At 72.9% G+C, this 115343-nt stretch carries 79 protein-coding genes, 4 pseudogenes and 1 riboswitch (1 of these 84 only partly in view); of the genes and pseudogenes, 30 read left to right on the top strand and 53 right to left on the bottom strand.

Features of this window, described 5'->3' with window-relative positions; genetic code table 11:
* Positions 1–68 precede the first annotated feature (68 nt).
* Positions 69–884 (bottom strand): class I SAM-dependent methyltransferase, encoded by an 816-nt coding sequence (locus tag AB0M79_RS23745; protein ID WP_364217434.1) that lies wholly within the window; start codon positions 882–884, stop codon positions 69–71.
* A gap of 52 nt (positions 885–936) precedes the next feature.
* Positions 937–1884 (bottom strand): EamA family transporter, encoded by a 948-nt coding sequence (locus AB0M79_RS23740; RefSeq protein WP_364217432.1) that lies wholly within the window; start codon positions 1882–1884, stop codon positions 937–939.
* A gap of 368 nt (positions 1885–2252) precedes the next feature.
* Between AB0M79_RS23740 and AB0M79_RS23735 the strand changes: the two genes are divergently transcribed.
* The 3 genes from AB0M79_RS23735 to AB0M79_RS23725 all read left to right on the top strand — a co-directional run bounded on the left by AB0M79_RS23735 (position 2253) and on the right by AB0M79_RS23725 (position 4396).
* On the top strand, positions 2253–2807 hold the full coding sequence (locus AB0M79_RS23735) for a CGNR zinc finger domain-containing protein (RefSeq protein WP_364217430.1): 555 nt from the start codon (positions 2253–2255) through the stop codon (positions 2805–2807).
* 164 nt (positions 2808–2971) lie between these two features.
* Entirely contained in the window at positions 2972–3850 is an 879-nt protein-coding gene (locus AB0M79_RS23730) for a phosphotransferase (protein ID WP_364217427.1), read from the top strand.
* A gap of 171 nt (positions 3851–4021) precedes the next feature.
* The gene (locus AB0M79_RS23725; protein ID WP_364217425.1) at positions 4022–4396 is read left to right on the top strand and encodes a YciI family protein; all 375 of its coding nucleotides are present in this window, start codon (positions 4022–4024) and stop codon (positions 4394–4396) included.
* 207 nt (positions 4397–4603) lie between these two features.
* Here AB0M79_RS23725 and lexA read toward each other — a convergent pair whose 3' ends face one another.
* Complete coding sequence (gene lexA, locus AB0M79_RS23720) at positions 4604–5254, bottom strand: transcriptional repressor LexA (protein WP_364217423.1); 651 nt, start codon at positions 5252–5254, stop codon at positions 4604–4606.
* Positions 5255–5937: 683 nt separating this feature from the next.
* On the opposite strand from lexA, the gene AB0M79_RS23715 reads away from it, so the two are divergent.
* The 3 genes from AB0M79_RS23715 to AB0M79_RS23705 all read left to right on the top strand — a co-directional run bounded on the left by AB0M79_RS23715 (position 5938) and on the right by AB0M79_RS23705 (position 8492).
* Positions 5938–6474, top strand: a complete 537-nt coding sequence (locus AB0M79_RS23715; protein ID WP_364217421.1) for a pyridoxamine 5'-phosphate oxidase family protein — start codon at positions 5938–5940, stop codon at positions 6472–6474.
* A 583-nt stretch (positions 6475–7057) separates the two neighbouring features.
* Positions 7058–7675: a hypothetical protein gene (locus AB0M79_RS23710; RefSeq protein WP_364217419.1), complete on the top strand. Its 618-nt coding sequence runs from the start codon at positions 7058–7060 to the stop codon at positions 7673–7675.
* Positions 7662–8492 (top strand): phosphotransferase, encoded by an 831-nt coding sequence (locus tag AB0M79_RS23705; RefSeq protein WP_364217417.1) that lies wholly within the window; start codon positions 7662–7664, stop codon positions 8490–8492. Before AB0M79_RS23710 ends, AB0M79_RS23705 begins: the two co-directional genes overlap by 14 nt.
* A gap of 53 nt (positions 8493–8545) precedes the next feature.
* On the opposite strand, the gene AB0M79_RS23700 is transcribed toward AB0M79_RS23705, so the two are convergent.
* The 5 genes from AB0M79_RS23700 to AB0M79_RS23680 all read right to left on the bottom strand — a co-directional run bounded on the left by AB0M79_RS23700 (position 8546) and on the right by AB0M79_RS23680 (position 14062).
* Positions 8546–9454 carry an alpha/beta hydrolase gene (locus tag AB0M79_RS23700; RefSeq protein ID WP_364217415.1) on the bottom strand — a complete coding sequence of 303 codons (909 nt, stop codon included), beginning with the start codon at positions 9452–9454 and terminating at the stop codon, positions 8546–8548.
* Between the two features lie 283 nt (positions 9455–9737).
* Positions 9738–10475 (bottom strand): VOC family protein, encoded by a 738-nt coding sequence (locus AB0M79_RS23695; RefSeq protein ID WP_364217413.1) that lies wholly within the window; start codon positions 10473–10475, stop codon positions 9738–9740.
* A 58-nt stretch (positions 10476–10533) separates the two neighbouring features.
* A complete protein-coding gene (gene rox, locus AB0M79_RS23690; RefSeq protein WP_364217411.1) occupies positions 10534–11982 on the bottom strand; it encodes a rifampin monooxygenase in 1449 nt (482 codons plus the stop codon).
* Between the two features lie 304 nt (positions 11983–12286).
* On the bottom strand, positions 12287–13501 hold the full coding sequence (locus tag AB0M79_RS23685; protein ID WP_364217409.1) for an MFS transporter: 1215 nt from the start codon (positions 13499–13501) through the stop codon (positions 12287–12289).
* A 78-nt stretch (positions 13502–13579) separates the two neighbouring features.
* Entirely contained in the window at positions 13580–14062 is a 483-nt protein-coding gene (locus AB0M79_RS23680) for a hypothetical protein (RefSeq protein WP_364217407.1), read from the bottom strand.
* A gap of 95 nt (positions 14063–14157) precedes the next feature.
* Between AB0M79_RS23680 and argG the strand changes: the two genes are divergently transcribed.
* Positions 14158–15606 (top strand): argininosuccinate synthase, encoded by a 1449-nt coding sequence (gene argG / locus AB0M79_RS23675; RefSeq protein ID WP_364217405.1) that lies wholly within the window; start codon positions 14158–14160, stop codon positions 15604–15606.
* A gap of 48 nt (positions 15607–15654) precedes the next feature.
* Here the strand turns inward: argG and AB0M79_RS23670 are convergent, their stop codons facing one another.
* Positions 15655–15783, bottom strand: coding sequence for a hypothetical protein (locus AB0M79_RS23670; protein ID WP_364217403.1), 129 nt, complete (start codon positions 15781–15783; stop codon positions 15655–15657).
* A 59-nt stretch (positions 15784–15842) separates the two neighbouring features.
* Here AB0M79_RS23670 and AB0M79_RS23665 point away from each other — a divergent pair, with 59 nt between their 5' ends.
* Together AB0M79_RS23665 and AB0M79_RS23660 are read left to right on the top strand one after the other, a co-directional pair.
* Complete coding sequence (locus AB0M79_RS23665; RefSeq protein WP_364217401.1) at positions 15843–16085, top strand: SRPBCC domain-containing protein; 243 nt, start codon at positions 15843–15845, stop codon at positions 16083–16085.
* Entirely contained in the window at positions 16082–16813 is a 732-nt protein-coding gene (locus tag AB0M79_RS23660) for an APH(3') family aminoglycoside O-phosphotransferase (protein WP_364217399.1), read from the top strand. Before AB0M79_RS23665 ends, AB0M79_RS23660 begins: the two co-directional genes overlap by 4 nt.
* On the opposite strand, the gene AB0M79_RS23655 is transcribed toward AB0M79_RS23660, so the two are convergent.
* The 3 genes from AB0M79_RS23655 to AB0M79_RS23645 all read right to left on the bottom strand — a co-directional run bounded on the left by AB0M79_RS23655 (position 16789) and on the right by AB0M79_RS23645 (position 19253).
* Entirely contained in the window at positions 16789–17121 is a 333-nt protein-coding gene (locus AB0M79_RS23655; RefSeq protein WP_364217397.1) for a hypothetical protein, read from the bottom strand. The two genes, AB0M79_RS23660 and AB0M79_RS23655, sit on opposite strands and share 25 nt — an antisense overlap.
* Positions 17109–18080, bottom strand: a complete 972-nt coding sequence (locus AB0M79_RS23650) for a PQQ-binding-like beta-propeller repeat protein (protein WP_364217395.1) — start codon at positions 18078–18080, stop codon at positions 17109–17111. The genes AB0M79_RS23655 and AB0M79_RS23650 overlap by 13 nt, the downstream gene beginning before the upstream one ends.
* Positions 18081–18413: 333 nt before the next feature.
* Positions 18414–19253, bottom strand: coding sequence for a sugar phosphate nucleotidyltransferase (locus AB0M79_RS23645; RefSeq protein ID WP_364217393.1), 840 nt, complete (start codon positions 19251–19253; stop codon positions 18414–18416).
* A gap of 53 nt (positions 19254–19306) precedes the next feature.
* Here AB0M79_RS23645 and AB0M79_RS23640 point away from each other — a divergent pair, with 53 nt between their 5' ends.
* Positions 19307–19735 carry an NUDIX hydrolase gene (locus AB0M79_RS23640; protein ID WP_364217508.1) on the top strand — a complete coding sequence of 143 codons (429 nt, stop codon included), beginning with the start codon at positions 19307–19309 and terminating at the stop codon, positions 19733–19735.
* Here AB0M79_RS23640 and AB0M79_RS23635 read toward each other — a convergent pair.
* The gene (locus AB0M79_RS23635; RefSeq protein ID WP_364217391.1) at positions 19700–21439 is read right to left on the bottom strand and encodes a hypothetical protein; all 1740 of its coding nucleotides are present in this window, start codon (positions 21437–21439) and stop codon (positions 19700–19702) included. The two genes, AB0M79_RS23640 and AB0M79_RS23635, sit on opposite strands and share 36 nt — an antisense overlap.
* 184 nt (positions 21440–21623) lie before the next feature.
* Between AB0M79_RS23635 and AB0M79_RS23630 the strand changes: the two genes are divergently transcribed.
* Positions 21624–23006: a hypothetical protein gene (locus AB0M79_RS23630; RefSeq protein ID WP_364217389.1), complete on the top strand. Its 1383-nt coding sequence runs from the start codon at positions 21624–21626 to the stop codon at positions 23004–23006.
* A complete protein-coding gene (locus AB0M79_RS23625; RefSeq protein WP_364217387.1) occupies positions 23003–23488 on the top strand; it encodes an NUDIX hydrolase in 486 nt (161 codons plus the stop codon). The genes AB0M79_RS23630 and AB0M79_RS23625 overlap by 4 nt, the downstream gene beginning before the upstream one ends.
* A gap of 230 nt (positions 23489–23718) precedes the next feature.
* Here the strand turns inward: AB0M79_RS23625 and AB0M79_RS23620 are convergent, their stop codons facing one another.
* Positions 23719–24450: a methyltransferase domain-containing protein gene (locus tag AB0M79_RS23620; RefSeq protein WP_364217385.1), complete on the bottom strand. Its 732-nt coding sequence runs from the start codon at positions 24448–24450 to the stop codon at positions 23719–23721.
* Between the two features lie 51 nt (positions 24451–24501).
* Positions 24502–25080, bottom strand: coding sequence for a TetR family transcriptional regulator (locus AB0M79_RS23615; protein ID WP_364217383.1), 579 nt, complete (start codon positions 25078–25080; stop codon positions 24502–24504).
* Between the two features lie 99 nt (positions 25081–25179).
* Here AB0M79_RS23615 and AB0M79_RS23610 point away from each other — a divergent pair, with 99 nt between their 5' ends.
* The 3 genes from AB0M79_RS23610 to AB0M79_RS23600 all read left to right on the top strand — a co-directional run bounded on the left by AB0M79_RS23610 (position 25180) and on the right by AB0M79_RS23600 (position 27329).
* Positions 25180–25752: a dihydrofolate reductase family protein gene (locus AB0M79_RS23610; protein WP_364217381.1), complete on the top strand. Its 573-nt coding sequence runs from the start codon at positions 25180–25182 to the stop codon at positions 25750–25752.
* A gap of 25 nt (positions 25753–25777) precedes the next feature.
* Positions 25778–26353, top strand: a complete 576-nt coding sequence (locus AB0M79_RS23605; RefSeq protein WP_364217379.1) for a maleylpyruvate isomerase N-terminal domain-containing protein — start codon at positions 25778–25780, stop codon at positions 26351–26353.
* Between the two features lie 193 nt (positions 26354–26546).
* Positions 26547–27329, top strand: a complete 783-nt coding sequence (locus tag AB0M79_RS23600; RefSeq protein WP_364217506.1) for a pentapeptide repeat-containing protein — start codon at positions 26547–26549, stop codon at positions 27327–27329.
* On the opposite strand, the gene AB0M79_RS23595 is transcribed toward AB0M79_RS23600, so the two are convergent.
* The 5 genes and pseudogenes from AB0M79_RS23595 to AB0M79_RS23575 form a co-directional block, all read right to left on the bottom strand.
* Positions 27298–28131, bottom strand: a complete 834-nt coding sequence (locus AB0M79_RS23595; RefSeq protein WP_364217377.1) for an ABC transporter permease — start codon at positions 28129–28131, stop codon at positions 27298–27300. The two genes, AB0M79_RS23600 and AB0M79_RS23595, sit on opposite strands and share 32 nt — an antisense overlap.
* Positions 28128–29108 carry an ATP-binding cassette domain-containing protein gene (locus AB0M79_RS23590; protein ID WP_364217504.1) on the bottom strand — a complete coding sequence of 327 codons (981 nt, stop codon included), beginning with the start codon at positions 29106–29108 and terminating at the stop codon, positions 28128–28130. The genes AB0M79_RS23595 and AB0M79_RS23590 overlap by 4 nt, the downstream gene beginning before the upstream one ends.
* 84 nt (positions 29109–29192) lie before the next feature.
* Positions 29193–30305, bottom strand: a complete 1113-nt coding sequence (locus tag AB0M79_RS23585; RefSeq protein WP_364217512.1) for a hypothetical protein — start codon at positions 30303–30305, stop codon at positions 29193–29195.
* A 780-nt stretch (positions 30306–31085) separates the two neighbouring features.
* Positions 31086–31766 (bottom strand): annotated as a pseudogene (locus AB0M79_RS23580) (Hsp70 family protein); the annotation flags it as partial.
* A 404-nt stretch (positions 31767–32170) separates the two neighbouring features.
* The gene (locus AB0M79_RS23575; RefSeq protein ID WP_364217375.1) at positions 32171–32953 is read right to left on the bottom strand and encodes an endonuclease/exonuclease/phosphatase family protein; all 783 of its coding nucleotides are present in this window, start codon (positions 32951–32953) and stop codon (positions 32171–32173) included.
* 580 nt (positions 32954–33533) lie between these two features.
* Between AB0M79_RS23575 and AB0M79_RS23570 the strand changes: the two genes are divergently transcribed.
* From AB0M79_RS23570 to AB0M79_RS23555, 4 genes are all read left to right on the top strand, one after another.
* Positions 33534–34301 (top strand): TSUP family transporter, encoded by a 768-nt coding sequence (locus AB0M79_RS23570; RefSeq protein ID WP_364217373.1) that lies wholly within the window; start codon positions 33534–33536, stop codon positions 34299–34301.
* Positions 34302–34503: 202 nt separating this feature from the next.
* The gene (locus AB0M79_RS23565) at positions 34504–36150 is read left to right on the top strand and encodes an IucA/IucC family protein (protein ID WP_364217371.1); all 1647 of its coding nucleotides are present in this window, start codon (positions 34504–34506) and stop codon (positions 36148–36150) included.
* A complete protein-coding gene (locus tag AB0M79_RS23560) occupies positions 36147–37862 on the top strand; it encodes an IucA/IucC family protein (protein WP_364217369.1) in 1716 nt (571 codons plus the stop codon). Before AB0M79_RS23565 ends, AB0M79_RS23560 begins: the two co-directional genes overlap by 4 nt.
* The gene (locus AB0M79_RS23555) at positions 37852–39087 is read left to right on the top strand and encodes an alanine racemase (RefSeq protein ID WP_364217367.1); all 1236 of its coding nucleotides are present in this window, start codon (positions 37852–37854) and stop codon (positions 39085–39087) included. Before AB0M79_RS23560 ends, AB0M79_RS23555 begins: the two co-directional genes overlap by 11 nt.
* 33 nt (positions 39088–39120) lie before the next feature.
* Here the strand turns inward: AB0M79_RS23555 and def are convergent, their stop codons facing one another.
* Positions 39121–39618 carry a peptide deformylase gene (def, locus tag AB0M79_RS23550; protein WP_357541042.1) on the bottom strand — a complete coding sequence of 166 codons (498 nt, stop codon included), beginning with the start codon at positions 39616–39618 and terminating at the stop codon, positions 39121–39123.
* A 292-nt stretch (positions 39619–39910) separates the two neighbouring features.
* On the bottom strand, positions 39911–41167 hold the full coding sequence (locus tag AB0M79_RS23545; protein WP_364217365.1) for a chorismate-binding protein: 1257 nt from the start codon (positions 41165–41167) through the stop codon (positions 39911–39913).
* Between the two features lie 104 nt (positions 41168–41271).
* On the opposite strand from AB0M79_RS23545, the gene AB0M79_RS23540 reads away from it, so the two are divergent.
* Positions 41272–41472 carry a DUF5999 family protein gene (locus AB0M79_RS23540; RefSeq protein WP_212828720.1) on the top strand — a complete coding sequence of 67 codons (201 nt, stop codon included), beginning with the start codon at positions 41272–41274 and terminating at the stop codon, positions 41470–41472.
* 65 nt (positions 41473–41537) lie between these two features.
* Here AB0M79_RS23540 and gcvP read toward each other — a convergent pair whose 3' ends face one another.
* From gcvP to AB0M79_RS23520, 4 genes and pseudogenes are all read right to left on the bottom strand, one after another.
* Entirely contained in the window at positions 41538–44399 is a 2862-nt protein-coding gene (gcvP, locus tag AB0M79_RS23535) for an aminomethyl-transferring glycine dehydrogenase (RefSeq protein WP_364217363.1), read from the bottom strand.
* 79 nt (positions 44400–44478) lie between these two features.
* Positions 44479–44575, bottom strand: a riboswitch (glycine riboswitch).
* Positions 44576–44630: 55 nt separating this feature from the next.
* Entirely contained in the window at positions 44631–46964 is a 2334-nt protein-coding gene (gene lon, locus AB0M79_RS23530; protein ID WP_364217361.1) for an endopeptidase La, read from the bottom strand.
* 138 nt (positions 46965–47102) lie between these two features.
* Positions 47103–48038, bottom strand: coding sequence for a hypothetical protein (locus tag AB0M79_RS23525; RefSeq protein WP_357541047.1), 936 nt, complete (start codon positions 48036–48038; stop codon positions 47103–47105).
* 197 nt (positions 48039–48235) lie between these two features.
* A pseudogene (locus AB0M79_RS23520) lies at positions 48236–48652 on the bottom strand (response regulator transcription factor); the annotation flags it as partial.
* Positions 48653–48654: 2 nt separating this feature from the next.
* Here AB0M79_RS23520 and AB0M79_RS23515 point away from each other — a divergent pair.
* A pseudogene (locus tag AB0M79_RS23515) lies at positions 48655–49092 on the top strand (zinc-binding dehydrogenase); the annotation flags it as partial.
* 109 nt (positions 49093–49201) lie between these two features.
* On the opposite strand, the gene AB0M79_RS23510 reads toward AB0M79_RS23515, so the two are convergent.
* Together AB0M79_RS23510 and AB0M79_RS23505 are read right to left on the bottom strand one after the other, a co-directional pair.
* Entirely contained in the window at positions 49202–50248 is a 1047-nt protein-coding gene (locus AB0M79_RS23510; RefSeq protein ID WP_364217358.1) for a DUF4332 domain-containing protein, read from the bottom strand.
* A 269-nt stretch (positions 50249–50517) separates the two neighbouring features.
* Positions 50518–50814, bottom strand: a complete 297-nt coding sequence (locus tag AB0M79_RS23505) for a hypothetical protein (RefSeq protein WP_357541051.1) — start codon at positions 50812–50814, stop codon at positions 50518–50520.
* 207 nt (positions 50815–51021) lie between these two features.
* On the opposite strand from AB0M79_RS23505, the gene AB0M79_RS23500 reads away from it, so the two are divergent.
* Positions 51022–51369: an STAS domain-containing protein gene (locus AB0M79_RS23500; RefSeq protein WP_357541052.1), complete on the top strand. Its 348-nt coding sequence runs from the start codon at positions 51022–51024 to the stop codon at positions 51367–51369.
* Positions 51370–51380: 11 nt separating this feature from the next.
* Here the strand turns inward: AB0M79_RS23500 and AB0M79_RS23495 are convergent, their stop codons facing one another.
* The 4 genes from AB0M79_RS23495 to AB0M79_RS23480 form a co-directional block, all read right to left on the bottom strand.
* Positions 51381–51893, bottom strand: coding sequence for a MarR family transcriptional regulator (locus tag AB0M79_RS23495; RefSeq protein WP_364217356.1), 513 nt, complete (start codon positions 51891–51893; stop codon positions 51381–51383).
* Positions 51894–51960: 67 nt separating this feature from the next.
* Positions 51961–52731: an ATP-binding protein gene (locus AB0M79_RS23490; protein ID WP_364217354.1), complete on the bottom strand. Its 771-nt coding sequence runs from the start codon at positions 52729–52731 to the stop codon at positions 51961–51963.
* Positions 52728–53099 carry an STAS domain-containing protein gene (locus AB0M79_RS23485; protein ID WP_364217352.1) on the bottom strand — a complete coding sequence of 124 codons (372 nt, stop codon included), beginning with the start codon at positions 53097–53099 and terminating at the stop codon, positions 52728–52730. The genes AB0M79_RS23490 and AB0M79_RS23485 overlap by 4 nt, the downstream gene beginning before the upstream one ends.
* Before the next feature lie 150 nt (positions 53100–53249).
* Positions 53250–53624, bottom strand: coding sequence for a VOC family protein (locus AB0M79_RS23480; RefSeq protein WP_357541056.1), 375 nt, complete (start codon positions 53622–53624; stop codon positions 53250–53252).
* A 200-nt stretch (positions 53625–53824) separates the two neighbouring features.
* Here AB0M79_RS23480 and AB0M79_RS23475 point away from each other — a divergent pair.
* The 3 genes and pseudogenes from AB0M79_RS23475 to AB0M79_RS23465 all read left to right on the top strand — a co-directional run.
* Positions 53825–54043, top strand: a pseudogene (locus tag AB0M79_RS23475) (helix-turn-helix domain-containing protein); the annotation flags it as partial.
* A gap of 158 nt (positions 54044–54201) precedes the next feature.
* Positions 54202–54750 (top strand): hypothetical protein, encoded by a 549-nt coding sequence (locus AB0M79_RS23470; RefSeq protein ID WP_364217502.1) that lies wholly within the window; start codon positions 54202–54204, stop codon positions 54748–54750.
* Positions 54751–54886: 136 nt separating this feature from the next.
* The gene (locus AB0M79_RS23465) at positions 54887–56662 is read left to right on the top strand and encodes a GAF domain-containing protein (RefSeq protein ID WP_364217349.1); all 1776 of its coding nucleotides are present in this window, start codon (positions 54887–54889) and stop codon (positions 56660–56662) included.
* Positions 56663–57275: 613 nt separating this feature from the next.
* Here AB0M79_RS23465 and AB0M79_RS23460 read toward each other — a convergent pair.
* Genes AB0M79_RS23460 through AB0M79_RS23445 form a run of 4 tightly spaced genes read right to left on the bottom strand, consistent with a single transcriptional unit; the run spans position 57276 to position 62375 of the window.
* On the bottom strand, positions 57276–57914 hold the full coding sequence (locus AB0M79_RS23460) for a response regulator transcription factor (RefSeq protein WP_364217347.1): 639 nt from the start codon (positions 57912–57914) through the stop codon (positions 57276–57278).
* Positions 57911–61471: a DUF87 domain-containing protein gene (locus tag AB0M79_RS23455; RefSeq protein ID WP_364217345.1), complete on the bottom strand. Its 3561-nt coding sequence runs from the start codon at positions 61469–61471 to the stop codon at positions 57911–57913. Before AB0M79_RS23455 ends, AB0M79_RS23460 begins: the two co-directional genes overlap by 4 nt.
* Positions 61468–62142 carry a hypothetical protein gene (locus AB0M79_RS23450; RefSeq protein ID WP_364217344.1) on the bottom strand — a complete coding sequence of 225 codons (675 nt, stop codon included), beginning with the start codon at positions 62140–62142 and terminating at the stop codon, positions 61468–61470. The genes AB0M79_RS23455 and AB0M79_RS23450 overlap by 4 nt, the downstream gene beginning before the upstream one ends.
* Complete coding sequence (locus AB0M79_RS23445; RefSeq protein WP_364217342.1) at positions 62139–62375, bottom strand: DUF559 domain-containing protein; 237 nt, start codon at positions 62373–62375, stop codon at positions 62139–62141. The genes AB0M79_RS23450 and AB0M79_RS23445 overlap by 4 nt, the downstream gene beginning before the upstream one ends.
* Positions 62376–62633: 258 nt before the next feature.
* Between AB0M79_RS23445 and AB0M79_RS23440 the strand changes: the two genes are divergently transcribed.
* Positions 62634–63401 carry a hypothetical protein gene (locus AB0M79_RS23440; RefSeq protein WP_364217340.1) on the top strand — a complete coding sequence of 256 codons (768 nt, stop codon included), beginning with the start codon at positions 62634–62636 and terminating at the stop codon, positions 63399–63401.
* Between the two features lie 152 nt (positions 63402–63553).
* Here the strand turns inward: AB0M79_RS23440 and AB0M79_RS23435 are convergent, their stop codons facing one another.
* The 6 genes from AB0M79_RS23435 to AB0M79_RS23410 all read right to left on the bottom strand — a co-directional run bounded on the left by AB0M79_RS23435 (position 63554) and on the right by AB0M79_RS23410 (position 88644).
* Positions 63554–71191, bottom strand: a complete 7638-nt coding sequence (locus AB0M79_RS23435) for an amino acid adenylation domain-containing protein (protein WP_364217338.1) — start codon at positions 71189–71191, stop codon at positions 63554–63556.
* A 5-nt stretch (positions 71192–71196) separates the two neighbouring features.
* Entirely contained in the window at positions 71197–72264 is a 1068-nt protein-coding gene (locus AB0M79_RS23430; RefSeq protein ID WP_364217336.1) for a hypothetical protein, read from the bottom strand.
* The gene (locus tag AB0M79_RS23425; protein WP_364217334.1) at positions 72261–73847 is read right to left on the bottom strand and encodes an MBL fold metallo-hydrolase; all 1587 of its coding nucleotides are present in this window, start codon (positions 73845–73847) and stop codon (positions 72261–72263) included. Before AB0M79_RS23425 ends, AB0M79_RS23430 begins: the two co-directional genes overlap by 4 nt.
* A 23-nt stretch (positions 73848–73870) precedes the next feature.
* Complete coding sequence (locus tag AB0M79_RS23420; RefSeq protein WP_364217332.1) at positions 73871–80506, bottom strand: amino acid adenylation domain-containing protein; 6636 nt, start codon at positions 80504–80506, stop codon at positions 73871–73873.
* Positions 80503–86070 (bottom strand): SDR family NAD(P)-dependent oxidoreductase, encoded by a 5568-nt coding sequence (locus tag AB0M79_RS23415; protein WP_364217330.1) that lies wholly within the window; start codon positions 86068–86070, stop codon positions 80503–80505. Before AB0M79_RS23415 ends, AB0M79_RS23420 begins: the two co-directional genes overlap by 4 nt.
* A gap of 282 nt (positions 86071–86352) precedes the next feature.
* Positions 86353–88644: an MFS transporter gene (locus tag AB0M79_RS23410; protein WP_364217328.1), complete on the bottom strand. Its 2292-nt coding sequence runs from the start codon at positions 88642–88644 to the stop codon at positions 86353–86355.
* 279 nt (positions 88645–88923) lie between these two features.
* On the opposite strand from AB0M79_RS23410, the gene AB0M79_RS23405 reads away from it, so the two are divergent.
* Together AB0M79_RS23405 and AB0M79_RS23400 are read left to right on the top strand one after the other, a co-directional pair.
* Entirely contained in the window at positions 88924–89127 is a 204-nt protein-coding gene (locus tag AB0M79_RS23405; RefSeq protein ID WP_212818333.1) for an MbtH family NRPS accessory protein, read from the top strand.
* Positions 89128–89148: 21 nt separating this feature from the next.
* Positions 89149–90126, top strand: a complete 978-nt coding sequence (locus tag AB0M79_RS23400) for an LLM class flavin-dependent oxidoreductase (RefSeq protein ID WP_364217326.1) — start codon at positions 89149–89151, stop codon at positions 90124–90126.
* Between the two features lie 44 nt (positions 90127–90170).
* Here the strand turns inward: AB0M79_RS23400 and AB0M79_RS23395 are convergent, their stop codons facing one another.
* From AB0M79_RS23395 to AB0M79_RS23365, 7 genes are all read right to left on the bottom strand, one after another.
* Positions 90171–91793: an ABC-F family ATP-binding cassette domain-containing protein gene (locus AB0M79_RS23395; RefSeq protein WP_364217324.1), complete on the bottom strand. Its 1623-nt coding sequence runs from the start codon at positions 91791–91793 to the stop codon at positions 90171–90173.
* Between the two features lie 206 nt (positions 91794–91999).
* A complete protein-coding gene (locus AB0M79_RS23390) occupies positions 92000–92641 on the bottom strand; it encodes an SRPBCC family protein (RefSeq protein WP_364217322.1) in 642 nt (213 codons plus the stop codon).
* Positions 92638–93027 carry a metalloregulator ArsR/SmtB family transcription factor gene (locus AB0M79_RS23385; RefSeq protein WP_364217320.1) on the bottom strand — a complete coding sequence of 130 codons (390 nt, stop codon included), beginning with the start codon at positions 93025–93027 and terminating at the stop codon, positions 92638–92640. Before AB0M79_RS23385 ends, AB0M79_RS23390 begins: the two co-directional genes overlap by 4 nt.
* A 323-nt stretch (positions 93028–93350) precedes the next feature.
* Entirely contained in the window at positions 93351–94097 is a 747-nt protein-coding gene (locus AB0M79_RS23380) for a thioesterase domain-containing protein (RefSeq protein ID WP_364217318.1), read from the bottom strand.
* Complete coding sequence (locus AB0M79_RS23375) at positions 94094–100588, bottom strand: amino acid adenylation domain-containing protein (RefSeq protein WP_364217316.1); 6495 nt, start codon at positions 100586–100588, stop codon at positions 94094–94096. The genes AB0M79_RS23380 and AB0M79_RS23375 overlap by 4 nt, the downstream gene beginning before the upstream one ends.
* A complete protein-coding gene (locus tag AB0M79_RS23370; protein WP_364217314.1) occupies positions 100588–103962 on the bottom strand; it encodes an amino acid adenylation domain-containing protein in 3375 nt (1124 codons plus the stop codon). The genes AB0M79_RS23375 and AB0M79_RS23370 overlap by 1 nt, the downstream gene beginning before the upstream one ends.
* Positions 103959–109112: an amino acid adenylation domain-containing protein gene (locus tag AB0M79_RS23365; protein WP_364217312.1), complete on the bottom strand. Its 5154-nt coding sequence runs from the start codon at positions 109110–109112 to the stop codon at positions 103959–103961. The genes AB0M79_RS23370 and AB0M79_RS23365 overlap by 4 nt, the downstream gene beginning before the upstream one ends.
* Positions 109113–109403: 291 nt before the next feature.
* Here AB0M79_RS23365 and AB0M79_RS23360 point away from each other — a divergent pair, with 291 nt between their 5' ends.
* Positions 109404–110231: an alpha/beta hydrolase gene (locus tag AB0M79_RS23360; RefSeq protein WP_364217310.1), complete on the top strand. Its 828-nt coding sequence runs from the start codon at positions 109404–109406 to the stop codon at positions 110229–110231.
* A 120-nt stretch (positions 110232–110351) separates the two neighbouring features.
* Here the strand turns inward: AB0M79_RS23360 and AB0M79_RS23355 are convergent, their stop codons facing one another.
* From AB0M79_RS23355 to AB0M79_RS23340, 4 genes are all read right to left on the bottom strand, one after another.
* A complete protein-coding gene (locus tag AB0M79_RS23355; protein ID WP_364217308.1) occupies positions 110352–111080 on the bottom strand; it encodes an SDR family oxidoreductase in 729 nt (242 codons plus the stop codon).
* A complete protein-coding gene (locus tag AB0M79_RS23350) occupies positions 111077–112018 on the bottom strand; it encodes an ornithine carbamoyltransferase (RefSeq protein ID WP_364217306.1) in 942 nt (313 codons plus the stop codon). Before AB0M79_RS23350 ends, AB0M79_RS23355 begins: the two co-directional genes overlap by 4 nt.
* Before the next feature lie 9 nt (positions 112019–112027).
* Positions 112028–112555, bottom strand: coding sequence for a hypothetical protein (locus AB0M79_RS23345; protein ID WP_364217304.1), 528 nt, complete (start codon positions 112553–112555; stop codon positions 112028–112030).
* 332 nt (positions 112556–112887) lie between these two features.
* A complete protein-coding gene (locus tag AB0M79_RS23340) occupies positions 112888–114708 on the bottom strand; it encodes a BTAD domain-containing putative transcriptional regulator (RefSeq protein ID WP_364217302.1) in 1821 nt (606 codons plus the stop codon).
* Between the two features lie 416 nt (positions 114709–115124).
* Between AB0M79_RS23340 and AB0M79_RS23335 the strand changes: the two genes are divergently transcribed.
* A protein-coding gene (locus tag AB0M79_RS23335; protein ID WP_364217300.1) for a pyridoxal-phosphate dependent enzyme crosses the window boundary here: on the top strand, positions 115125–115343 show its start. 798 nt of this gene lie beyond the right edge of the window; the window shows 219 of its 1017 coding nt (coding positions 1–219); it begins with the start codon at positions 115125–115127; its stop codon lies beyond the right edge, outside the window.

Here is a 115343-nt window from a genome sequence, read left to right as displayed (position 1 = left end):
CGATCAGGGTTCTCGCTGTCGTGTCCAGTTCGGCGGCCAGCCGTACGTGGTCTTCGGACGTCACCGCATCATCCTGGCGACGTGCTCGACGGGGAGTGCGCGACGGTCAGGAGGTGGCTGCTGGCGCCGAGCAGGCTCGGCTCGTCCTCCACCGCGCGCATCATCTCCAGCAGCAGGTCGGTCTGGTCCGGGCTGGCCAGGATCTCCGGCAGTCGCGGCCCGGTCAGCCACAGCGGTCCCTCGACGGCGACTCGGCGCCGTACAACCAGCCCCGCCTCCGCGGCCTCACCGGCCATCTCGTCAGGGTGGTGGAAGTAGGCAGTGGTGAACCAGGTTCGGCCGGTGTCGGTGTTGCGGTGCACCCCGTCAGCGATCGCGCTCTCGACCAGTGGCCGGTACCGGGCGTCGCTGAAGTGGTCCTTCACGAAGCCGTCGAACAGGGACGCGAACCGGCTGATGGTCGCGCTCACGACCACACCGCCGGGGCGGACCACACGGGCCGCCTCGCGCCACGCGGCGACCCGGTCGGCGCGCTTCGACAGGTGGTAGAGCGGCCCGAGGAGCAGGACCGCGTTGACGCTGTGGTCGGCGGCGGGCAGTGCCCGGGCGTCCCCGAGAGTGGCGGTCACCCCCGGCAGGGACGCGGCCTGCGCCACGTGCTCCGGCAGCGGGTCGACGACATGTACCTGGTGGCCGGCCCGCGCCAGCGGTCCGGCGTACACCCCGGTGGCGCCGCCGACGTCCAGCAGGCTCGCGGGTGGGCCGGGCAGCACCCTGGTCAGGACGTCCCACGTACGCAGGAATTCCAACCTGCCCTGGCCAGCGGCCAGACGCTCCCGTTCGCCGCCCCGCAGGTAGTACTCCGATATCTCTGGGCTCAACATTCGACAGATGCTGGACCGGCGACCGCCGGTACACAACCGAATACCGATGGTGTCATGATCGAGCCGGACTTCCGCTTTCCGGCTCGACCGTGCTCGCGGCGCTCGTCACCCGGGCGCGGCGTCGGGTCCCCATCAGCGCGCCGATGCTGGCGGCCACGACCAGGGCGATCCCCGCCGCCTGTACGGGACGCAGCACCTGCCCGAGCAGGAGGAACCCGGCCAGGGCGCCGCCGGCCGGAGCCATGCTGACGAGGATTCCGAAGACGTGGCTCGGCAGGTGCCGCAGCGCGTAGAGGTCACACAGGTACGGCACGGCCGAGGAGAGGAGCGCCACCAGCATCCCGGTCAGCAGCACGTCCTGCTGCAGCAGTTGGCGACCGCCGATCACGGCGCCGAACGGCAGCGCGAGGACGAAGCCGACGGCCAGCGCGAAACACAACCCGTCCGCGTTGCCGTACCGCTGGCCGATCCGCTTGCTGCCGACGATGTACAGCGCCCGGCACGTCGCGGCGACGAGCGCGAACCCGATCCCCCATCCGTCGAGGTGGCCGACGTTCCAGGTCAGTAGGACGACACCCGCGGCGGCGACCAGACCCCAGATCCGGTCCCGGAACCGGGCCGCGCCGATCAGCACGACAACCAGCGGCCCGAGGAACTCCAGCGTCGTGGCGACACCCAGCGGGAGGCGGCTGATCGCCGCGAAGAACGAGGCGTTCATGAGCGCGAGCACCGCGCCGAACGTGACGACCAGTGGGAGGTCGCCGCGGGTGATGCGGCTGACCTTCGGCCGTACGGCGATCCAGGTGAACACGGCGGCGAAGCCGAGCCGCAGGGTGGCGGCGGGCACCGCGCCGATCCTGGCGGCGAGACCTGTCGCGAAGACCGCCCCCAGTTGAAGGCTCGCCATCTGCAGGAAGACCAGCATCGTCGACACCGTCGTACGGCGTTCGGCGACGTCCGTACGCGCGCCGTGGGTGCGTGGCTCGGGCTCGAGTTCCAATCCAGGCCTTTCGCTGGTGTCCGGGCCGCCGCGGTGTGCATCTTCGTCACGCCCCCGGCGGGCGTTGCCTCTGGTGGCCCGGGCCGACGCCCGGCTCCGCCGGCGGGTGTGGCTACGGCTTCGGCGTCCACGACTCAGAGCGCCCGGGTCGCACCGTCGCGAGTAGGCTCACCTCCGAATCGCAGGAGAAGGTGTAGACCTGGATCGACCCGCTGCGGGATTGGAGATAGATGGTGACGCCGGTGGCGGTTCGGTGACAGGACAGCACGCGGCCGTCCCGGTCGGGTGGCTGGTCGTGGGCGGAGATCACAGCTCCCCCTCTGTAATAGTCGTAGCGCCATAGAGCCTTACATGTGAGCATACGTAAGATGTCATTCGACTTCAACGGTTACCGCAGCGACGGGCTGGCGCTCGCCGCACTCCTTGTCAACGCGGTCCACGCGGGACAGCCCCCCGAGCAGCTCCACGCCCTGCTCGTAGAGCAGGGCGTGATCGTGGACGACTCCGTCCTCGACCGTGCCACCGACCTGGTCGACTGGATACATGGGCTGCGACGGGTGTTCGCCGCCGCCTCCGCCGAGGAAGCCGGTCAGACCGTCAACGAGTTGCTGGCGAAGGTCGCGTTCGCGCCCCACGTCGTCGATCACGGCAACGGTCTGCACATGCACTACGCACCACCGGAGGCGTCGACGGTGCACCGCGTCCAGACGAACACCGCCATGGCGCTCGCACTGCAGATCGCCGAATCGGGGGTGACCCGCTTCGGCGTGTGTCCGGCCGACTCGTGCGGACGCGTCTTCGTGGACGCCTCACGTAACGGAAAGCGCCGCTACTGCTCCGGGGCCTGCTCGAATCGCAGCAACGTGGCGGCGCACCGGGCCCGCCAGGCCGCCGAGGCCGGAACCGACCGCAGGAACATCTGAGCCCCAAGACTGTTCGAGCGCGCCGTACCGCCGTCAGGGCACGGGCCGGCGGAACCGTGGGGCCGCGTACACCTGGGTCGAGCCACCGCCACCGCCGTCGTCGTGCCGGAGGCTGTGACGGTGCCCCGGCCACGACCTGCTGCCGCGACCGAGGAGGCCACCCGGTGAGCAAGACCGTCGCGTACCCGTTCGACGACCGGGCCCGCACGCTGTGCCCCGGCCTGCGCGTCGACACCGTGCTGCACCGCGCCGACAAGGCGGTCCTGCTCGCCGGCACGCTCGACGGCCTCGACGTGGTCGCCAAGCTCCTCATCGACACCGACCCGTTCTGGCAGGCCAAGTTCACCGCCGAGATCGACACCTACCGGGCGTTCGAGGTCGCGCCACCGCCGGTGCCCGCGCCGAGGTTGCTCGCCGCCGACCCGGACGCCGGTGTGCTGGTGTCCACCCGCCTGCCCGGCGTGCCGGCGGCCCGCGACCGGTACCCGACGGCGCTGTCCCCGGACGACGTACGGGTGATGCTCCAGGCGGCCCGGGACCTGCGGGGGTGGTCGGCGCCGGACGACCTGTTCCCGGCGGTGTGGGACTACCCGCACCGCTTCGGCCGGTACCGCACCGAACACGGTCTGCTCGACGCCCGCGACGAGGCCGCCCTGAACGCGCTCGCCGCCGCGGCCGGGCCGATGCACCTGGCGCACGGCGATCTGCTGCCCGCCAACGTGCTCCGGGCCCCCGGCGGGGTGCTGACCGGGGTGCTGGACTGGGAGTTCACCGGCCGGTTCCTACCCGGTCTCGACGCGGCGTTGCTGTGGATCGTGCTCGGGCAACTGCCCGCCGCCCGCCGTGACGCCGAACAGATCGCCGGCGACGGCGTACCGCGGCAGGCCGGGTTCTGGGCCAATGCCGCCACCCTGTGCGTACGAGAGTTGCGTACCCACGGCGAACTACCCGACGGACCGTTGCGGGCCGCCCGGCTGCCCTACCTGCGGGCGACGTGGGAAACCGTCCGGGGACGGGTGCACGAGCTGGCCGGGCAACTGTGACGAGCCGGGGCGCGCGTGGTCCGGGGCAAGGGGGCGACATGACGCCCGTAGCCGCCGAGCGGCGGAAGTCCCGTGAAAGATCTCCTGGCATGGTGTCGGATCCGGGGCGAGTCGTTCGTAGAACAGGTGAGAGGCGGCCGGAGGAGGCCGCCGGGGCAAGGGAGTGACGGGATGACGCAGTACCTGATCTCGTTCGATGACGGCGCCATGGACCACATCTCCGAGGAGGACCTGCCCGATGTGGGCAAGGCGGCGCACGCGGTGGTCCAGGAGGCCGTCAACGCCGGCGTGTTCGTGTTCGGCGCCGGACTGGAAAGGCAGCGGGCGAGCGTCGTCGCCACGGACGGGCTGGTCACCGACGGCCCCTACCCGGAGACCAAGGAGGTCGTCGGCGGGCTTGTGATCGTCGACGTGACCTCGCGCGAAGAGGCGTTGGCGTGGGCCGCCAAGTTCGCCGCCGCCTGCCGCTGTGCGCAAGAGGTCCGGGCACTCATGCCCGACCCCGAAACAGACGCGATGCTCCGCCAGGCTGACAGACGCCGGTAGGCGTCATCGCTCGAGTTTCCGGCTGTGCCCAGAGTCTTGCGCACCCCGTCGTGGATACGTTGATCACCTACTACGACGACGCCACGGACACCAGTTCGTCCTGACGCGCATGCTGTGACACCCGATCCCCCGGTGCCTGAGTCGACATGACCGGTGTGGCGCGATCAGCTCTGCCCGCTCGTTGGTGGCAGGTTGGTCCGTACACGCTCAGCTACGACTGAGTACGCAGACCACCTTGCCGAGGATCACCGCCCGGTCACCGGGGATGATGGGGTAGCGCGGATTACGGGGTAGCAGGTCCACGGCGCCATCGCGGATGCGCAAGACCTTGACGGTGGCCTCGTCGTCGATCATCGCGGCGACGATGTCGCCACTGTCGGCCACCGCTTGCTGCCGCACCACGACGACGTCACCGTCCGCGATGCCAGCTTCGAGCATCGAATCTCCACGGACGTGTAGGGCGAACAGCCTTCCATGGCCGACCAGTTTCCTGGGCAGGGTCAGGACTTCCTCGACGTGCTCCTCGGCCAGAATGGGAGCGCCGGCAGCGATCGAGCCCAGTAGTGGAACCTGGACGCCCGAGCGCTCGCCCGGAGCGGTAGGGGCGTCCGAGTGTCGCGACGGGCGGGCGTCCACCGCGCGTGGCCCGCGTGCAGCCCGGCGCAGGAATCCGCGCTCTTCGAGCACCTTCAGGTGGTACGCCACCGACGACGGCGACCCGAGTCCGACCGCAGCGCCGATCTCCCGCACCGTCGGTGGATACCCATGGCGCTCGACCCACTGCCGTATCACGGCCAGGATCTGCTGTTGGCGAGGACTCAAGCCGGGCAGGTCCGGCGGCAGCTCCGAGGACGTCATCCTCGGACGATACCCCCGCGTTCGATCAAATGTGCTAACCGTCCGCGTTGTCAGTTCGGGCCTGCCGGGTAGGTCGCCTCCAGGTCCCGGTTCGCTCGGCAGTCCCGTGCGGTTTCGGGATGGCCGAGCGAGTGGCTCCAGCTTCAGCAGTCAGGCGCGTTCACTCACTGAGCTTCCGCGCCCGACGGCGCATTCAATTATTGGATTACCGGTAACTGCAATCTGATAATCGCCTCCAAGGGAAGTGGACATAAGCATCCAAAACCTCCGTACACCATAATGACCGTTATGGTGTACGGGATGGATCGGCTGCAATCCGGGTGGCAGGGACCGCTTGTCCTGACTCGGCGCAACTGATGCGGGGGCCGGGAGAGTTGACGCCTTGGATCAGTGGATCTGACACCGGCTCAGTGAAAGTGATGCCGTAGCGTCACCGGGGTGGGTCTGCTGTTGGTGCTGCGCCCTCGGCAGCCGCGTCCGAAGAGCCTGCGCCGTGCTACCCGGACGCAGCGGCGTGAACGCCACCGCGCTGACGCCGAAGAGTGGGCCGCGGCGAAGGAACGCGGTTTACTGCTCGAAGTGTCCGTGGAGGAGCTGTTGCCGTTGATGAAATGGCTTCACCGATCGGCGTCGATGGCGCGGACTGGGCACCACGGATACATCTGGGATAGATAAGGACCTCCATGCGCGAAACTTCAGAAGATCTCCAAGAGCTTCAGGCCCTCCTCGACGCCTCCCTCTCCCGCTCCACCTCGCACCTCCGCTCGATCATCAAGGCTGAAAGCACACTGACCGCGGAGCAGCTCACCCAGGTCCTCACCGGCATGTGCACCCTCGCCCTGTCCACCGTGACGGCGAAGGGCGAGCCACGGATCAGCGGTGTGGACGGGCACTTCCTGCACGGGAAGTGGCACTTCGGCACGGCGCGCAACGCCGCCAAGGCGCGCCATCTCGCGGCGCGGCCCGCCGTCAGCGCCGCGTATATGCGCGGTGAGGACCTAGGCGTGTTCACGCACGGCAAGGTGGAGATCCTCAACCCCCAGGACGGCGAGTCGGCCGCGGACTGGCCCGACCTGCTCGCGTACTTCAAGGACTTCTACGGCGACGGCGACGACTTCTTCGACTGGGAAAACGACGTGGTCTACTACCGGCTACATCCACACTGGATGACCGTCTACGCCCCCGACATCGCGAAGCTCACTGCGGCGTCCCAGTCCTGATCCGCAGCACGGGCCGCATCGGGACCGGCCACGTGATGAGAGATCTGGTGAAGCGGCCGGGAGCCGGTCCGAACGGGGGCGCGGCGGTCGCGGAAGGCACTCCGGACACCGTCGCGACGGCGGACACCCCGACCGCCGGTTTCTTCCGGCGGTACGCGGCCGGCCTGCCGCTCCTGGAGGTGTGCGGAAAGGCGCGCGCTACTGCCGCCGTTTGAGATGCCAGCCCTCACGCCTAGATCATCTTCTTGGCCTCTGGTGTCGCGATTCTTACCAACACCCCTTGCTGGCGCCATGCCCGGCAGCAGGCCACCTCCGATCCGGCCGGCGAGCCGAATGAGACCGCGACCGCCCGGTGCTGGCCGACCTGCTGCGCCGCGCCGGCGAGGACCCCACACCGCAAGCCCCGCCGGGCGAGACCGACCAGCGGGTGGCGGCCAGGACCCGGGCCGCCGCAACGTCGCACCGGCCCGCGTCGCTCCCGAGCCTGCACCCGAGGACGACGTCGACGAGCCCGAGGACGGGCAGGTCGACAACGTCATTCCCTTCGGGATCTTCGACGCCGCGAGGAGGCGCAACGGTGGCTATGACCGCCGCGTTCACCCCGCCGGCTGACGAGCCACTGACCAGCAAGGAAGGCTGGTTCCGCTGGGTCCAGCACGACCCGCGCCCGCCCAAGCTGCGCCTGGACTGGCCGCACCTGAGCCCGGTCGAGCAGGCCGCCTACGACGACGCCCGGCTGGACTACCACAGCGACCTGATCGTGGTGAACACCCCAACCATCCAGGAGGTCGTCAAGACCGTCCGCAGGCTGCTGATCATCACCGGCGGCGCAGGCACCGGCAAGACGACCGCCATCACCCAGCTCGGCCGCCGCGCCCACGAACTGTCCGTCGCGCTGCGCAACCCGATGACCGGCCCGCGGCCGGTCATCACCGCTGCCGTGGTGACCGGCCGTGCCTTCGTCGACCCGACCAGCGGCCGGGGTAACCCGTTCGCCTGGATCGACCCCGATTACCGACGCACACGCCTTAGAAGCGACCAGCCAGCTTTCGCTCCTATCAGGCACGGCGGAGCGAAAGCTGGATGGAGGCGCAATCCATTTCATAACCCCAGCTCAGCGGAGGTTCGCAGGGGACTGGACACCAAATACGGCTGCTGCGCCACAACCACTGAACTACGGTGCTCCGATGCAGGCATATGAGGCTCAGCGGGCAACACAGGCTGCCATATCATGCGCCTCATGGCTAGGCCTAACCGCCCACGACGCCGCCGTCCTGCACAACTCGAACACGCTCACCCTCCGTTTGCAGCCCTGCGACGTGCTCGCCCGGGTGACGCCGGCCGCGCATCAGTGCGCCAAGCTCGAAGTGGATGTCGCTCAGCGGTTGGCCGAGGTCGGGAGCCCGGTGGCCGCGCTGGAATCGCCCCAGGTCTTTGTCCGGGGCGACTACGTCGTCACCTTCTGGACCTACTACGAACCGGTGACTACCCGATCGCTCTCAAACGCCGAGTACGTCGGCGCGCTCGAACGTCTGCACGCCGGAATGCGCAAGGTCGACCTGCCCACCCCGCATTTCACGGACCGAGTTTCTGAGGCCCAGACGCTCGTGGCCGATCCTGCCCGAACACCGGATCTGGCCGACCCGGACCGGGTCTTCCTCGCCAGCACGTTGGACCGCCTGCGACGAGCGGTCGGCGAGAGCGGCCGTGCCGAGCAACTCCTGCACGGCGAACCCCATCCGGGCAACCTGCTCTCGACCCGGACCGGCGCGCTTTTCATCGACTTCGAGACGTGCTGCCAGGGGCCGATCGAGTTCGACCTGGCCCACGCGCCCGACGAGGTCGGAGACCACTACCCGAACATCGATCACCGACTGCTCCGAGATTGCCGGACCCTCGTGCTGGCGATGATCACAGCGTGGCGCTGGGATCGCGACGACCAGTTCCCCGACGGCCGCCAACTCGGCATCGAGTGGCTGAACCAACTCCGGGAGAAGGTAACGGCCCAGTCTGGATAGGTACGTAGGGGTGAGCCATGTCGGACTCTGACCCGGGGGTGGGCGGCTCGGAATCAGGTCGTGTGGCGGATGATCGAGCCTGCGATCCGCTCGGTGAGCCCCGGTGAGAAGAACGGGTGGTGGCCCATTCCAGGCACGATCTCTAGTCGCGCCGCCGGGATCTGCGCCGCGAGGGCCTCACCGTGGGCTTGGGGGAACAGCGGGTCATCGCTGCCGTGCAGGACCAGGGTCGCAGCGGTGATCCGGGACAAGGAGGCCCGCCGGTCGTCGGCCCAACGCCGACCGGCCAGGTCGTGATTCGAGGCGGCGGCGAGGTTGTCGGCCCGGGCGTGACAGTGTCCGACAAACCGCCGCCCGGCGGCCTCGTCGAAGGACAGGACATCGCCGTTGAGTACTCGCCAGGTCTGAACGTCGGCGTCCATGCGTTGCTGTGCCGTCGTGCGGGGCGCCTTCGCCGAGGCCATCAGGTGGTCGAGGAACCGTGCCGTCGGAGGCGGGAGCTCGTCGGCCGCAGCCGGTTGGCCTGCCATCGCCCGCGCCCATGCCGGGCCAGGATTGTTCCCCATGGGGGAGGAAGCCATGGCCGTCAGCGTGCGGACACGGACCGCCTGATGCACGGCGAGCCACTGCCCTATCGCCGCGCCCAGCGACGTCCCGACGATGTGCGCGGCCGTGACGCCGTAACCGTCCAGAACGGCGGCCGTGTCGGCTGCCATGTCGGCAAGCGCGTACGGATGCGTTGTGAAATCGACGGAGTCGGAACGGCCGGTGTCGCGGTGATCGAACCGGATCACCTGCCGGCCGCTGTTCACGAGAGCTTCCACCAGCTCATCGGGCCAGCCGATGGCCTGCGTAGAGGTGCCCATGACCAACAGAACGGTGGGGTCATCTGGGTACCCGAAACGCTCGGTCCACAACCGAACTTGCCCGGAACGAACGAATTTCTCCTCACCAGTAAGCATGCCATGCACCGTAATGGTCACCGGGTAGGCCGGAAGCCGCTACCCGTTGTAACCAAAAAGGATGCCCATGGGATAATGAAGAGGTGGGCGAGAGCGCGTTGAGCCTCTACGCACCTGGCCGGCTCAACGGCGTTGCCCAGCACAAACCCCACTACGGCCGGCCGGAAGTACTCGACGACACCGAATCCGGCTACGGCGACGGTAGGAGCCGGGTGATCTGGGTGAGTGCGGAGTCGAGCGTCTCGGCATCGACTCGTCGCGCGGGCTAGGGGGACGTTCCGCGTCAGCCCGGAGCGAGGACGCAGAACTCGTTGCCCTCGGGGTCGGCGAGGACGACCCACGAGACGTCGCCCTGGCCGACATCGGCGCGGGTCGCGCCGAGAGCCAGCAGCCGGGCCACCTCGGCCGCCTGATCGTCACCCTGATACGGCACCACGTCGAGATGGGCGCGGTGCCGCACGGTCGTCACGTCCGGCGCGCGGAGGAACTCAAGGTACGGCCCGACCCCCTTGGCCGAGCGCAGCCGCGCATGGTCGTCGGTCACCTCGTGCGGGGTCCAGTCCATCACCTCGCCCCAGAAGCGGGCCATGGCCCGCGGGTCCGCGCAGTCGACGACCACGGCGGCGATCGGCCCGGTGTCCCGGTAGATCTCCCGAGGCTCCAGCACGCGGAACACGTTGCCCTCCGGGTCGGCCAGCACCGTCCACGGGACGTCGCCCCGGCCCGCGTCGGCGGGTGTCGCACCGAGCTCCTTCAGGCGCGCGACCAACTCCGTCCGATGGATCGTGGAGGTGGTGGCGAGGTCGAGGCGCGCGCGACACCTCACCGTTTCGGGGTCCGGCACGGCTATGACGTCGACGCAGACCGGGGCGTCGGGGTCCGTCCAGACGAAGCCGGCGGGCGCGACGCTGGTCGCACCGGGAACCGAGCGGGAAACCCAGCCGAGGGCCTCCGCCCAGAACCGGCCGAGTGTCGAGTCGTCCCGGGCCTTGAAGTTCGCCTGAACAAGTCGCAGCGCCACGCCATCTACCCTATGCCCGGCGATCAGACCAGGATGGACCGCAGGAACCGCGTCAGACTCAGCCGACAGTCGTGTCCGGCTCGTCGCGGGCGGCGCCGAACCACCGGGGCATCTGGCCGAGAAGATCTTCCTGGTCTTCGCCGGCCCAGGCGACGTGGCCGTCCGGCCGCAGCAGCACGGCGGGTACGTCCAGTTCCGTGCTGCTGTCGACGACGTGGTCGACCCGGTCCGCCCACCCGGCGACCGAGAGCCCGCCGGTCTGGTCGAGAAGCAGTCCACGGCCGGCGTGGGTCAGCTCGTAGAGACGCCCCCGTTGCAGCCGCAGGTCGCGCATCCGCCGGCCGAGCAGTTCGTGGCCCTCGCCGAAGTCGTAGCGGATGCCGATCGCCATGATCTTCTCCGTCAGGTACCGGTTCACGTCGTCGAAGGCCAGCAGCTCCGAAAGCAGCCGGCGTACCGCCTGGGGCCCCGGCTCGGTGGACAGCAGTTCCATCTGCGCGCGGGTGTTGTCCAGTACGTCGGCGGCCACCGGGTGCCGCTCGGTGTGGTAGCTGTCCAGCAGCCCGTGCGGTGCCCAGCCGTCGATCTCGGCGGCCAGTTTCCAGCCGAGGTTGAAGGCGTCCTGGATGCCGAGGTTGAGCCCCTGTCCGCCGGTCGGCGGGTGGATGTGCGCCGCGTCGCCGGCCAGCAGGACTCGGCCGACCCGGTAGCGTTCGGCGAGCCGGGTGGCGTCGCCGAAGCGGGACAGCCAGCGTGGTGAGTGGACGCCGAAGTCGGTGCCGGCGTATGTCCGCAGCTGCCGGCTGAACTCTTCCAGGGTCGGCGGGATCGAGCGGTCCTCGGCCACCCCGGCCGCGGGTACGACCACGCGGTACACCCCGTCACCGATGGGGCCGAGACCGAACCGCTTCTCGGTCTTGCGGACCTCGGTCACCACGGCGGTCACCGTCTCGGGTGGCGCGGTCGCCTCCATCTCGCCGAGCAGCGTCTCGACCCGGCTGGGCTCGCCGGGAAAGCCGACGCCGAGCAGCTTGCGTACGGTGCTGCGACCGCCGTCGCAGCCGACGAGGTAGCGGGAGCGCAGCTGGGTGCCGTCGGACAGTTCGGCGGTGACCCCGCTGTCGTCCTGCCTCAGCCCGACCAGTTCGCAGCCGCGCCGGATCTCGGCGCCGACCTCGGTGGCGTGCTCGGCCAGCAGGCGGTCGGTGGTGGTCTGCGGGATGCCGAGAACGTAGGGGTGCGCGGTGTCCAGCCGCTCGGGGGCGGGCTTGGCGATGCCGGCGAAGAACCCACCGGCCGGGTACCGCTGGCCGAGTGCGAGGAACCGGTCCAGCATGCCGCGCTGGTCCAGCACCTCGATGCTGCGCGCGTGCAGACCGAGCGCGCGGACGTACGGGACCGGCTCGGTCTCCCGCTCCAGTACGAGCACCCGCACCCCGTGCAGCCGCAGCTCGCTGGCGAGCATCAAGCCGGTCGGGCCGCCACCGGCAACGATCACGTCGAACATGAACCGCCCAATCCCTGAGGTTTGCGTGTCGGCCAGATCCGTCCCGGTCCGGTGGCGCGCGCCCGCGCGCCCCGAATGCTCATACGTCGACAAGAGCACACGTACTGCATGAACCGCTGTTTTCCACAGGTTCTGGCCCCGGCCGACGATTCTGCGGTACGACCCGGGTCTTGCCGCAAGACCCCCAGTGCGCTATATGTTGGGAGTGGCGAGGAGTGCGTTCTCCTCGCCTTTTGCTGTCTCGCCTTCTGTTGCCTCGCCGCCTTTTCGGATGCCCGACACGACCCGGTCACTCACGGCCGCGTCACCGGGCCAGGGCGGTCTTCCGCTCGTCGGACCCGAGATTGCCGGCCCCGACTCCACCGGTTGCGGGCCGCCGTCGGCGCGACACGGCCGCCGCGGCGACGAGACAGATTACGGCGGCGATGATCAGGGGTGGCCGGCCGCCCAGGTGTACGGCGGCGGCGCCGAGTGGGATCGCCAGGGCGATCGGCGCGAACATGACGGTGTTGGCCGTGGCGGCGACGCGGCCGAGCACCGCGGGCGGGGTGTGGGTCTGTACGGCGGTGACGGCCGCGACCAGGGTCCAGGGCAGGCCGATCCCGGTGATCACCGAGGCGGCGACGGTGGCCGCCGGCCAGGGCAGGCAGCGGGCCAGGCAGCCGGCGGCGACCAGTACCGTGCCGGTGACACCGACGGCGACCGGTCGCCATCGGGTGAGCAGGCGGCCGGCGAACAGGCCACCGGCGATCGAGCCGAGCCCTTGCGCGCTGAGCAGGACACCGAGGAACGTCGCCGGTAGCCGCAGGTCGACGGTGACCACGGCGTACAGCGCCGCGGTGACGAAGCCGGACATGGCGATCGCGACGGCGGCCAGGGTGACGGTGCGGCTGATCGTGGGTTCGGTGCGCAGTACGGCCAGGCCGGCGCGCAGGCCGGACCGTCGAGGTGCCGGCGGGGCGGGTCGGGTGTGGCGCAGGAGCAGGGCGGTGTAGAGGGCGGCTCCGAGCAGGGGCATGGCGGCGCTGAGTACGGCGACCTGGTGCCCGCCCTGCCAGGCGTACAGGCCGGCGCCGGCCATCGGGGCGACGAGCTTGGCGCCTTCCTGGGCGCTGGAGCGCCAGCCGTTGACGGCGGCGAGCCCGTCGGGTGGGAGTGCCTGGGGCAGCAGGGCCGTTTCGCCGGCGTCGATGAGGACGTAGCTGACGCCGTAGGCGAGCGAGACGGCGAACAGCAGCCAGGTGTGTTCGGCGGCGCGTACGCCGAGGAGGCTGAGCAGGGCGGCGGCGAGTGCCAGGTTGGTCGTGACGAGGGTGGGTCGCTTGGGCAGCCGGTCGAGCAGTCCGCCGAGCCAGGGGCCGGCGAGTTGCGGGGCGTAGATGCAGAGCCCGGTGAGCGCGGCGAGGCTGGTGGAGCCGGTCAGGTCGAGGATCCAGACGCCGGCGACCAGGGACATCGTGGTGCTGCCGAAGCCGGACAGCGCCGAGATCGTCACGAACAGGATGGTGTTGCGCCGCATGGCACCCCCGGCGGATCGAGTCGTGGCGACCCACATTCTGGAAGTTGAGTCGATGCGGAGCAATGCGCGGCGCGACTGTCAATGGTCTGTTGACAGGGCGTCCCGCAGGGCGGCGGTCGCCTCCCGGACCGGTACGGGCAGAAGTCGCTGGTCCACCTCGGTCAGGTCGGTGAGGACGTGCACGCCCAGGGCGTGGACGGCTCCGGGCTGGGCCTGCAGGGCGGCGGCGACGGTGGCGCGTACGAGCGCGGCCCGGGTGAAGCGGGTGTCCCACCGCCGGTCGGTGTCGATCCATCTCTGCAGCCGCGCCACTGCGGTGCGGGCCGCCGCCATCCGGGGCGCGTACGCGCCGGTGGCCTCGTGCCGGCGGGCCTGGGCCGCCGCCACGAGTCGCTGGCGGCGCTGTTCGGCGGCCTGCCGGCTGGCCAGGCCGAGTGCGGCGGCGATCTGTGCCCAGGTGGCGCCGGTGTGGCGGGCGCGTTCGATGAGGGTGAGTTCGTGCTCGTCCAGCCGGGCGCGGGCGGCGCGGACCTCCGCCAGGTCCGCCAGTTCAGCCGTCATCCTGTCAACAGTACGTTGACAGGATTTGTCGCGGCCGTCACCCGGTTTCGGGATGCCTTGCATGGTCATGCGGTCGCGTGCATATACTTCTGCTCGTGTCCAAGGTTCTCACCTCCCTGCCTGTCGGCGAACGCGTCGGAATCGCCTTCTCCGGCGGCCTCGATACCTCCGTAGCGGTCGCGTGGATGCGCGAGAAGGGTGCCGTTCCCTGCACCTACACCGCCGACATCGGCCAGTACGACGAGCCCGACATCGCCTCGGTGCCCGGTCGCGCGACGGCGTACGGCGCCGAGGTCGCCCGCCTGGTCGACTGCCGGGCGGCGCTCGTCGAGGAGGGACTCGCCGCGCTGGCCTGCGGCGCGTTCCACATCCGGTCCGGCGGCCGCACCTACTTCAACACCACCCCGCTCGGGCGGGCCGTCACCGGCACCCTGCTGGTGCGGGCGATGCTCGACGACGACGTGCAGATCTGGGGCGACGGCTCCACCTTCAAGGGTAACGACATCGAGCGGTTCTACCGCTACGGGCTGCTCGCCAACCCGTCGCTGCGGATCTACAAGCCGTGGCTGGACGCCGACTTCGTCACCGAGCTCGGCGGCCGCAAGGAGATGTCGGAGTGGCTGCTCGCCCATGACCTGCCCTACCGGGACAGCACCGAGAAGGCATACTCCACCGACGCGAACATCTGGGGCGCCACCCACGAGGCCAAGGCCCTCGAACACCTCGACGCCGGCATCGAGATCGTCGAGCCGATCATGGGCGTACGGTTCTGGGACCCGGCCGTCGTGATCGACACCGAGGACGTCACGATCGGCTTCGAGCGCGGCCGGCCGGTGACGATCAACGGTAAGGAGTTCGCCTCCGCGGTCGACCTGGTGCTGGAGGCCAACGCGATCGGCGGCCGGCACGGCATCGGCATGTCCGACCAGATCGAGAACCGGGTCATCGAGGCCAAGAGCCGCGGCATCTACGAGGCGCCGGGCATGGCGCTGCTGCACGCGGCGTACGAGCGGCTGGTCAACGCGATCCACAACGAGGACACCCTGGCCAGCTACCACAACGACGGCCGGCGGCTGGGCCGGCTGATGTACGAGGGCCGCTGGCTGGACCCGCAGGCGCTGATGCTGCGCGAGTCGCTGGACCGCTGGGTCGGGTCGGCGATCACCGGCGAGGTGACCATCCGGCTGCGGCGCGGCGAGGACTACTCGATCCTGGAGACGTCCGGTCCGGCGTTCAGCTACCACCCCGACAAGCTGTCGATGGAGCGCACCCAGGATTCGGCGTTCGGCCCGGTCGACCGGATCGGCCAGCTCACCATGCGCAACCTCGACATCGCCGACTCGCGGGCCAAGCTGGAGCAGTACGCCCGGCTCGGGATGGTCGGCGGCAGCCCGCACCCGGCGCTGACGATCGCCGCCCAGCCGGCCCCGACCGGGCTGATCGGCGCGATGCCGGAGGGCGGGGCCGAGGCGATCGCGTCGCGCGGCGAGGGCCCCAACGGCGAACTTCTCGACAACGCCGCGATGGAGTTCGGCACCGACTGACGCAAGGACCTCTCCGGTGGCACCCGATCGCGGGCGCCACCGGAGAGGTCAGTCCCAGCCACGGGTGCTGGGCACCAGCCCGATCCGGGGCGCGGTCAGCCACGAGTCGCCGGCCGCGAACGCCGCTACCGGCTGCAACCCGGCCCGCTGCGCGAGGTCGAGGACTGGCCCGGCCACTACGAGCGGTTCTGGAAGGACCACCTCGGCGCGCTGCGCGACCTCCTGGACGAGACGCCGTGACCGCCGACATCCACACCGACGCGTTCCTGTCGCACCCGCCGGAGAAGGTGTGGCGGGCGCTGACCGACCCGGACCTGGTCGCCGCCTGGCTGATGCCGAACACGTTCGAGCCCCGGGGCGGGCACCGGTTCACGTTCCGCACCGACCCGGCCCAGCAACTGACCTGGCGCATCCTCGGCGGCGGCTGGCGCGGCCAGCTCGCCCGACGCTTGGCGGCGACCCTGGCGACGATGGCATGACGGCCGGGGAAGGCGATGCGGCCGCGTCCTGGGAACCGGTGACCGCCGGGCGGTCCGGTGCCCGCGTGTGGCGCGGCACCGACCGCTACCGCAAACACGGCGACCCCGCCGGGATCGCCGCCGAGGCGCACCGCCTCACCTGGCTCGCCGGCCGGCGCGTACCGTGCCCGCGGGTCGTCGGACACCGACCCGGCGAGCTGGTCACGACCGCCGTACCCGGCCGGCCCGCCGTCGCGCTCACCACCGCCGCCGCCCGCGACCGGGCCGTCGACTCGCTGGCCGACCTGCTGCGTACGCTGCACGACCTGCCGGTGCGCGACTGCCCGTTCGACATGTCGCTGGCGGTGACCGTTCCCGCCGCCGAGGCCGCGGTCACCGCCGGCACCGTCGACCTCGCCGACCTCGACGACGTACGGCGCGGCTGGTCCGCCGACCGGCTGCGCGCCGAGCTGCACCGGACCCGGCCGGCGTCCGAGGACCTCGTCGTCTGCCACAACGACCTGACCCTGACCAACGTGCTCGTCGCCGACGACGGCACCGTCACCGGTGTCGTCGACGTCGCCCGGCTCGGCGTCGCCGACCGCCACAGCGACCTGGCACTGGTCACCCGCGACCTCGCCGGGGAGTGGCATCCCTACCACGCCGCCCGCTTCCTCACCCGGTACGGGCCGTCGCGCACCGACCAGGCGAAGATCGACTTCTTTCAGCTTCTGGACGAGTTCTTCTGACCGTCGCCGCCGGCACACGCGGCGACGATCGTGTCGACGACCGCCACCGGCACCAGGACGGCGACGTCCCAGCTCTCGTCGTCGGCGCCGACCAGGACCGCGACGGACCCGTCCGCGTACGCCCAGTGCACCGGCACTCCCGCGCACGTGCCGACGCGCAGCGACCGGCGGGCCGCCCAGTCCGCGTCCCGGATCGCCCGCAGGCCGGCGAGCCCGGCGTACGGGGCACGGACGTTGAGTTCCCAGGTCGGCGACCGCAGCCTCACGTGGGCCAGGTCGGGGCCGCCGTCGACGGTCACGTCGACCACGACGTCTCCGGGCCGGGGAGCCGCCACAGGCGTACCAGGTCGCCGTCGTGGCCGGTGGTGAGCCAGCGGCCGCCGCCGCCGGCGGGCCGGATCGCGTACGTCGTCATCGGCTGTCCGTAGTCGACCGTCGCCACGTACCGCAGGTCTTCCGTCGACAGCAGCAGATGCTCCTCGGTGTCGGTCTCGTACTCGTCGGTGTTGACGCCGACGACGACGAGGTCGTCGCTGACCACGGCGGCGGCCTCGACCAGGATGTATTCCGGGTCGGTGGGGTAGCCGGGGATGCCGTCGGCGTCGCAGCCGGCCACCGTCGTGCCGGTCGCGGCGTCGTGGATGCCGATCTCGCCGTCGACGTGCGGCATCGCCAGGTAGCGGTCGCCGCCGGAGGTGAACCCGGTCAGGACCTCGCCGGCCAGCTCGCGGCAGTCGATCCGGTCGCCGTCGAGGCGGAGCAGCCAGCTGTAGGAGCCGTCCTGTCCCAGCACGACGTGCAGCCCCAGCCGGCCGCGGTCCGGGTGTGGCCAGAAGGTGGCGGCACCGATCTGCGACTCCAGTTCGATACGGTCGATCTCCCGCCCGGTCGCCGCGTCGAACGCGACCAGGTGGTCGCCGCCCGGCACGTACACCCACAGCACGCCGTCGGCGTCGAGGAAACAGTTCGGGGTGCACGGCGTCCCGACCGCCTCGACCGGCTGGTCGCGCCGCCACAGCAGGTTGCCGGCCAGGTCGACCACGGCCAGGTGGTCGAGGGTGACGACCGCGACGTGCCGGCCGCGTACGGTCGCCTCGAACGCCGCCCCACTGGTCGGCACCGGAATCCGGGCGGTGGGGCGCAGCAGGTCGTCGAGGACGGCCACCACCTGCTCGGCGGGCCGCGCGACGAGCCAGCCGACCCCGTCGACGTGGGAGATGGCATCGCCGGCGGGTACGGAGGTCTCGGCCAAAAGTCGTGGACGCACGGCGGCAGGGTACCGGCATACTGCGACAGTGGACGCCGCCCCCCGCACCGCACCAGCGGGCGCTGGCGCACGTCGCGGCGCTGTCGACCGGGCCGCCGCTCGACCCGGCACTGCGGGTGACCCTGAATATGGACGTGAGCTCCAACTACGTCGACACCCCCAGCCAGTCCCTCATCGGATTCGGGCTCACCCAGCTGCGCACGATTTTGCCTGCCGGTACCTGCGCGATCGGGAACTCCAGCTGGAGATCACCCACGCCGCTGCCAGGGTGGCGGTGGTGAGGGCACGACGGGTAGCGGCATGCGGCTTCGGCCTGGCCGGCCTGACACCGGGTCACCGCACCAGCGCCGCGACGGTTGACGGCCGGTCCACGGTGGGGTTGCCCAGGTCGGTCACGGCTGAGTGGGTGACGACCAGACGCACCGGCTCGCCGGTGGCGTACCGGCGGATCGCCAGCGACAGCTTGGGCTCAGTACGCGAGTCCATGGGAGCGTGGCGCAGCTGGTCGATGAACGCTCGGGTCAGCCGGGCGCGGCCTTCCAGCAGCCACAGGCTTGACGCCCCGTGCTCGCCCTCCAGTTCCCGCGCCCGCTCTGGGGAGGGTTTCTCGATCAGGTCGGTCAGGACGAGTTCGGCGCCGTCGCGGTGGGAGACGGCCACGCCGCGGTGGCCGGCCTCGGCCGGGTGGTAGCGCCGCACGAGCACCGCTGTCTGTCCGGCCGGGACGGCCGCCAGCGCGCGGCTGGGGTTGTCGTGGGGGTAGAGGTTGTCGGCGAAAGCCACGAACACGTCCCCGGCCGCGCGCAGGTGATCGGTGCCGTTGAGGACCGAGGTGACGTCGGCGTACCGCCCGCGCTGCGGAATGAACGTCAGGTCCAGCTGCTCGCTCAGGGGCAGGTCGGTGCGCGGCAGGCGCGCGGCGCGCTGGTAGGCGGCTAGGCCGCCCCGGCCGAGTGTTGTCTTGGCCCAGGCGATGAACGGCTCGTAGAACGGGTGATACACGACGGTGACCTGGGCCGGGGAGAGCGCGGTCAGCTCGTCGAGCAGGTGCAGGATGCTCGGCCGGCCGGCTACCGGCGTGAACTCCTTGGGCAGGTGCCGCGCCCACGTCGCCACCCTCGTCCCCAGGCCACCTGCGCAGACGACGACCTGGGTGATCGGCTGCCGGCTCATGGCCGCGCCGCCGTGTGGTGATCGTCCAGGATTGTTACGGTCTGCGGGTGCCGATGAATGTGCGCGTCACCGCGATCGTGATCGAGGATGACCAGATCCTGCTGCTGGACCAGGACACCGAGGGCGACCGGTCGTGGTCGTTGCCTGGCGGCAAGGTCGAACCCGGCGAGACGGTCGAAGAGGCCCTTGAACGTGAGGTGCGGGAGGAGACTGGTCTGGAGATCCGGGTCGGGGATCTGCTGTACGTGTGCGATGTCGTGCAGGCGCACGTCGTTCACCTCACCTTCGAGTGCCGCCGGGTGGGTGGCACGCTCGGGGCGGTCGTGCCCGGGGCGGACACCCGGCCGATCCGCGCGGTGGAGTTCGTCAAGCTCGCTGATCTGCCGTCGCTGGGGTTCAGCGAGCGGTTCGTGGAGTTGGCCAGGGCCGGCTGGCCCGACGCCGGGTCATATATGGGCCCGAAGGCCAACATCGGCCTGTAGCGAGGCCGCGACCCCGAGATCCAGGTCGGCGAGGCTGCGGTCCCGGCCGGCGAGGCTATCGATCCAGGTGTCCAGCACTGTGGCGATCTGCGCGACGGTCGGGCCGGTGAACGGCGCGCTCACGTCCCGCGCGAGCCGGATGCCGATGCCACGGGACGCACCGAGCAGGTGCCTGGATCGCAGCCGGTTGACCTCCTCGGCGGTGGCCGGGGTGTTCCACGCCGCGCCGTGGATCCACCGCTCGACAGGTTGACCGAAGTCCGCTGGTGGGCCGTCACCGCACCACACCTGCACGTTGCCGACCGGGTGGTGCACACCGTGCGGGCTGATCATGTGGGTGACCGGGGCGACGTCACCAAGCGCGTAGCCGTGATTGGACGGCTCGGTGTCGGCCGCCAGTACGCACAGTTCGCCGTGCGTGGGCAGCCGGGCGGAGTTGACCGCGGCGAACACGGCCGCCCCGAACCAGGTCACCCAGTAGACCGGGTGATGCGCGAAGCCGGGGCTGACCATCCAGCTCTCCCGCTCCGGCGACCAGTGGATGCGGCCGCCGCGTTCGTGCGGCATCGGCACCAGCAGCAGATGTGTACCGTGCTGGGAGTTCGGCATTCCGGCCGCGTGCAGCGCGTTGAGCAGGCCGCAGAACTCAGCGTTGCTGACCAGCAGGTTCCGCCAAGCGAGCCCGTGCAGATACACATACCTGACTTGCGGCGGCGGGCTCGCCGTGCGGCCGCGACCGTTACGCGACGGCGCGGGCCGCTCAGCCAGTTGGTAGTGCTCCGCCCCGGTCAGCCACGTCGCCGCCCGCTCCAGCACGCTGGCCGGCACACGGTCGGCCGCCGCCGACAGCGTCTCCTCCGTGCACGCGGTGACCTGGGCGGCCTCCGCAGCGGTGAGCTGCGCGGCCAGCCTGGTCTTGTGGTTGGTCGTGGCGAACAGGTCGTCACCAGCCGCAGGCGCAGGCTGCGTCGCGTACGGAAGGCGATTCTGCGGAATCAGCGCAGCCAGGGCCGTCCAGGCAGCAGGCCGGTCGAGCACTGCGGTCTCGTAGCGGACGTGGGCGTGGTCGCGGCCGTCGAGCGCGTCGGCCAGCAGCACCGCGTTGAGCACGATCAGCCGGGTCAGCGCGGTCAGTTCGCCCGGGCCGTCATCGGGTACCAGCGGCGCGAACCGCTCGCGCGGCCCGCCGCAGGTCATGGTGACCATCTGCCGGTAACGGTCGGCGTACCCCCACCGATGAAACAACTGGGACCGCGCGAAGGAACTGGCGACGCCGAGCGGACTGCGGGTGAGCACGACCACGGGCGCATCGGCGAACAGCCGCAGCAGCGACCGCGCGGTGAAGAACAGGTTGGTCTCCTTGACCAGATGCCGCACCGGCGCGTACTTGGCCAGCACGAACTCGACCAGGCCGTGCCAGCCGAGCGTGCCGAGCAGCGCCCGGGGCACCTGCTCGACGTCGACGCCGTCCGGGTTGACCGGCGACAGCGGGTGCAGTGCGCCGATCTGCTGCCGGAACGGCTCGTTGTGCTGCGGCATGACCGGCCGCAGCGTGTCCGACAGCCAGTTGGAGCCGACCCGCTCGCTGGTACCCAGCGCGAGCAGCGGTGGCAGCACGGTCACGCCGGCGTCGCGGGCCTGCGCCCGTACATCGGTGACTCGCTGGTCGATCTCGTCCAGCACGTGGATGAACGCTGTGTCCATACCCGACCTCACCTCCGAGGTCCAGGCTGGCCGGATACGCGTTCGTCGCGGAAGGTGTTCCGGCGTCGGCGGGGTTGGGCCGGGTTGTCAGGGCTTGCGCGGGGTTGCGCGACCCACGACCAGCGTTGATGTCGCTCTATGCTTGGGTCGCGTCACCGACGGGGAAGGGTGGTGAGACGGGCCGATGGCACGAGCGGTCTCCAACCACCACCTATATGCGCTCCTCGAGGAGGCGGGGTACGCGCAGGCGCGGGCCGCGTTCGCCCGGCAGGTCAACCTGCGCGGCCGCGCGCACGGGCTGACGCTTCGCTACGACGCCGCCTCGGTGTACTGGTGGCTGCGCGGCCGCCGCCCTGACCACCCGGTACCCCAGGTCATCGCCGATGTCCTGACCCGACGCCTCGGCCGGCCGATCGGCGTCGACGCACTGGGCTTCACCACCGGTGGCGCGCTGGCAAGCCTCGGCCTGAGGTTCCCCGCCGACCTGAAGGACGCCCGCGCCACCGTCGCGGACCTGTGGCGGCAGCAAGTCGCCCGCCACGGCGCACTCAGCGCGGTGCCGTTTGTCGCGGCCGCCACTGCTGATTCCGGATGGCGCTGGCACTTCGACCCCCGCGACCCGGACGCCTCCCACCGTGGCGCCCGCCGCGTCACCCTCGCCGACGTCGACGCGCTTCGCGCCTGCCAGCAGCAGTTCCTCGATCTCGACCGGCGCCACGGCGGCGGCCAGTTCCGCGCGTTCCTCGCCGAGTGGCTGCACCGCGAGGTCGAGCCGATGCTCCACGGCACGTACACCGACCGGGTAGGCCGGCAGTTGTTCGCCGCCGTCGCCGAGCTGACCGGCCAGGTCGCGTTCATGAGCTACGACATCGGTGATCACGGATGGGCGCAGCGGCACTTCATCCAGTCGCTGCGCCTGGCGAAGGCAGCCGATCACGTCGGGTTCGGCGCACACATCCTGGCCAACATGTCCACCCAGGCCGTTTACCTTCGACAGCCCGGCGAAGCCGTCCGGCTGGCCCGGGCCGCCGTCGACGGCGGCCGCGCCCACACGTCGGTCATGGCCAGGCTGCACACCGCCGAGGCGTGCGCCCACGCGATCGCCGGGGACGCCCGCAGTTGCACAGCCGCGCTGCGGCTGGCCGAAAACGCGACCGCGAAGGCAGGTGGAAACGACCAACCGGCGTGGGCCGGGTACTTCACCCCGGCGCACCTGGCCGGCACAGCGATCCGCTGCCTGCGTGACCTCGGCCGCACCAAGGAAGCCCTCGGGTACGCCGGGCAGGCCCTCGACCTGGGCGAGGGCAGCGTACGCACCCGCGCCCTGCACACCGCGCTGGTCGCCAGCGTCTACGCCACCGGCTCCTCCGCAGAGCCCGAGCACGCCGGCCGGCTCGGCCACGACGCCCTCGACCTGGCCGGCCGGGTCCGCTCCCGCCGCGTCACCGACCGCATCACCGACCTGGCCGGGCGCCTATCCGCGCATCACGGCAACCCGATGGTCGACGGGTTCCTGCGCCGCGCCCGCGACTACGTTTCGCCAGCCGTGGGTAAAGTCAAACAATGACGTGGGTTGAGCCGAGGCAGTGGTACGCGCAGCTCGCGGCCTTCCACGCCGCTGCCGCCCTGTTCGTCACCGACGAGCGAGGGCGGGTGCTGCTGGTCAAACCGAACTACCGCGACCACTGGGCCATCCCCGGCGGGTACGTCGACCAGCACGAGACCCCCAACATAGCCGCCGAGCGCGAACTGCGCGAAGAACTCGGACTCGCCTTGCCCGCCGGGGACCTTCTGGTCGTCGACTGGGCCGCCCCGGCCGGGCCCCGCACCCGCGCCCTGGTCAACTTCGTCTTCGACGGTGGCCGGCTCACGGACGACCACGACATCCGGCTCTGCCCTGACGAACTGGACACGTTCGGGTTCCACAACCCGGAGCAGTGCCGCAGCCTTCTGCCCCCACGCGTAGCGCCGCGCATCGAGGCCGCGTTCGCGGCCCGCGCCAAGGGCACGACGATCTACCTGACCGACGGCGCGCTCGGTCTCTCATAGATGGCACCGTGCACGAGCTCAAACGCCCCGCCCGCAACGCCGCCGCTTCGGCGCCCGACATACCGCCGTCGTACGGGTCGTGTTCGGCGCCGGCCGGCGGGCGACCGGGGTCGGGCGACTGCGGGGTGGCACCCGCAAGGGCGTCTACCGGCTGGCCCTGGATGATGGTACGGCGGTCGTCGTCTACGTGTGGAACGCGGCCGAGGACCGAACTGTCCGGGCGGTTGCGGTCAGCGTAGGACGAGCAGGTCGAAGGTGTCGACGACCGGGCCGGTGTCGGTGGCGGCGGCCCGCTGCAGCCGGGCCAGGCCGGTGGCGTACTCGTCGTCGGTGAGCAGTCGCAGCGGGGTGTGCGCGTCGCGGCGCAGGCCGGTGGCGGCGGCCGCGAGTGTGGCGGCGGTGACCTGCGGGACCTGTTCGAGCGCGGTGGTGGTGAAGCCGTGGGCGGCGAAGGCGGTTTCGACGTCGGCGACGGTCGGGAAGGTGTCGACGACGCGGACGGCTTCGGGGAAGTGGCGGAACAGGGTGATGCCGTGGTGGCGGCCGGCGAACACCGAACGGATCAGGACCGGGCCGCCGGGCCGTACGACGCGGCGCAGTTCGGCGGCGGCCGCCGGCAGGTCCGGGACGTGGTGGATGACGGTGGACAGCCAGGCGGCGTCGACGTCGGCGGCGGGCAGCGGGATGTCGGCGGCGTGTCCGGGGCGTACGTCGGGGTGGCTGCAGCGGTCCCGCATCGCCGGTGACGGTTCGACGGCGACGACGTGGCTGCCGGGGTACCAGGTGGTGAGGGTCCGGGCCCACCGGCCGGTGCCGGCGCCGAGGTCGAGCAGCCGCGGTCCGGGCCGGGGGGCGAGGTGCCGGGCGAGCGCCGGCCGCCAGGCGGCGACGGCGTCGTCGGTCAGGTGGCGGTTGGCTTCGAACGCCGCCGCGGCGGTGGTGTCGTACGCGATGCGGGCCATGCCGTCCACCGCAGCACGGTGCGGCCGACGGGGGCAAGGGGGCCGGTGTGGTCAGCCGGTCGGGGGCAGCAGCCGGGCGACTAGGTCCTCGATCAGGGTGTCGGGCCGGTGCGGTGCGAGCAGGCCGGGGACGGTGAGGTCTTCGATGATCAGGCCGAACATGGCGAGGTAGAGCAGGACGACGCCGCGGCGGTCGCCGGGCAGTCCGGCGTCGACGTGGAAGTCGATGTTGGCGGCCAGGTCGGCGGCGAGGAACCGGGTCAGTTCGGCGTGCAGTTCGGGCCGGCGGGTGGCTTCCAGGCGCAGTTCGAGCAGGGCGAGGTGGCTGCTGCGGTCGCGGCGCATCCGTTCGACGATCGCGCGCATGAGGGTGACGGTCAGGTCGGCCGACGGTGGCGCGGTCATGGTGTCGGCGAGTTCGGCGGGGTCGGGGGTGAGCCGCTCGCGGGTGCGGCGCATGACCTGGGCGAGCAGGTCGGCGCGGTTGGTGAAGTAGTTCGAGGTGGTGCCGGTGGGGACGGCGGCCTGGGTGTCGACGGCGCGCAGGGTCAGGCCGCGTGAGCCGTCGCGGGCCAGGACCTCGATGGCGGCGTCGAGCAGCGCGGTGCGCCGGGCCGGGTTCTGTCGCATGGGGGCCTCCCGATTGACACCACTGTGACTGCAGTACTACGGTCGAATCACTGCAAGCACAGTACATCAGGTCCGGTGACCGGACCGGAACGGGAAACGATGCGAAAGCTGACCTACTACGTCGCCGCCACCCTCGACGGCCACATCGCCGGCCCCGCCGGCGAGTTCGACTTCTTCCCCCTGCCCGCCGACCTGACCGAGGCGATCGTCGCCCGCTACCCCGAGACGATTCCCGGCCACGTACGCGCCCCACTCGGCCTGGCCGACCTGCCCAACCAGCGGTTCGACACCGTCGTCATGGGACGCGGCACCTACGAACCCGCCCTGCGCGAAGGAATCACCAGCCCCTACCCGCACCTGCGCCAGTACGTCGTCTCCCGCACCCTGACCAACGACGACCCGCAGGTCACCGTCGTCGCCGACGACCCGGTCCGCGTCGTACGCGACCTCAAACAGCAGGACGGCCTCGACATCTGGCTCTGCGGCGGCGGCAAGCTCGCCGCGACCCTGCGCGACGAGATCGACGAACTGATCATCAAACGGAACCCGATCGTCGCCGGCGCCGGCATCCCACTGTTCGACGGCCCGTTCACCCCGACCACCTACACCCCCGTCGAGACCCACGAATTCGCCTCCGGCGTCGTCATGACCACCTACACCAGGGCCACCTGAACCCGGCCCGCGCGACAATCACCCCATGCCGACCCTCGACGCCACCCACCTGCGGCAGGCGGTCACCGAAACCGTCACCGTCCTCACCCCGCACGCCGACACCGACTGGCAGGTCCCGGCCGGCACCCTGACCTGGACCTGCTGGACCACCGCCGCCCACATCGCCCACGACCTGCTCGCCTACGCCGGCCAGCTCACCGGCCGCCCCGACACCGGCTACCTCCCTTTCGACCTGCGCATCCACGACACCGCCACCCCCCGCGACCTGCTCCAGACGATCACCGCCTGCGGCGGCCTCCTGCACGCCGCCCTGACCACCGCCGCCCCCGGCACCCGCGCCTGGCACTGGGGCCCCTGCGACCCGGCCGGCTTCGCCGCCATGGGCGTCGCCGAAACCGTCCTGCACACCCACGACATCACCACCGGACTCGGCGTACCGTGGCAGCCACCGCAGGAACTGTGCGCAGGCGTACTCGCCCGCCTCTTCCCCGACGCCCCGGCCGGCGACCCGGCACAGGTCCTGCTCTGGTCGACCGGACGGGCCCCACTCGACGGCCGGCCACCACGAAACCCGTGGACCTGGCAGGCCGCCGTCGCCTAGCCTGGCCACCGCTCCCGACCAGCACAGGAGGCCGGCAACCTTGCCCCGCAAACCCGCCCGCCGCCACAACCCGCGACGCCCCGCCACCGCCGGGCCGCGCCCGGACCACAGCGGCGCACCGAACGTCCCGGCGGCCGCCAAACCCGGCCCCGACCGCACCGAACTACGCGCCGACTGCGGCAACTGCCTCGCCCTGTGCTGCGTCGCCCTGCCGTTCGCCGCCTCCACCGACTTCGCCGTCGACAAACCCGCCGGCCGCCCCTGCGCCAACCTGCGCGACGACAACCGCTGCGGCATCCACCACCGGCTACGCGACACCGGCTTCACCGGCTGCACCGTCTACGACTGCTTCGGCGCCGGCCAGAAGGTCTCCCAGACCACGTACGCCGACCGCGACTGGCGCCACGACCCGACCACCGCCCGCCAGATGTTCGACGTCTTCGCGACCACACGACAACTCCACGAACTGCTGTGGTACCTCGCCGAGGCACTGACCCTGCCCGCCGCCCGCACCCTGCACCACGACCTGCGCCACGCCTACGACCACACCCGCCGACTCACCCTCGGCACCCCCGACCAGGTCGCCGCCGTCGACGTCGCCACCCACCGCGCCGACGTCAACACCCTGCTGCTGCGCACCAGCGAACTCGTCCGCGCCACCACCCGCCGCCCCAACCACCGCGGCGCCGACCTGATCGGCGCCAACCTCGCCGGCGCCGACCTACGCGGCGCGAACCTGCGCGGCACCTACCTCATCGCCGCCGACCTCACCGGCGCCGACCTGCGCACCGCCGACCTGATCGGCGCCGACCTGCGCGACACCCGCCTGCACCGCGCCGACCTCACCGGCGCCATCTTCCTCACCCAGGCCCAGGTCAACGCCGCCCACGGCGACACCGCCACCCGGCTCCCACCGACCCTGACCCGCCCCACCCACTGGCCGGTCACCGCCTCGTCGCGTACAACCGCATCGTGACCGGCCCGAACACCGCCACCAGCACCGCCGACGCGACCAGCACCCAACCCACCTGACCGACCGTCACGTCACCGGCCATCAACCCCCGCACCGCCGTCACCAGATGCGTGATCGGATTCAGCCGGACCACCGACTCCAACCACCCCGGCATCGTCGACGGATCCACGAAGATGTTGCTCCCGAACGTCAACGGGAACAGCACCAGCATGCTCGCCCCCATCACCGCGTTCTGCGTCCGCATCACCAACCCCAGCATCGTCCAGATCCACGACAACGCGAACGAGAACACCAGCAACAGCAACACCCCCAACGCCACACCGACCACCCCACCCGCCGGCCGGAACCCCAGCACCAACCCCAACGTCACCACGACCACCGATGCCAGCGTGTACCGCACCGCATCCCCCAACAACGCCCCGACCAGCGCCGACGGCCGCCACACCGGCAACGTACGGATCCGGTCGAACACCCCCTTGGCGATGTCGACGTTCAACGCCACCCCGGTGTACATCGTGATCATCACGACCGTCTGCACCAGAATCCCCGGCAACAGAAACTGCAGATACTCCCGCGGCGACCCCGCCAGCGCCCCACCCAACAGATACGTGAACACCAGCGTCAACATCACCGGAAACGCCGTCACGTCGAACAACTGCTCCGGAACATGCTTGATCCGCAGCATCGCCCGCCACCCGAACGTCAACGACGCCCGCACCGCGTTCGGCCGCGCCGGCCGCTCCCGCACCGCCAACACCGCCCGCAACGCCTCACCCGACGCCGGCCGCTCCCGCACCGCCGTCACGCCTTCACCCCCACACCGACACCCGACGCCTCGTCGTCGTCCGCCGGATGCCCCGTCAACGCCAGGAACACCTCGTCCAGACTCGGCCGCCCCAACGCGAAATCGGTCACCTCCACCCCCGACCGCGCCAACGCCGCCAACGCCTCCGACACCCGCAACGGATCCGACACCCGCGCCGACAACGCCACCGGATCCCCCTCCGCCACCACCGGCACCCCCAACACCCCGGCCAGCACCCGCTCCGCGTCCGCCCGCCGCCCGGCATCCACCACCCGCACGTGCAACACCCCCGCACCCACCGACGCCTTCAACTCACCACTGGTCCCCTCCGCGATCACCCGACCATGGTCGATCACCGCGATCCGTCCCGCGAGCTGATCCGCCTCCTCCAGATACTGCGTCGTCAACAACACCGTCGTACCCTCACCCACCAACGCCCGCACGATCTCCCACACCTGGTTACGGCTGCGCGGATCCAACCCCGTCGTCGGCTCGTCCAGGAACATCAACGCCGGCGTCACCACGATGCTCGCCGCGATGTCGATCCGCCGCCGCATACCACCCGAATACGTCTTCACCTGCCGGCCCGCCGAATCCGACAACCCGAACGCGTCCAACAGATCACCGGCCCGCGACCGCGCCCGACCCCGCGAAAAACCCAGCAACCGGCCCAACAGGACCAGATTCTCGACCCCGGTCAGATCCTCGTCCAACGACGCGTACTGCCCCGTCAACCCCACCCGGGCCCGGACCGCGTCCGCCGCACGCACCACGTCGTGACCCAGCACCCGCGCCCAACCACCATCCGGACGCAACAACGTCGCCAACATCCGGATCGTCGTCGTCTTCCCGGCACCGTTCGGCCCCAGAAACCCGTACACGCCACCCGCCGGCACCGCCAGATCCACCCCGTCCACGGCCCGCTTCGACCCGAACGACTTCACCAACCCGGCCGTCTCGATCGCCAGCTCGGCCACCACCCGGCCCCCCTCACCAGTCGCGGACACCCGACACGCGAGTCTCGCACGACATCGACACACCCACCCGGCGAACCAACCGGATCAACCCAGCTCCCCCGACCGCAACACCAACGTACGACGATCGTCGGTCACCACCCCGACCCCGTCACCGGCCAACACCACCTGATCCGGAATGCTCGCCCCGACCGGCACCCCCTCGGTGCCCTTCGCCGCACCGACCTCCTCCACCCACACGAACCACTCGACGCCCCCCGGCCCCTGCGCCACCGCATCGGTCAACACCATCCGGCCACCGGCCGTCGCCCGCACCGACGCACCCTCCTCGACCTGCCGCACCGGCTTCCCGTCGGCGTCCAGCACCTGCGCCCCACGCAGCGAACCGAACATCCCCTCACCGAACAGCAACCCACCCTCGGTCACGAACCAGTCCTCCTCCGTCGACCACTCCACCCCGACCGACCACTTCTCCACCCCCGTACGCACGTCCAACGCCATCGTCTTGTCACCGTCGTTCGCCCGCGCGTCGACCGCCACACACACCAGGTGCTGACCACACGGCTTCACCTTGTCGACCGACGTACCCGCCGCCAACGGCATCGCCCACTCCTGCTTGAACCCCGGCACCGAGAAACCCGCCACCACCGAACGCCCCGGCGACGCGTCGTCGTTCAACTGCCCCACCACGAACCCGTCGTACGCCGTCCAGAAATCCTCCACGATCGGCAACGAACCACTGCCGCGCGGCTTACCCGTGTTCGCGTCCAGCAGGTAACCCCGCCCCTGCACGTTGTCCAACTCCACCACCACGTCACCCGCGGTGACCGTCTCCACGAACGTCCCCGACGCCACCGGCAACACCCCCGGCCCCGCCGCCACATCAGGCCCCGTCCACTGCCGCATCGCCTCCACCCGATGCGAGTTGATCACCAGCAGGTCCCGCGGCCCCTTGCGACTCCACTTCTGCTTACCGGTCCGCAGATCCACCCGCACCACCGAGTTGTCGAACCCGTCCCGGACCTCCACGACCACATCACCACCCAGGAACACCACATCCGTACGATCCCGGTCCCACTTCCCCCGCCACAGCAGCTTCCCGTCCGACTCCTGCAACACCGACCGGATCCAGTCACCACCATCAGTCGCCGAATCCGGCGCATCCACCACGATCAGCTCACCGACCGGCGTCAACCGCACCTCCGTCGGCTCCACCTTCAACGTCGTGCTCCACCGCGGCTCACCCCCGGCCACCGGCAGCGACACCACCTCCGTACCACCCAGCCCCACCACCGCCGACACCACATGCCCATTCACCACCGCCACCGCCAGCTCACCCACCCCGGACGCCGGCCGCTCCGTCACCCGCGCCAGCTCACCACCCGACCGCCCACCACCGTCCGAACCACCGCCGAACGGCCCGAACCCACCCCCCGACGGCCCACCACCGGCCCCCTGCACCGTCTGCGACAACTTCCCGGCCAACCACGACCCACCCTGCACCGCACCCGCCACACACCCGACCAGCACCGCCACCGACAACGCCGCCGCCACCGTCCGCACCACCGGCCGGCGCCGCCGCTTCACCCCTGACACCGGCAACGCCACCGGCGGCCGCGCGGACGCACCGATCCCCGCCCACTGCGACCCCGCCCCGGTGGCCGCCGCCGCAGCCACCGGCCCGGTCGCCGGAGAGCCCGGACCCGCCGGCGAACCCGGCACCGCACCACCATCCGACACCGGACGAACACCCGGCACCCCCGACACCGGCTCGGCCCCCAACACCGACGACACCGGAAACACCGACGACACCGACGACACCGACACCGGCACCGACGACACCGGGCCGACACCCGACACCGGGAACGTCGCCGTACCCGACACCGGCCGCTCGACCGGACCCGCCGCCACCCCCGACATCCCCGCCAGCAACGCCCCGTACGCCACCGGCAACTCCGGCTGCTCCGGCACCGCCGGCGCCACCCCCAACCGGGCATGCAACCGGCTCGCCACCAACGGCATCCGACTCGAACCACCCACCAGCAACAACCCCGCCAACGCCGCCGGCTCCACATCCGCCCGCTGCAACACCCGCCGCGTCTCGTCCACCGCCCGCGCCACCAGCGGCCCCGCGATCCGCTCCACCTCCTCACGCGTCAGATGCATCGGCTCCTCCCGCCCCGGCACATGCACCGGCGCCGCCGACGTACGCGACAACATCTCCTTCGCCGACCGCACCTCCGCCCAGAACGCCTGCCGATCCCGCTGCTCCGCCAACCCCCGCGGCGCCCGCAACCGCTCCCACAACCCCGGATCCCGAACCCCCACCAACTGCCCCAGATGAGCTACCAACGCACTGTCCACATCCAACCCACCAAGATCATCCAAGCCGCCGGTCGCCAACACCCGCAACCCCGCCGACTCCCGCCGCACCACCGCCACATCCAACGTCCCACCACCAAAATCAAAAACCCCGAGACACCCGAACGGCGGCACCTGCTGACCCAACACCTGCATGCAGTACGTCGCCGCCGCAATCGGCTCGTCCAACAACCGCACATGCCCCAACCCCGCCTGCCGCGCCGCCGCCAACAACACCGCCCGCCGCGGCTGCCCCCAATCCGCCGGACACGTCAACACCGTCGCCCCGGTCGGATCCACCCCTGCCGTACGCGCCTCCACCGCAACCCGCCGCAACCCCGCCGCCAGCAGCTGCTCCACCGGCACCTCATGACTACCCAGCAACACCCGCCCCTCGTCGATCCGCCGCTTCGGATGCGGATCGAACCGCTCCGGCTCCGAACCCGCCAACCGCTGCGCATCCCGACCCGTGTGCGGCACCCCCGCCGCATCCACGAACACCCCCGACGCCAACAACGGCGACCCGTCGAACAACAGCGCCCGCGGCTGCTGATCCCCCCGCCGCACCACCGCGACCGTATGCGTCGTGCCAAGATCCACCGCCAGCCGAACCGGCTCCAACACGACACCCACCCCTAACGACACGACACGGACGCACCGCGGCGGATGCTACTGCCCCCCGACGACAACCCCACCGACACCCGTCAACCCCTACCCCCGAACTCCACCACCAACGGCCGATGATCCGACACCCCCACCACCGGCGTACGCACCGCCACCACCGGCGGCAACCCACCCACCCCCCGCCGATCCACCAACGCATGATCCAACTGCACCCGCGGCCGCACCGCCGGATACGTCGGCCGCCGCCCCAACGACCGCCACCCCGACACCAACCCCGGCAACCCACCCGGCAGATTCAGATCCCCCAACAACACCCGCGGCCCCGGCAACCCCCGCAGAAACCGCGTCACCCGCCGCAACTGCCACACGTTCCACCCCGGCACGAACGACAGATGCGTCGCCGCCACCGTCAACTCCCCCCACGGCCCCACCACCACCGCCGCCAACACCACCCGCGGCTCGTCCCGCAACCGCATGAACCCCGTACCCGGCACGTACACCGGCGACCGCAACGGCGCCCCCGGAAACCGCGCCACATGCCACGACCGCACCGGAAACCGCGTCACCAACCCCACCCCGTAACACGGCTCCCCCACCCCGTCATCGTCATGATCCAACGAACGGAACCGCTCCCCCGGCGTACCGACGACCGCCGGCGCGAACCGGTACGCCTCCGCCCCACACGCCCCCGCCACCACCGCCGTCAGATCCAACTCCCCGCTACGCGTCTGCCCCCGGTCCACCTCCTGCAGAGCCAGTACGTCCGCATCCAACGCACCCACCGCCGCAACCAGCCGCTCCCCCACCACCAACCCGTCGTGCACCGACCGGCCATGCAGCAGATTGAACGTCGCCAGGCGCATCACTGCACCATAAGACCGCACCGGCCACGCCGCCCGCGACACAAACCGTCCCCTCGCCCCTGCCGGCCCACCCACACCGCACCGCCCTGTGCCACAGTGACCCCGTGCTGATCAAGCTCCTGTGCTGCTCGACCCTGCTCTTCCTCACCCTCGGCGCCATCGGAATCTGGCTCCGCCGCCACCCCCGCCCCTAGCCGGCCGCGCCCCGCCGCCGCCGCGTTGCCGCGCCGCCCCTCCACGCGATCAAGGAGGAAGCGTGCCCGCTCCGCACCAATTGCCGTAAGACTTCTCCTTGATCAGCCCGAGATCAGCCCGAGATCAGCCCGGCCCCCCTTGCCGCCACGATCAAGGACAAAGCATGGGCGTTTCGCGAGGCTTGTCGCGCAACTTCTCCTTGATCGGCGCCACCAGCCAGAACGCGGCGCGCGATGGCCATCGCACGGCGCCACCGGCCAGAGCACGGCGTGCGCCGGCGGTCCATGCCCTGCTACCAGGGCATCCGGGGCAGCGGGTGGCGTGTGCGTGAGGCTGCGCACAACCAGGAGCAACCCACCACCCCACCCCGGAAGAATCGCCGGACGTGGACCCCGCAGCCATCGCCACCCTGCTCACCGCCGCCGCCATCGCCGGCTGGGTCGACGCGGTCGTCGGCGGCGGCGGACTCCTCCTCCTGCCCGCCCTCCTCATCGCCGCCCCCGGCGTACCCGTCGCGACCGCGCTCGGCACCAACAAGCTCGCCGCCATCGCCGGCACCACCACCGCCGCCATCACCTACGCCCGCCGCACCAAAGTCGACTGGACCACCGCCGGACCGGCCGCCGCGCTCGCCGTACCCGTCGCCGGGCTCGGCGCCGCCCTGGCCGGCTCCGTCCCGCCCAGCGCCTACCGGCCCGTCGTCCTCGGCGTACTGGTCGCCGTCGCCCTGTTCGTCACGCTGCGCCCCCGGCTCGGCATGGTCGCCGACCCGCTACGGCGTACGCCGACCCGGATCAGCGCCGCCGTCGCCGTGGCCGGCGGCCTGATCGCCCTGTACGACGGCATGATCGGCCCCGGCACCGGCACGTTCCTCGTCCTGGCGTTCACCACCATCGTCGGCGCCGACTTCGTCCACGGCTCGGCGATGGCCAAGCTCGTCAACGCCGGCACCAACCTCGGCGCCCTGGTCGTCTTCGGCCTGGCCGGCCACGTGTGGTGGCTGCTCGGCGCCGCGATGGCCGTCTGCAACATCCTCGGCGCGGTCGTCGGCGCCCGGATGGCACTGCGGCGCGGCTCCGGGTTCGTCCGGGTCGTGCTGCTTGTCGTCGTGCTCGCCCTGGTGGCCAAGCTCGGCTACGACCAGTTCGCCTGACCCGCGGTGTGCCTGGGCCGGTCACCGGTCCCCCGTACGGCCCGGAGCGTCCCCCGAAAAGCTGGGTCCCCCGGCGTCGGCGCAAGGTCGCCGACGCCGCCTGTGAGGTGGGGCACTGCGCGTAGCGCATCCTAGGAAGCTAGTAATGACTGGGCGGACCCCGCCGCTCGACGCCCACGGTCGCTCGCGGAAGAATGACCTTGTGCAGGGACGAACCGGACCACGCTCCGGCCATCCGGACAGTGCCACGAACCGAGCCCCGGAGCCGACCAGCGGCCCTGAACGCACCGCCGTCGCCCTCGCCGCCCAGCGGCCCGACCTGCTGGCCGCCTACACCGCCGCCCTGCCCGGCGCCCGTGCGGCCGTACTCGGCCGGCTCTGGACCGCCCTCTCCCGCGAACCGGTCCCCGGCGTGACCGGCCGGACCACCGACGCCGGGCGGCTCACCGTCACCCTCGCCGACGGGCGCCGGCTCACCGGTCCCCCACCGGCCCCGTACGTGTCACCACCCGACAGGCTGGACCTCGAACTGGACGGGGTCACCGTCGCCGGCCCCGCACCACTGGTCGCCGCACTCGGCGACGGCGTCGCCCCGACGACCGGCGCCCACCGCAGGCTCGCCGACGAACTCGACGACAGCGTCGCCAACCTCGCCCTCGCCCGGGCCGCCCAGCCCGCCCCGGACGGCGGGCCGCCCACCCTCACCCGGCCCGGCCGCACCGACGCCGACTGGGAACAACTCGTCGTCGACGGCCACCCGCTGCACCCCGGCTGCCGGACCCGGTACGGCATGTCGACCGCCGACGTGCTCGCGTACGCCCCCGAGCACCGGCCCACCGTCGACCTCGAACTGGTCGAGGTACCCGCCGACCGCTGGCTGACCACCGGCAGCGACCTGCCACCGGTCCTGCCGATGCACCCCTGGCAGGCCGCCCACCTGCTCGACACGTACCCGTGGCTGCGCCGCACCGGGCGGACCCGGCCGGCCCGCCCGCTGATGTCGCTGCGCACCCTCGCCCCGCTCGACGACCCCGGCCACCACGTCAAGACCGCCGTCGACGTGCAGATGACCAGCGCCGTACGCACCGTCTCGGCCGCCGCGGTCCGCAACGGCCCACCGGTCACCGCCCTGCTCGCCGGGCTCGCCGCCCGGATCGGCGGGCTCACCGTGCTGCCGGAGACCGCCGCCGGGGCCGTCCTCGTCGACGGCGAACCGTGCCGCAGCCTGGCCGTCGTCGTACGCCGCGCCCCGGCGCCCGACCCCGGCGAGACCGTGCTGCCGCTCGCCGCGCTGGCCGCCCCGTCCCCGGCCGACGGCCGCCCCCTGGTCACCGAGGCGGTCACCCTCGGGTACGGCGGCGACCCGGCCGGCTGGCTCACCGACCTGGCCCGGGTGCTGCTGCCACCGCTGCTACGGATGCTCGACCTCGGCGTGGCGCTGGAGGCACACGGCCAGAACACGCTGGTCGGGCTGCGGCACGGCCGGCCCACCCGGCTGTTCTACCGCGACGTCGGCGGCATCCGGCTCAGCCCGGCGCGGCTGGCGCGGCACGGCGTCACCGCCCCGCCGGTCCACGGCGACCTGGCCACCGACGACCCCGCCGAACTGCGCGACACCCTGCTCGCCGCCGCCGGCACCGTCCTCACCGAACAGGTCGCCGTGCTGAGCCGGGCGTACGGCACCGATCCGCGTACGCTGTGGTCGGCGGTCGCCGCCGCCGCGCCCGACGACGACCTGCTCTTCCGCCCCACCCTGCCGGTCAAGGCGACGACGGCGATGCGGATGGCCGCCGACCCGCTCGACGTCGTCTGGGCCCGGGTACCGAACCCGCTCGCGGAGCCGCGATGACCGCCATCCCCACCATCCACCGCCGCCGGCTGTGCGCCTGCGCCACCGGCGTCGGCACGGTCGCCGGCGCCGCCGCGCACACCGCCGACGAGCTGCGGATCCACGCCCCCGACCTGGTCGACGGATTCCGGGCGGCGCTGCCCGCCGCCGCGTCGACCGTCGGCCGGCGGCTCGCCGGCGCCCTGGTCCGCGAGGACATCGGCGACGCCCGGGCCCGGTGGGCCGGCGCCGGGACCCGGCACGGCTTCGACCGGGTCGAGTTCGACACCGTCGACGCCGACGACCCGGTCGACCTGCTGCCCGGCCAGGTCATGGACCGCCGGGGCTGGGCGCTGGCCACCGAACTCACCAACGCGGTGGTCAACCTCGCGATCGCGTACGCCCGGCGGGCCGCCCGCCCGGTGCCGGCCGGGTCCGGTGCCGACGGGTCGGCGGTGGACGCCGAACGGCTCGCCGTCGACGGGCACAACCTGCACCCGTGCGGGCGTACCCGGCTGGGGTGGAGCGTCGCCGAGGTCCTCGCCCACGACCTCGAGGCCGGGGCGACCCGGGTCGGGTTCGTCGCCGTACGGCGCGACCTGCTCACCGGTGACGACATCGGCGCCGAACTCGCCGCCGGCCATCCGGACGTGCCCGCCGCTCCGCCCGGCTACGTCAGCCAGCCGGTGCACGCCTGGCAGCTCGAGTCGGTGCTGCCGCACCGGTACGCCGACCTGTGGCGCGACGGTGCCCTGCGCCCGCTCGACGGGGAGCTGGCGGCCGCGCCGACAGCGGCGCTGCGGACCCTGCTGCTGCCGGCCGGCCGCGACGGCCGGCACCGCTACCTGAAGCTGTCGCTGGACATCCAGGTGACGTCCACCCGCCGGACGATCTCGGTCGCCAGCACCCGCAACGGGCCGGCGATCTCCGCCCTGCTGCACCGGCTGCTCGCCGACGACCCGGCCGGCGGGCGGGTGCTGCTGCTCGCCGAGACCGCCGGGGCGGCACTGCCGGCCGGTGCCGGGCGGGACGCGTCGGCGATCCTGCGGTCCGGTCTCGACGACCGGCTGGGTGAGGGCGAGGTCGCCGTACCCGGGGGTGCGTTGCCGGCCCGCGACGGTGCCGGAACCGTGCTCGCCGCCCTGGTCGACCGGTACGCCGTGACCCGCGGCCGGCCGGACCGGGCGGGCGCCGCGCTGGGCTTCCTGACCGAGTACGCCCGGCTGCTGCTCACGCCGGTGCTGCGCCTGGCCACCCGGTACGGCATCGGCCTTGAGGCGCACCTGCAGAACTGCCTGCCGACGTTCGTCGACGGGGTGCCGCACCGGATCGTGTTCCGGGATTTCGCCGGCCTGCGGCTGCACCGGCCGAGGCTGGCGGCCGCCGGCCGGTCGGTGCCGCTGTGGCCGGGTTCGGTCGTCGGCACCGACGACGTGGCGGTGCTGCGGGCCAAGGTCGGCTACACCGCGCTGCAGGCGCACCTCGGTGAGCTGGTGGTGCGGCTGGCCGGCTCGCACGGGCTCGCCGAGCCGGCGGCGTGGCGGGCCGTACGCGCGGTCGTGGACGAGGTGTACGAGCCGTTGCGCGCCGACCCGGCCACCGCCGCGGCGGCCGCCGCCGACCACCTGGCGCTGACCGCCGACCGGGTGCCGCACAAGGCGCTGGTCCGGATGCGGCTGGCCGGCGACGGCGACATCTACATCCCGGTACGGAACCCGCTGCATGCCGCCTGAGCGGGTCGCCGCGGCGGTCCGGGCGCTGCCCGGCCCGGTCTGCGCGTACGTCTACGACCGGGCGACGCTGCGGGAGCGGGCGGCGGCGCTGCGGGCCGCGCTGCCGGCCGGGAGCACCCTGCTGTACGCGGTGAAGGCGAACGGGAATCCGGACGTGGTGGCCGCGCTCGCCGCCGCCACCGACGGGCTGGAGGTGGCCTCCGGCGGCGAGCTGGCGCTGGCGCGGGACGCCGGCGCGGCCCGGATCGTCTTCGGCGGACCGGCCAAGACCGACGCCGAACTGCGGGCGGCGGTCGACGCCGGGGCGCTGGTCAACGTGGAGAGCGTCCTCGAGCTGCGCCGGCTGGCGCTGGTCGCGGCGGACGGCGCCGGGCCGGTGGCCGGCGGTGGTTCCGGGGGCGGCCCCGGGGGTGCGCCGGTCCGGGTCGCGCTGCGGGTCAACCGGGCGGCGGGCGGGCCCGGCGGCAGCCATCGGATGACCGGCACCGCGACCCCGTTCGGGATCGACGAGGCGGAGCTGGCCGACGTGCTGCGGCTGGCGGCGACGCTGCCCGCCGTCCGGCCGGTGGGTTTCCACCTGCACGCGGTGTCGAACAACCTCGACGCGGCCGCGCACGCCGACTTCGTCGTGGACGCGGTCCGCTGGTCGGTCACGGCCGCCGCCCGGCACGGCCTGGACCTGGCGTACGTCAACGTCGGCGGCGGCCTGGGCGTCGACCACACCGGTGGGGCGACGGGGTCCGACGGCGCCGGCCCGGCGGAGTTCGATCTCGACGTGCTGCGGCGCGGCCTGGCGCCGGTACGCGACCTGCTGCCGGACGGGGCCGAACTGGTCTTCGAGCCGGGCCGCTGGCTGGCCGCCGACGCCGGCTGGTACGCCGCCCAGGTGCTGGACCTGAAGCACACCCACGGCCGCTGGTTCGCCGTGCTGCGCGGCGGCACCCACCACTTCCGGCTGCCGGCGGCCTGGGGCTACAGCCACCCGTTCGAGGTGCTGCCGGTCGACCGGTGGCCGTACCCGTTCGAGCGGCCGGAGGTGCGGGACGTGCCGGTCGACGCCGTCGGTGAGCTGTGCACCCCGCGCGACGTGCTGACCCGGGGCCAGCGGGTGGCCCGGCTGCGGGTCGGCGACGTGCTGCTGTTCGGCCGCACGGGCGCGTACGGCTGGGACATCTCGCACCACGACTTCCTGCGCCACGAGCACCCGCGGACGGTCGTGCTCTGACCGTGGGCCGGTCGGGGTGCCGGCCGGAATCGGTCAGCTGCGGGCGCGCGGGTTGGCCCGGATCTCGCGCAGCGCCTGCCGGCGTACGTCGCCGCGCAGCGTGTCGACGTAGAGCCGGCCGTCGAGGTGGTCGGTCTCGTGCTGGAGCGCGCGGGCCAGGAAGCCGCTGCCGGTGACCGTCAGCGGTTCGCCGTGCTGGTCGAAGCCGCGGACGGTGGCGTGCATGGCGCGCGGGGTGGGGAAGTACAGGTCGGGGATGGACAGGCAGCCCTCCTCGCCGTCCTGGGTCTCCTCGGACAGCTCTATCGTCGGGTTGACCAGGTGGCCCCGGTGGCCGTCGGCGTCGTAGACGAAGACGCGAGCGCCGACCCCGATCTGTGGTGCGGCGACGCCGGCCCGGCCGGGCGCCCCGAGCATGGTGTCCATCAGGTCGGTGACCAGGGCACGCAGTTCGGCGTCGAAGCTGGTGACCGGGTCGCAGGGGCTGCGCAGCACCGCGTCGCCGATGATCCGGATCGGCCGCATCGTCATGCCGGCAAGGCTAGCCGACGCCGGTGCGCACGGGCCGGTAGCCGGTACGGGACCGCTGCGGGGCGGGCGGCGGTCGCGCCCGGGCCCGCTCCCGGGAGGGGTTGCTGTTGCGGCTGACAGCGAATTCGCTGTATCCACACTGAATTCGCTGTGGGGCGCGACAGCGATACCCGGAGGGTGGCGACCGCGACCGGCGGCCGCGGACCGGCAGCCGCGGACCGGCGCGAGCACGACGTGGCGCCCACGACGTGGCGCCCACGACGTGGCGCCGAGGGCGGCGGCGGGGCGTGGGTCAGGCCGGGCGGCGGGCGCCGGCCGGGCCGGCGAGGGCGGCGCGGACCGGGGCGGCCTTCGCCGCCGCCTCGGCGACCTCGGCGTCCGGGTCGCTGCCCCAGGTGATGCCGCCGCCGGCCCAGACGTGCACCCGGTCGGCGTCGACGGCGGCGGTACGGATCGTCAGGCCGAGGTCGATGCCGTCGGGGCCGATCCAGCCGAGGGCGCCCATGCTGGCGCCCCGGCCGACCGGTTCGTGGGCGGCGATCTCGGCCAGCGCGGCGTGCTTGGGCGCGCCGGTGACCGAGCCGCCGGGGCAGACGGCGCGCAGCAGTTCGGCCAGTCCACAGCCGTCGGCGAGGTCGGCGGAGACGACGGATTCCGCCTGCCACAGGTCGCACCAGCGCCGGATGCCGTAGAGCTCGTCGACGCGTACGGTGCCGGTCTTCGCGACCCGGGCCAGGTCGTTGCGCTCCAGATCGACGATCATGACGTGTTCGGCGCGTTCCTTGGGCGAGGCGAGCAGTTCGGCGCGGCCGGTGGCGGTCGCCGGGCGGGTGCCCTTGATCGGGCGGGTGGTGGCCCGGCCGGCGGTCACCTCGACCAGGGTCTCCGGGGAGGCGCAGCCGATGGCCCAGCCGGCCCCTTGGAGCACTCCCCCGTACCGGGCTCCGGGGAGCGTGGCGAGCCGGGCGAGCGCCGGCAGCGGGTCGCCGGTGTAGTCGGCGGACGCGTGGCCGACGACGTTGACCTGGTAGATGTCGCCGCGGGCGATGGCGGTACGGGCCTGTTCGACGGCGGCGGCGTGCTGGGCCGGCGTCCAGCTCTCCCGCCACGGCCCGAGCCACCAGCCGCCGGTCGGTCCGCCGGCGGCCGTCGGCCGGTCGGGGTGCGGGTCGGTGGCGGGCTCGTGGACGACGGCGACCAGGTCGGGTACGGCCGGCACGGGGCTGGCGGGGCCGGTCGGTGCGCCGATGGCGTGGGCGGCGGCCGCGGCGGAGAGGTAGACGGTGGCGCCGGCCGGTTCGTCGGGTCCGGGCGTCCGGGGCGGGGCGGTCAGGTCACGTACGGGGAGTCCGGCGTGGGCGAGGAAATCCTCGAGCAGCCGGGTCGGGTCGCCACCGTCGGTGATCCGCCACTCCAGTCGTGAGCGCTCCCGCAGGGCGGGTAGCCTTGTTCCGGTCACGGTGCGTGACGCAAGGGGCCGGACTGGGAGCGTTCCCACGCCAAGTGGTCCGATGTGCCTCATACGAAGGGTGGATTCTCCCCTGATCATGCCGTTACCTGCTCGAAAACGCGTCGTTCGACTTGGTAACGTGCATCACTGTTCATGTGAGTTTTTACACAGCCGAACGCAACGCCCCCACACCGGAGATCCTGATGTGCCAGCACCAACCGACCTGCCCCTCCGCCGACGCGACCGACCGGGAAGCCGCCCGCGTCATCGCCTGCTTCCCCGAGCAGGGCTGGAGCCTGCTCTGCAACGGCGTCATCAGCTTCGAGGACACCGGGGAACTGCTGCCCGACGGCAGCACTATCGCACCGCACCGCGGTCCGGCCCGACACGCCCTGGCCGCCTGACCTGAGCCTGCCGGGCCTGACCGCTCGTCGGGCCATGGTCCGGTCACGACATCCGTGACCAGCGGTCACTGCCCGAACGCCTCCGGCGGCGGGCAGGCACAGACCAGGTTGCGGTCACCGAACGCGCCGTCGATCCGGCGCACCGGCGGCCAGTACTTGGCCGCCGGGTCCACCCCGGCCGGGAAGGCCGCCACCGAGCGCGGATAGGCGTAGGGCCACTCGTCGCCGGTCACCATCGTCGCCGTGTGCGGGGCGTTGGACAGCGGGTTGTCCCCCTTCGGCCACTCCCCCGAACCGACCTTGTCGATCTCGGCCCGGATGGCGATCATCGCGTCGCAGAACCGGTCCAGCTCGGCCAGGTCCTCACTCTCGGTCGGCTCCACCATCAGCGTCCCGGCGACCGGGAACGACATGGTCGGGGCGTGGAAGCCGTAGTCGATCAGCCGCTTCGCGACGTCGTCGACGCTGACCCCGGTCGCCTTCGTCAACGGCCGCAGGTCGAGGATGCACTCGTGGGCCACGAGCCCCTTGTTGCCGGCGTACAGCACCGGGAAGTGGGCGCGCAGCCGGGCCGCGACGTAGTTCGCCGCCAGGACCGCCACCCCGGTCGCCCGGGCCAGCCCGTCCGGACCCATCATCCGCAGGTAGGCCCACGGGATCGGCAGGATGCCGGCCGAGCCGTTCCGGGCCGCCGAGATCGCCGGCCGGGCCGCCGCACCGCCGGACTCCCCCTCGCCGGCCGCCGCCAGCGGGTCACCGGGCAGGAACGGGGCCAGGTGCGCGCGTACGGCGACCGGCCCGACGCCCGGCCCACCGCCGCCGTGCGGGATGCAGAACGTCTTGTGCAGGTTGAGGTGCGACACGTCGGCGCCGAACCGCCCCGGCTTGGCGTATCCGAGCAGGGCGTTGAGGTTGGCGCCGTCGACGTACACCTGGCCGCCGGCGTCGTGCACCTTGGCGCACAGCGACGCGATGCCGGTCTCGTACACCCCGTGCGTCGACGGGTAGGTGACCATGATGGCGGCGAGGGTGTCGCGGTGCTGCTCGATGCGGCGGTCGAGGTCGACCAGGTCGACGTTGCCGTCGGCGTCGCAGGCGACCACGACGACCCGCATGCCGGCCATCACCGCGCTGGCGGCGTTGGTGCCGTGCGCCGACGACGGGATCAGGCAGACGTCGCGGCCGGTGTCGCCGCGCGACAGGTGGTAGGCGCGGATCGCCAGCAGGCCGGCGAGTTCGCCCTGCGAGCCGGCGTTCGGCTGGACGCTGACGGCGTCGTAGCCGGTGACCTCGGCGAGCCAGCCCTCCAGGGAGGCGACCAGGTCGCGGTAGCCGGCGGCCTGCTCGGCGGGGGCGAACGGGTGCAGGTCGGCGAACTGCGGCCAGCTCACCGGTTCCATCTCGGTGGTGGCGTTGAGCTTCATCGTGCAGGACCCGAGCGGGATCATGCCGCGGTCCAGCGCGTAGTCGGAATCGGACAGCCGGCGCAGGTAGCGCAGCATCGCGGTCTCCGACTGGTGCCGGGAGAAGACCGGATGGGTCAGGTAGTCGCTGGTGCGCAGCAGGGCGGCCGGCAGGGCGGCGTCGGTGGGCTGCGCCGGGGTGGCGGGCTCGGTCGGAGCGGCCACGCCGAAGGCCGCGAACACCTCGGCCAGGTGGGCTTCGACGGTCGTCTCGTCGCAGGAGATCCCGACCCGGTCGGCGTCGACCGGCCGCAGGTTGACGCCGCGCCGCGCGGCGGCGGCGACCACGTCGGCGGCCCGGCCGGGCACGACCGCGGTCACGGTGTCGAAGAACGCGTCGTGGGCGGTGGTCACCCCGCCGGCGCGCAGTCCGGCGGCGAGCCGGGCGGCCATCTCGTGGGTACGCTCCGCGATCGCCTTCAGGCCGGCCGGCCCGTGGTAGACGGCGTACATGCCGGCCATGACGGCGAGCAGCACCTGGGCGGTGCAGATGTTGCTGGTCGCCTTCTCCCGGCGGATGTGCTGCTCGCGGGTCTGCAACGCGAGCCGGTAGGCGGGGGCGCCGGCGGCGTCACGGGACACCCCGACGAGCCGGCCGGGCAGCATCCGCTCCAGGCCGGCGCGGACGGCGAGGTAGCCGGCGTGCGGGCCGCCGAAGCCCATCGGTACGCCGAACCGCTGGGTGGTGCCGGCGGCGATGTCGGCGCCGATCTCGCCGGGCGGGCGCAGCAGGGTCAGGGCGAGCAGGTCGGCGGCGACGGCGACGAGCGCGCCGGCCGCGTGGGCGGCCTCGACGAGCGGGGCGTGGTCGCGGACGGCGCCGGACGCGCCGGGGTACTGCAGGTGCAGGCCGAAGAACTCGGCCGGCAGCTCGTCGGCGTCCAGGTCGACGACGCGTACGTCGATGCCGAGCGGTTCGGCCCGGGTCCGGATGACGGCGACGGTCTGCGGCAGCGTGTCGGCGTCGACGACGTACACCGGGCTCTTGCTCTTCGAGGCGCGGCGGGCGAGCGTCATCGCCTCGGCGGCGGCGGTGCCCTCGTCGAGCATGGAGGCGTTGGCGGTGGCCAGCCCGGTCAGGTCGGTGACCATGGTCTGGAAGTTGAGCAGGGCCTCCAGCCGGCCCTGGCTGATCTCCGGCTGGTACGGCGTGTACGCGGTGTACCAGGCGGGGCTCTCCAGCACGTTGCGGCGGATGACGGCCGGGGTGTGGGTGCCGTGGTAGCCGAGTCCGATCATGGAGACGGCGACGGTGTTGCGGGCGGCCAGGTCGCGCAGTTCGGCGATCACCTCGGCCTCGGTGGCGGCCGGCGGCAGGTCGAGGCGGTCGTGCCAGCGGATGACCTCGGGGATCGCGGCGTCCATCAGCTCGTCGACGGAGTCGTAGCCGACGGTTTCCAGCATCCGGCGCTCGGCGGCGGCGTCGGGGCCGATGTGACGGTCGGCGAAAGGTCTGGTACTCACAGGCATCTCCCGGGCGAGGTCGACGAGGCGGCCTCCCCTTCTGTCACCGGCGCGGATGATCCACGTCGACTCCAGAGCGCCTGCCCGCGTGGTCCTTTTGCCTGAGAGGTTCCGGGGAGGAGTTGCCCCTTCGGCGCCGCCTGGTTTCGCCAGGTGGTCTCTCCCGCGCGGGTGGTACCGGCACTGGCCACGCTACCAGCGCCGGCACCACCCGCATGATCTAGACCCGGGTCAGGCGGCGGCCAGCACCGCGCCGTCGCGCCGGCCGGCCTCCTCCGCCGGCCGCAGGGCCAGCGCGAGTACGTCGGCGACGTCGGCGAGGGTGTGCACGGTCAGCGCCGCGCGCACCTCGGCCGGCACGTCGTCGAGGTCCGGCTCGTTGCGCGCCGGGATGACCACCTCGGTCAGCCCGGCCCGGTGCGCGGCCAGCAGCTTCTGCTTGACCCCGCCGATCGGCAGCACCCGGCCGGCCAGGGTCACCTCGCCGGTCATCCCGAACTCGGGACGTACCGGGCGGCCGGAGGCCAGTGACGCCAGCGCGGTGACCATGGTGACGCCGGCGCTCGGGCCGTCCTTGGGCACCGCCCCGGCCGGCACGTGCAGGTGGATCCGCCGGCCGGCGAGGGCGTTCGGGTCGAGGCCGAGTTCCCGGCCGTGCGAGCGCAGGTAGGACAGCGCGATGTGCGCCGACTCCTTCATCACGTCGCCGAGCTGACCGGTCAGGGTCAGCCCCGGTTCGCCCTCCATGCTGGTCGCCTCGATGAAGAGCACGTCGCCGCCGGCGCCGGTCACCGCGAGACCGGTCGCGACGCCGGGGACCGCCGTACGCTCCGCCGACTCCGGGGTGAACCGGGGCCGTCCGAGGTAGCCGGCGAGGTCGTCGGTGGTCACCGCCACCTTGCCGGGCTCGGTCGCGAGCTTGACCGCGACCTTGCGCAGGATCTTCGCCAGGGCACGTTCGAGCTGCCGTACGCCGGCCTCCCGGGTGTGCTCGCCGGCGATCCGGGCCAGGGCCGCGTCGTCGACGGTGACGTCGTCGGCGGTCAGCCCGGCCCGCTCCACCTGCCGGGGCAGCAGGTGGTCGCGGGCGATCGCGACCTTCTCCTGCTCGGTGTAGCCGTCCAGGGTTACCAGTTCCATCCGGTCCAGCAGCGGGCCGGGGATCGCCTCGACGACGTTCGCGGTCGCCAGGAACAGCACGTCGGACAGGTCGAGGTCGACCTCGAGGTAGTGGTCGCGGAACGTGTGGTTCTGCGCCGGGTCGAGCACCTCGAGCAGGGCGGCGGCCGGGTCGCCGGCGTACCCGGCGGAGATCTTGTCGACCTCGTCGAGCAGCACGACCGGGTTCATCGAGCCGGCCTCGCGCAGCGCCCGCACGATCCGGCCGGGCAGCGCGCCGACGTACGTGCGGCGGTGGCCGCGGATCTCGGCCTCGTCGCGGACGCCGCCGAGCGACACCCGGACGAACTTGCGGCCGAGCGCCCGGGCGACGGACTCGCCGAGGCTGGTCTTGCCGACCCCGGGCGGGCCGGACAGGGCCAGGACCGCGCCGGAGCCGCGCCCGCCGACGACGGCGAGGTTGCGTTCCGCGCGCCGGTTGCGCACCGCCAGGTATTCCAGGATGCGGTCCTTGACGTCGGACAGTCCGGCGTGGTCGGCGTCGAGCACCGCGCGGGCCGCGGCCAGGTCGGTGTTGTCGTCGGTACGCACCGACCACGGCATCTCCAGCACGGTGTCGAGCCAGGTGCGGATCCAGCCCGACTCCGGGGACTGGTCACTGGCCCGCTCCAGCCGGCCGACCTCGCGCAGCGCCGCCTCGCGTACCTTCTCGGGAAGGTCGGCGGCCTCGACGCGGGCCCGGTAGTCGGCGGAGCCGTCCGGTTCGTCCTCGCCGAGTTCCTTGCGGATCGCGGCGAGCTGTTGGCGGAGCAGGAAGTCGCGCTGCGACTTCTCCAGCCCCTCGCGCACGTCGGTGTTGATCCGCTCGGTGACCTCCTGCTCGGCGAGGTGGTCGCGGACCCAGCCGACGAGCAGTTCGAGCCGGGCGGTGACGTCGCCGGCGGCGAGCAGTTCGGACTTCTGGGCGACGGTGAGCCACGGGGCGTAGCCGGCGGAGTCGGCGAGTTCCGACAGGTCGGTCATCCGCTCGACGGCGTCGACCACCTGCCAGGCGCCGCGCTGCTGGAGCACGGCGGTCATCAGGGCCTTGTATTCGCGGGCGAGTTCGCGGGCCTTGCCGGCGGGTGCCGGTTCGGTCAGCGGGGTGGCCTCGACCCAGAGGGCGGCGCCGGGGCCGGGCACGCCGGAGCCGATCCGGGCCCGGGACAGGCCGCGGACCACGGCGGCGGGTTCGCCGCTGGGCAGCCGGCCGACCTTCTCGATCGTGGCGACCGCGCCGACCGGGCCGTATTCACCGTCGACGCGGGGCACGGCCAGGACCTGTTTGTCGCCGGTCGCCCGGGCCGCGTCGACGGCGGCCTGGGTGGTCGCGTCGAGGGTCACCGGGATGACCATGCCGGGGAGCAGGACGTCGTCGGTCAGCGGCAGTACGGGAAGAGTTGCCATCGAGCACCTGCCATCAATTGAGTTGAGCTTGCTCCACTCAAGTTACAAACAGTGCCCTATGTTCCCGTAGTGACGCAGGCCACAGCCGAACCCCGCCGGCGACGTGGTGCGCCGCCGGCGGGGTCGGATCCGGGCGGCTCAGCGGTACGGCATCATCGGGAACCAGCCGAAGCCGAACATGGCCGGCACCCGCAGGTCCCAGTAGACGACGGTGAAGACCCCGAGCGCGATCAGCAGCGACGCGGTGATGACGGTCGTCCGTACCGGACTCTCGGACAGCCAGCGCAGGAACCGGCCCCGGGTGCCGGCGATCAGCAGCGCGAACAGCGCGGTCACCACGACGACGTTGCCCAGCGACTGGAGCACGAACGCGCCCGCGCCGTACAGCGGGTTGCCGGTGTCGACCGCCCAGTGGAAGAGCTTGTTGAACAGCGGGTACGGCCGGCCGATCAGGAACCCGCCGATCAACGCGCCGAGGGTCACCACCCGGGCCACCGGCCGGTTCGCGAACGGGTCCGGCACGACCTTCAGCGCGGCCAGACCGAGGTACGTCAGCGCCAGGCCGATCAGGCCGAAGACGACCGACGACTGGATGATGCGGACCGGCATGTCACCGACGGTCTCGGTGGACAGCTGCGGCAGCCGGTCACCGAGGAGCACCCCGACGAAGCCGTAGACCGCCGAGACGACGACCATGCCCAGCGTCAGCCAGCCGACCGGGCGCAGCAGGGCGCGTACCGGACCGTCGTGAGCCCCCCGGGCCGCGCCGGCCTGGCCCATCGGCCCGACCGAGGCGGCCACGGCGATGTTGCAGGCGGTGAAGGTGCCGGCGAGGCCGGAGACGAACGCGAAGAGCAACCCGGCCGCGGTGCCGGCGATCGCGGTCTCCTTGGCGTCGTGGCCGAGCAGGGCGTTGGCCACGTTGTCGCCGATCACCGAGTCGACGAACTCGAACGACCACAGGATCGACAACAGGATGCCGGCGGCCACGCTCCACCCGATGATCACACCGGTACGGGGCCGCTGCTCCAGCTGGAGAGGAAGGGAGGTCTTGCCAGTCTGCGTGGTACTCATGGGCGCCCACCTGGGAGTCGGTCCCCGCGTCACCGGGCGGGGACGTACATACGAGCTCCGATCAGTGTTCGACGACCGTAGATCCACTACTGGCTATCTGTCGGTCCGATGAAGACAATCTGTCGCTCCGTCGCTGGAATCGGGGCCCCGATCCGGGGCGGAACCACCGCCCCGCCCGGGGGCGGAGATCCCGGCCGTCAGGACAGCCAGCCGGGGCGGACCAGGCCCGCCTCGTAGGCCAACACCACGAGTTGCGCGCGGTCCCGGGAGCCGAGCTTGACCATCGCGCGGGACACGTGGGTCTTGGCCGTGGCCGGGCTGATCCTCAGGTGGGCGGCGATCTCGTCGTTGGACAGGCCGGTGCCGGCCAGCCCCACCACCTCCCGTTCCCGGTCGGTGAGTTCGGCGAGCCGGTGCGGGGTCGGCGGGGTGGCGGTCCGGAGCGCGAACTGCTCGATCACCCGCCGGGTGACGCTCGGCGACAGCAGGCCGTCGCCGGCGGCCACCACCCGGACGCCCCGGATGAGTTCGGCCGGCTGGGTGTTCTTCACCAGGAACCCGGCGGCCCCGGCCCGCAGCGCCTCGCCGACGTACTCGTCGAGTTCGAACGTGGTAGGTCGACCTGGTCCGGTCGATCGGCGCCGACCGGACCGTCGACTACACCAGGGAGGACTTCACCCGCGACGGGCCGGTGTACGACGTCGTGCTGGACCTGGTCGGCAACCGGTCGCTGACCGACTGCCGGCGGGCGCTGGCACCGGGCGGGACGCTCGTCCTGTCCGGTGGCGGGATGTCCGACGGTGGCAGCCTGGTCGGACCGTTGGGGCTGTTCGCCCGCGCGCGGGCGCTGTCGCCGTTCGTCCGGCACCGGATCGTCGCGCCGGCCGCGGTGACGGGCCGAAAGAACCCGGCGACGCTACGTGACCTCGTCGAGTCCGGGCAGGTCACCCCGGTCATCGATCGGACCTACCCGCTGGCCGAGGTACCCGCCGCGATCCGCTACCTGGAGGTGGAGCACGCCCGGGCGAAGGTGGTCATCACCTGCGCCGAGTGACCGGTGCCGGTCAGTCAGCGGCGAGGCGCGGGGTGACGATGCGGATCTCGACCGGGTGCGCCGCCGGTGGGTGTGGTGTCCCCAGCCACCGGCGGCGCGATGTCGCGGTTCAGGCGACCGGCTCGGTCACCTCGACCAGCGTCCGTGCCCGCTGCGGCCAGGCGGCCACGCTCGGCGTCATCCGTACGCCGGCCGCCTTCAGCGTGCCGCGCAGCGTCTCCACGTCGCTGTCGGCGAGTTGGCGGTAGGTGCGGATTCCGGCAGCGGTCAGGACGGCGGCCGTCTTCGGTCCGATCCCCTCGATCCGGCGCAGGTCGTCGGCCGGCTCGACCGGGTCGGTCCCGACCGGCTGCGCGGGTACGACGACCGCCGCCGGCACCGGCTCGGGCTCCACCGTGGCAATCGGATCCGCGATCGGTTCCGGGTCGGACACCGCGACCGGCGCTACCGGCTCCGGCTGCGTCACGGCGACCGGCTCGGCGGGAACGGGATCGATGGGCTCGACCGGTTCGGTGGCGGCGGGCTCGGCCGCGACGACCGCCTCCGGCTCGGGCTCCGACACGACGGCCTCGACCGGCGCGGGGTCGACCACGGCGGCCGGCTCCCCCGGCGGGGCGGGCTCGAGGGCCGGCTCGGCCGACACGACTGGGACCGGCTCGGGCTCGGGCTCCGACTTCGCCGCCGGAACCGACTCGACCACCGGCTCGGGGTCCAGCACGTCCGGCCGGTCCGCTACCGGGGCGGGCTCGGTCTCGACCGGGGCGGGCACCGCGTCGGCGACGACAGTCGGCCCGGTGGCCGGGCGCCCGGCCGGCCCAGCCGGCTCGTCCGCGACGGGTTCGGGCGCGACGGGTTCGGCGGGCGCGACGGCCGGCGGGGTGATCGCCGGCAGGGCGGCGGCCGGCGTCAGGTCCGCCGTCGTGGCGTCGGGTGCGGTGTCGATCGGCGCGGCGGTGGCCGGCGCGGGGTCGACGGGCGGGGTCGGGACCGGTACGACAGGGGGCAGCGTGCCGGTCGGGGCGGCCTTGGTGTCGGCGGCGCCACGTACGTCGTTTTCCGGGGCGCGTGGGCTACGCCCCCACACGAACCAGCCGACCGCGACGCCGACCAGCAGGGCCAGACCGAGTATCAGAGAATGCGCGAACGACCACGCCATAGAAGACCTCCTGGATGAATGCGCCGGAAGCGCGAAATCTCGCCGCAGCTTCGCATACATCGAGTGCTTCCGACAAAGCAACCACACCGGTCGTCCGGTGACGAATCAACTACGGCACGCAAGCATTTGTGCCCCGTTGCTGCTGGTCGGGTTGATTCGGCCGGCACACCGGTCCGGGACGGGCGGGGCACCTAATGACGCGGCACAATCGTTCACGGTCCGGAAACACAATTGCGCCCGGCCTTTTCCGGGAGGCGCGCCGGCAATTGTCAGGTGCCGTCGCCCGCGCCGCCGGACGCGCCGCCACTGCCGTCGTCGCCGGGCAGGTCGTCGTCCACGACGTAGCCGGTCCCGCCGTCCTGGTCGAACCCGGGTCCCTCGGAGGTCGGGAGCCCCGTACCGGCGGGGTCGGTGCCGATTTCGGCGTCGACCGCCACGTTCTCGCCGGGCTCGGCGTCGACACCGGACTCCGCGTCGATGTCCGCGTCGGCGGCCACGTCCCCGTCGACGGCGGAGTCGACCGCGGTGTCCGCGCCGAGTTCGGCGTCGTCGGGTGAGACCGTCACCCGTCGACCATAAGCCGGCTACGGTGTACCGGACGGACACTTCGACGTACGCCTAAGCCCGACACCTGCGGTGGGACGTGGCCGGGCCGGGCGGCAGGCGTGAGACTGTGGCGCGAACCGACTGCGGTAGCGTAACGTGACGTCCAGGATGATTGCATATATACAGGCTTACCCGTCCATGATCGGTCACTGCGCGGGAGGTGCGACGTGCAGTTGCTGATCCGCCAGATCGATTCGGGAACCCAGGTCCGTTTCATCCTCGAGGGCGAGATCGACCTGGCCACCGTGGGCGACGTACGCGACACGGTGATCGCCACCCTGGCCCGGTCCCGTCCCGAGTCCGTGGTGCTGGATCTCGCCAGCGTCACCTTCATCGACTCGACCGGCATCGGCGAACTCGTCGCCTGCCACAAGGCCGCCACGGTCAGCGGTGCCCGGCTGGTGCTGGAGAACCTGTCGCCGTTCGTCCGCCGGCAGATCTGGGCCACCGGACTGCTCGGCCTCTTCGGCCTGCCCACCGACTCGCCGCTCGGCGACCCCGACGGCGTACGCTGATCCGCCCCTTCTCAGGGGCGGATCGCCGAGCGCGCCCAGCGGTCCCACCACTGGGCCTCCGGTGCCTCGCCGGAGGCCGCCACCAGTGCCTGCAACGCCGACGCCAGCGACCGAGGGTCGCCGACTCCGGCCGATTCGACCAGGACCCGGATCTCGCCGGCCCGCTGCCGGGTCACCGCCGCGACCAGCGCGCAGCCCTCGCTGGTCAGGCCGACCCAGGCGACCCGCCGGTCCTGCTCGCGGTGCTCGCGACGGACCAGGCCGCGCCGGATCAGCCGGTCCGACGTACGGGTGACGGTCGACGGGTGCACACCGAGGTCCGCCGCCAGGTCGACGGTGCGGCGGGGCCCGTTCGACACGAGCAGGACGAGCATCCGGTACTGCGGCAGGGTGATGTCGACGTCCAGCCGGGTCAGGGTGTGCGCGGTCATCCCGACCAGCACCCGGGCCAGCGCCGACAGGCCGTCGACCAGCACATTGACGCCGCTGACCGTGGAGCCCGGCGACTCCGTGGATAGGCTCACGGGGGCAATCCTCGCATAGCGGCACACTTGACCGGTTCGCCCGGCACGACCGCCACGCCGCCCGGCGTCACGACGCCGGCAGCGGCCACCTCGCCGGTTCCGGACCCACCGCGGCCCACACGGTCTTGCCGTCGTCGGCCTCGGCGAACCCCCAGTCCCGGGCCAGCACGTTGACGATCGCGAGCCCGCGACCGCGCCAGGCCCGGCCGTCGGGGAACGAGTCGGGCGGCGGCATGTGCGGCCCGCGCGGGTCGCGGTCGCGAACCCCCAGCCAGACCGTCCCACCGACCTGCGCCACGGTCAGGTCGAGTTCGGTACCGGCGTGCTCGATGGCGTTGCTGACAAGTTCCGAGGTGATGACGACGGCGTCGTCGGTGAGGTCGTCACACCGCCAGTCGCGGCAGGCGGCCGACACCGTACGGCGCGCCACCGCCGCCGAAGACGGGTGGGCCGGCAACAGCCGGTGCCGGCGGCCGGCCGGGCTCGGCCGGCGGGTCACCACCGCCACCGCGTCGGGCACCGCCGGACAGATGTCGAACAGGCGGCCCAGCATCCGGTAGACGATGCGCCCGGTGGCGCTCGCCGGCTCGGCGCACAGCAGCAGCTGGGTCGAGGTCCGGCCGGGCGCGACGACCTCGCTGAGGGTACGCAGCGCGGTGGCGCGCACGATCCGGGCGGCGTCCAGGTCGACGACGATGGCCAGCGGCGCGTCCAGCATCGCGCGACGCACCGCCGCGATCAGGCCGACGAGGGCGGACTCGTCGAGCTGTCCGTTGACCGTGATGGTGGAGATGCCCGTGGCGAAGTCGCGGCCGACGGTGCAGGCGGCGGCGGTCACCGCTCGCCCCGGGCGGCGGGTCCGGGCTGTCCGGGATAGACGGTCCCGGCCGACGGCGGCGGCATGCCGAGTGCGGCGGAGACGCCGGCGACGCGCAGCACCCGGTCGACCATGCCGCGGGCGTTGCGGACGAGCAGGACCTGGCCCCGTCCGGCGGCGGCGTAGTGCGCCTCCACCAATTCCTTGATCGCACTCGAGTCGATCATGCTGACCCGGTGCAGGTCGACCACCACCCAACGGACATCCGGCACCGGGCAGGCGCCGTCGACGATTTCCCGTAGCCGGCCGGTGAACATCATGTCGAGTTCACCGGACAGCGTCACCACGCAGGTGTCGGCGACCGGATGGTCGACCTGGACGTTGAACACGCGGCTCCCCTGCTTGGCGCGACGGGTCGGCCCGCGGCCGCCCCCACGACAGCCACCCCCGACAAGCTCCGTGCATGCCTGCACGCATCCGTCCACGTGACGATATCCGTCGGGTCGGGCCGGATGACCATCGGGCCGCCCGCCACGCCGCTAGCCGACGATCCGCGCGACGAGTTCGGGCACCCACTCGACGTACTCGACCTGCGCGCCGCCGTCGTGCCGGGCGTAGAGGAACCGGCCGGTCTCGCTGGTCGCGACCGGTACGGTCACCCGGCCGCCGTGCGCGGCCAGCAGCGCGACCACCTCGTCGAGGTCGGACACGACGACCGTGGCGCTGGCGTCGGCGTAGCGGGCCCGCTGCTCGGGCGGCCCGGCGATGACCAGGAAGTCGCCGATGGCCGCCAGTTCCACCCCGCCGAACGCGAACCGCAGGTCGGGCGCGGCGCCCACCAGTTCCCGCAGCAGCGGCAGCGCGCGGTCCAGGTCGTCGACCCAGAGCCGGGCGTACGTCTTCAGAATCGCCATCGAGGTGCCCTTCCGTCCGGCGGCGCGGCGGCGTCCGCGCCTGCCCGTGGAACGCTAGGAGCGGGTGGAGCGGGCGGGAAGTACGCACTTTCCGGTAACCACGGGAGAGGGGTGAGCGGTGACCGAGCGGGACGTGGCCGGGCCGGCCGGCGACGGCACGGACCCGGCCGGGGTACGGGCGGCGGCCGAGGCCACCGCCCGGGATCAGCCACAAGGTGCTCACCCAGACCCTGCGCGCCCTGGAACGCGACGGCATCGTCGCCCGGACGGTCCACCCGACCGTGCCGCCCCGGGTCGACTACCGGCTCACCGCCGCCGGTCGCGGGCTGCGTGACGTGGTCAACGGCATGTGTGACTGGAGTCGGCGGCACCTCGCCGAGATCCTCGCCGCCCGTACCCGGTCCGGCCCGACCGGCTGAGGCCGGACCGCGCGACCGGACGGCCGGGTGGTTACGGGTCGAAGGTCCCGGGTCGGCGCGGACCGCCGGCCCTCGTGCGGGTACCCGGCCCCGGCGTCCAATGGAGGTGGCCACGAGGGAGCCACCCTCACCGGCCGGTACGAGAGGACGTGGGCACCATGACCGCGATGGCGAACCGACCCGCCACCGAGCCGGCCACCGGGACCGTCGAAACCCCCCGCCAGAAAGCCACCCGCTACGTCTTCGCCGTCGTCCGACTCGCCCTGGGCTGGTACTTCCTGTGGGCGTTCGTCGACAAGACGTTCGGCCTCGGGTTCAGCACCCCGACCGAGCGGGCCTGGATCAACGGCGGCCACCCGACGGCCGGTTTCCTCGGCAACGCCGCGAAGGGACCGTTCACCGGCTTCTACAACGGCATCGCCGGCGCCGTCTGGGCCGACACCCTGTTCATGGTCGGGCTGGCCGCGATCGGCACCGCCCTGCTCCTGGGCATCGGCACCCGGGTCGCCGCCGCCACCGGCGCCCTGCTCTACGTGATGATGTGGACCGCGGTGCTGCCCCCGGAGACGAACCCGTTCCTCGACGACCACCTCGTCAACGCCACCGTCCTGGTCGGGCTCGCCCTCTACGGTGCCGGCGACACCCTCGGCCTCGGCCGGGTCTGGGGCCGGCTGCCCCTGGTCCAGCGGATGCCGTGGCTGAAGTGAACGCAGGCGGTGGTTCCCGGCGCCCCGGGCCGGGAACCACCGCCGGACCCGCGTGGACGGGGCCGGTCGGGGCACACCGACCGGCCCCGTCCACGCGGGTACCCCGTCGCGGGCGACGGTCGATAGGATGATCGGGATGGGTGCACCCGCAGAGCCGGAGAGCCGCGAGACGCCGTCGCTGGGCTTGACCCCGCTGTCCCGGGTACGCCTCGACGAACTGCTGCGGGAGATGCTCGACCGGGTCGGCGAGGTGGTCGCCAGCCGGGAACGGCTGCGGGCCCTGCTGGACGCGGTCGTCGGCATCGGCACCGACCTCGACCTGCGCAGCACCCTGTCGCGCATCGTCACCGCCGCCTGCGAACTCGCCGGCGCCCGCTACGGCGCCCTCGGCGTCATCGGGCCCGACCGGCGGCTCACCGAGTTCATCACACACGGCCTCAGCCCGCAGGAGCACGCCGCCATCGGCGACCTGCCGCACGGGCGGGGCGTGCTCGGCCTGCTCATCGACGACCCCCGCCCGGTCCGGCTGCCGGACATCACCCGGCACCCCAGGTCGTACGGCTTCCCGGCCAACCACCCGCCGATGCACAGCTTCCTCGGCGTGCCGATCCGGATCAGGGACACCGTGTTCGGCAACCTCTACCTCGCCGAGAAGCAGGGCTCGCGGGAGTTCACCGACGACGACGAGGAGATCATGACCGCGCTCGCCGCGGCCGCCGGTGTCGCGATCGAGAACGCCCGGCTCTACGCCGTCGCCAGCCGCCGCGAACGCTGGCTGGCCGCCGCCGCCGAGATCACCTCGGTGCTGCTCGGCGAGGTACGGCGTACCGACGCACTGGCGCTGGTGGCGCGGCGGGCCCGGGAGGTCGCCGAGGCCGAGATGGTGCTGGTGCTGCTCTACGACGAGGAGGCCGAGCGGTTCACCGTCGAGGTCGTCGACGCGGAGCCGGAGCCGGAGCCGGCGCCCGGCGACCGGGCGACGCCGACGGACGACGGGCTACGCCGGGGCACCGGCCTGGTCGGGGCGGTGCTGCCGGCCTCCGACACCACGTTCTCGGCATCGGTGACCCGGCGCGAGCAGGTGCTGGTCGACAGCCTCGCGGCGGCGGCATCCTGGCCGGAGCCGGTGAGCGCGGGGCCGGCCGTGATCGCGCCGCTGGCCGCCGGCGAGACCCTGCACGGCGTACTCGTCGTCGCGCACCAGCCCGGCCGGCAGCCACGCACCGACGACGACGCCCCGCTCCTGGCCAGCTTCGCCGGCCAGGCGGCGCTGGCCATGGAACGCGCCCGCGCCGAGGAGGAACGCGAGATGCTGGTGGTCCTCGAGGACCGCGAACGCATCGCCCGCGACCTGCACGACGTGGTCATCCAGCGGCTGTTCGCCACCGGGCTGCACCTGCAGAGCACGATGCCGCTGGCCGGTTCCCGGCCGGAACTGGCCGGCCGGATCAACGCCGCCGTCGACGACCTCGACTCGACGATCCGCGACATCCGCCGGGCCATCTTCGAGCTGCGTACGCCGGCTACCGCGGAACTGCGTACGGAGATCACCGAGGCGGTCCGGGCCAGCGCCGGGTCGTTCGGGTTCCGGCCGGCCCTGGAACTGGCCGGGCCGATCGACAGCGCGGTGCCGGACGCGGTCCGGCCCGACCTGCTCGCGGTGCTGGGCGAGGCGCTGTCCAACGCCGTACGGCACGCCCGGGCCAGCCGGGTCACGGTGACGGTCCGGGTCGCCGCGGGCCGGCTGACGGTCGAGGTCGTCGACGACGGGATCGGCTGCGACCCGCGCAAGGCCCGGGGCGGGCTGGTCAACCTCGGCGAACGCGCCCGCCGCCACGGCGGCCACTTCGAGGTCGCCGCGGCCAGCCCGCAGGGCACCCGCCTCCACTGGACCATCCCTCTCCCCACCTGACCCGCCCCCCGCCCCACTCACTTCCCCGCCCGGCCGGCGTTCTCTTCCGCCGCCCGTCCCCTCGCCGCCCCGCCATCGCCGCCCGGCCCGTCCTCGACCCGCCCGCCCCGCCCCGTCCGGTCCGGCCCGGCTCGTCGATCAAGGAGTTGTTGGGCGAGGAAGCGGGCGAAACGGGCATGGTTTGTCCTCGGTCGACGCGCCCTGCCGAGAAGGTGCCGCATGGCGGACGCCTGGGCCGGCCCACGGTCACCGCCGCCGAGGGCGACTCATTCGGGTGATGGTCCGGAGCAGGGATGCTGTCGCGGCCCACAGCGAATTCGGCGTAACCACAGCGAATTCGCTGTGGGGCGTGACGGTGGCACCCGGACCCCGGACGCCGGGCGCCCGGGGCGCCTCGATCGTTTGTGGCTCAGCCGGTCGACACGCCGTCGAAGGAACGCCTGAGCCGCAGACGATCACGAACCCGTGTCGACCAAGAACCTGAGCCGCAGACGATCACGAACCCGCTTCGACCGGGGAACAGCGGGACGAACCGCTGACCGGGCGGCAGGCCCGACACGACTTCTCCTTGATCCGCGCACAACCCCCATGCCATAGACCCAGCGGCGGAAACTCAGCGCCGGGGACCGAGGAGGCGGGTGGCCAGGACCGCCGCCTGGGTACGCCGTTCCAGGCCGAGCTTGGCGAGCACGCTCGAGACGTAGTTCTTGACCGTCTTCTCGGCGAGGAACATCTTCGCCGCGATCTCCCGGTTGGTCAGCCCGTCGGCGACGTGCTCGAGGATGCGGCGTTCCTGCTCGGTCAGCGAGTCGAGTTCGCGCGGCCCCTCGACGCCGCCCCGGATGCGTTCGAGGACCCGCTGGGTGACGGCCGGGTCGAGCAGCGACTGGCCGGCGGCGACCCGGCGGACCGCGTCGACGAGGTCGGTGCCGCGGATCTGCTTGAGGACGTAACCGGCGGCGCCGGCCATGATCGCGGCGAACAGCGCCTCGTCGTCCTCGTACGAGGTGAGGATCAGGCCCTTGATCGACGAGTCGATGGCGCGGACGTCCCGACACACGTCGATGCCGTTGCCGTCGGGCAGCCGGGCGTCGAGGATCGCCACGTCGGGGCGCAGGGCCGGGATCCGGCGGGCCGCCTCCGGTGCCGACCCCGACTCGCCGACCACCTCGATGTCTCCGGCGCTTTGCAGCAGGTCGGCCAGGCCACGGCGGACCACCTCGTGGTCGTCGAGCAGGAACACACGGATCATTCCCCGTTTGTACCTCCTGCCCCCGGCTCGTGCACAGGGGCGAAGGTCCCGTCCCGCGCCCGCCGCAGAACCTCCTCGACCGTCAGCGGGCTGCGCGGATGGTGACTCAGACACAACGGCGCCTGGATCCGCGCGAACTCGGTGCCGTCGACGGCGGCGTAGAACTGCCCGGTCCGCAGCCGCGAGATGTCGGACACGTCGCTGCCCTTGGCCTGCGCCATCTCCCGCGCGGCCGCGATCTGGGCCGGCGCGTTGAGCAGCCCGAAGAACTGCGTGGCGGCGTTGCCGGGGATCCGGTTGTGCAGGCCCTTCGGGGCCTGGGTGGCGAAGACCAGGCCGAGGCCGTACTTGCGGGCCTGTGACGCCAGGGCGAGCGTGCTCTGCGTACAGGCGGTCATCGGCCCGCTCGGCGCCAGCGTCTGGGCCTCGTCCATCACGAAGAGGCCGCCGAGCGGGCGGTCACCGGCCGGGTTGCGCCTGATCCAGGCGAACAGCGCCATCTGCAGCTGGTTGACGAAACCCTGCCGCCGGTCGTCGCCGGGCAGGCCGACGAGGCTGATCACCGACACCCGGGCCCGCTTGCCGGGCGGCGGGGTGAGCAGCAGGCCGGGGTCGACCGGGGTCCCCTCCCCGCCGAAGAGCGGATCGTTGACCATGGCCGCGGTCAGGTTCTGCGCCAGTTCGCCGGCGATCTTCTCGGCGTTGTCGAGGTCGATCACCCCGTCGGGCAGCGCCGAGAGCAGCCCGACCAGCCCGGGCAGGGTGCTGCCGCCGCGGCGGCCGAAGTACTCGACCGCCTTGCGCAGCACCGCCTGCCCCAGCTGCGCCTTCTGGGTCCGGCCGTCGAGTCGCAGGCGGGGCGCGATCGACGCGACCGCCGCCTCCACCGCCTCGCCGAACTCGTCGCCGTCGTCGACGACGCTGCGGAAGTCGGGCAGCGGCTGGAAACTCAACGGCCGGCCGCCGGACCTTCGGGGCGTCCAGACGACCACATCGGTGCCCGCCAGGTAGTCCGCCGCCCGCGCCGCGTCGCCGGCCGCCCACCCGTCCGGCGGCTCCGGCCACGGGTCGCCGAGCCGGGCCAGGTCGTTGTTGGGGTCGAGGACGATCGACGAGACGCCGTGCAGCGCGCACTCCTCGACCAGCCGGCGGATCAGCACCGTCTTGCCCGACCCGGAGCCGGCGAAGATCGCGGTGTGCTTGCGCAGCGCCTCCAGGGCCACCCCGACCGGCCGTCCGGCCTCCGCCGTCTCCCCGCCGGTCGACCGGCCGAGCAGGACCGTCGCGACGGCACCGTGCGCCGCCCGCCGGGTCGGACCGGGTACGGGCACACCGCCGCCCGCCCGACGCGGATCCGTCGCGCCGTCGCCCGCTGCCGGCGGAACTCCCGGCCCCACGTCGCCCGCACCCGCTGCCGGCGGAACTCCCGGCCCCACGTCGCCCGCACCCGCTGCCGGCTCCGGTCCGCGCTGGACCGGGATCGCCGCACCGCCGTCGACCGGCACACCGCCGTCGACCGACGTGCCCGCGTCCGCGTCGCCGCCCGGGCCGACCGTGGTCGGCGCGTCGGCGGGTGGGCCGACGCCGTCGAGCGCCCCTGGGGAAGGGCCGGCGACGGGGGCGTACTCCCTGGTTTCGTACCCGGTCAGCCGGGCGGACGCCGGCGCCGGCACCACCGCGCGGACCGTGGCCGGAGCCGGGTCGGCGGCCGGCGCGGGTACGGCACCGGCCAGCGCCACGGCCAGCAGCGACACCCGGCCGGTCGGTCGGCGAGACGCCAGCCAGGCCCGCAGCCCCGGCGGGTCGTCGGCGAGCAGCCGGCGCAGCGCCGCCAGGATCCGCAGGTCGGCGGCGGGCATCGGCAGGGTGCGGCCGCCGGCGGCCTCGAACGCGTCGACCGTCTTGGTGGTCGCCGGCCCGCTGGACCAGGCGTGGTCGCGCAGCAGGAACAGCCGCCGCTTGGCCACCCCGGCGTCGAGCCCGGCCATCGTCGACGCGGCCCGGATCCGGTTCAGCGCGGCGGTCGCGTGCTTCGCGCCGACCGCCCGGAACGCCCAGTGTTCCTCGTCCTCTGTGGATTCGTCGAGGCTGCGCCGCAGCCGCGCGTGCAGCGGCGGGTTGGCCGTACCCGGTGGCGGGTCCTGGCTGAATGCCCGGCCGGCGTCGCCCTGTTCGGCGATCCACGCGGTGAGGCCGGCGGCGAGCAGGGCCGGTACGGTCTCGTCCTCGGTCTTCGGCGCGAGCGCCCGCTCGACCTCGGTAATCACGGCCGGGTCGTCGACGAGCGCGGCGAGCCGGGTGTCGAGCGCGGCGAGGTCGCCGGCGGTGGCCGGGTCGCCGGCGGGGGCGGTCGGGCCGGCGTCGGCCGGTGCCGCCGGGCCGAGCCGGTCGAGGACGGTGACCTCGCCGGCCCGCAGGCAGCCCTGGACGTGCGCGTCGATCCGGATGAGCAGTTGGCGGGGCGTGTAGTCGGGGGCGTCCTCGAACGCCGCCGGGTCGACCGGCCAGGTCGGGTACGGCGGCTGGAACCCGATCTCGGCGAACTTGGCGGCGAACCGTTTGCCGATCAGGGCCTGCCCGACCGCGGCGCTCGGGATGCCCTTGAGCTGGATCGCCTCACGGAACCGGTCGCGTACGGTGTCGGTGGCGTTGTCCCTGATCAGCGCCCACGAGGCGGGCAGGCAGGCGACGACGGTCAGGGTGCGGCGGGTCACCTCGCGCAGCGACATCAGCCCGCCGGCGACCTGCTCGAGGGCGAGGGCGTCACCGGGGTCCAGCGGCCCGTGGGCGGCGGTGGAGCGCAGTGACTGCGCGATGAGCGTGTCGATCTGGTCAACCGCGATGATCGTCGGGCCGGTCAGCGCCAGCAGGCGGGAGATGTCCTGGACGATCCGCTCCGGCGGCGGCAGGTCGCGCCGCATCCCCCAGGCGGCCCGCTCGCCGGGCACCGTTTCCTCGACCGAGTTCAGGTAGGCCTGGCCGAGGTCCTGGGCGGCGAAGTCCTCGGCGGCGTAGAGGACCAGGGCGCGGGCGGTCTGCTGGCAGTCCCGGCCGACGTCGCCGTCGCGGCGGCGCAGCGCGCCGATGAACGTGTCGAGGTGCTCCGGAGTGATCGGGGTCTCGCCGGCGACGGCGCGCCGTACCGTGCGGGGCACGCCGACCAGCGAGGCGAGCCGGCGCAGGAAGACCCGGACCTGTCGGTCGGCGCCGCCGCCGGTGCGGGACAGGCTCTCCAGCACCGACTGCACCGTGGTGGTCCAGAAGGTGGCCGGGTTGAGGAGACTGACCAGGACGAAGTAGCCGTCGAGGGCCTGGGCCTTCTCGCGTACCCAGCCGAGCAGGTGGGTCTTGCCGGCGCCCTTCTGCCCCTGCACGACCACCCCGACCGGGCTGGAACCGGAGCTGTCCCGGGCGTCGGCGAGCCCGTCGAGGACGGTGCGTACGACGTCGCGGTGCAGGTCCTCGACGTGGTAGCGGGACGGCTGCCACAGGTCGTCAGGGGTGGGCGCCCAGTTGAACCGCAGCGCGGCGAGGGCGGCGTGTTCCTCCTCGGTCATCGGGTACCGATCGCCAGGAGGTGCTTGTCCTGGTCACCGATGATCACCGCCGCTGCCCGGTCGGCGGTGGACAGGCTCTTCTGGTTGGACTCCGGCACGATGTGCACGTCGGGCAGCCGGTACATGCGGCCGAGGGTCCGGTCGACGTCGGCGCGGGGCAGGTCGTCGACTCCGGCACGGATCCGGGCCAGGCTGACCCAGGCGCCGGGGGCGTCGGCGAGATCGGCGTAGGCGGCGCGGATCCGGGCCTCGGTGTCACCGGCGGCCGGAGCGGTGCGCGGGACCGGCACCGACCCGGCCGGGGCCGGGGCCGGGACGTCCTCGGCGCGGTGGAAGACGTCGGCGAGGCTCAGGCCGGCCCGGTCGAGGTGCCGGGGCAGGTTCGCCAGGACCGCGTAGAGTGCTCCGGCGGCCGACCCGGACCGGGGTGGCAGGTCGGCGCCGAGGTGGCCGACGCACCAGGCCCAGCCACGCTCCTCCAGCAGGTGCGCGAACGCCCGGCCGTGCCGGCGGCTGCTGACGTACCGCAGGTCGTTGAGCCGGGTCCGGCTCCTGCCGTCGAGGGTGAGGCCGTACCGCTGCTTCAGCTCGGGATTGGACACCTCCCGCGCCTCGGCCATCAGGGTGATCATGACGGCCTTCTCCGGCAGGGACAGCTTCTCGTCGGTCATCGCGGTTGTCCTTCCAACATGGACCGGCGGCGACCGAGGAGGAACCGCTCGATCTGCGCCGCGACCACACGCACGTCGTGGAGCACCTGGGCGTTGGTGAAGCGGAGGACAGCGTAGCCGTCCAACTGGAGCCGCACATCCCGCTGCCGATCGGCCGCGAACCGCACCGCCGATCGGTGTTCCGGCCCGTCGATCTCGACGACGCACCGTTCGGCGGACCACAGCAGGTCCACCCGGACGGGGGCGGCAAGCGGGTGGGACCGGTACGTCGGATTCCAGGTCCGGCCGGCGGCCCAGGTGGTCGTCGACAGGGCGGCCTCCAGCGAGATACCCCTTCTGCCATTTCCCCCACAAAGGACATACTTGCGATCATCGATTAAGTCGCCTTACTCTTTCAGCCGACGCCACATAAGGCGCCCGCGCAATCATTGACGCCAATGCAGATCGCATCATCGACGCATCTTGGCGCCCAGAGTTCCGGGGAGGGACACATGGCGGGAAAAGTGTCGACGGGTCGACGGAGAAGGCTTGTCGCCCTGGGCCTGACCGTCGGCGTGACCCTGCTGGGCCCGGCAGTGGCGCCCGCGGCGTACGCGGAGGCGGGCACGGCGTCGGGAAGCCGGGGCGGCGCCGATCTCGCCGCGACGTCGTACAGCGTCACGATCATCAACAATTCCGCGATCGACGACGAGAACGCCATCGTGTTCCAGCAGCAGCCGAGCCAGCCCTCGGACGTCCACTCGCTGGCCTGGCTGTCGAAGATGTGCCACGCGGGCACCAGCGTCACTTTCACGTGGGACGTGGACTACAACTTCGTCTGGGGACAGACGGGAACGCTCAAGCCCGGCGTCAACTACGACGCGGGTCAGGTCATTCCGGCTGATCTCGATACCGCGAACACGGTTTCGCTCTCCTACATCGATGACGGCTTCGAATTCGGTAAGCCGACGTCGGGAGCCGCCGGCGGGTCGCTTGTCGTCAAACAGGACGGCACGGTTCCGGGGCCGAATTCGTCCGATCAGGGCAGTGTCGGCATCGGAATGTCGGGGGCGGGAACATTCGTGGTCCCGACCCAGCCCGCCACCGGCGTCGAATTCGAGATCACCCCGACCTACTGGCTGGCATTCGGCAGTTACCTGCCGGGCACGGTCGTCACCGAGGACATTCTGACCAGCCCCTACGAACTGCAGTTCCCGGACGGCGAGACCAAGGCCACCGCCACCTTCGACGGCGTGAACTGGTCCGTTCAGTTCGGCTGACGGCCGGCACCGGAACCGCGGCCTCCCGTGATCTGCGGCGAGGCCGCGGTCCGCGCACGACCGAACTCCTGGTGACCGAAGGACCCTACGAGGTCCCCCGCCACCAGGAGTTCACCGTCCGGGCCGAGTCACGGCACCGGAGTACCCCCGACTCAGGTGCCCGCCAGCCGGCCGAGGAAACGGGCGAAGTCCTCCTGGTCGATCGGGGCGATCTCGCCGCCGTGGCGGGCCCACCAGGTCGGGACCGGCGGGACGTAGTCGTCGTCGAGGGCGTCGACCTCGAAGTTGTCCCGTTCCCGGGGCAGCAGCATCAGCAGCGGGTTCAGGCGTTCGCCGCCCGGCTCCCGGCTGCGCGCCACCAGCGCCTCCCGCCACTTGGCGTAGTCGGTCTCCGCCAGCGGGTGGCCGGCCGCCGCCAGCCAGTCGCGCATCTGCCGCCACGTCACCTGGTGCGGGCTGATCAGGTGATAGCAGCCGCCGATCGCGTCCGGGCGGCCGGCGATGTCGACGATGCCGGCGGCGACCCGGTCGACCGGGGTCAGCGTCATCGAGTAGTCGAAGTCCGGGGCGGCCCCGACCTCGACCGCGGCGGCGATCAGCCGGTTGAACTGGTCGGCCGTGTTGGACGTGCCGGTGACGGTGTCCCAGGAGACCTTCGCCATCCGGTGGATGGTGGTCGGCAGGCCGCGCCGGGACGCCTCGCGGACCAGGTTCTCGGCGACCCACTTGCTCTGGCCGTAGCCGTTGGACATCGACGACGGCGGCTCGACCTGGAGGCTGGACTCGTCGATCCACTCGTCGAACGCGTCGGCCTTGAAGATCGACATCGTCGACACGTGGTGCAGCGTCGTGGTCGGGCCGGTGCAGGCCAGCCGGATGATCTCCCGGGTGCCGTCCACGTTGGTCCGCCGCATCGCCTGGTAGGGATGGACGGCGTTGACGTCGGCGCCGTTGTGGTAGATGGCGCCGAGGGTGCCGGCCAGCTCCGCGAACCGGTCGGCGGACAGCCCGAGGTGCGGCGCCCCGAGGTCGCCGGCGACCACGTCGACCCGGCTCTCGACCTGCGGGTGGTACGCCGACCAGCGGTGCAGCGCGGCGACCAGCCGTTCCCGGGCCTGCTCGTCGGAGGTGCCGCGGACCAGGCAGACGATCCGGTTCGGAATCCGGTCCAGCAGTTCGCGCAGCAGGAACGCGCCGACGAAGCCGGTCGCGCCGGTGAGCAGCACCGGCCCGGTCGGGTCGGCCGGCGGCCCGGCCGGCCGGATCGCCGGGTCGAGCACCGAGTCGGCGCGCAGCATCCGGTCCAGTTCCTCGGTGCCGCCGCCGAGCAGGTGCCGGGCGAGCTGGGCGATCGTCGGGAAGGCTATCGCGTCCATCGGCGACATGGTCAGGCCCAGGTCGGTGGCGGCGGCGACGACCCGCAGCCCGCTCAGCGAGTCGGCGCCGAGGTCGAGCAGGTCGTCGTGGATACCGATCCGCTCGACGCCGAGAACCCGTTCCCAGATCTCGCAGAGCCGCCGCTCGGTCGCGGTGCGCGGGGCGACGAACTCGGTGCCGAGGTCGGCGCGGGCACCGTCCGGGGACGGCAGCGCCTTGCGGTCGACCTTGCCGGCGGCGCTGCGCGGCAGCGCGTCGAGCAGCACGAACGTGGCCGGGACCAGGTAGTCCGGCAGGGTCTCGCGCAGGAAGTCGCGCAGGGCGGTGCTCGACGGCTGCTCGCCGGTGCCGGCGGCGTACGCGACCAGGCGCCGGTCGCCGTCGGCGTCGGTGTGGGCGACCACGACCGCCTCGGTGACGAAGGGGTGGGCCAGCAGCCGGGTCTCGATCTCGCCGGGCTCGATCCGGTAACCGCGGATCTTGATCTGGTCGTCGGCCCGGCCGAGGAACTCCAGGTTGCCGTCGGCGCGGTAGCGGGCCAGGTCACCGGTGCGGTAGAGGCGGGCGCCGGGCCGGGTGGCGTACGGGTCGGGGACGAACCGTTCGGCGGTCAGTTCGGGCCGGCCGTGGTAGCCGCGGGCCACCCCGGCACCGCCGATGAACAGTTCGCCGGTGGCGCCGACCGGCACCGGCTGGAAGTTGCGGTCGAGCACGTAGAGGCGGGTGTTGTCGATCGGGCGGCCGATCGCGACCGGCTGGGTGCGGTCGACGCCCTCGGGTACGTCGTAGACGACACAACCGACGACGGTCTCGGTCGGTCCGTACTCGTTGACGATCCGGGTCGACGGGGCCAGCTCCTGCCAGGCGAGGACGGTCTCCAGCGGCAACTGCTCGCCGCCGACGACGAAGGTGCCGACCGAGTCGACGGTGCCGCCGGCCGGCAGCAGCCCGCGCAGCACGTCGAGGTGGCCGGGGGTCAGCTTGACCAGGTCGAGCCGGCCGGGGGCGGCGAGCATGCCGGCGACCGCCTCGACCTCGCCGCCGGGTGGCAGCAGGGTGACCGGGCGGCCGGCGACCAGCGGCACCAGCAGGTTGGTGACGGCCAGGTCGAAGGCGATCGACCCGAGCATCGGGGCTCCGGTGCCGTCCGGTCCGGTGTAGGCACCGACCGCCCAGGTCAGGTAGTTGTGCAGGCCGCCATGGGTGATCATGACGCCCTTGGGGCGGCCGGTGGAGCCGGAGGTGTAGATGGCGTAGACGAGGCTGTCCGGGCCGGCGGTGCGGGTGACGGCGGGCCCGTCCGCGGCGGCGATCTCCGGCCAGTCGGTGTCCAGGTTGAGCACCTGTCCCATGAAGGGTGGCAGGTCGTCGGCCAGCCGCTCCTGGGTGAGCAGGACCGACACCCCGGCGTCGCGCAGCACGTACGACAGTCGTTCGGTCGGGTGCGCCGGGTCCAGCGGCAGGTAGGCGGCGTCGGCCTTGACCACGCCGAGGACCGCGACCAGCATCTCCAGGCCGGGCTCGACGCAGATGCCGACGAACTGCTCCGGCCCGACGCCGAGCCCGCGCAGGTGCCGGGCGAGCCGATCGGCCCGGCCGTCGAGTTCGGCGTAGCTGACGGTCGTACCGTCGGCGAGGACGGCGGCGGTCGCCGCCGGGGCGGCGGCCACCTGGCGCTCGAAGAGGGTGGCGAGGTCGGTCGCCGGTCGCGGTACGGCGGTGTCGTTCCACTCGGTGACCAGCCGGCGGCGCTCGTCGGCGGGCAGGTAGGTGGCGAGCGCGTCGCCGTCGGGGTCGGCGGCCATCTCGGCGAGAACCAGCCGGTACATGGCGGCGAGCCGCTCGCCGTTGGCGCGGCTGACCGCGTCGGGGTGCATCCGCAGGTTGATCAGGCCCTGCCGGAAGACGGTGGTGGAGAGCTTGAACTCGATCTGGCTGTCGTCGATGCTGGCCGCGAAGTCGACCAGGTCCATGTCGACGGTGCGGAAGTCGAGGTAGTTGAACATGACGTCGACCAGGCGCCGGTTGGCGGACAGCTCGCGCTGCATGGCCGGCATCGGGTAGCGCCGGTGCGGCCAGAGTTCGATCTCCTGGGCGAAGACGTCCTTGACCAGTTGGCGCCAGGTCGGCGCGGTCAGTTCGAACGGGAACGGGACGGTGTTGAGGAACAGGCCGTAGAGCCGGTCGGCGTTCGCGACCTCGGGGCGGGTGTCGCAGACCAGGCCGCCGAAGAACCGGCGCTCGTCGGTCAGCATGCTCATCACCTTGAGGTGCGCGGCGTGCAGGACCGCCTTGATCGGGACCTCGGCCGCCTTGGCCAGGGTCCGCAGGCCGTCCTCGAGGTCGGCGAACATCACCTCGACGCGCAGCGGGCCGCGCGGGCCGTCACCGGTGGCCCAGCCCGGCGGCAGCGCGAGCCGGGCGGCGCCCTCGACGGTACGGCGCCAGTAGCCGCGGTCGTCCTCGGAGTTGAGCGACGCCTGCTCGGCGGCGATGAAGTCGGCGAACCGGATGCCGAGGTCCTGTGCCGCCTGCGGCGGCTGGCCGTCGCGGATCTGCCGGTAGTAGGTGAGCAGCTCCATCAGGAGCATGTGGTAGCTCCACCCCTCCATGATGGGGTGGCACTCGGTGATGACCAGAGCCCAGGCGGTGTCGGAGCGTACGACGGCGTGCAGCCGCAGCAGGGCCGGGGTGGCCAGGTCGAACAGGTCGGCCCGCTCGGCGGCCATCCGCTGGCGGATCTGCTCGTCCTGCTCGGCGACGGTCAGGTGGCGCAGGTCGACGGCGCTGGTCGGCAGGTGGGCGGTGCGGTGGATCAGCTGCAGCGGCTGGGAGTAGCCGATCAGGTCGAAGCCGGTGCGCAGCACCTCCTGCCGCTCGACGAGCAGGCGTACGGCGGCCTCGAACGCGGGAACGGAGAACTCGGCGTCGTCGCGGATCTGGTACGTCGTGGCGTTGTGGTAGTAGTTGACCTCGCCGCCGCCCATCATCTCGAAGACCATGCCGGCCTGGAGCATCGAGACCGGGAAGGCGTCCTCGACGTCGGCGGGCAGTTTCCGCCGGTCCTCGTCGGAGATGAGGGCGAACGGCGCGACGCCGGTGCGGGCCCCGGTGACGGCGGGGCGCTCGGCGGCGAGTTCGGCGAGCTTGGCGACGGTCGGGTGGGCGAAGACGTCGTCGACGGCGATGTCGAGGCCGGCGTCGCGCAGGTCGCCGACGAGCGCGACGGCCGACAGGGAGTCGCCGCCGAGGTCGAAGAAGTCGTCGTCGACGCCGACCTCGGCGATGCCGAGCACGGTCCGCAGGACGGCGGCGACCTGCTCCTCGGCGGCGGTACGCGGTGCCACCAGCTCCGATTCGGTGGAGGTGGTGCCCCGGTCCGGGTCGGGCAGCGCGGCGAGGTCGGTCTTGCCGTTGCTGGTCAGCGGCAGCTCGGTCAGCGCCACCAGGTGGGTGGGGACCATGTATTCGGGCAGGGCGGTGGCCAGCATCGCGCGCAGGTCGGCGATCGGCAGCGCGTCGGGGTTGGTGGTGACGACGTACCCGACCAGGGTCTTGCCGGCCGATCCGGTCCCGCGCAGGGTGACCACGGCGTCGCGTACGCCCGGGTGCCGGCGCAGCACGGCGACGATCTCGCCGGCCTCGACCCGGTAGCCGCGGACCTTGATCTGGTCGTCGACGCGGCCGAGGAACTCGATGTCGCCGCCGGCCAGGACCCGGGCCCGGTCGCCGGTGCGGTAGAGGCGGGCGCCGGGCGGGCCGTACGGGTCGGGGACGAACCGTTCGGCGGTGACCGCCGGCAGGTTGCGGTAGCCGTGCGCGAGCTGGACGCCGCCGAGGTAGAGGTCGCCGACGACACCGACCGGCTGCGGGCGCAGCTCGGCGTCGAGGCAGTAGGCGGTGGTGCCCGGCATGGAGCGGCCGATCGGGAGCAGTTCGGCGACGGCGGCCGGGTCGGCGGGCGGCCCGTCGGCGAAGTACGCGACGTTGGCGACGGTGTTCTCGGTGGGGCCGTACTCGTTGACGAGCCGGGTCTTCCCGCCGGCGGCGAGGTCCCACCAGCGGTCGGCGAGCCGGCTGGCGAAGCCCTCGCCGCCGACGACGAGGTGGCCGGCGAGCCGGGCGGCCTGCTCCGCGGTGAGCTGGTGGGTGAGCACGTCGAGGTGGCCCGGGGTCAGCTTGATGAAGCTGAACGGGCCGTCGGCGGCGGCGTCGGCCAGGGCGCGGCCGAGGTCGCCGACGGCGAGGTCGGCCGGGAGCAGGTGGACCGGCTGGCCGGCCAGCAGCGGCAGGTAGAGGGTGGTGACGACCAGGTCGAACGCGGTCGAGGAGAACAGCGGGGCGCCGCGCCCGTCGGTGGTCAGGTAGGCGTCGGCGGCCCAGGTCAGGTAGTTGGCCAGGCCGCGGTGGCTGACCAGCACTCCCTTGGGGCGGCCGGTGCTGCCCGAGGTGTAGATCAGGTAGGCGACCGCGTCCGGGTCCGGCTCCCCCGCCGGGTCGGTGGCGGGTTCGGCGTCGATCGCGGCCCGGTCGGCGTCGACCAGCAGGACGGCGCCGCCGTGGGCGGCGGTGACGCCGGCATGGGCGGTCTGCGTGACGACGAGGGCCGCGCCGGCGTCACGCAGCACGTAGCCGACCCGTTCGGCGGGGTCGCCGGGGTCGACCGGCACGTACGCGGCGCCGGCCCGCCAGACTCCGAGCAGGGTGGGCAGCAGGTCGACGCCACGGCCCAGGCACACGCCGACGACGCTGCCCGGGCCGATGCCGCGCCCGCGCAGGTGGTGGGCCATCCGGTTGGCCCGCTCGTGCAGTTCGGCGTACGTGAGCCGGTCCGTGCCGGCGACGACGGCGGTCTCGTGCGGGCGCTGCCGCGCGTGTTCGGCGACGGCGGCGGTGACCGGGCGCGGCGCCGGCTGGCCGGCGGGGGCCGGTCCGGCACCGAGCAGCAGCTCCCGCTCCCCCGGGTCGAGGATCTCCAGGGCCGACAGGGTGCGCTCGGGGGCCGCCGTGACCGAGTCGAAGAGGGTGAGCAGGTGGCCGGCGAAGCGTTCGACGGTCGCCCGGTCGAACAGTGCGGTCGGGTATTCCAGGACGCCGCGCAGCGACCCGTCGCCCTGCTCGGTCAACTCCAGCCGCAGGTCGTGCTTGGCGACCGCGCCGACCAGGTCGACGGCCTCGACGTCGAGGCCGGGCATGGTGAACGCCGACGGCGCCGACTCGGCCATGTCGAACATGACCTGGAAGAGCGGGGTACGGGACCGGTCGCGCTTGCGGTCGACGTCGTCGACGAGGAACTGGACCGGGGCCTCCTGGTGTTCCAGGGCGTCCAGGACCGTACGCCGGTTGGTGCGCAGCAGGTCGGCGAAGGTCGGGTCGCCGGTCCAGGTGGCGCGCAGCACGACGGTGTTGAGGAAGAAGCCGATCAGGTTGCGGACCTCGGGGCGGCCGCGGCCGGCGACGGCGCTGCCGACCGAGATGTCCCGCTGGCCGCTGTAGCGCGACAGCAGCACCTGGTAGGCGGTGGCGCCGACGGTGAACAGGGTGGCGTCGTGCCTCCGGCCGAGTTCCCGGAGCCGCCCGGTGAGGTCGGCCGGCACGGTGAACAGCACCCGGTCGCCGGCCCAGTCCCGCTTGGTGGGGCGGGGCCGGTCGGTCGGCAGTTCCAGCGGCGACAGTCCGGCGAGGTGGTCGCGCCAGTAGCCGAGCCGCCGGTCGAGTTCGTCGCCGGCGAGCCGGCCACGCTGCCAGGCGGCGAAGTCGACGTACTGCACGGCCGGTTCGGGCAGGGCGGGTGCCTGCGGCGAGTCGATGGCGTGCAGGTAGAGGGTGAACAGGTCGTTGATGAACACGCCCATCGACCAGCCGTCGCAGGCGATGTGGTGGAAGACGACGGCGAGCAGGTGCCGGTCCGGGGCGAGCCGGATCGCGTGCACGCGTACCGGGTGTTCCAGGCCGATGTCGAGCGGTTCGGCGGCGTCGCTGGCGGCCAGGTCCAGGGCGCGGCGGTCGCGTTCGGCGGCGGGCAGGTCGGTCAGGTCGGTGAACCGGATCGCGGAGCCGGCCGGGGGTGCGTCGATCACCTGGACCGGTTCGGCGTCGGCGAGCTGGTAGCGGGTGCGCAGCACCTCGTGCCGGGTGACCAGCCGGCGCCACGCCTCGCCGAGGGCGGCGACGTCGAGTTCGCCGGTGACCCGCAGGACCAGCGGCACCAGGTATTCGGGGCTGCGCGGGTCGAGCATGGTGAGGAACCACAGCCGCTGCTGGCCGAACGACACCGGCAGCCGGCCGCCCCGGTCGACCTGGGGAATGGTGTCCCGGCGGCCGGTCCGCCCGCCGGCGAGCCGCTGGCGGATGAGCGCCTCGCGGCGGGCGTCCGCGTCGTTGCGCGCCGGGTCAGTGATCTCCGCGTTCATCGGTGTCAAATCCCGTCTCGATGCAGGTGGTCGGTGCCGGTGCCGGTGAGCAGGGCGGCCAGCCAGTCGGGGTCGACATCCTCGACCACGCCCTCGCGGACCAGGAAGTCGCCGAGCGTGGCGACGTCCCAGGCCGGGCCGGTCAGGCCGTACGCGGCCGGGCCGCGGGCGGCGACGGCACGGGCGTCGCGCAGTTCGGCCGGGGTCGGTTGGGGCCGCTCGCCACGGTCGTAGCCCGGGTCGAAGGAGGCGAACCCGTCGTCGTTGAAGTTGCGGATGACGGCGCGGACCCGTCCGGCGCCGGTGACGGTGTGCTGGGCGATCGAGGCGATGTTGGAGCCCTGGGCGCTGAGCAGCACGATCTGCGCCCGCTGCCAGGTGACGGCCGGCACCTCGGCGCTGCCGGCCAGCCGCCACAGTTCGCCGATCTCGGCGTCGTCGCACTGGCGGGCGCGCGGGCTGTCGGCGGCCCGGGCGCGCAGCGGCACCCGGCGGGCGAACCGGCGCGGCACGGTGGTCAGCCGGGCCTGCCAGGTGTGCAGGGCGGGATGCCATTCGAGCTGCACCGGGATCGCCCACTGGTCGAGGCCGGACAGGTCGAGGTCGAGCAGGGCGTCGTACGCGGCGTCGGGCAGCCCGGCCTCCAGCAGTACGCCGTGGCCGCTGTGCGAGTCCTCGAGCTTGACGCCGTGCGGGCGGCCCCACAGTTCCTCGTCGGCCCGCATCGCCTGCAAAGTCCGGACGACGGCGGCGAGGCGCGCCGCCCCGTCGCCGACGGTGTCCGGTTCGGTGCCGGTGCCGGCGTCGGTTCCGGTGCCGGCGAACGTGTCCAGGAACGGGGCGAGCGGGATGTTGAGCACGATCAGGAACGCCGACGTCGGTGGCGGCCCGCCGTACGAGTGGCCCTCGGCGTACGCGGCCATGCCGCACCCGTCGAACAGCGCCTCCATCCGGTCGACCTCGTCGGCGGTCGGTCCGGTGTCGAGCAGGACCCGGACCTGGAGACGGGCCGCCCCGGTCGGGGCGGCGTCGAGGGCGAAGGGGGCGGCGGTCACCGGGACGGCGGTGTTCACCAGCGCAGCTCCTTGCGGACCAGCAGGTGTTCGGCGTACACGCCGCGCTGCTTGCAGTTGTCGAGGAACTCGGCGACCTGGAGGAGCTGGTACGACTCGGGGGTGTAGCTGGTCGCCATCACGTGCTGGAGCCAGTCCTCCTGGCCCATCGCGTAGACGTACGCCTCCTTGGCGCCGAGCTGGTCGACGATGCCGGTGGCCTGGGCGGCGTTGGAGCCGGACAGCTTGCGGGTGATGGCCATCTTGCGCGGCACCGGCTGGGTGAACAGCGAGCTGTAGAGCCAGGTCAGCGGGGCGCCGTCGCACTCCATGCCGATGAACGCCAGGTCGGTCTCGCCGATCCCGGTCCGCATCCGGTGGTAGAGCTCGGACTCCAGGCCGGAGGTGTCGGCGCCGATGAAGACGCCCTTGCCGGCCAGGTGCACCCAGTAGCTGCTCTTGGCCCGGATGTCGAGGTCGCAGTGCTCGCCGAAGAACGGCGCGGCGACGATCCGGCCGCCGTCGAAGGCCAGCTCGTCGAAGTCGTCGACCTCCCGTACGGTGAAGCCGACCTGCTCCAGGTAGAGGCGGATCGACGGGTCCTGCCGGTGCCCGCCGCCGTTGCGGGGCACCACGACGGTGCCGACCCTGTGGCGGATCTGGAGCAGCGTCTCCAGCACGACGTGGTCCTGGTGGGCGTGGGTGATCAGGACGTAGTCGATCTTGTCGGGCAGGTCGACGTACGTGAACCGGTCGCCGGCGGCGGGGTTCGAGCTGATGAACGGGTCGACCAGGATGGACACCGACGGGGTCTGCAGCAGGATGCAGGCGTGGCCGAAGTAGCGGATCCGGCCGCCGCCGTCGATGTGCCGGTCGGCGGGCAGGGCCGCGTCGGTGGTGAGCAGGGTGCGCAGCAGCCGCTCCTGCTCGCCGGTGCCGATCTCCAGCGCCTTGCCGATCTCGTCGAAGGAGCGCGGGGCGGTCCGGGTGGCGAACAGCTCGTCGATGCCGGCGTGGTCGAGCCGCAGCGGGAGCTGGAGGTGGTCGGGGTGCTCCAGGCGCGGCGTGCTCAGGATGAACGGCGGCTCGCTGCCGTCGTCGAGCGACAGTTCGATCGCCTCCCGGTCCCGGCGGAAGACCGGGCTGCGGTAGAGCAGCGGCTCCAGGAAGCGCAGCGACGGGTGGTGGTTGACGTCGTAGACCAGCTCGACGTAGCCGCGCAGCTCGGGCGGGAGCTGGGCGTACAGCGGTGACAGGTCGTAGCCGGTGGCCTGGGCGCGTAGCAGGTCCTCGGCGCCCTTGATCGCCCCGGCGAAGGCGAGGGCGGCCGCGTCGTCGCGGGCGATCCGGTCGCGCAGGTCGCGTACCTCGTCGACGCGGGACAGGTCGGCGTTGACGAAGAAGCCGCCCTTCATCTTCGGGTTGGCCACGGCCGCGGCGTGCACCTCGGGGCGCTGCACGAACGAGTCCATGATCGGGAAGAGCAGGTTGGCGAGGTTCATCGCACCGGAGACCGGGGTGTAGACGTGCGTCCAGGCGACGAACTGGTTGACCAGCCCTTCGATGCGGACGTTGGGCTTCACGTACAGCGGTTCGGTGCTCATCGCGTCCTTCCCCATCGGGTTCGTCACTGTGCCGGCGCGGCGGCCGGGTCGGGATCGGTCGGCGCCGCCGGGGCGGCGGCGTCATCGGGCAGGGCCGCGATCTGCGCGGCGTCAGGGGGCAGGGCCGCGATCTGCGCGGCGTCAGGGGGCAGGGCCGCGATCTGCGCGGCGTCAGGGGGCAGGGCCGCGATCTGCGCGGCGTCATCGGAAAGGGCCGCCACCTCGGCGTCGGTGAGCCGGGCGATCTCGGCCCGGATCTCGTCCTCCACCGCCTGGGCGAGGGCGGCGACGGTGGCGCGTTCGAAGACCAGCCGCAGCGGCAGTTCGACGTCGAACTCCTCGGCGATGCGGGAGATCAGGCGGACGGCCAGGATCGAGTGGCCGCCGACGGCGAAGAAGTTGTGGTGTACGCCGACCTCGATGCCGAGCAGTTCGGTCCAGATCTCGGCGATCCGCTCCTCGGCGACGGTGCGCGGGGCGACCGTCTCGGTGCCGGTCAGCGCGGTCGCCGACAGCTCCGGTGCCGGCAGCGCCTTGCGGTCGACCTTGCCGTTCTCGGTCAGCGGCAGGCTGTCCAGCCGGACCCAGAACTGCGGGATCATCGGCTCCGGCAGGTGCTCCCAGCAGTGGTCGGTCAGCTCGTCGCCGTCCGGTCCGGCCGGGGCCGCCCCGTCCGGTCCGGGGTCGCCGGCCGGGGTCCAGTACGCCACCAGTTGCCGGTCGCCGTCGCGGTCGACGGCGACCACGACCGCCTCGCGTACGCCGGGGTGGGCGGTGAGCACCGCCTGGATCTCGGCCGGCTCGACCCGGTAGCCACGGATCTTGAGCTGGTGGTCGGCGCGGCCGACGTACTCCACCGCCCCGTCGGTGCGGAACCGGGCGACGTCGCCGGTGCGGTACATCCGCTCCCCCGCGACGTACGGGTCGGGGACGAACCGCTCGGCGGTCAGGTCCGGCCGGCGCAGGTAGCCGCGGGCGAGCTGGACACCGGCCAGGTACAGCTCCCCCGGTACGCCGGGCGGCACCGGCCGCAGTTCGGCGTCGAGGACGTAGAGCCGGGTGTTCCACACCGGGTGGCCGATCGGGACCGGCTCGCCCGGCCGGCCGGGCGCGCACTGCCAGGAGGTGACGTCGACCGACGCCTCGGTGGGGCCGTACAGGTTGTGCAGTTCGGTGTCGAACAGTTCGAAGAACCGGTCGCGCAGGGCGGGTCCGAGGGCCTCGCCGGAGCAGATGACCCGGCGCGGCGCGCTGCCGTCGGCGACGCCCGGGTGGCCGAGGAACGCGTCCAGCATCGACGGTACGAAGTGGATGGTGGTGATGCCCCGGTCGCGGATCACGCCGGCCAGGTAAGCGGCGTCGCGGTGCCCCTCGGGGCGGGCCAGCACCAGCGTCGCCCCGGTCAGCAGCGGCCAGAAGAACTCCCACACCGACACGTCGAACGACGACGGCGTCTTCTGCAGCACCCGGTCGTCGGCGGTGAGGCCGTAGCGGTCCTGCATCCACAGCAGGCGGTTGACGATGCCGGCGTGCGGGACCACGACGCCCTTGGGCCGGCCGGTGGAGCCGGAGGTGTAGATGACGTACGCCGGGTTCGCCGGCCCGGGCGGGGTCGGCGTCGCGGTGGCGGTCTCGAGGGCGGCGGCGGTGGCCGGGTCGTCGAGGACCAGCACCGGGGTGTCGACGGCCGGCAGCACGCCGACCACGACCGAGGTGGTCAGGAGCAGTTCGGCGTGCGCGTCGGCGAGCAGGTAGGCGATCCGGTCGGCCGGGTAGCCGGGGTCGACCGGCACGTACGCGGCACCGGACTTCAGCACCGCGACCAGGGCGACGACCAGTTCGACGGAGCGCGGCACGGCGACGGCGACGAACCGTTCCGGGCCGGCGCCGCGCCCGACGAGGAGCGCGGCCAGCCGGTCGGTGCGGGCGTCGAGTTCGGCGTACGTCAGCGTGGTGTCGTCGAAGACGACGGCCGGCGCGTCCGGGGTGGCCGCCGCCTGCCGGCGCAGCAGTTCCGGCAGGGTCGCCGCCGGCACCGGGCGGGCGGTGTCGTTCCACGCGCCGAGCAGGTCGCGTTCGGCACCGGTGAGCAGTTCGAGGTCGGCGACGGCCACGTCGGGGTCGGCGGCGACCTGCTCCAGCAGCCGCAGGTAGTGGCCGATCATCCGGTCGACGGTCGGCCGGTCGAACAGCGCGGTCGCGTACTCCAGCATGCCGCTCACCGCGCCGTCGGCGTGCCGCCGCATGATCAGGCCGAGGTCCTGCCGGGCGGCCAGCGGCGCGTCCCGCACGCCGGTCGTCGGCACGTAGCCGGCGTGGCCGTCCTCGTGCAGGTCGAACAGGACGTCGTAGAGCGGGTTGCGGGACAGGTCGCGGTCGGTGCGGACCTCTTCGACCAGCCGGTCGAACGGCAGGTCCTGGTGGGCGAAGGCGGACATCGTGGTGGCCCGGACCCGGTCGAGCAGTTCGCCGAAGGTCGGGTCGCCGGACAGGTCGAGCCGCAGCACCAGGGTGTTGATGAAGACCCCGACCAGGTCGTGCGACTGCGGCACCGGGCGGCCGGCGACCGGCGAGCCGACCGCGAGGTCGCGCTGCCCGCTGTAGCGGGACAGCAGCACCGCGAACGCGGCCAGCAGGGTCATGAACGGGCTGGCCCCCCGGGACCGGCCGGCGGCCAGCAGCGGTCCGGCGACGTCGCCGGGCACCTCGAAGGCGACGGCCGCACCGCGCGGGTCGCGTACGGCGGGCCGGACCCGGTCGGTCGGCAGTTCCAGGGTCGGCAGGCCGGCGAGCCGGTCCCGCCAGTGGTCGAGCTGCCGGTCCAGGACCTCGCCGGACAGCCAGGACAGCTGCCAGCTGGCGAAGTCGGCGTAGCGCAGCGACAGGGCGGGCAGGTCCGCCGGCCGGCCGGCGCGGTGCGCGGCGTGGATCTCGGCGAACTCGCGGCCGAGGACCGCGGTCGACCAGCCGTCGCAGGCGATGTGGTGGATCAGGAGCAGCAGTACGGCGTCGCCTGCCGCCGGCCGGGCCAGCACGGCCCGCAGCACCGGGCCGGCCTCGAGGTCGAAGCCGCGCGACATGTCGTCGGCGAAGACGGCGGCGGTCGGCTCCCCGGGGATGTCGACCACGCGCAGCGACACCGGGCCCGGCGGGTCGATGACCTGGGCCGGTTCGCCGTCGACGACGACGTATCGGGTCCGCAGCGCCTCGTGCCGGGCGACCAGGTCACCCAGGGTACGGGCGACGAGGTCGGGGTCGGCCGGGCCGGGCACCGGCACGAAGACCGGGGTGAGGTATTCGATGCTGTCCGGGTTGAGCTTGTCGAGGAACCACAGCCGGCGCTGGCCGAACGACAGCGGCAGCGGCCCGGTGCCGGCGACCGGTACGACCGGCGGCGGCGTCTCGCCGCCCGCGGCGGCGATCAGGTCGGCGTGGCCACGTACGGTCAGCGCGGCGAACAGGTCCCGGATGGACACCTCGACGCCGCTGCGCTCGCGCAGCCGGACGGCGAGCTGGCCGAGCTGGAGCGAGTGGCCGCCGAGGGCGAAGAAGTCGTCGCGCAGCCCGACCCGCTCCACGCCGAGCACGTCGGCCCAGGCGTTGGCGACCGCCTTCTCGGCGTCGGTGACCGGGGCGACGTACGTGACGCCGACGGTGGACAGGTCCGGTGCCGGCAGGGCGGCCCGGTCGACCTTGCCGTTCGGGGTCAGCGGCAGTGCGGGCAGCGGCACGTAGACGCCGGGCACCATCGCCTCGGGCAGCCGGCCGCGCAGGAACTCCCGCAGCTGCGCGGTGTCGACGTCGCCGTCGGCGACCAGGTAGGCGACCAGCCGGCGGGTGTTGTCGGGTCCGGTGTGGCCGACGACGACGCACTGCCGTACGCGGGGGTGGTCGGCGAGCGCGGCGCGGACCTCGGCCGGCTCGACCCGTACCCCGTTGACCTTGATCTGGTCGTCGACCCGGCCGACGAACTCCAGCACCCCGTCGGCGCGGCGCCGGACCTGGTCGCCGGTGCGGTAGACGCGGGCGCCGGGCGGGCCGTACGGGTCGGGGACGAAGCGTTCGGCGGTCAGGTCCGGCTGGCCGAGGTAGCCGCCGCCGACGGCGGCACCGCCGACGCACAGCTCGCCGGCGACGCCGGGCGGGGTCGGCTGGCCGTACGGGTCGAGGACGAGGGTCCGTACGCCGTCGACGGGGCCGCCGATCGGCACCGGTCCGGTCCGTGGCCCGGCCGGTACGGCGTACGCGGTGACGTCGATCGCGCACTCGGTCGGCCCGTACGTGTTCCAGACGGCGACCGGAAGCCGGTCGGTGAGCCGGCGGACCAGGGCGTGGTCGAGCGGCTCGCCGGCCGACCAGACCTGGCGCAGCGCGGTGCAGCGGTCCCAGCCGGGCTGGTCGAGCATGGCCCGCAGCACCGACGGGACCAGTTGCAGCACGGTCGCGCCGGTGTCGGCGACCGCCCGCACCAGGCCGGCCGGGTCGCGTTCGAGGCCGGGGCCGGCCATGACGACGGTGCCGCCGGCGACCAGCGGGGCGTACCACTCCAGAACAGCGGCGTCGAAGCCGACCCGGGTCTTGGCCAGCACCCGGTCGTCCGGGCCGAGCTTCTGGGCGTGCACCGACCAGACGACCCGGTTGGCGATGGCGCCGTGGGTGACGACGACGCCCTTGGGGCGGCCGGTGGAGCCGGAGGTGAACATGACGTACGCGGGGGTGTCGGCGGCGGGTTCCTCCGCCGCGCCGACGGTCGCGGCTCCGGCCGGGTTGCCGGCTCCGGCCGGGACGGCGGGGTCGGCGGTCTCGACGACGGCGCAGCCGGCCGGGACGACCGCGCGCAGCGCCTCGGCCCGCTCCGGGTCGGCGACGACGGCCGGCGCCCCGGCGGTGTCGAGCAGCAGCGCCCAGCGGGCCGGCGGGTGCTCGGTGTCCAGCGGCAGGAACGCGGCACCGGCCCGCCAGGCGGCCAGGGTGGCGACCTGCAGGTCGAGGCCGCGGTCGAGGCAGAGGGCGACGACCGCGCCGGGTCGTACGCCGGCGGCGCGCAGCCGGTCGGCGAGCGCGTCGGCGGCGGTAGTCAGGCCGGCGTACGTCAGCCGCCCGGCGGCCGCCTCGACGGCGGTCGCGTCGGGGGTGGCCGCCGCCTGCGTCGCGACCAGGGCCGGCAGCAGTTCGGTCCGGGCGGCCGGGGCGCCGGTGCCGGCGGCCAGCGCGTCCCGGCGGGCGTCGGCGCCGAGCAGGTCGGCGGTGCGCCAGTCGACGTCGGGGTTGGTGCCGACGGCCGCGAGCAGCCGGCGGTGCTGCTCCGCGAGCCGCTCGACGGTCGTGGCGTCGAACAGCGAGCTGGCGTACTCGAACTGGATCTCCAGTGAGGCGTCCGGCCGCGGGATGACGTGCACGGTCAGGTCGAGCAGCGAGCCGCCCGGCGCGATCGGCATCGGGATCTCTTCGCCGAGCGGGTGGTCGGTGTCCTGGACCGGCATGTTGCAGGCGACCTGGACCAGCGGCGGAAAGCTGCGGTCGGCGTCGCCGCGCAGGTCGCGGACCAGGGTCTCGAACGGTACGTCCTGGTGGGCCATGGCCTCGGCGAGGTTGTGCCGGACCCGGCGCAGCACCTCGCGGAAGCCGACGGTGCCGTCGGCGGTGGCGTCGGGGGCCAGCGAGGTGCGGACCGGGACGACGTTGACGAACATGCCGACCAGGTTCTGCAACTCGGGCAGGCTGCGGCCGGTGACCTGGGTGCCGACCACGATGTCGGTCCGGCCGGTCTGCCGGGCCAGCAGCACCTTCAGCGCCGTCAGCACGACGGTGTAGACGGTGGTGTCCTCGGCGCGGGCCAGCGTGCGCAGCGCCTCGCCGGTCGCCGCCGGGGTGGTCAGGACCAGGGTGCTGCCGGCGTAGTCGGGCTCCGGCGGCCGGGGCCGGTCGGTCGGCAGTTCCAGCGGCGGCGGCAGCGCGGCGAGCTTGCGGCGCCAGAACGCCGACTGGGCGTCGTGCCGGCCGCCGTCGAACTCGGACCGCTGCCAGGCGGCGTAGTCGGTGTAGGAGACCGGCAGCGCCGGCCGCCGGTCGGGGAACGCCAGCTCGTGCAGGACGTACATGATCGAGGCGGCGTCGGTGACCAGGTGGTGCGTGCCGATGACCAGGACGTGGTCGTCGGCGGCGAGCCGGATCAGTTCGACCCGCCACAGCGGTGCGGTGTCGAGCCGGTAGGGCCGCAGGATGATCTCGCGGATCCGGTCCTCGATGCCGTCGGCCGGGTCGGGCGTACCGGACAGGTCGGTGAGCGGGATGGTGACCGGCACCGACGCGGCGACGACCGGCCGGGGCCGGCCGTCGACGACCTCGACCGTCGTACGCAGGCTGTCGTGCCGGTCGACGACCTGCGCCAGCGCGACGGCCAGCGTGTCGGGTCCGACCGGCAGCCGCAGCCGGACGGCGCCGCCGAGGTTGAACGCCGGTATGTCACCGGCAAGCTGGCTGGTCAGCCAGACCCGCTCCTGCGCGAACGACAGCCGGGCCGGTTCGTCGCCCGGGGCGCGCGGGATGCGGCTGGCCGCCGCGGGCGCGTTCCCCTTGCGCAGCCTGGCGAGCAGCTCGCGCTTGACCGCGGACAGCCCGTCGCCGCCGGACGGCGTACGGACACCGGCGTCTGTCATCTGGCCCCGTTCCTCGTGGTCTGGCGGCGGTGGTGGCCGGCCCGGGCCGCCGCCTCCTCGTCGGACAGCGACGACAGCATCTCGACGAGCAGTTCCTCGATCCGCTCCGACAGGGCCCGCGACGTGCGGGCCTCGAACAGCCCGGCGACCGTCAGGTCCACCTGGAACTGCTCGCGGATGCGGGCCACCAGCTGCACCGCGATCAGCGAGTTGCCGTTGAGGTCGAAGAAGTCGTCGTCGATGCCGACCTTGTCCAGGCCGAGGGTGTCGGCCCACATCTGGGTCAGCACCCGCTGCACGTCGGACTCCGGCTCGACGTACGGCGTCATCAGGCTGCGGGTCGCCACCGACGCGGCCGCCTTGGGGGCGGCCATCAGCTGCTCGCGCAGCGCGTCGCGGGTGACCTCGCCGGCCATCCGCATCCGCTTCACGAAGCTGTCCGGGCAGACGATGATCTGCGGCGCGGCGGCCGAGTCCAGCATCTGGTGCAGCATGCGGTAGCCGTCCTCCGGCTCGATGCCGAACGCCTTCTCGTTGGAGCGCAGCAGCGCCCGTTCGAGCTGGCGGGCGATGCTGAACTTGCTCTCGTCGTCCTCGTCCGAGGCGGTCGCCGCCGGGGCGGTGTCGCTGCCCTCCGAGGTGGACATCGAGGTGTCGTTGTACTCGAACATCGTGAAGCCCTTGATCGCGACCAGCTCCACACCGTCCTCGTCGGCGAGCGTGATGTCGGTGCGGATCAGGGCGCCCCGGGTGTCGTCGAGGTGCCGGATGTAGCTGTAGAAGCGGCGCGGCAGCGGGGCCCGGACCGTGATCCGGTCGTAGCCGAACGGCAGGTGGCTGGTCTGGCTGGCGACGACGGTCTGGCCGAGCGCGGTCGCCTTGTCCAGCAGCGCCGGGTGCAGGCCGAACTCGTCGAGGTCGCCGAGGAACTCCTCGCCCAGCTCGAGCAGCACCAGCTCGTCGAAGAGGCCCTGGTCGGTCTGGTCGCCGTGCCAGTGTGCCCGGATGCTCTGCTGCCAGCGCGGGCCGAGGGTGATGATGCCCTCGGTGACGCCCTCCGGCTCGTCCTCGACGTGGCAGGTCGCCTTCCACGCCGAGACGTCGTGCCGGGGCGCGTCGTCGCGCGGCCCGGGGCCGACCTTGGCGGTGGTGAACTCGACCGGGTTGCCGCCCTCGGTGTCCGCGTCGGCGATCATCACGTCGTAGACGCCGTTCGGCTTCGGGGTGAGGATGATGTGCACCGTACGGCTGTCGACGAACTGCACCGGGCGCATGAAGACGACGTCCCGGATCTCTGCGGTCCGCGAGCCGGTGACCTCCTCGTACGCCGCCCGGACGAGTTCGACCAGGCTGGTGCCCGGCATCGTCGGCAGGCTGTCGAGCTGGTGCTCGGCGGTGACCCAGTCCTCGGTCGACAGGTTCTTGACGAAGATGACCTGGTCGCTGCCGGCCCGCACCAGGCGGCTGCCGAGCAGCGGGTGGGCCACCTTCTCGTAGCGGTCGCCCATCTCGAACGAGGTCAGCAGGTCGGGTACGTCGATGTCGAACGCCATGCCGAGCTTGGTCCAGATCGGCCAGTTGATCGACACGACGTGCGTGTTGCCGCCGGCCCGTGACTGCGCGTACGAGTCGAGGATCGAGTTGGCCGAGCAGTAGTCGAACAGCCCGAAGTCGCCGGAGAAGACGGTGAACGACGAGTAGAGGACCAGCAGGTCGATGCTGTCGCCGAACACCTCCTCGATGGCCAGGGTGCCGAACACCTTGGCGGCGAGCACCGCCTCGGCGTCGGCGAACTGGCGGGTCTCCAGCATGCCGCCACCGGTGATGCCGGCGGCGTGCAGCACGCCGTTGACCGGCCCGAACGCGGCCTCGGCCTGGGCCCGTACGGCCCGCAGCGACTCGGTGTCGGTGACGTCGGCCGCGATGACCAGGACCTCGCCGCCGAGCGACTCGATCTCCTCGACCGCCTTGATCCGGGCGGTGACCTGGGTGTCGGGGCCGGCGAGCAGGTCGCGCCACTCCTCGCGCGGCGGCAGCCCGGACCGGCCGACGAGGACCAGCTTGGCGCGGTGCCGCTCGGCGAGGTCGCGGGCGGTGACCAGGCCGATGCCGCCCAGGCCGCCGGTGATCAGGTAGACGCCGCCGTCGCGCAGCAGCCGCTGGGCGGCGCCGACGCCGTCGAGGGCGACCTCCTCGTGCGACCAGAGCCAGCGCTTGCGGCCCCGGTAGGCGACGACCTGGTCGGTGCTGCCGCTGGAGATCTCGCGCAGGACCTGGTCGGCGACGGTGTCGGCCCGCCCGGTCGACACGTCGATCGACCGGCAGGTCGTGTCGCTGAACTCCTTGGGCAGCAGCTTGACGAAGCCGTCGACGCCGCTCTTGACCGGCTCGATCCGCTCGCCGCCGACGACGTCGCGCAGTTCGCTGGTGAGCAGGTAGAGGTCGAGCGGCGGGCTGGCCGGGTTACGCGACACCGCCTGGGCGGCGGACAGGATGCTGAAGAAGCCGCGGTCGAGGCCGTCGCGGGCGCGGTCCCGGCCGGTGTCGCCGGCGAGGTCGCCGACCAGCCAGCCGTGCACCATCTTCAGCCGCTCCGGCTGGTCGGCCAGGGCGGCCGCGACGACCGCGGAGTAGTCGGCCAGCTCGCCGGCGCGCACCGTGTAGGCGTCGCCGTCGGCCCGCTGCTCGGCACCGGCGCGTACGGTGATCACCTTGGCGCCGGCGGTGCGCAACCGGCTGGTCAGCTCGGCGGCCACGCCGCCGTCGGCCGGCTCGAAGACCACCCAGGCGGCGGCGGTGTCGACGTCGGCCGGGGTGGGCGCCGAGGTCTCCTTCCACACCGGTACGTAGTACGGCCCGGTCTCGGTGTTGGCGGCGACGTCCTGCGTCGACGCTGCGGCCTGCGGGCCGCCGTCGAGCCAGGACCGCTGCTTCTCGTACGGCACCCGGGGCAGCGCCACCCGGTGCCGGCGCTCGTCGCCCCACAGCGCGGTGAAGTCGATGTCGGCGCCGGTCTGCCAGACCTGGCCGAGCGCGGCGAGCAGCACGGCGGTGTCGGGCTGCCGCTGCTGCGGGTGCCGCATCGTCGAGACCGCCAGGCCCTGCCGGTCGGTGCCGAGCTGGCGGCGGGCCAGGCTGGACAGCGTCTGGCCGGGGCCGAGCTCGACCAGCACCCGGCCGGTGCCGGTGGTCAGCAGGGCGACGGCGTCGGCGAACCGTACCGCGCCGCGCAGGTGCGCGGCCCAGTACGCCGGGTCGGTCGCCTGGGCGGCGGTGATCCAGTCGCCGCTGAGGTTGGAGACGAACGGGATGGTCGGCTCGCTGCGCGGGACCGCGGCGACCAGGGCGGTGAACCGCTCCAGGATCGGGTCCATCATCTGCGAGTGGAAGGCGTGCGAGGTGTGCAGCGGCCGGCCTTCCATGCCCTGCACGGCGAGCACCGCCTTGAACTGCTCGATGGCCTGGTCCGGGCCGGAGACGACGACCAAGTCGGGGGCGTTGACGGCGGCCAGGCTCAGGTCGGCCGGCAGCATCGAGGAGACCGTCTGCTCCGACAGCGGCACCGCGAGCATGGAGCCGGCGGGCAGTTCCTGCATCAGGGCGCCGCGGGCGGCGACCAGGCGCAGCGCGTCGTCGCGGGTGAAGACGCCGGCCAGGGTCGCGGCGACGTACTCGCCGACGCTGTGGCCGACCATCGACTCCGGCCGCAGGCCCCAGCTCAGCACCAGCTTGGCCATGGCGTACTCGACGACGAACAGCGCCGGCTGGGTGACCGCGGTCTGGTTGAGCCGGTCGGCCGCCGCGGCGGCGTCGTCGTCGGACGGGAACAGCAGTTCGCGCAGGTCCCAGCCGGTCTGCTCGCGCAGCACCTCGGCGCACTCGTCGATCTCGGTGCGGAAGACCGGTTCGGTCTCGTAGAGGTCGCGGCCCATCTGCGGGTACTGGGCGCCCTGGCCGGGGAAGACGAACGCGATCTCGCGCTTGACGCCGCGCGGCGGGATCACGCCGGGCGACGGCTGCGGCACGCCGGCGGCGAGCCGGTCGCCGGCCTCGGTGCCGTCGGTGGTGACCAGGAAGCTGCGGACCGGGCGGGCGGTGCGGCCGACCGCGAGGGTGTACGCGGCGTCGGCCAGTTCCTCCGGCCGGTCCCGCAGGTGGGCGCCGACCGCGTTCGCGTTGGCCTCCAGCGCGGTCGGCGTACGCGCCGACAGCAGCAGGAGCTGGTGCGAGCGGAGCGGCCTCGACGACGGCTCGACGGCCGGCGCCTCCTCCAGGATCAGGTGGCCGTTGGTGCCGCCGACGCCGAAGGAGCTGACGCTGGCCCGCAGCGGCCCGGAGTCGGACTTCCACGGGGTGAGGTCGGTGTTGACGTAGAACGGCGAGTTCTCGAAGTCGATCTGCGGGTTGGGCTCGTCGAAGTTGATGCTCGGCGGCAGCACCCGGTGCTGCATCGCGAGCACGGTCTTGATCAGGCCGGTGACGCCGGCGGCGGCGCCGAGGTGGCCGACGTTGGTCTTGACCGAGCCGATGCCGCAGTACTGCTTGCGGTCGGTGTGCGCGCGGAACGCCTTGGTCAGCGCGTTGACCTCGATCGGGTCACCGACGAACGTCGAGGTGCCGTGCGCCTCGACGTACGAGATGGTGGCCGGGTCGACGCCGGAGCGGGCCAGGGCGTCGGAGACGGCGGCGAACTGGCCGGAGATGCTCGGCGCGGTGAAGGCGCCCTTGTCGTTGCCGTCGTTGTTGATCGCGGTCGCCCGGATCACGGCGAGCACGTTGTCGCCGTCGGCGAGCGCGGCGTCGAGGCGCTTGAGCAGCACCACGCCGGCGCCGCTGCCGAAGACGGTGCCGCGCGCCTTGGCGTCGAAGGTGCGGCAGTGGCCGTCGGGCGAGTAGAGGCCGCCCTCGCTGTAGAAGTAGCCGGAGACCCGCGGGATGAACTCCTCGACACCGCCGGCCAGGGCCATCTCGCACTCGCCGCTGCGCAGCGCCTGGGAGGCCAGGTGGATCGCGACCATCGAGGTGGAGCAGGCGCTCAGGCAGGTGAACGACGGGCCGCGCAGGCCCAGCCGGTACGACACCCCGGTGGCCAGGTAGTCGGCCGTGTTGGAGATGTTGGTGGACAGCCGGCCCATCACGTCGACGACGTCGGGGTTCTTGTTGACGTTGTCCTCGAGGTAGTTGTTGAAGCCGAGGCCGCCGTACACGCCGATGCGGCCGGCGAACGAGGCCGGGTCGTAGCCGGAGTGCTGCAGCGCGGTCTCGCACTCCTCCAGGAAGATCCGCTGCTGCGGGTCGAGGATCTCTGCCTCGCGCGGACTCATGCCGAAGTACGCGGCGTCGAACATGTCCGCGCCTTCGGTGATCGGCGCGGCCTTCACGTAGCTCGCGTCGGCGATGGTCTCCTCGGAGACCCCGGCCTCCCTCAGCTCGTCGTCGCTGAAGAAGGTGATGGATTCGACGCCCCCGAGGAGGTTGTGCCAGAACTCGTTGACGTCGCGCGCACCGGGAAAACGTCCCGCCAATCCGATGATGGCAATATGCGCGTCTTCGACACCGCTCACCGTTTACCCTCTCGCTTCAACCTGGACCGGACCGGCGGGTTGGAGTTCTCGCCGAGGTTGGCCGGACATGAACGATGGAAGTCTGTTGGCCCCGCCCGAGCAGCGACAAGATGCCGGGGGCTGCTTGGCGAGTAGTCGCCAGGTCACCGGACTGTCAACACCTCGCGGGCGCGACTGTCATCACCTGGCGGGAGCGTCGCGGTGGGACTTCCGGCCACCGGACACGGGCAGGCTCGCGCGGTGCCACCGCCCGCCGTGCGGTGGCACCGGTCGCGCCGCCGCTCAGAGCAGCAGCGCGACGACGGCCACCAGCAGCAGTACGACGAGCGTGCCGACCGGCACCGCCACCCGCAGCCGGTCGCGCCGGTCGCCGGTGGGCAGCGCGTAGCCGGCCGCGACGGCCGTACCGACGACCAGGCCGGCGATGTGCGCGGCGATGGCCATGCCCGGGATGGCGAAGGTGGTCACCACACCGAAGGCGAGCAGGACGATGGCCAGGACGCTGCGCTGGCGCAGTTTCAGGCAGACCACCAGCAGTGCGGCGAAGACCCCGAAGTTGGCTCCGGAGGCTCCGGCGGTCAGCGCGTCGTGGGTGAACAGGTAGGTGGCGATCCCGGCGCCGAGGCCGGAGAGCAGGTAGAGCTCCAGGAACCGCCGGGAGCCCAGGATCGGCTCCAGCTTCCAGCCGGCGAGGCCGAGCATCACCATGTTCGCCACGAGGTGCGCGAGTCCGTAATGGACGAACATCGAGCTGACCAGGCGCCAGACCTCGCCCCGGTCGACCGCGGGCCCGTTCATCTCGGTGGCCAGGTGCAGCGGGCTGACCCCGTCCCAGATCGCGGCGGCGGGGGTCAGGCCCTCCTCGAGGCCGATCATCACCAGGCCGGCGACGGCGATGAGGACGTTGATCGAGATCAGGGTCTTCAGGACCGGCCGGTCGGCTCCCCCGGTGCCACCGAAGGCCGGCAACGGCGGCGCCGCGGTGCCTCCGGGGCGTTCGTCGGTCAACTGCTCCTCGGCCATGCCGTCCTCCTCTTCGGGTATCGGGTCGTCGGGGCCGTACACGGCATTGCGGTCGCGCGACCAGATGCCGTCGCGCAGGCGGATCAGGGCGTAGCAGATCAGGACGGCGGTCAGGGTTCCGGACAGGAAGAGCGGGGCGCGCAGCGCGCTCTCCCGGCCCAGCAGGGGCTCACCGAGCTTCACCACCAGGCCGCCGATCAGCGAGCCGGCGGACAGCGGTCCCCAGGCGAGCAGCCGGTAGATGCTGTTGACCCGGCCCAGCATGTGTTCGGGCACGATCCGCTGCCGGTAGGAGATGGTCACCACGTTCCACACCACGGCGAGACCGGCGCCGACCGTGAGGGCGAGCGCGACCAGCAGCGCGTTGGAGGTGAAGCCGATCGTCAGGCTGACCGCGCTGTTGCCGAACAGGGTCAGCAGCAGCACCCGGCGGGCGCCGAGCCGGGCCTCCAGCATCGGTGCGAGACCCGCGCCGGCCGCGGCGCCGACCGCGCCGACGGCGAACAGGACGCCGTACTGGGCGGCGCTGAGGTTCAGGATCTCCTGGGCGAACAGCACCTGGGTGCCGACGATGATGGAACTCGCGAGGTTGAGCAGGCCCAGGAAGATGCCGAGCTGGCGCAGGACCCGGTGGTTCCAGAAGTAGCGGGCGCCCTCGGCCATCTCGGTCCGCAGCGACCGCCGGGCCGGCCCCCCGACCGGGTCGGTGGCGGCCGCGGTCTCGGCCGCCGCGCCGGCCGCCGGTACGGGCCCGGGCGCCGTGCCGACCGGGGGCGCGGGCAGCGTGCCGGCCGCCGGCGCCGTCCGCCGGGCCGAGACGGTGACCAGCAGGATCAGGCCGGCCGCCAGCAGGTAGAGGGCGGCGTCGACGGCGAACGGCAGGGTCACCGCCACGGTCAGCAGCAGGCCGCCGATCGCCGGGCCGAGGAACACCCCGCCGGTGGTGTCGGCGAGGACCAGGTTGCTGTTGGCCCGGTTGAGCTGGGACGGCCGCACGATGCGGGGCAGGATCGTCTGGGTGGCGTTCTCGTTGAGCACGGTCAGCGCCCCGATCGTGAACGCGACCAGGTAGACCATCCAGATGCTGGCGACGTCGGCGAAGAGGACGACCGCGAGCAGGCCGACGACCAGCGCCCGGCCCAGGTGGGTCGAGGAGATCAGCCGGCGGTGCTCGTAGCGGTCGACCAGCACTCCGGCCGGCAGGCTGAACAGCAGCCAGGGCAGCTCCGCCGCGACGCCGACGCCGGCGACCAGCAGCGGGTCGGTGGTCATCTCGGTGGTCAGCCACGGGAACGCGACCGTGGTGATGCCGGAGCCGAGGTTGGCCACGAACATCGCGGCGAACAGCGCCCAGAAGCCGGTGCCGAGCTTGTCGGTCCGGCGCGGCGCCGGTCGGGTGGCACCGGCCGGCGGCTTGTGGCCGGCGGCCGGTGCCGGGTCGGTCGTCGATGTGACCGGGTCGGGGGTGCCCGGGCCGGCCGGTGGCGGTCCGGCCGGTCCGGGCGCGACTGCGGTCCCGCCCGAGCTCACCTCGGGCGCCGGCTCACGCACGTCGCCTCCTCGTCTGGAAGGGGTGGTCGATGGCGCCAGCGGAGGGAGGTCCGAGGTGGCCGCGAATTGACGCGTCTAGCCGACTTCAGGGCGGGTGGCCGGGTCAACGGGCTGTCCACTTCTCGCCAGCGGCGAGGTCCGACCTTGCCGGGCGGCCGGCACCGGCGAAAGACTCAGGCGCCGACCGCTCCCGCCGGTATACGCGCGCGCCCGCTGGCATCCACGCGAACCGCCGGCCGGGTCGCGGGACCGCCCGACAGAGTCGACAAGGAGCGCAGCGTGTTCGAGGACGACGACGACCGCCACTACACCGTGGTGGTCAACGACGAGGAGCAGTACTCGATCTGGCCGACCGGGCGCGACGTGCCGGCCGGCTGGCGGGAGGTCGGCACCACCGGCCCCAAGGCCGCCTGCCTGGAGCACATCAAGGAGGTCTGGACCGACATGCGGCCCAAGAGCCTCCGGCAGCGGATGGGCGTCTGAGGCGTGGCGGCGGACGGGCCCGTGGCGGCCCGCCGGCTGCGCACCGGCATCGCGATCGAGGGCAGCGACCTGCCGGTACGGGAACTGATCGACCGGGCCCGGCTGGCCGAGCAGGTCGGGCTGGACGCGGCGTGGCTGATCCAGTTGCCGAACATGCGCGACAGCTTCAGCGTGCTGGCCGCGATGGCCGCGGTCACCGAGCGGATCCAGCTCGGTGCCGGCATCATGCCGCTCTACACCCGGCCACCGGTGGTGATGGCGCAGACCGCGGCCACCATCGACGAGGTGTCCGACGGCCGGTTCACCCTCGGTGTCGGGCTGGGGCACCGGCTCACCGCCGAGTGGTCGCTCGGCGTACCGCTGGGGCCCTCGCTGCCGGCGATGCGCGAATACCTGTCGGTGGTGACGGCGCTGCTGCGCACCGGCGAGGTACACGTCGACGGCAAGTGGTACAAGGGCCATTCCCGGTACGCGTCCCCACGCCGGGACGGGCTGGCCACCTGCCTGGGCGCGCTCGGGCCGAAGATGAGCGAACTCGCCGGCGAGGTCGCCGACGGACTGCTGCTGTGGATGTGCACCGTCGACTACGTACGCGACGTGGCGATCCCGCACCTGCGCAAGGGGCTGGAACGGTCCGGCCGCGACCTCGACGGCTTCCCGGTGGTGGTGTTCGCCCCGGGCGCGGTGTCGGTGGACCGGGCCGGCGACGTCGAGTCGCTGCGGCACTACCTGTCGACGTACGCCCGGGTGCCCAACTACCGGGCCATGTACGAGGCGAGCGGGTTCGCCCACGCGCTGGCCGGCGGGGAGATCGGTGACGACCTGCTGTCGGCGGTCGGGGTGATCGGCTCCGACGACGACGTCACCGCCCGGGTGGCCGAATACGCCGCGGCCGGCGCGACCGAGGTCGTGATCACCCCGATGGCGAGCGCCCACCAGGACCGCGACCTGTGGCGGCGCACCGGCGAGGCCGCCGTACGGGCGTCCGGCGGGAGGTGACCGTCGCGGGCCCCGGGGACGCCCGGGGCCCGCGACGGTTCCCGCTAGTGCCCGGTGCCGGGCAGGTCCAGCCGGGGCCACCCGGCCACGTCACGGCGCAGCTGCCGGTCGTGGGTCGCCAGGACGACGGCCGCCCCGGTGGCGTGCAACGCCTCGGTGAGTTCGTCGACGAGAGCGATCGACAGGTGGTTCGTCGGCTCGTCGAGCAGGAGCACGTGCGGCCGGGCCGCCAGGACGATCGCCAGGTCGAGCCGGCGCTGCTGGCCCGTCGACAGGTCGCGGACGGGCCGGCCGAGATCGGCCGCCGGCAGCAGTCCGAGCCCGGTCAGCGACACCTCCGGCGCACCGGTGGCCAGCCCGGCCAGGTGCGCGGCGAAGACCTCACGGACCGTCCGGTGGTCGGCACGGGACGCCTCCTGCGCGAGCAGGCGTACCCGGGCGTCGCGGGCCCGCGTCAGGGTCCCGCCCGCCGGTGGCAGGACGCCGGCGAGCACCGCGAGCAGGGTCGACTTGCCGGCGCCGTTCGGGCCGGTGACGACCAGCCGTGCCCCGGACTCCAGGGCCAGGGTCACCGGCTGGTCCAGCCGGCCGGGCACGACGACGCCGTCGGCGGCGAGCAGCCGTACGCCGGGCCGGGTCGGTAGTGCGGGCATCGCGAAGCGTGCCGGTGGCGGCGGTGCGGTCAGGGCGTGCCGTTCCAGCTCGTCGCGGCGGCGGTGCACCGACCGGACGAGGGCCGGGGCGCGGGTCGCCCGCTGGTGCTTGCCGGTTCCCTTGTCCGGCCGCCACCCGGTCACCAGGCGGTTGCGGGCCTCGGACAGGTCGCGGGTCAGCCGGGCGTGGGTGGTGCGCTGCCGCTCGTATTCCTCCTCCCAGCGCTCGCGTTCGGCCTCCCGGCCGGCCTGGTAGCCGGCGAGGCCGCCGCCGTAGACGCGGGGCCGGCCGTCGCGGCTCGGGTCGAGGTCGAGGACCGTGGTCGCCACGTCGGCGAGCAGCGCCCGGTCGTGGCTGACGACGACGACCCCGCCGGGGTGCTCGCGCAGTCTCGCGGTCAGGAAGTCGAGACCGGCGGCGTCGAGGTGGTTCGTCGGCTCGTCGAGCAGCAGGAAGTCGTGCCGGGCACCGAGCAGGCAGGCGAGCCGGACCCGGTACCGCTGGCCGACGGAGAGTTCGTCGAGGCGCCGGTTCCGGTCGGTGACGGCGCCGAGCGCGGCCAGGGCGAGGTCGACCCGGCGGTCGGCGTCCCAGGCGTCGAGGACGTCGGTGGCCTCCAGCGCTGCGGCGTACGCGTCGGCGGCGCCCGGCCGTCCCTCGGCGAGCCACCGGCTGGTCGTCTCGAAGGTGGCGAGCGCCGCCCGGACCTGCGCGAGTTCGGTGTCGACGGCCCGGCCGACGGTGGCGCCGTCGGCCACCGGCATCTCCTGGGCGGCGGTGCCGAGCGTGCCGACCCGGTGGACGGTGCCGGCGTCGGGAACGAGCGTCCCGTCGAGAATGTGCAGCAGGGTGGACTTTCCCCGGCCGTTCTCGCCGACGACGCCCCACCGGCTGCCCGGGGAGACCGCGACGTCGACGCCGGCGAGCACGGTACGGCCGCCCCGGGCGATGTGGACGCCCTCGGCGGTGAGCTGGGCCCGCGCACGCGCGGGCAGGGTGATGGAGATGGTCACTGTTTCCTCCGGACGGAGGCACACTCGTCCCTGCAACGGGAGGAGGTGCTTCGCGGCTGACGCGACCCGTGGACGGGTCGATGACGGCGTCCGACCACCCGTGGCTCGCTTCAGCGAGCGGCGGGTCGTCCGGAGTCAGCTCAGAGGAAGAGTTGGCCTGCCACGGAGCGATCGTAACAGGGTGGGCGGCCGGGTCCCGGTGCCGATCAGGGCTGCTCCGGCTGCCCGGCCGCGCCGAGGTCGGGGGCGAACTGGGCCAGCGAGACCTCGGTCGCCGCGGCGATCTCGTCCGGGCCGGCGGTGCCCGACGCCCCGACCACGTCCCTCCAGGCGTGCACCGACTGCCGGGAGAACTCCTGGCCCCGCACCGAGTTCGCGGTCGCGACCGGGTCGTCGATGGTCTCACCGGCGACGAAGAGGGCGAGCGCCATGACGGCGCCGTCCCAACCGGGACCGACGTAGAGCGCGCCCGCGCCGCTGCCGGCGATCTCGATGGGCACGCTGTGTTCGAGTTCGAGCACGGTGTCGTCGCCGTCGGCGGTCAGCCGGAGTTCGACCAGGCTCGTCGGCCCGCCGAAGGTCACCTTGAGCAGGCGGGGCGGTTCGCAGGTCAGGATGTCGCCGCCGGCGTTGCCCTCGAGCTGGAACGACCCGCCGGCGCGCAGGTCGCCGCTGATCGGGAGGAACCACCGCTTCAGGCGGTCCGGGTCGGTCACCGCGTCCCAGACGTCCTCGACCGGCGCCGGGTACTCGCGGCGGAGCCGGACGCTGACGGTCTCGCCGCTGGCGGCCGGCAGCCGGCTGACCTCGCGGTGGATGGCCTTGAGCTGGCTGGCGATGTCGATCATCGATGGTTCCTTCCCTCACCGGCCGGGCTGTCGCCCGGCGACCCGTCGGTGCCGCCGCGCAGGCGGCGTTCCCGCCTGCCCCGGGCGAGTTCGGTCGCCAGGGCGTCGAGATGCTGGTCCCAGATCCCGTGGAAGCGCGCCAGCCAACGGTCGACTTCCCGCAGTGGCTGGGAGTTCACCGCGTACAGGCGGCGGGTTCCCTCCGCGCGGACCGTGGTGAACCCGTTCTCCCGCAGCACGCGCAGGTGCTGGGACACCCCCGGCTGGGAGATCCCGAACTCCACCCGGATGACCGTGGTGATCGCGCCGGAGGTCTGCTCGCCGTCGGCGAGAAGTTCCAGGATCCGGCGCCGGACCGGGTCGCCGAGGATGTCGAACGCGTGCACGGGTCGAGTATTGCAGCTCTGACTTATATAATCCAGAGCTTATTCTCGGCGAGCGGGAGGGCCCCATGGCGCGTCAACCGGCTGCTCCCGCGCGCCCTTCGTGACGTGGCGGTGCATGGTGATCGTTAGCTGTTCCGCTGTTGTCCGTACGGCGTGTCGAGCTGCTGGGCATCTGATGATCACAGGTTCCCCCGCGGGCCGCGGGCGGGTCGAGGCGTCGGACGGCCGGGTTCCGGCGGCGCGAACTGCCGGAGCAGGGCGGCCTGTCCAGGGTGGACGAGTCTGCCACGCGCCGCCGGGCCGAGCCGGTACGCGCGCCTACCTCAGCGGGCGCCCACCGCCTCGAGTTCGGCCGCCACCGTACGCATGATCGACTTGCGGTCCTGCTCGAAGAACGAGTGGTCACCGGGGAAGAGCCGCATGGTGAACTCGCCGCTGGTCTCCTCGCGCCACCGCATCATCGTCGGCACCGTGGTGCTCGGGTCGTCGTCGGCGCCGAAGACGGTGATCGGCAGGTTCAGTGGCGGCGCCGGCCGGTAGACGTCGGTCTCGAAGATCTCGTAGTCGGCCCGTACGCTCGGCTCGAAGAGGGCGAACAGCCCCGGGTCGTCGATGATCGTCGCCGGGATGATGCCCAGCGCCCGCAGGTGGTCGGCGAGTTCGGGGCCGGACATCTTGTGCACGCCGCTGTCCCGCTCGACCGCCGCCGGTGACGGGCAGGCGCAGACGAACAGGTGCGCCGGCGGCCGGCCGGCCTGCTCGAGCAGCCGGGCCAGCTCGTACGCGGTCAGCGCGCCGGAGCAGTAGCCGAACAGGGCGTACGGCAGGTCCAGGTAGTCGGTGAGCGCGCCGGCCAGTTCGCCGACCACGTCGCCCATCCGGGTCAGCAGCGGTTCCCGTAGCCGGCTCTCCCGGCCCGGCAGCCGTACCGCGCACAGGTCGACGCCGTCGGACAGCCCGGTCGACCAGCTCCGGAAGGTGGCGCCCCCGCCACCGGCGTGCGGCAGGCAGATCAGGCGGGTGGTGGCGGTGCCGGACGGGCGCAGCCGGGCGATCCAGGGTGTGGTCAAGACAGCGGCCTTTCCGGCTCGGTGTGCGGTGCCCGCAGGGCCAGGCCCATGCGGTGCACCGTCGAGTGGTCGAAGATCGTACGAAGCGGCAGTTCGCGGCCGATCTCGCGACCGATGCGGTCGACGAGTTGCGCCGCCAGCAGGCTGTGCCCGCCGATGTCGAAGAAGTCGTCGTGCACGCCGACCCGCTCGACGCCGAGGACGTCGGCCCACAGCTCGGCGAGCAGCAGTTCGGCGTCGTCGGCCGGTGTCGCGCCCTCGGCCGACGGGGCTCGTACGGGCCGGGGCAGCGCCAGCCGGTCGATCTTGCCGGTGGCCGTCGAGGGCAGGGCGTCGAGGAAGCTGAAGCTGGTCGGCACCAGGTGCGACGGCAGGGTACGGCCCAGCGCGGCGCGTACGCCGGCCGCGTCCGCGGGGCCGTCGGCGACGACGTACGCGGCGAGTTCCGGCTCGGCGCCCTCGCGGGTCCAGGCGACCACCGCGGCCTGGCGTACCTCGGGCAGGGCCTCCAGGGCCCGCTCGACCTCGCCGGGCTCGACCCGGAATCCGCGGATCTTGAGCTGCTGGTCGACCCGGCCGACCAGCTCGATCTGCCCGTCGGGCAGCATCCGGGCCAGGTCGCCGGTGCGGTAGAGCCGGGCACCGGGCTCGTACGGGTGGGGCAGGAACCGTTCGGCGGTCAGGTCCGGCCGGCCGAGGTAGCCGCGGGCCAGGCAGTCGCCGCCGACGTACAGCTCGCCGGGTACGCCGACCGGGGCGGGCTGGCCGGCCCGGTCCAGGATGTGCGCGCCGACGTTGGCCAGTGGCCGGCCGACCGGCACCGCGCCGGTCAGCTCGTCCTCGCCGCAGGCCGGCGGCCACAGCGAGTCCCAGCCCTCGGCGGCGCCGTAGAGGTTGTGCAGCGACCGGCCCGGGAGCGTCTTGACGAACATCCGGGCCAGGTCGGCCGAGAGCGGTTCGCCGGAGCTGATCCACAGCGTCAGCCGGGGCAGCCGCTCGGCCAGGTCGTCGACGGTGAGCAGGAGCATCCGCAGCAGCGACGGCACCAGCAGCAGGCGGGTCACCCCGTGCGCGGCCAGTACCCGGACCAGCGCCTTCGGGTCGCGGCCGGTGTCCTTGGGCACGACCACCGTCGGTACGCCGTACAGCAGCCCGCCGAGTAGTTCCCACAGCGAGTCGACGAAGCCGATCGGGGTCTTCAGGACGCCGACCTCGCCGGGGCCGAAGGGGCGTTCGTCGGCGAACCAGGCGATCCGGTTGACCATCGAGCGACCGGTGACCGCGACGCCCTTGGGGCGGCCGGTGGAGCCGGAGGTGTAGATGACCGCGGCCAGGCTGTCGATCGTGGACACCGGGGCCGGGTCGTCGACGTCGGTGGCCCCGGCGCCGTCGTCGGCGGTGTCCTCGGCGTCGAGGACGACGACGGCCGTCAGGTCGCCGGGCAGCCGGGAGCGCAGCGCCCCGGTGGTGACCACGGCGGCGGCACCGGCGTCGTCGAGCATGTACGCCAGCCGCTCGGCCGGGTTGTCGGGGTCCAGCGGCAGGTAGGCGCCGTCGGCCTTCCACACGGCCAGGGCGGCGACCGGCAGGTCGAGGCCGTGTCCGAGGCAGACGCCGACCGGGGTCTCCGGGCCGACGCCGAGGCGGCGCAGCCGGCGGGCGAGCCGGGTGGACCGCGCGTCGAGTTCGGCGTACGTCAGCACCCGGTCGCCGTCGACGTAGGCGGCCGCGTCCGGGGTGAGCGCGGCCTGCCGGGTGAACCGCGAAAGCGGTGTCCCGGTGCCGAAGTCGCGTACGGCGCCACGGGCGACGTCCCTGGTCAGGTGGTGGTGTTCGGCCGGGCTCGGCAGGGCGAGCAGGTCGATGCGGCGGTCCGGGTCGGCGACGGCCTGGGTCAGCACGCTCTCCAGGTGCCCGACGAGACGCTGTACGGACGAGCGCCGGTAGAGGTCGGTGGCGAACTCCACGAAGCCGGCCAGTGCCCCCGACTCGGTCGTGTAGACGTGGAAGGCCAGGTCGAAGGCCGCGGTGCGGGTCTCCGTCGGCAACGACTCCACCACCACATCACCACCCAACAACCCCACCTCAGCCGGCGTGTTCTGCACCACCAACGCCACCTGAACAAACGGCATAGAACCCGCCCGCCGCACCGGATGCAACTCCTCAACCACCCGATCAAACGGCACATCCTGATGCCCGAACACATCCAACACACCCGACCGAACCCGCCCCAACAAACCACGAAACGACGGCCGACCCGACAAATCCCCACGCACCACAACCGTATTCACAAAAAACCCGATCAAATCCTCCAACTCAGGCGCAGCCCGATTAGCCACAAACGTACCCACCACCACATCCTCCACCCCCGCATACCGCCCCAACACAACATCCAACCCCGCCAACAACCCCATAAAAACAGTCGCACCCTCACCCCGACACAACTCCCCCAACCCCACCGACAACCCCACCGGAAACTCAAACCGCTCCCGATCCCCACCACCACCACGACCCACCGACCGAGGCAAATCAGACGGCAAATCCAACACCGCAGGAGCACCCGCCAAATACCCCCGCCAAAACTCCAACTGCCCCTCCAACACCCCACCCGACAACCACTGCCGCTCCCACACCGCAAAATCAGCAAACTGCACCGGCAACACCGGCAAAGGCGAACCCTCACCCCGCACAAACGCCCCATACAACACCGACAACTCACGCAACAGAACCGAACCCGACCACCCATCAAAAACAATAAGATGAGCCGACACCAACAACACATGCTCACCCTCGGAAACCCGCAACAACACCCACCTCACCAACGGCCCCACCGCCACATCAAACGGCCGCAACCCCGCCTCACGCACCCACCGCGCCACCTCACCAGCCCGAACACCAACCCCCAACCCCGACAAATCAACCAACGGAACATCCACCACCCCCACCCCACCAATCACCAGCACCGGCTCCCCATCCACCGCCACAAACCGCGTACGCAACACCTCATGCCGCGCCACCACCTCATTCACCGCACCAACCAACGCCCCCACATCCAAACCACCCACCAACCGCAACGGCCACACCACGTTGTAATCCACACCACCCGGCACCAACCGATCCACAAACCACAACCGCCGCTGCCCCAGCGACACCGGCAGCGGGTCCGGGCGCCGGGCCGGCACGATCGGCGGGCGGGCGCCGGCGGTGTCGGCGCGCAGCATCGCCTCGAGGGCGGCGGCCAGGCCGGCCACGGTCGGCGCGGCGAAGAACGTGGCCAGCGGCAGTTCCCGGTCGAACGCCCGGCGGATGCGGGCCACCAGGCGGCTGGCCAGCAGCGAGTGGCCGCCGAGGTCGAAGAAGTCGTCGTGGGCGCCGACCCGGTCCAGCCCGAGCAGGTCGGCCCAGATGCCGGCGAGGGTCTCCTCGATCGGGTTGCGCGGCGGCACGTATCCGGTGCCGAGGTCGGGCCGGTGGCCGTCGGGGTCGGGCAGGGCGGCCCGGTCGACCTTGCCGTTCGGGTTGAGCGGCAGCGCGTCGAGCACCACGAACGCGTTCGGGACCATGTAGCCCGGCAGGAACCCACGCAGGTCGGCGAGCAGGTCCCCGACGACCGGCGGCTGCGCGCCGGCGGCCGTCTCGACGTACGCGACGAGGGTGTGGTCCTCGCCGTCGGGCCGGGCCACCACGACGGCGTCACCGACCCCGGCGCAGCGGCGCAGCCGCTGCTCGATCTCGCCCAGCTCCACCCGGAACCCGCGCACCTTCACCTGGTGGTCGACCCGGCCCAGGAACTCCAGGGTGTGGTCGGCCCGCCAGCGCACCACGTCGCCGGTGCGGTAGAGCCGGGCCCCGGTGGCGTACGGGTGCGGCACGAACCGCTCGGCGGTCAGCTCCGGCCGGCCGAGGTAGCCGCGGGCCAGGCAGTCGCCGCCGATGTACAGCTCGCCGGGCACGCCGACCGGCGACAGGTTGCCGTGCGGGTCGAAGACGTACAGCTCGGTGTCGGGGATCGGGCCGCCGATCGGCACCCGCCCGTCGACACCGGTCGCCGGCCGCATGGTGTGCGTCGCGGCGAAGATCGCCGCCTCGGTCGGGCCGTAGCCGTTGACCAGGGTGGCGTCGGCGTCGAGCAGGCCGAGGGCCTTCTCGACGTGGCTGGTCGACAGCTGGTCGCCGCCGGCGATCAGGGTCCGCATCCCGGCCAGCGACTCGCCCGCGGTGTCGACCACGGCGTGGAACAGCGCGGCGGTCAGCCAGCCGACGGTGACCCGGGCCCCGGGCAGGAAGATCCCGACCCGCTCCGGCAGCGCCTTGCCGGGCAGGACGGCCAGCTCCGCGCCGTTGGCCAGGGCGCCGAAGACCTCCATGACCGACACGTCGAACGACAGCGACAGCGCGTGCAGCATCACGTCGGTCTCGTCGATGGCGGCGTACGCCGGCCGGTGCACCCGGGCGATCGCGCACCGGTGGTTGACCGCGACGCCCTTCGGGCGGCCGGTGGAGCCGGAGGTGTAGATGACGTACGCCAGGTTCTGCGGGGTGACCCCGGCGTCGACCTCGGCGACCTCGCTGTCGTCGGCGTCGGCGTCGGCCAGCAGTTCGTCGACGAGCAGCGGCTCGATGCCGGCCGGGACCAGGTGGCGGGTGGCGACGGTGGCCACGACGGTGGTCGCGCCGGCGTCGCCGAGCATGTAGGCCAGCCGCTCGGCCGGGTTCTCCGGGTCCAGCGGCAGGTAGGCGCCGCCGGCCTTGAGCACGCCGAGCACGCTGACGACCGAGGCGAGCGAGCGTTCGACGCAGATCCCGACGAGGACCTCGGGCCCGACGCCGGCGGCGCGCAGGTGCCGGGCCAGCCGGGCGGCGCGGTGGTCGAGTTCGCGGTAGGTGAGCCGTTCACCGGCGCAGGAGGCGGCGACGGCGTCGGGGCGGCGGGCCACCTGCGCGGCGACGAGTTCGTGCAGCAGGTGGACGGCGGGCTCGCCGGCCGTGACGGGCTCGCCGGCCGGGGTCGCGGCGGGGGCGGGCTGGACGGTCGCGTCGGCGAGCAGCGCCCGGTGTTCGTCCGCGCCGGGCAGCGACAGCAGGTCGATGCGGCGGTCCGGGTCGGCGACGGCCTGGGTCAGCACGCTCTCCAGGTGGCCGATCAGCCGCTGCGCGAAGGGACGGCGGTACAGGTCGGTGGCGTACTCGACGAAACCGGCGAGCGCACCGGTCTCGGTGGTCCACAGGTGCAGGGAAAGGTCGAAGGCCGCGGTGCGGGTCTCCGTCGGCAACGACTCCACCACCACATCACCACCCAACAACCCCACCTCAGCCGGCGTGTTCTGCACCACCAACGCCACCTGAACAAACGGCATAGAACCCGCCCGCCGCACCGGATGCAACTCCTCAACCACCCGATCAAACGGCACATCCTGATGCCCGAACACATCCAACACACCCGACCGAACCCGCCCCAACAAACCACGAAACGACGGCCGACCCGACAAATCCCCACGCACCACAACCGTATTCACAAAAAACCCGATCAAATCCTCCAACTCAGGCGCAGCCCGATTAGCCACAAACGTACCCACCACCACATCCTCCACCCCCGCATACCGCCCCAACACAACATCCAACCCCGCCAACAACCCCATAAAAACAGTCGCACCCTCACCCCGACACAACTCCCCCAACCCCACCGACAACCCCACCGGAAACTCAAACCGCTCCCGATCCCCACCACCACCACGACCCACCGACCGAGGCAAATCAGACGGCAAATCCAACACCGCAGGAGCACCCGCCAAATACCCCCGCCAAAACTCCAACTGCCCCTCCAACACCCCACCCGACAACCACTGCCGCTCCCACACCGCAAAATCAGCAAACTGCACCGGCAACACCGGCAAAGGCGAACCCTCACCCCGCACAAACGCCCCATACAACACCGACAACTCACGCAACAGAACCGAACCCGACCACCCATCAAAAACAATATGATGAGCCGACACCAACAACACATGCTCACCCTCGGAAACCCGCAACAACACCCACCTCACCAACGGCCCCACCGCCACATCAAACGGCCGCAACCCCGCCTCACGCACCCACCGCGCCACCTCACCAGCCCGAACACCAACCCCCAACCCCGACAAATCAACCAACGGAACATCCACCACCCCCACCCCACCAATCACCTGCACCGGCTCCCCATCCACCGCCACAAACCGCGTACGCAACACCTCATGCCGCGCCACCACCTCATTCACCGCACCAACCAACGCCCCCACATCCAAACCACCCACCAACCGCAACGGCCACACCACGTTGTAATCCACACCACCCGGCACCAACCGATCCACAAACCACAACCGCCGCTGCCCCAGCGAAACGGGGGCGAAGCGGCTGTCCGGGTCGCCGTCGGCCAGCAGTTCGGCGAGCACCTGGAGGCGGTCCGCCGACCCGGTCTGCTCGGTCGTGGGCGCCTGGTCGTCGAAGCTCGTCATCACGACTCCTGGGTGCGGTCGGTACCTTCGCGGCGGACGGCGGCGGGTGCGCCACCGGTGGTCCGTTGGAGCAGGTTGGCGATGCCGGGCGCGGCACCGGCGTCGAGCAGGCCGGCGAGCAGTTCGTCGCCGGTGGCGCGGCGCAGCGCCGGCATCGCCGGCCGGGCCGGTGCCGTACCGGCCGCCGCCGGGTCGGCCGCCCCGGCGGCGGGCGGTTGCGGCAGCGCGGCGGCGAACGCCGACAGCCGCGGCAGCTCGAACACCTGGCGCAGCCGTACGTCGGGACCCAGCTCACGGCGCAGCCGGGCGACCACCTGGGTGGCCAGCAGCGAGTGCCCGCCCAGGGCGAAGAAGTCGTCGTCCGGGCCGACCCGCTCGACGCCGAGGACCTCGCACCACACCCGGGCGACGAGCCGCTCCGCGGCGGTACGCGGGGCCGGCCCGACCGGCGCGGCCGGGGGCGGCGGCGGCTCGGGCAGCGCCGTCCGGTCGATCTTGTCGGTGCCGGTCCGGGGCAGGGCCGTGACCACCAGCCAGCCGGTCGGGACCAGGTAGGCGGGCAGCAGCTCGCCGAGCCGTTCCCGCAGCCGCCGGTCCAGGTCGGGCGCTGGCGCCGACACCGGCTCGACGTACGCGAACAGCTCGTGGTCGCCGCGCGCGGTGGGCCGGGCGACGACCACCGCGTGGCGTACCTCGGGCAGGGTGGTCAGCGCCGCCTCGACCTCGCCCGGCTCGATCCGGTGGCCGCGGATCTTGACCTGGGCGTCGACCCGGCCGCAGAACTCGAGCTGCCCGTCGGGCAGTGTGCGGGCCAGGTCGCCGGTGCGGTAGAGGCGCTCACCGGCACCGAACGGGCTGGGCACGAACCGGTCGGCGGTCAGCTCCGGCCGGCCGAGGTAGCCGCGGGCCAGGCCGGCGCCGCCGACGTAGACCGCGCCGACCACACCGGCCGGCACCGGTGCCAGCTCGGCGTCGAGGACGTACACGGCGGAGCCGGCGACCGGCGGGCCGATCGGCACCCGGGTGGCCACCTCCGGCACGCCCGGCCCGGACAGCGCCGCCAGCGTGGTCGCGATGCTGGTCTCGGTGGGTCCGTACGCGTTGGACAGCCGGGCGTGCGGCGCCAGCCGGCGCCAGGCGGCGATCCGGGCCGGGGTGGTCGCCTCGCCGCCGATCGCCACCACCCGCAGCCCGGCCGGCGGCCGCAGGCCGTCGCGCTCGCACTCGGCGACCAGCTCGTGGAAGTACGCGGTCGGCAGGTGTACGACGGTGACACCGAGCCGCTCGCAGGCGGCGAAGAACTCGCGCGCGGTGTCGATCATGTCGTCGGCGCGCAGCACCAGGCAGCCGCCGGTGGCCAGGCAGGGCCAGATCTCCTCGGCGCTGACGTCGAACATCAGCGCGGTGAACTGGAGCACCCGGTCGGCGGCGGTCAGGCCGTACTCGGCCCGGTCGGCGGCGGCGTAGTTCGCCACGCCCCGGTGCGGGACGAGGACGCCCTTGGGCCGGCCGGTGGAGCCGGAGGTGTACATGACGTACGCCAGGTCGTCGGGTTCGACGTGGACGTCCGGCGCGGTGGCGGCGATCGACGGCGGCACCGGCTCGACGGCCAGCACCGGCGGCCCGCCGGCCGGCAGCACCGCCCGCAGCCCCGGTTCGACCAGTACGGCGGCCGGGGCGGCGTCGGCGAGCAGGGCGGCGATCCGGCCGGGCGGGCTGTCCGGGTCCAGCGGCAGGTAGGCGGCGCCGGCCCGCAGGACGCCGAGCAGCCCGGCGACCGCGGCCGGCGAGCGCCGGCACAGCAGCGCCACCAGGTCGCCGCGGCGTACCCCGGCGGCGTGCAGCCGGGCGGCGACGTCGCCGGACCAGGCGCGCAGTTCCCGGTAGTCGTAGCCGGCGCCGGTCGCGGCGTCGAGCAGCGCCGGCGCGTCCGGGGACCGCTCGGCCGTCGCGGCGAACACGTCGGTCAGCGTGGCCGGTGGCGCGGCCTGTTCCCGCCGGTCGGCGGCGGCCAGGATCCGGTCGCGTTCGGCGGCGGTCATCAGCGGCAGCGCGCCGACCGGCCGGTCCGGGTCGGCGACCACGCCGGCCAGGACCGCCTGGTACGCGGCCAGCAGCCGGCCCACCGTGTCGGCGGTGAACAGGTCGGTGGCGTACTCGGCGACCAGCCGCAGCTCGTCGCCGTCGACGACGGAGACGCTGAAGTCGAACAGCGAGATCCGCCGGTCGAGCACCGGTACGTCGGTGGCGCGTACGCCGGGCAGCCGCAGCGCGCCGAGCCCGCCCGGCTGCACGTCGAACATCACCTGGAAGACCGGGTGGTAGCTGGGTTCGCGGTCCGGGCGCAGCGCCTGCACGACCTGCTCGAACGGCAGGTCGGCGTGGGACTGGGCGTCGGCAACGACGGTGCGGGTCCGGGCCAGCAGATCGCGGAAGGTCGGCTCGCCGCGCAGGTCGACGCGCAGCGCGACGGTGTTGGTGAAGAAGCCGACGAGCCGTTCCAGCTCGACCCGGCCGCGCCCGCCGACGGCGGTGCCGACGACCAGGTCGTCGACGCCGGTGTGCCGGTGCAGGACCACCGCGAACGCGGCGAGCAGGGTCATGAACGGTGTCGCCCGTTCCCGGCGGGCCAGGTCGCGTACCGCGCCGGCGAGGTCGTCGGGGACGACCGCCTCGAGCAGCGCGCCGGCGTAGCTCTGCGTCGCCGGGCGGGGGTGGTCGGTGGGCAGGTCGAGCAGCGGGGCGGCGCCGTCGAGTCGCTGCCGCCAGTGGTCGAGCTGGTCGGCGAGGCCGCCGTCGGCGAGCACGTCGCGCTGCCACAGGGCGAAGTCGGCGTACTGCAACGGCAGGTCGGGCAGGTCGGCCGGGCGGTGCTGGACGGCGGCGAGGTACGCCTCGGAGACCTCGCCGAACAGCACCTCGGCGGACCAGCCGTCGCAGACGGCGTGGTGCAGGGTGAGCAGCCAGGCGTGGTCGTCGTCGGCGAAGCGGAGCAGGTCGCTGCGCAGCAGCGGGCCGGTGGCCAGGTCGAACGCGGTCCGGGCGTGTTCGGCGGCGCGGCCGCTGGCGGTGCCGGCCCGGTCGGTCGCCGGCACCGACGTCAGGTCGGTCACCCGGGTCGGCACCTCGACCGACCCGGTGATCACCTGGCGGGGCTGGCCGTCGACGGCGCGCAGCGTGGTCCGCAGCGCCTCGTGCCGGTCGACGACCGTCTGCACGGCGGCGGCCAGCGCGTCGGGGCGCAGCGGGCCGCGCAGCCGGACCGCGAAGTGCACGTTGTAGAGCGGGTTGCCGGGTTCGAGCTGGTCGAAGAACCACAGGCGTTCCTGGCCGGACGACGCCGGCAGCGCCTCGACCGGGCCGCCGGCGGTCACCGGCCGTCCTCGGCCGGCACCGGCCCGGCGTCGTCGAACGCCGACGCCGCGACCGTGAACGCCTGCCGGGCCCGGGGCACCAGGGCCGGGCCGGTACGGGCCGGGGTCCGCTCGGCGGCCGCGCCGGCCCGCCGGGCCAGCCCGGCGACGGTGGGCGCGGCCAGCAGGTCGCGGACCGACAGCGGTACGCCGAGCACCGCCAGCAGCCGGGCGGTGACCTGGGCGGCGAGCAGCGAGTGCCCGCCGAGGTCGAAGAAGTCGTCGTCGGCGCCGACGGCCGGCAGCCCGAGCACCTCGCACCACACATCGGCGACCTGCTGCTCGACGCCGGGCGTGGGCGGCCGGGAGCCGCCCGGCGCCGCCTCGACACTGCCCGGGTCGGGCAGCGCCCGGCGGTCCACCTTGCCGCTGGTGGTGCGGGGCAGTTCGGGCAGCACCTGGATCGCCGCCGGCACCAGGTAGGCGGGCAGCACGCCACGCAGGAAGTCGCGCAGGTTCGCCGGGTCGGGCGGGGTCGGGCCGTTGCCGGTGACGTACCCGACCAGCCGGACGCCGGTGCGGTCGGTGTGCGCGACCACGACCGCGTCGCCGACGGACGGTTCGCCGCGCAGGGCGTGCTCGACCTCGCCGGGCTCCACCCGGAAGCCTCTGATCTTGACCTGGTGGTCGATCCGGCCGAGGAACTCGATGCCGCCGTCGGGCCGGAACCGGCCCCGGTCGCCGGTGGCGTAGAGGCGGGCACCGGGCCGGGTGCCGGACGGGTCGGGGCGGAACCGTTCCGCGGTCAGGTCGGGCCGGCCGTGGTAGCCGCGGGCCACCCCGACCCCGCCGAGGAAGACCTCGCCGACGGCGCCGACCGGCACCGGCCGGCCCGCCGCGTCCAGCACGTACGCCTCGACCTCCGGCAGCGGTTCGCCGATCGGCAGCGGCTGGTCGTCGGTGTCGAGGCCGCCGGCCGGGCCCAGCTCGCGCAGGGTGTTGCCGATGGTGACCTCGGTGACGCCGTAGACGTTGAGCAGCCGGGTGTTCGGGCCGAGGACCTCGCGGAACCGCCGGTGGTCAGTGGTCGTCCACGCCTCGCCGCCGATCGCCGCCAGGCGCAACGTCGTCAACCGGGAGCCGGTCGCGCGCAGGTGGCTGGCGAGCAGGTTCATCACCGACGGCAGGAGTTCGACGGTGTCGACGCCGTACTCGCGGATCACCCGCAGCAGCGCGGCCGGCTCGAGGGCCGCCTCCGGCGGGCAGAGGACCAGCCGGCCGCCGGAGAGCAGGGCCCGGACCACGTCACCGGTGCAGACGTCGAAGGCGAGGGCGGCGAGCTGGAGGTGGGTGCCGGGGTGCAGGTCCAGGTCGTAGGCGCTGCGCCAGGCGGCGTACTTGCTGGCCAGGGCGCGGTGCGAGATCCCGACCGCCTTCGGCCGGCCGGTCGACCCGGAGGTGTAGATCAGGTAGGCGAGCTGGTCGGGGTCGACCGCGACGCCGGGGTCGTGCTCCGGTGCGGTGCGCAGCGCCGGGTCGTCCGGGCGGACCAGCAGCGGTCCGGCGGCGGCGGCCGGGTCGCCGTCGGTGGGGTCAGCGGTGCCGGGCAGGTCGGCGCGGACGGTGACCAGGGCGCGCGGGCCGGCGTCGGCGAGCAGGCCGGCCAGCCGGTCGGCGGGGCTGTCCGGGTCCAGCGGCAGGTAGGCGGCGCCGGCCTTGAGCACGCCCAGGACGCTGGAGACCCAGTCGACGCCGCGCGGCAGGCAGATGGCGACGAGGTCCTCGGTGCCGACGCCACGGTCGCGTAGCAGGTGGGCGAACCGGTTGGCGCGCCGGTCGAGTTCGGCGTAGGAGACGGCGCCGACGCCCGGGTGCAGGACCGCCTCGGCGTCGCCCCGGTCGGCGGCGACCCGGGCGAACATCCGGTGCACCGCCGGGTCGTCGGCGCCGGTGGCCGGTGGCGCGGCCGGGGCGGCCGGGATCGCCGCGGTGCTCATCGGCAGGTCGCTGATCCGGCGGGCCGGGTCGGTCAGCGCGGCGCGCAGCAGGGCGACGTACGCGTCGAAGAACCGGGCGATGGTGGCCGGGTCGAACAGGTCGCTGCGGTACTCCCAGATCATCGTGATCCGCTGGTCGCGCTCGTGCGCCGGCACCCCGATCTGGCGTTCGGCGCGCGGCACGACCAGCACCGACAGGTCGAGCTTGGCGGTGCCGTTGTGCCGCTCCAGGTAGGACGCCGAGATCGGGCCGCTGGACAGCGGCACCAGCGGCGCGTCGTCGAAGTTCATCATCGCGGCGAACATCGGGTTGTGGCCGGGGCGGCGCGGCGGCGCCAGCTCGCGCACCAGGTGCACGAACGGCAGGTGCTGGTGGGCCTGGGCGTCGAGGGCGACCGCGCGGACCTCGTCGACGACGTCGGTGAACCGCCGCCGGCCGGGCACCTCCAGCCGCAGCACCACCGGGTTGACGAACATGCCGAGAATGCCCTCGGTGCCGGGGATCGCCCGGTTGCCGTACGCCGAGCCGACGCTGAGCTCGTCCTGTCCGGTGAACCGGTGCAGCATGGCCGCGTACCCGGCCATCATCGTGATGAACAGGGTGACGCCCCGGCGGCGGCTGAACTCGCGCACCGCCGCGCACAGGTCGGCGGGCAGTTCGGCGCGGTGCACCGCGCCCGGTGCCGGGTTGTCGCCGGAACGCGGGTGGTCGTACGGCAGGTCGAGCCGGTCCGGGGCGCCGGCGAGCCGGTCGGCCCAGTGGTCGAACTGGGCGCGCAGCGCCGGGCCGGGCAGGGCGGCGCGCTGCCAGTGCACGAAGTCGAGGTACTGCAGGCGCGGCTCGGCCGGGGCGGGCGCCCAGCCGGCGACCGCGGCGTAGTTGGCCAGCAGCTCGTCCATCAGCACCGCGAACGACCATCCGTCGTGGATGATGTGGTGCTCGACGAGGACCAGCTCGTACTCCTCGTCGGCCAGGCGCAGCAGCAGCCAGCGCAGCAGCGGCAGCCGGGACACGTCGAACGGCACCCGGATCTCGGCGGCGACGACGTGCTCGGCGGCGCCGGCCGGGTCGGGGGCGTAGCGCAGGTCGCGGGTCGCGACCCGGACCCGGTAGGGCGGGTGGATGAGCTGGACCGGGTCCCCGTCGCGGGTGATCACGGTGGTGCGCAGGATCTCGTGCCGGCGGACCACTTCGGACAGCGCCGCCTCGAGCAGGCGTACGTCGACCGGGCCGTGCAGCCGGATCGTCGTCGGCGCGTTGTAGGCGACGTTGCCGGGCGTGAGCTGCTCGAAGAACCAGATCTGCTCCTGCATCACCGACAGCGGCGCGGTGCGCCGGTCGCCGTCGTAGCGGGTCAACTCCGGCAGGGCCGGGGCGCCGGCGGTGTCACCGGCGCGGGCCGCCTCGACCCGCGGGGCCAGCGCGGCGACGGTCGGGTTGGCCAGCAGTTCGTGCAGCGGCAGCTCGACGCCGAGGTCGGCGCGCAGGTCGGCCTGGATGCGGGCGGCGAGCAGCGAGGTGCCGCCGAGGTCGAGGAAGGTGTCGTCGACGCCGACGCCGGGCAGGTCCAGCACCCGCGCCCAGATCCGCCGGATGCTCGCGGTGGTCGGGTCGGCGGGCTCGTCGCCGGCCGGTGCGGTGTCCGCCGGTGCGGCCGGGGCCGGGGCCGGGGTGAGCGCGGCCAGCGCGGCGCGGTCGACCTTGCCGCCGGGGGTGACCGGCAGCCGGTCCAGCCGGTGCCAGACGGCCGGCACCATCCACGCCGGCAGCCGCCCGGTCAGCCAGGCGGTCAGCGCCGCCGGCTCCGGGCCGTCGGTGCCGTCGACCCCGGCCAGGTACGCCGTCAGCCGGCCGCCGCCGGCGAGGACCGCCGCCTGGGCGACGTCGGGGTGCCCGGCCAGGACGGCCTCGATCTCGGCCGGCTCGATCCGGAACCCGCGTACCTTCACCTGGTCGTCGACCCGGCCCAGGAACGTCAGGTCGGCGGCGTCGTCGGCGCGCCGGACCCGGTCGCCGGTCCGGTACATCCGGGCGCCGGGCGGCCCCCACGGGTCGGGCACGAACCGTTCGGCGGTCAGGTCGGGGCGGCCGAGGTAGCCGCGGGCCAGGGCGGTGCCGCCGATGTACAGCTCGCCGCCGCCGGTGCCGGCCAGGTCGGCGTCGAGCACGTGCAGGACGCGGGGGCCGACGGCGGCGCCGATCGGCACGGTGTCCGCCCCGGCGGTGTCGCCGGACCGGTGCACCGACGCGGTCATCGCCGTCTCGGTCGGACCGTACGCGTTGAGGACCGGCGGCCCGTCCGGGCCGACGGCGGCCCGCCAGCGGTCGACGGCGGCGGCGGGCAGCGCCTCGCCACCGGCGAGGACCGCGCGCAGCGTGCCGACGGCGGCGGGCAGCAGCCCGGCGTGGCGGGCGGTGGCCAGTTCGGTGAACAGCGCGGTCGGCAGGTCGGCGACGGTCACCGCGTGCGTGCGCAGCGCCGCGCACACCTCGGCCGGCCCCCAGACCCGGTCGTCGCGCAGGACGACCCGGGCACCGGCGGCGAGGCCGGCGAAGAGTTGCTCGACGGCGACGTCGAAGCCGTGCCCGGCCATCTGGAGGACCACGTCGTCCGGGGTCAGCCCGAGGTGGGCGACCATCGACCGGATGTGGGCGGCCGCGGCGCGGTGCTCGACCACCACGCCCTTGGGCACGCCGGTGGAGCCGGAGGTGTAGATGACGTACGCGGCGGTGTCCGGGTCGACGCCGTCGCCGGCCACGTCGACGGCCGGGCCGGTGCCGGCCGGGTCGACGACCGTCACGGCGGTGCCGGTGACGGCGGTCGCGGTCCCGGTCCCGGCGACGACGACGCGTACGCCGGCGTCGGCGATCAGCGCGGCGACGCGCGACGGCGGCAGGTCGGCGGTCAGCGGCAGGTACGCCGCCCCGGCCTTCAGCACGCCGAGGATCGCCACGACGAGTTCGGGGCCGCGGGCGGTGCGGACCCCGACGATGTCCTCGGGGCCGGTGCCGGCGGCCCGCAGCCGGGCCGCCAGGGCGGTGGCGCGGTCGTCGAGTTCGGCGTACGTCAGCCGCAGCGACCCGCATTCCACCGCGCATGCGTCGGGACGGGCGACGGCGTGCCCGGCCACCAGGCCGTGCAGCGTCTGCGCGGCGTCGAGACTGGCTGTCATGTCCTCAACTCCAGTTCCCCGTGTGCGGCCGGCCGGTGACCGGACGCCCGGCGGCGGGACGGCGACCCGTCGGGACCGGCGGGAACGGGTGGGCGGTCGGATACACCGGCCGCCGCGTCCGGCACGGTCGGTCGGCACCGGACGGGTCCCCCGGTGGGCGCGCGTCCCGCACGCATGTGGCGCGCGGTATGCGGATACGAGAGTTCGGGACCGGTGACAGACCTGACAAGCCGCTGGCGACTAGTCGCCAGCGGCGTTGACCGTCCACACCGGCTCGGCTCGGATTGGGGCATGGGTAGGGGGGCGACCGTCGAGGTCAACGGGGTGACGCTGGCATACCGACGGCACGGTGCCGGACCACCGGTCCTGCTGGTCGCCCCGGCGGCGGCCCGGGCCGCGCTGTGGGACATGCACCAGGTGCCGGCACTGGTCGCCGCCGGATACGAGGTGATCACCTTCGACAACCGGGGCACCGTGCCGTCCAGCGCCCCGCCGGGGCCGTACCGGCTGGCCGAACTCGTCGCCGACACCGCCGGGCTGATCCGCGCGCTCGGCATCGGGCCGTGCCGGGTCGCCGGCTCGTCGCTGGGCGCGATGGTCGCGCAGGAGCTGGCCCTGGCCCGCCCCGACCTGGTGACCGGCATCGCGCTGTTGGGCACCCGGGGCCGGCTGACCCACTACCTGCGGGCGCTGACCACGGCCACGGCGCAGGCGGTCCGGCACGCCGACACGGTGCCGGTCGGCTACGCCGCCGTCACCGGGATGGGCAACCTGTTCGGGCAGCGGACGCTGGCCGACGACAAGTTCGCCGCCGAGTGGCTGGCGCTGGCCGAGGCGTTCCCGGTCGCCGGTGACGGGCCGGCCAGCCAGTACGACGCGGCGGCGATCCCGGACCGGCTGGCCGCGCTGTCGGCGGTGACGACGCCGACCCTGGTGATGGCGTTCGAGCAGGACGTGATCACGCCGGTGGAGCTGTGCCGGGAGGTGGCCGGCGCGATCGCGGGCAGCACCTACGTCGAGGTCAAGGAGTGCGGCCACTTCGGCTTCCTGGAGCGCCCCGACGAGGTCAACGCCCACGTGGTCAACTTCTTCGACAGCCTGGCCACCCCGGCCTGGTGACCCCTCGGCCTAGCGGCCCCGGGCAAGATCCGCGTGATCAGGGAGTTCGGCGGGCGACCCACCGACGACACGCCCGTACCGGTCCCTGATCACGGGGATCAGGGACCGGTACGGGGGCGGTCAGGCGGGGGCGAAGACGTACGGGGCCGGCGGCTGCCCGGCGCGCAGCACGAGCAGCCGGCCGGACTCGCCGTCGGCCAGTTCACCGAGCACCGCCTCCGCCACCGCGTCGGCGGTGAGCATCGGCCCGCCGGTGACCAGGTGCCGGTGCGGCCCGAGGAAGCCGGTGTCGACGAAGTCCGGGCAGATCGCGGAGATCCGGATGCCCTGCCCGGCCAGGCTCGGGGCCAGTGCCCGGACCAGACCGACGACGGCGTGCTTGGTCATCGCGTAGACCGGGTCGAGGTCGAACCCGGTCAGCCCGGCGATCGACGAGGTGACCAGCACCGCTCCCCCACCGGCCCGGCGCAGGGCCGGGATCGCGGCCCGTACGCCGAAGACCACCGCGTCGATGTTCACGCCGGTGACGGCCCGGTAGCGGGCCTCGTCGAGCTCGGTGAGGTCGGGCGTGCCGGACAGCATGCCGGCGTTGAGGTGCACCAGGTCGAGCCGGCCGTGTACGGCCTCGGCGCGGGCGAAGGCGGTCCGGGTGCCCTCCAGGGCGGCGAGGTCGGCGCGGACGGCGGTGCCGCCGACCTCGGCCGCGACCGACCGGGCGGCGGCGCCGTCCCGGTCGGCCACGACGACGGCGGCACCGGCGGCGGACAGCCGGCGGGCGACCGCCGCGCCGATGCCGTTGCCGCCGCCGGTGACCAGGGCGACCCGGCCGGCGAGCGGGGTGCCGGTCACGCCGGCCCCGTGCCGTCGGCCGGGGCGAGGCACCACTCGAGGACGGCCATGGCGCTGTGCAGCTTGTTGTCGGCCTGGTCGAAGGCGATGCTGGCGGGCCCGTCGAGGACGTCGCCGGTCACCTCCTCGCCACGGTGCGCCGGCAGGTCGTGCATGAAGATCGCGCCCGGCTGCCCGGCGAGCACCCGCGCGTCGATCCGGAACGGTTCGAACCGGGTCCGCCAGTCGGGGTCCGGCTTGCTGGTGCCGGTCGTCTGCCACCGGGTGGTGTAGACGACGTCGGCGTCCGGGCACGGGGTCATGTCGTGGTGCTCGACCAGCGTCGACCCGGACCGTTTGGCCAGCACCGTTGCCTCCTCGACGACGTCGGGCGGCAGCCCGTACCCGGCCGGGGTGTTCAGGTGCAGCGTGGTGCCGGGGAACCGGGGCAGCGCCAGGGCGAGCGCGACGGCGGTGTTGTTGCCCTCGCCGATGTACCGGACGGTGACCCCGTCGACCCGCCCGAAGTGCCGGGCGATCGTGGTCAGGTCGGTCAGTGCCTGGGTCGGGTGCTCCCGGGCACTCATCGCGTTGACGACCGCCATCCGGTCCTGCGCGGCGAAGGTGGCCAGTTCGGCCTCGGTGCCGCTGGTGCGGGCGACGAAACCGTCGAGCATTCCGGACAGCACCCGGGCCGTGTCGGCGGCCGTCTCCCCGGTGTTCTCCTGCAGGTCGGCCGGGCCGTACGAGATGAGCGACGCGCCGAGTCGCAGCGCGCCGGCCGAGAAGGCGGTCCGGGTCCGGGTCGAGGTCTTGCGGAAGTAGACGCCGACCACCCGGCCGGCCAGCGGCCGGGTGGCCTCGACGGCCGACCGGTTCCGGGCGATCGCCGCCCCCCGGTCGACCAGCTGCCGCAGTTCGTCGTTGTCCAGGTCCGATATGGACAGCAGATGACGCATCCCGCCCCCTCAGTGGTTGCGGGCCGGTGGCTGCTGCCGGGGCAGCACCCAACCCTGGTTGGCCGAGGCCACGCCGGCCTGGAAGCGGCTCATGACCCCCAGGTGCTCCAGCAGTTCGGAGACCCGCCGGCTGAAGGTGCGCGGCGACATCCCGAGGCGCTGGCTCGCGGTCACGTCGGTGGCGCCGGTCATGAGCTGGGCCAGGATCGGGAGCAGGTGGTCCGGGGGCGGCTCGACGCTGCCCGGCGGGGCGGTGAGGACGTTGCGCTGGGCGGGGGGCTGCGGTGCCCGTACCCCGGCCGGGGCCGTGGCCGGCGGCCAGACCGGGGGGACCCGGACCTGGCCGCCGGCCACGCGGGACCGGTCGGCGGGTACGACGGGACGCGGCGGCGCGGCGGGCCGGTCGTTCCAGGGCTTACGGGTGTCCGAAGTGGTGCCGCCCCGCGCGCCGGCCGCGGGGTCCATGGTGGTCATTTGCGGGCGGCCGGCGAGCGCGGGCTGCCGGACGAGTTGTCTGGGCCGGATGGCGTCAGGCAAGGAAAGCCTCCACATAGGCAAGCTGTAGCCGGTCATGGGTACAAACCAGTTATGGGACGCGAACAAAGGCTTGATCATGATTGATCGACCTGATCTAAACATCAGCGAAAGCCGCTGTCCTTGTCGTTCTCTCTCGATCCGCTCTACACCGCGTCTTGACGGAGAGAGCAAGTGGACGACTATCACAAGGCAGACGTCCTGCCGTAAAGCGACATAGGCGGCAGAGACAGGATCTCGGGCATCGTCCGGGTACGGATGAAGGCAGCGACCACCCACTTCGTGAAGGAAAGAAGTATCGACGACTAAATGGCGACGACAACCGGCGAAACGGATCAGGATTCCGTTCCGGCCCCTTCCAGGGCGGCCCGTTCCCGGGCGAAGAGCCGGCAGAGTCCGTCGATTCGGTAACGCAATCCGTCGGACCGCGAACCGGGTACCGGGTGGACCAGCCGTACGTCGACCAGATCCTCGGTCAGCTCGTCGGCGCAGCCGCCGATCAGCTCGCTGGCCTCGCGGACCGTGAACTCGGCCCGGTCCAGCGACCCGAGCACGCGGAACAGTTGGCGGGCCCGGGGTTCGAGGCGGATGTAGCTCGACGCGATCGCGGCCCGTACGTCGAGGTCGCCGAAGGACATCGCGTCCAGGCGCCGGGTCTCGTCCTCCACGGCCGCCAGGAACCGGGCCAGCGACCAGTGCGGGCGGGCGGCCAGCCGGGCACCGACCGCGCGTACGGCCAGCGGCAGGCCCTCGCACCGGTCGACGATGCGGGCCGGCAGCCCCGGCTCGGCGTCGATCCGGTCCCGGCCGACGGTCTCGACCAGCAGCCGGATCATGTCGGTCTCGCCCAGCGCCGGCAGGTCCAGGTGCCGTACGCCGTCCAGCGCGGTCAGCCGGCGGCGGCTGGTGACCAGGGTGGCCCCGCCCGGTGCCGCCGGCAGCAGCGGGCGGACCTGCGCCTCCGACTCGGCGTCGTCGATGACGAGGATGGCCCGGCGGTCGGCCATCCGGGCGCGGTAGAGCGCGGACCGCTCCTCCAGCGTCTCCGGCACCTCCCGTTCCGGCACGCCCAGGCCGCGCAGGAACCGGTGCAGGATGGCGTTCGGGTCGGCCTTGCCGCCGACCCAGGTGAAGAGTTGCCCGTCCGGTACGTCGTCGACGAGCAGGTGCGCGATCCGCACGGCGAGCGCGGTCTTGCCGACGCCGGGCCCGCCGGCGATGGCGACCACCCGGGGCAGTTGGGAGTCGTTCGGCCCGCGCAGGTAGTTGAGGAGTTCGTTGGTCTCCGGGCAGCGCCCGACCAGGTGGACCGAGTCGCGCGGCAGGTCCCTGGGCACGTGTAACCCGACGGTCGCGCGGGGCCGCCCGGCAGCCGGCGCGGGGTCGGTGGCCGCGTCGGAGAGCAGGATGGCGCGGTGCAGTTCCTTGAGTTCGCGGCTCGGCTCCAGGCCCGCGCCGTCGACCATGGTGCGGTGGCCGTCGCGGTAGGCGGCGACCGCCTCGGCACGCCGGCCGGAGCGGTGCAGCGCCTGCATCAGGTGCAGCCGCAGCCGTTCCCGGTACGGGTGGGCGGCGACGAGTTCCCGCAGTTCGGCGACGACCTGTACGTGCAGGCCGAGGTTGAGTTCGATCTCGATGCGCTGTTCGATCGCGGCGAGCCGCCGCTCCTCGACCGCCTCGGCCTCGATGCCGACCCCGGGGGCGTTGACGTTGGCGAAGACCGGCCCGCGGAAGAGGGCGAGCGCCTCGCGCAACTCCTTGACCGCCTCACGGGCCCGGCCGGCGGCCAGCAGGACGCCGCCGTGCTTGACCCGACGCTCGAAGACCAGCAGGTCGACGGCCTCCGGGTCGACGATCAGGCCGTACCCGCCGGCGCGGGTGATCAGCTGTGGCCGGGCGGTGGGCGCCGGGGAGGTCTCCCCGGTCCCGTGCAGCAGTTGGCGTAGCCGCCAGATCCGGGTCTGCACCTGCCCGAGTGCCGTCTCCGGCGGTTTCTCCCACAGCGCGGAAATGATTCGGTCGGCACTGACAAAGTTGTTGGAGTTGAGCAGCAGCATCGCGAGCAGGCCACGCTGAAGTGGCCCGCCGGCAGGCAGGACCCGCTGGCCCACCTCGATTTCCAACGGGCCGAAGCACCGGAACCCGACATGCCGCATAGAGAGATCTATACCACCCGACCCACAATCGGGCGCGGTTCACGGCCAGGACCACCCCCGTCGGGGTAGTCCGTTCGCCGGTCACTAATCATCCGCTAGCGGACAATACGCAATAGCTCATCACCTTAGGTGACGCGACAGTGACTCCCGGTCGACATATTTCTAGGTTTCCACCTAATTAACAACTTCTCCGACTCCACTGTCCAGATGGTGGCGACGAATCGTCAGAATCACCAACCTGAATCGACTAAGCCGATAGCGCTCCCACCCACGCGCTTAATGAACTCCCTGGCGAGTAGTCGCCAAAGGCTGTCGCGGCGCACGGCCGAACGTCGATCCTGCGTTGGCGATCGGAACCGGCTCTGACCGGGCATCAGCATCCCACCAGCGTGGGGATCCCGCAGTGAGGAGTCACCGTGCTGTCACGGGTCGAGCACCTGGAATCGACTCTCGTCCCCACACCCACCACCTCGATCGTGACGCAATGGCAGGGACGGACGCACCATCTGCGCCTCAAGCACGAGTCGTTCAACCCGTCCGGGTCCATCAAGGACCGCACCGCCGCCGGGCTGCTGATGGCCATGGACCGGCGCAGCCCACTACTGCCCGGCACGGTGGTCGTCGAGTCGACCTCC

Source organism: Polymorphospora sp. NPDC051019 (assembly GCF_040683055.1).
Classification (GTDB): Bacteria; Actinomycetota; Actinomycetes; order Mycobacteriales; family Micromonosporaceae; genus Polymorphospora; species Polymorphospora lycopeni.
The sequence above is the reverse complement of the archived record's forward strand: the minus strand, read 5'-3'. Positions and strand labels throughout refer to the sequence as shown.

Excerpts from the sequence above, each read along its gene's own strand:
- AB0M79_RS23625 (WP_364217387.1), top strand. The coding sequence starts at position 23,003 with ATGACGTGGGTTGAGCCGAGGCAGTGGTACGCGCAGCTCGCGGCCTTC.
- AB0M79_RS23715 (WP_364217421.1), top strand. The coding sequence starts at position 5,938 with ATGCGCGAAACTTCAGAAGATCTCCAAGAGCTTCAGGCCCTCCTCGAC.
- lon (WP_364217361.1), bottom strand. The coding sequence starts at position 46,964 with ATGGCAACTCTTCCCGTACTGCCGCTGACCGACGACGTCCTGCTCCCC.
- AB0M79_RS23450 (WP_364217344.1), bottom strand. The coding sequence starts at position 62,142 with ATGACCGACGAGAAGCTGTCCCTGCCGGAGAAGGCCGTCATGATCACC.
- AB0M79_RS23560 (WP_364217369.1), top strand. The coding sequence starts at position 36,147 with ATGACCGCCATCCCCACCATCCACCGCCGCCGGCTGTGCGCCTGCGCC.
- AB0M79_RS23465 (WP_364217349.1), top strand. The coding sequence starts at position 54,887 with ATGGGTGCACCCGCAGAGCCGGAGAGCCGCGAGACGCCGTCGCTGGGC.
- AB0M79_RS23575 (WP_364217375.1), bottom strand. The coding sequence starts at position 32,953 with ATGCGCCTGGCGACGTTCAATCTGCTGCATGGCCGGTCGGTGCACGAC.
- AB0M79_RS23420 (WP_364217332.1), bottom strand. The coding sequence starts at position 80,506 with ATGACAGACGCCGGTGTCCGTACGCCGTCCGGCGGCGACGGGCTGTCC.
- AB0M79_RS23350 (WP_364217306.1), bottom strand. The coding sequence starts at position 112,018 with ATGCGTCATCTGCTGTCCATATCGGACCTGGACAACGACGAACTGCGG.
- AB0M79_RS23540 (WP_212828720.1), top strand. The coding sequence starts at position 41,272 with ATGTGCCAGCACCAACCGACCTGCCCCTCCGCCGACGCGACCGACCGG.
- AB0M79_RS23375 (WP_364217316.1), bottom strand. The coding sequence starts at position 100,588 with ATGACGAGCTTCGACGACCAGGCGCCCACGACCGAGCAGACCGGGTCG.
- AB0M79_RS23630 (WP_364217389.1), top strand. The coding sequence starts at position 21,624 with ATGGCACGAGCGGTCTCCAACCACCACCTATATGCGCTCCTCGAGGAG.
- AB0M79_RS23365 (WP_364217312.1), bottom strand. The coding sequence starts at position 109,112 with ATGACAGCCAGTCTCGACGCCGCGCAGACGCTGCACGGCCTGGTGGCC.
- AB0M79_RS23525 (WP_357541047.1), bottom strand. The coding sequence starts at position 48,038 with ATGAGTACCACGCAGACTGGCAAGACCTCCCTTCCTCTCCAGCTGGAG.
- lexA (WP_364217423.1), bottom strand. The coding sequence starts at position 5,254 with ATGACGTCCTCGGAGCTGCCGCCGGACCTGCCCGGCTTGAGTCCTCGC.
- AB0M79_RS23340 (WP_364217302.1), bottom strand. The coding sequence starts at position 114,708 with ATGCGGCATGTCGGGTTCCGGTGCTTCGGCCCGTTGGAAATCGAGGTG.
- AB0M79_RS23745 (WP_364217434.1), bottom strand. The coding sequence starts at position 884 with ATGTTGAGCCCAGAGATATCGGAGTACTACCTGCGGGGCGGCGAACGG.
- AB0M79_RS23390 (WP_364217322.1), bottom strand. The coding sequence starts at position 92,641 with ATGATCGACATCGCCAGCCAGCTCAAGGCCATCCACCGCGAGGTCAGC.
- AB0M79_RS23660 (WP_364217399.1), top strand. The coding sequence starts at position 16,082 with ATGACGGCCGGGGAAGGCGATGCGGCCGCGTCCTGGGAACCGGTGACC.
- AB0M79_RS23685 (WP_364217409.1), bottom strand. The coding sequence starts at position 13,501 with ATGCGGCGCAACACCATCCTGTTCGTGACGATCTCGGCGCTGTCCGGC.
- AB0M79_RS23710 (WP_364217419.1), top strand. The coding sequence starts at position 7,058 with ATGACCGCCGCGTTCACCCCGCCGGCTGACGAGCCACTGACCAGCAAG.
- AB0M79_RS23435 (WP_364217338.1), bottom strand. The coding sequence starts at position 71,191 with ATGAACGCGGAGATCACTGACCCGGCGCGCAACGACGCGGACGCCCGC.
- AB0M79_RS23440 (WP_364217340.1), top strand. The coding sequence starts at position 62,634 with ATGGCGGGAAAAGTGTCGACGGGTCGACGGAGAAGGCTTGTCGCCCTG.
- AB0M79_RS23470 (WP_364217502.1), top strand. The coding sequence starts at position 54,202 with ATGACCGCGATGGCGAACCGACCCGCCACCGAGCCGGCCACCGGGACC.
- def (WP_357541042.1), bottom strand. The coding sequence starts at position 39,618 with ATGACGATGCGGCCGATCCGGATCATCGGCGACGCGGTGCTGCGCAGC.
- AB0M79_RS23700 (WP_364217415.1), bottom strand. The coding sequence starts at position 9,454 with ATGCTTACTGGTGAGGAGAAATTCGTTCGTTCCGGGCAAGTTCGGTTG.
- AB0M79_RS23360 (WP_364217310.1), top strand. The coding sequence starts at position 109,404 with ATGGGTAGGGGGGCGACCGTCGAGGTCAACGGGGTGACGCTGGCATAC.
- AB0M79_RS23640 (WP_364217508.1), top strand. The coding sequence starts at position 19,307 with ATGAATGTGCGCGTCACCGCGATCGTGATCGAGGATGACCAGATCCTG.
- AB0M79_RS23545 (WP_364217365.1), bottom strand. The coding sequence starts at position 41,167 with ATGATCAGGGGAGAATCCACCCTTCGTATGAGGCACATCGGACCACTT.
- AB0M79_RS23510 (WP_364217358.1), bottom strand. The coding sequence starts at position 50,248 with ATGGCGTGGTCGTTCGCGCATTCTCTGATACTCGGTCTGGCCCTGCTG.
- AB0M79_RS23455 (WP_364217345.1), bottom strand. The coding sequence starts at position 61,471 with ATGACCGAGGAGGAACACGCCGCCCTCGCCGCGCTGCGGTTCAACTGG.
- AB0M79_RS23735 (WP_364217430.1), top strand. The coding sequence starts at position 2,253 with ATGTCATTCGACTTCAACGGTTACCGCAGCGACGGGCTGGCGCTCGCC.
- AB0M79_RS23620 (WP_364217385.1), bottom strand. The coding sequence starts at position 24,450 with ATGGCCCGCATCGCGTACGACACCACCGCCGCGGCGGCGTTCGAAGCC.
- rox (WP_364217411.1), bottom strand. The coding sequence starts at position 11,982 with ATGTTCGACGTGATCGTTGCCGGTGGCGGCCCGACCGGCTTGATGCTC.
- AB0M79_RS23460 (WP_364217347.1), bottom strand. The coding sequence starts at position 57,914 with ATGATCCGTGTGTTCCTGCTCGACGACCACGAGGTGGTCCGCCGTGGC.
- AB0M79_RS23645 (WP_364217393.1), bottom strand. The coding sequence starts at position 19,253 with ATGAGCCGGCAGCCGATCACCCAGGTCGTCGTCTGCGCAGGTGGCCTG.
- AB0M79_RS23480 (WP_357541056.1), bottom strand. The coding sequence starts at position 53,624 with ATGGCGATTCTGAAGACGTACGCCCGGCTCTGGGTCGACGACCTGGAC.
- AB0M79_RS23425 (WP_364217334.1), bottom strand. The coding sequence starts at position 73,847 with ATGAGCACCGAACCGCTGTACGTGAAGCCCAACGTCCGCATCGAAGGG.
- AB0M79_RS23705 (WP_364217417.1), top strand. The coding sequence starts at position 7,662 with ATGCAGGCATATGAGGCTCAGCGGGCAACACAGGCTGCCATATCATGC.
- AB0M79_RS23635 (WP_364217391.1), bottom strand. The coding sequence starts at position 21,439 with ATGGACACAGCGTTCATCCACGTGCTGGACGAGATCGACCAGCGAGTC.
- AB0M79_RS23680 (WP_364217407.1), bottom strand. The coding sequence starts at position 14,062 with ATGACGGCTGAACTGGCGGACCTGGCGGAGGTCCGCGCCGCCCGCGCC.
- AB0M79_RS23555 (WP_364217367.1), top strand. The coding sequence starts at position 37,852 with ATGCCGCCTGAGCGGGTCGCCGCGGCGGTCCGGGCGCTGCCCGGCCCG.
- AB0M79_RS23610 (WP_364217381.1), top strand. The coding sequence starts at position 25,180 with ATGCGAAAGCTGACCTACTACGTCGCCGCCACCCTCGACGGCCACATC.
- AB0M79_RS23725 (WP_364217425.1), top strand. The coding sequence starts at position 4,022 with ATGACGCAGTACCTGATCTCGTTCGATGACGGCGCCATGGACCACATC.
- AB0M79_RS23615 (WP_364217383.1), bottom strand. The coding sequence starts at position 25,080 with ATGCGACAGAACCCGGCCCGGCGCACCGCGCTGCTCGACGCCGCCATC.
- AB0M79_RS23605 (WP_364217379.1), top strand. The coding sequence starts at position 25,778 with ATGCCGACCCTCGACGCCACCCACCTGCGGCAGGCGGTCACCGAAACC.